The following is an 89,629-nucleotide window of genomic DNA, read 5'->3' on the forward strand; positions in this document are numbered from 1 at the left end:
CTTCCTTGTCTAACAATTGTAGGGCACTTCAAAAACAGGAATAATTGCTTTGTTTCGTTAAACTCTGGGGCCAAGCGCCTCCTTCCGCACTCTATATAAAAAGGCCCCGCACAACTTTTATTGTCCGTGGCCTAATTATAGAAGGATGAAGCTTAATCATTTAATTCGATTTCAATTAATCAGCTGGCATGTAAATGCCCTTGGTGATTTGTGAAGCAAGAACATAGCCATAACCTTTGACATACAAGAATGTCTTAGTCTTTTTAGAATTAGTTTTGTAAACCTTAATTGAGCGGGTTACCTTATAAGTAACTGCTTTGGTTAACTTGCCCTTTTGAGTGAAGGTTACCTTACCGCCATTTGCATAAATGAGACCCTTGTATAATGGAATGTTCTTCTTAATATGATAGCTCTTTGCTTTAAAGCTCTTAGCACCGTTCTTAGCAATGTTGTAAGTGGTACCCTTCGTCTTTGCTGCAGTAGTAACAGGTGTTGTTGCGGCTGAAACTGCCAGTGGTGCGGCAAATGCCAAAGGTAATGCGAGTGAAGCGACTGTAATCATTGTTGCAAATTTTTTCATAATCAGTACTACCTTCTATAAAGAATAAATCTATTATGCCACGTTACAATCAGATGTCAACGAAATATTCGTGTAACATTAAGCCCTTAAAGAAATATTAATTTAACGGTTACATTTTATTTATGCACAATCTTAATAATCATGAATAGCTTGGTATAACGCGTTTTTACTAAAAGAAATTCACAATCTTTGGTTGTTTTAGTGTTGGACGATCTTTGTAACATTTTTGTAAAAATAATTCTAAAAAACAAGTACCCATAACGAGTACTTGTTTTATTTGACGATTAATTTTCTTTGGAACGTAACAATTCTTCCAAAGATGGTTGTTGCTTACGATCGATATGATATTGCTTTGCGAATCCTTCGGCAGTATCTTCGCCATACTTCTGTGAATCAAGCGGCATGAAAGCAGTTGCGACTGGATCATCCTGCTTGATCTTGGCATCAATCACGATTGGCTTCTTATTGCCTGACGCTTGGAGATCCTTAATCTTAGCAAATACCTCATCAAGATCTTTGATACTCTTCACAGTAAAGCCAATTCCACCAAGGCCTTCACTGACTTTAGCCCAGTCGGCATCGTTCAAATCAACACCGTAGAAGTGTTGCTTAGTCTGCATTTGTTCATACCAGATAAAGCCGAAGCGGTCATTTGAGAAGACCACGTTGATAACTGGTAAGCCGTAACGAACTTGAGTTAAGATATCCTGGACAACCATTGAGAAGCCACCGTCGCCAGATAATGACCATGCTTGGCCATCAGGAACGCTCAATGCACCGGCAATGCCACCAGGAAGGCCAAAGCCCATGGTTGCGAATAATCCGGAAATTGCGAAGCGTTGGTTCTTGTTCATTGGTAAGCCACGAACACCCCACTCTGATACATTTCCAGTATCAACAGCGTAGGTATCATTTGGCCCAGCCATTTCGGCAATCTTCTTAGTAACTGATTCAGCATTCAGACCATCACTGTCATCGTCAGCCAATTGATCCAGCCATTTATCCCAGTTCTTCTTGTTTTCCTGGTTGGCTTCAAGCCAAGCATCCTTTGGACGGCTCTCGCCAGAATCAATCATGGCTTGGAGATAACTCTTGGCATCAGCAATAACGGCATAGTCAACGTCAATTCGCTTACCAATATCGTAAGGGTTGTTGTTAACCTGAATCATCTTGGTATCTTGTGGCCAGAAGTTGGCAAATGGATATTCAGATGCCAGGAATAAAATCAAGTCAGCATTTTGAATGGCTTCAAATCCTGACTTGGTACCAAGTCGACCGGTGGTTCCAATAAAGTTTGGATGATCAGTACTGATGACACCAGTTGCCGGAACACTATTCATAACTGGAATGTTGAATTGTTCCGAGAACTTGCTTAAAGTATCACGGGCACCAAGTAAGCCACGGCCTGCATAGATCAATGGGTGTTTGGCTTCTTTAATCATCTTAAGGGTGTCATCAACAGCTTTAGGATCAACACTTTGTTTGAAGTTGTCAGCAACCGTTAATGGTGTCTTGGTTGGTGCATAATCGATTTCTTCAGAAGTTAAGTTCTCAGGAAGAATGACAACAGCAACACCCTTTTGACGATATGCTTCCTTAATTGCCTGATTGACAACGTATGGAATCTGATCTGCTGTGGTTACCTGTTTGTTATAAATGGCAACGTCGCTGAACATTGGTGTTTCATCCATTTCCTGGAAGTAGTTGGTGTTCATTGATGCTTGTGGAACTTGACCAATTAAAGCCAGAACGGGAACGTGGTCCATCTTGGCATCATACAGTCCGTTAAACAGATGAGTGGCGCCAGGGCCGGCAGATCCAAAGGCAACCCCAATTTTGCCAGTGAATTTAGCATCGGCAGAAGCGGCAATTGCGCCAACCTCTTCATGACGAACTTGGATATATTTCATTTTATCTTTTTCAAGGTAGAGTCCTTCGACAGTATGATTAATTGAGCCGCCGGGAATTCCATAGACGTGATCAACGCCCCAGTCTTCAAGTACCTTAACTAAAGCTTGTCCTGCAATCATCTTAGTCATAACAAAATCTCCTTTAATAGATATGATGTCAACGATGTAAGCGTTTGACATCTTTGGTTCAATTATTAATTATAGGCATGCTGAAAATGGAATGCCAGTATTTAGACTTACTTTTCGTAAGTATTACAAATCGGTTTACTGTTGGCGGAAAAATGATAATGACGAGAATTATAGACACATAAAAAGCCAGCCAGTACTTTACGTACAAGCTGACTTTTTGATAACTAACGTTTAGCTGTGCCTTGGTTAGCGAACGATCGAATCGTCCTTTCCTTAATTAAAAGAATACTAGTTGGTTTCCAGATAGTCAACTAACATATCCATAATTTTAACAAAAGTCACTAAATTCACATTATCAATATACCAGTCCTGATGTCGCTGAAATCTTAAAATTAATTTCTTTCCCTGATCATACTTATGCGAACCTAGCACATCACTTTGAATTAGTTTATGAAGATAAAACAAAGAGATCAAATCATTAACTTTAAGATCACGTAGATTTGAAGATGAAATTCCTATTTCTTTAGACGCCGTCCGAACCGGTGCTGATGGCTTACGTAAAAACTCTTTATCAGAAAATAGATTCACTAATAGAGGATTGTTGTGTGCGCATGCATTCCGAATATTTTTGGCATATTTAAGGTAATTATGAAACTTTCTTACCGATTTGGATGGCGATCTTTTTAAATAAAAATCCACAAATAATGATAGCGTACCAAACGTCATTATCTCAAATAAGACCCAAATAGAAGGTTCATTCCCATGCTTCACGTATAAATCATGCAAATATCGATTTTTACGAAGGTATGCAATTGTTTGCTGATATGCGTGCTCATTGGCCTTTTTGAAATCAGTAACAATTGAATAACCGTCCTCCTCATTATCGTTAGAAATGAGCTCCATTAGCTTTACTTTGATTCCATGCTCAATGTCCAGTGATAAGTCCAACAAATACTCTCTTAAATGCATATCGATCGATGCAAGATCAATCAAATAAGCAAAGTCCAAGTTATGATATTTATCGTTTAACTCCAAAAAGTTTTTTCGATAGGAGGTCAATTTGAAGTAATAGTTTTTCTGTTCTAAAACCAATCGCGCTTGTTGTTCGTTTGCTTTCTCAAACTTAATGCCTTTAGATTTCATGTGAACAATCAGTTGTTTAGTGGACATCATTGGCTTGTCGCTTTTACTCATAGATTTTTACCTTTAATCTCTATTTTTAAAACGATATTACCATAAATTTTGTATTGTTCCAAAACTAAGTTTCTTACTCAAATGGAAACAGCTGAAAGGTAATGTACTTGTTCAAATTTAAAAGCTCAAAAGTACGTTTTCAAAAATTCCTGCACCCGGCGCTTATAGGCGACCGGATCATACCAAAAACTCTCCGCGTGAGTCGCGTTTGGCACAATCCAAAGCTGCTTGGGTGCGTGGGTTGCCTGATAGTTTTCGTTCGCCATGTATGCTGGAACATAAGTATCTTTGCCACCATGGATAAATAAAATTGGCCGGGTATTTTTCTCCAGCTGCTTCACTGATGAAGCACTGTCGAGCCCAAATCCGGCAGCCCGCTTATTGATTTCACTCACCATTGGTTCTACGGGATATTCGGGCAAATGGTACTGTTTCTTCAGTAGATAAGTTAGTTCTTCTTTGATGCTGGAGTAACCACAGTCGGCAATAATCGCTTTGACTTGAGTCGGGAGGCGTTCACCGGAAAGCATTTCAACGGTTGCACCACCCATGCTGACGCCAAACAGGAGTAGTTTGCTGTCCTCACCAACATGATCAATAACTTGGTCGATCCACTTCAAATAATCCAAACGATCAAGCCAGCCAAAGCTGATGTATTTACCGGCGCTATCGCCATGACCACGGTCGTCGGGAGTCAGTACGTTGAAACCCATGTCGTGAAACATTTGGGCGTAGTTTGCCATTGTTTCACGGTTTCCCTTATACCCGTGAGCAATAATGACGGTCTTCTTTGAGATCCCATCCGCAGGGATATATGTGGCAACCATTTTCTTGTCGGGTTCGTCTCGATTGAGGTACCATTCTTCAGAAGGCATGTTGTGGAACCAGTCAACGTATTTATAGTATTGATCGGCATACTGTTGCTTTTCCTTAGAAGTTTCGGGCACGTAGTCGACTCGTTTAAACGCAATATCAAATAACTTGAGACTAACCCAAAAACTGCCGGCCGTAATCGCTGTCAGAGGCAGAATGAATGTTTTAAATGATGATGGTTTGATATTTCGCATTTTCATTGGTTTTCGCAACTCCCTATTAATGTTAATCTTAATGGTAGTTATTGCGCTGATTGAAGTCAAACAACTTTACTCTTGTTTAATAAATCAGCAAAAAAGCCCTCAATATTCAATAGAACGTCGTCAGAGTTCCACAAATACCAAGTGCTTTTTCTTTCATTTTTATCATTATTTTTAAAATCGATGCGATAATAAATTCATTAATCTATTCCAACAAATAAGGTGGTTACATAATGAAGTTCTCAGTTCTCGGACCCGAAGGCACCTTTGCCGACGCGGCCGCAAAAGATTATCTTAAAACCCAGCCAAATGCTAACGTCCTTTTTGACTACCATCCCTCTTTCGATCAAGTCTACCAAGCTGTTTCCGGTGATGACATCGGTCTTTTGCCACTCGAGAATCAGCTTGACGGTTATGTGTCCGCAACTCTTCAACGCTTACAAACCGCCGACGTTACGGAAATCGGCGAGATTACAATTCCGGTCAACTTTGGCTTGGTTGCCAATGTTGCTGAATTAAGTCAAATCAAACGGATCTATGTTCAGTTCAAGACGGAGGGGCAATGTCAGAAACTCCTGTCATCGTTACCCAACGTCCAAATTATTACGACTTCTTCCAATATGGTCTCACTAGAGAAGTTTCAAAGCGGTGAACTCGGTGATGCAGCGATCATTCCCCAATCACAAATGACGGATCTATCACTTCCGTTAATGCGGGACAATGTTGCCGATCAAGATGACAACAGCACAAGATTCATTATTTTTAAATCCCAGCCTGCCAATCTCGAGAAACTTTCTCGACATCATTTAACGACCAATCACTTTAAAGCACCACTCTTTGTTACCCCTTCTTTCAATGATCAACCGGGAACCTTATATGATATCCTCGGTTATTTTGCGGAACACCAACTCAACTTGGTCACGCTCATGTCGCTGCCGGTCAAATCCCAACTAGGCGTCTATTCATTTTATTTGGAGCTCTCCGGAACTCGTGAACAACAGGAGGTGCTTTTCACAACGCTTCAAAAGATGGCTGCCAAATATCATGTTCACCCCTTAGGCTACTATGCAGTTTGAGCTTGAGGTGCTTCCTGCTTAGCCTTGATAGCTCGTTGTTTAGCAAGGTTTTGACGATGGAATTCAGCTAAATGAACCGCTTGGGTTACAAACAAATGGGTGCTGGCTTCGTAGTGATATTTGCGTCCAAGTTCGGCAATATAGCCGTTTATGTAGTCAACTTCAGTTGGACGGTCCTTGGTCATGTCTTGATACATGGAAGGATAATGAAGCGGCATATCGATTCGGGTATTGTGGTCAAGGGCAGCCATTTCTTCGTCACGGCTGGATACCAGCTTAATGCCCGCTCTTGCACAGATATCATAGGCTTCATCAATCAGTTGACGACCCATCTGGTAAGCGCCGGGGAAGTTTCCGAATTCGCCCATTGGTAATTCAAACATCGTACAAATCGTGTTGATAACTGAATTGAAGATAACCTTGGTCATCAATGTCCCAGTGAAATCGTCGGTTAGAGTGGGATTCATATCAGCCTTTTGCAGTTCATTGAACAATGCTTTGCACATCTTGTCGGGCTTCTCGTTAAGTGGACACATGTTCATCTTGCCGGCACCACGTTTACCCATGAAGTCAACCTCACCAGGACCAGGAAGAACTGTGGCAATTAAGGCAGTTCCACCAATGATCTTGTCGTCCGCAAAGTAATTTTGCAGCTTTTCAATATGGCCCATGCCGTTCATACAGGTGAAAGCATATTGATCCTTGTGGAAGAAGTGTTCACAGCGATCCAAGTAATCCTGGAGCTGCATCTGTTTTGCGAAGAAGATAAACATATCTGGATGTCCATCAAAGGTTTCAGGGGTTTCCAACTTAATTTTGGTTAAATGGCGATCTTTATGATCCCGCATGACATATACGCCACCTTGTTCACGAATCTTGTCAATATGTGGCTGCCAAGTATCGATGAAAGTGACATCGTTGCCGGCCTCCTGTAGTAAAATTCCGTAACGTAATCCCATTGCTCCTGCACCAATCATTGCAAACTTCATAAAAATCACTCTCCAATTCCTATTTTTTATTTTTGATTAAAAAAAGCGCCCTTAATCTTATTTCTAAGATTAAGGGCGCTTGCGCGTGTTACCACCTAAATTCACGACCTGCTCACACAAATCGTCTCATCATGTACGGCCAAGTCAATGACGATACACTGGCACTTTAAGGGGTGCACACCGTGGATACTCATTTCTTCGCATCTACTGCTTAGAGGCTACTTTCATTTCGCGAATCATTATCCCTTCTCACTTACCGGGACTCCCTGAAATGATTTGGTGAAATTACTCTCCTCATCGCTGCATTTTTTCAATCAAATTTAATGTGCCTATAACTTAACTCATAGAATTTTAATTGTCAACGGTAAATTTAAAATTATTTTTCACCCAGCAATCTCTTTAACCGAGCAATCCGCTCATCCAGCGGTGGATGAGTATCAAACATTTTAACTAGAAACGGTGTCTTGCCTTGACGGGTCACAGGTTCATTAATGTACAAAGCAGCACCTTTTGCAGTTGGGTTGTCGGTCGGAGTGGAGTCATTCTTAAGTAACGTGAGTGCATCAATCAATCCTTGCGGGTCTCGGGTCAAGTTAACCCCAGAAACATCAGCCAATGATTCACGTTGGCGGGAAACGGAGAATTGCAGAATCTGGGCGACCGGGACACCGATAATTCGGATGACCCAGCCACCAAGCCACATGATCAAGCCAAAGGTCAAGATTCCAATTGCAATTGCCCAGCCACCTTTAGAATCGCTGTCACTATCACTGCCGAACCAACTGAACCACCGACCACCACGAATGAGGCCAATCCCGGCAACAATTAAGACCGTCCCGGCACCGGCAATGAAGGTGGTCAAAGCAACGGTAATGGATGATACCCGAATATCATAGTTCTTGATATGAGAAATCTCATGAGCGAGAACTCCTTCCAACTCCTCACGGTTCATCATTTCTCGAAGACCCTTGGTGACCGCCACGGCGGCATGCTTAGGATCTCGTCCAGTTGCGAACGCATTGGGTGAAGGATCATCGGTCTGATAAATTGCCGGCATTGGAATATGGGCAACCATTGCCAAGTCACTGACAATGTTAAACAATTCCGGATCATCGGATTCCTGAAGCTGATGCGCATTGGCTGATCTCATCAAAATATTGGTTACCTGGGTATAAACAAAAAGTGAGTAGAGTCCGGCACCAATTAAAAAGCCGACCATGGTGTAAGTTGGAATGATCCAGTCAATTGAGCCTTCATCATCCGTTGCAAGTGCGAATACCAGTCCAATTAGAAACCCAATAATCGCTATTAAAACAACGAAGACTGCCATTACTGACCAGGTTCGCCGTCGATTTTGCTGAACTTGCTGATTTATGGTGTCCATTATCAGTCAGTCCCCTTTAGAATTTCATTTGTGGTACTTCTTTAGATTGTTCAGGAACTTCAAGGTAACTGTGTACTGGGAAGTTTCCGAATTTGGCAACAATGTTACTTGGGAAGGTTTGCAGTCTGTTGTTGTAAACCATCACGTTGCTATTGTAGTTCTGACGTGAGAATGCAATCTTGTTTTCAGTATTAGTCAACTCTTCTTGCAGAGCCAAGAAGTTTTGGTTTGCTTTTAATTCGGGGTAGTTTTCGGAAACTGCAAACAAGTGGTTCAAGGCACCGGTCAATTCATTATCGGCTTTAACCTTGTCGCCCAAGCTAGCATTCGGATCCTGAATTTGTGAACGCATTGCGGTTACTTTTTCAAAAGTTTCCTGTTCGTGCTTTGCATATCCTTTTACGGTTTCCAAAAGGTTGGGCAGCAAGTCGCCTCGACGTTGTAATTGAACGTCAATCTGACTGGCAGCTTCGTCAACCAGGTTCCGTTGACTCACCAAACCGTTGTACATTAAAACAACGGCGATAATAATGATGACGATGATGACGCCTGTAATTATAAATGCCATGTGAATTCCTCCTTGAGTCGTTTGAACTTAATTTACCATACTGGCAAGAAATACTAAAGGTCTGGGTTGGATATTAACATCATTTTAATGAACAAATTCAGCGTAATGACTAACAGCTAATTCCATGCTACCCTAATAAAAATCAGGCACCCATTGGGATGCCCGACAATTACTTTTATTATACTAAACCTTGTGCCATCATCGCTTCGGCAACCTTCTCAAAGCCGGCAATGTTTGCGCCTGCCTGATAGTCTTTATCAAGCTTGTATTTCTTATCTGCCGCTTCCGACTTGGCGAAGATATCTTCCATAATATCCTGCAGTCGATTATCAACAGTTTCAAAGCTCCAAGCCAGACGTTCACTATTTTGGCTCATTTCCAAAGCTGACACGGCCACGCCACCTGCATTGGCTGCCTTGCCCGGTCCATAGAGGATATCGCTGTCACGGTAAATCGCAATCGCATCAGGATAACTTGGCATGTTGGCGCCTTCGCAGACGTATTTCGCCCCATCCTTGACAATCAGTTTGGCCTGATCCTTGTTAATTTCATTTTGAGTTGCACATGGCAGGGCAATGTCATAATCAACGTCAAAGTCCCAGACCGACCCACCATGATACTCGGCAGATGCAACCCGATCGGCATAGTCACGAATTCGACCACGCTCAACTTCTTTAATCTGTTTGACAACTTTGTAATCAATTCCCTTTGGATCATAGATATAACCGTTGGAATCAGACACGGTAATGACCTTGGCACCTAATTCAGTTGCTTTTTGAACAGCGTACGTGGCGACGTTACCTGATCCGGAGATCTTAATTTTCTTGCCTGTAAGGGTGTCTCCCTGAGCTTTTAACATAGCGTTGGTGTAATACAGCAGGCCAAAGCCGGTTGCCTCGGTACGGGCAAGACTACCGCCAAATGTCAGGCCTTTACCAGTCAAGACGCCATTTTGGTAACCGTTCAACCGTTTATAAGCACCGAATAAGTAGCCAATTTCACGTCCACCGACACCAATGTCGCCAGCTGGAACATCCAAATCAGGCCCAATATGGCGTTGCAGCTCTGTCATGAAGCTTTGGCAAAAGCGCATAATTTCGGAATCGGATTTCCCTTTGGGATCGAAGTCGCTTCCACCTTTGGCACCGCCAATTGGTAATCCAGTTAAACTGTTCTTGAGAATTTGCTCAAACCCAAGAAATTTTACCACACTCAAGTTAACAGTGGGATGTAACCTTAATCCACCTTTATATGGTCCGATGGCTGAATTGAATTGAACCCGGAATCCTCGGTTAACATTGAACTGGCCATCGTCTGACTGCCAAGGAACTCGGAACTGGATCACCCGTTCCGGTTCAACTAATTGTGCTAACAGATTGGCATCGACATATTCGGGATGTTCTTCCAAAGTTGGTGCAAGGCTGTCCAGAACGGTAAATACGGCTTCCTGAAATTCTTTTTGGTCAGGATCGCGACGGTCGATCTGGTCTTTGATGGATTCAATATACGTCTTTACATTGGTCACGTTTATTCCCACTTTCTAATTTTGGCTTGGAGCAGCAATATAGACTGTAAATGAAAATTCAGTTAGTGAATGTCACTTACATCGTTAGGTAATATATTAGCAGAAATTTTATTAAATATCTTCACATTTTATTATATTTATCAAATATTTATTCAATAAAAGATGCTTAGACCGTTTATTCAACAGTCTAAGCATCTTCTTTTATTAATGGGTAACTCATTACACGAATGGGGTTCGTGAAAACATTATGTCAGAAATAATGTTGGGTTGAGTCCATGTTGAAGTTTTCTGGATGAATGCATCACCACCTTATCAGGTGTCAAAAGTTACTCGAGAATATTTGATTCAAATTAGTCCTTAGCATGACGTGCAGCCAAGTCTGCTTTGATTTGTGGTTCCATCTTCTCGTACTTGAAGTACAAGCACATGATGGCAGCAACAATCGCATAGATGATAACTGGAAGATAGATGAATGTGAAGTGAATTGCTGAAAGAGCATGGGCAGTCTGAGTCTTGTTAGCAACGAATCCGGCAGCAGCCATGATCTTTGATGGGATAAATGAACCGAATCCTGAACCTAACTGGATACAGAAGGCAGAACCAACGGCAGTCAAGAACCCAGGGGCACGAATACCCGTCTTCCACTCACCATAATCAACAGTATCGGCTAACATACCAAATGGCATAGCAATGGCAGTTGAAGCACCGAAGATACCGATAATCCAAGCGACAATAACAAGAGTGAAGTTGTTACCAACCATACCCATCATGATCTGACCAAAGGCACCAATTGCCAAACCAATTAACATGGTAGCAGTCTTGTTAGTAACCTTAACGATAAATGGAATACACATTGTTGCGATGATACCAAGAACTTGAAGTCCGTTAAATACTGAAGTTAATTGTTCGTTACCAAGGTTGTATTTAGCGTAGTAAACTGAGATACCATTACGAGTTGACTGAGCAACCCAGTAAATAACGAATGCGACAACCAAGATGTACCATGGGTTGTTACCAACAGTTGCTTTCAAAGAATCCTTAAATGGAATTGGCTTCTGAATAGCAATAGTACGTTCCTTCATTCCCTTGAATGCCAAGAAGAGAAGGATGATTGCCAAGATACCAAACATGAACATTGTCCACATGAAACCAACTTTGTCGTCACCTTTACCAAAGAATGCAACTAATGGTAAAGCGAAGGTACTAGTGATAAATGATCCAATGGCTCCACCACACATACGGAATGTGTTGGCGTTGATACGTTCCTGACCGTTAGTAGTTAAACTAGGAAGAATAGCAGTAATTGGTGTTTGAATACCTGTATAAATAACACCAGCAGCTAGGATGTAAGTAAATCCGGCATACCATAATTTAGCAGTACCGTGTAAGTTTGGAGCGGTAAATGCTAAGAATGTGGCAGCAGCAAATGGAATTGCCAGCCATAAGAAGTATGGTCGACTTTGGCCCCATTTTGTGTGGGTGTGGTCAACAATTGATCCCCAAACTGGTGCACTGATGGCATCGAATATACGAGCAACCAGTAAGATTAAACCGGCTCCACCAACTGAGATACTGAATACATCAGTATAGAAATAAAGAATATAACTTGAAATTGTAACATATAGCAAGTTACCAGCCATATCAGTAAAGGAGTAAGCTGTTTTCTCCCAAACTGACAGTTTAACGTTTGCACTGTCTTTGCTGGTACCTGCTGCACTAGCAGCGTTTTTATCCATGATCATAATCTCCTATCCAAATTTTATTGAAAATAATTGCAAAACAAAATGTGAAACGGGCCACCACCTCCTAAAGTGGAATCTGTCCAATTATTCGAATTTACGGGTTGATAGATTGAACAACGCTTTATCCTTGTTGCTTTCTAATACAAGTCCGTCATCCAAATAAATATATTCATTGATGTATGGTGCAAAGCTTTGAACCTCATAGTGTTCGTCAACAAGCTTCTTAACGCGTCCGTTGACGGCTGTGAGACCGTTTTGCTTATCCTTATAGATATAAGTCTTTTGACCAAATCCATTCAGGAAGGCAACCAGCTCTTCACCCATGTCCCAATCATCTTCACCTGTGTATCCATCTGGGAACAGACGGGCGAAGATACCGCCGTCTGATGCAAAGATGGATTGGCCAAATCGGTTTCTGGAAAGATCAGGCCGGTTCAGGTTCGGCCCTGCAATACTGTATGTTGATGCTGCTTCGCCGGGTTTAAGCATCCGGTTGGTAGCAGTCGCATTGGAGTCATACATGTAAAGGATGGCACCAGTAGCCCGATAAGCAGCTTCTACCAGTTCGGGATCTTGAAGCTTCTCACCTGCAATTTGTGCAGATGCAGCGGTTAAACCGCCCCATAGTGCATGAATCATGTATGATAAGGCTTCCCACCAACGATCAGGGCTTTGGGAACGGAAGTCGTTACTGAAGCCGATATTGGCTTTCAGCAACTCACCGTAAGTTGTTGCAGCGTGGACATTACCGGTTAAAGCAAGTGCGCCGGCAGCTGGACCAAATCCAGCGTTATCGAAGAAATGCTCTGTCATCGCAGCTTCCAAAGAATCACTGTTGGCTGCAAGTCTGTCGGTAACTGATTTCCATGATTTGGAAATCTCTGAATACTCTTTATCCAATCCACTCTTCTGCAGATCGGCCAACAAGTCTTCAATGTAGAGACCGTAAGTTCCAAGCATCTGAGCCTCTGTCTTACCACGTTCATTGTCATTGAGATCCGGGTTAACCCGAACATCAAATACCTGGGCAGCCCATGAGAGATAGTCATTAGGCTTGTTGAGCTTCAATGATGAAGCTGGGCATTTGGACAACAGGTAGAACATGTGAGCGATATACTCCAAATCCATCAAGCGATAAAAGTCACCATATAGTTTGGCAGGCTTCTTAAAATCACCGTTTTCAAACCATTTTGGCCGGACATACTTCACAGCACTTTCTTCAACTTGGGCAATTTGCTTATCGGCATCCTTAACTTTGTCATCCAGCAGGCATTCCTGAAGAATGAAGGTCATCTTTCCGATTGACTCGCCTTGGTTGGATACAGGTCCGAAACTGTATGGTACCTTGCCGTCTTTTCCTGCATACGAATGTTCGGAAACATAATCTGCACGGTTTCGAAGCAATTCGTTGATTGAATTCATGACATTGAAAACACCCATGTCGACTGTCCCGTCATCAAATTCAAGAATTACCTGGTGCTCACCAAGCCCTTGTGGCTCGTACACAAGTCGGCCATTTTCCAGTTGATCGGTCATATCCTGATCAACAATCTCTTCACCGGACTTGTGTCGGACGGTAATGCTCTTCAAAGTTTGACCTTTGGCAAGCTTAATCGTGAAGACCTGATAAGAACCTTGGGAAATCATCGGTTCAAATGAGAATCTTGGATGATTGTATAATCTCGTCGCAATATCATAAAAGTCTTTTTGATCGGTGAATGGTTTTAGATAAAACTCCCAATTCTTGCTTTCACCAGGTTTAAGAACCAGTGAGTTTTGAGGATAAATCCAGTCGTTATGCGGCCTGCGGTCATCATCGTAGCCGCCAGCCAGGACAATTTCATGGAAGAGCATGCCATCCAATGAAGGCGACACGTTTTCAAAGAATCGGTTGGTGTAGTCATTGAACGTTCCCACCGAAAGTACTTCACCCTTGGTTTGATAAACACCCAGGTTAGGGGCTGTGTTGTCACGACGGACAGCAGCCAGCTTTGTATAATTCTTTGAGATTTGGGGAAAGACCGCAACGGATTGATTGGCATTTCGCTTAACGTTCTTATCTCTGAACATGACATAGGCCAAGCTGATCCAAACGCCGAGATTGCTAATGGTGATGTCTTCTTCGCCGTTATTTTGAACGGTAAAATCCCATTTAAATGAATTGCCGATCAGTTGAAATTGTTGAACCAATGAAAGATCATCCACCTTGAATTGAAGCTTGCTATGAGTATCATCACCGCTTACCTCAGGATCCTGATCAATACTGCGGTGCTTTTGCCCATCCACCGTGATGTTAAATTCTCCAAACAATTTATCCAGGTCGTCATATCCAAGTGACTCAAGATAATTGGGATCGATTACCCAGTTCATGTTGGATTTATCGGAATTCAACTGTAACTTTGTAATAGCTCCACGCTTGTTTTGTGAAACTGTCAGAAATTCTGACTTCATGTGTAAAACCTCCTGGAGTTGTTAGTTATTTGATACCATTGTTTCGATCTTGTTAATGTTGGCAATATCGTAATTTGATCCTTCGTAATCAAGCGGTGTGATCTTGATGTTAATCTTGTTCTTTCCATTAGTTGCATCAACTGGTAATGGATAGATGTAGTATGAATCTTCAGGCCACTCATCATTCTTCATCGTCTGGGTGAACAAGACCTTGTTATCATCTTGAATTTGGAAGCTGTAAATATCGCCATCAAGATAATCGTATGTGATCTTCAAGTAATTCTTCTTGTCCGGATCAACTGCTAAAGTCCATGAATGTTCTTCGTTCACTGGATTGTCGCTGTCATTTTGGGTGTCGATGGTTGTTGCAACTGCTTCATCAGGCACCTTAACGTATACGTTGTATGGTGTGTCTGCCGGAATCTCTGGAAGTGACTTGAAAATAATATCAGTACCTGCAAGTCTGAACTGGTTCTTATCTTCAACTTTTTGCAGATCTTCCAAATATTCAACAGCTGGTTTAGTTGATGCTGGTAAGTCTTTAGTCTGGGCGGCTAACAGGATTGGGCCGTAGTAGATGGCAACTCGGTTGAATCGATCAGCAAGTGTTTGATAATGAAGTTGGAAATCAAGGTTAACTTTAATTTCACTCTTCTTGCCCCAGTTGCGTTTGATTGCAACAAAGCCATTTTCTGGTTGAGCACTAATCTCTTCACCATCAACGGTAATTGTTGTTTCTGCACTCCACTTAGGAACTCGAACGTAAACAGCGAATTCCTGGTCCTTATCTGATTCAACAGTAATGTGGGCAAAATGTTGATCTGGATAATGTGAATCCTGGGTGATTGTGATACCCTTGTCTTTCAAATTCAGGATTGAATCGAAGTATTGAGCAACATAGATGTCGTTTCCGTCTTCGTAATAAATCCCGTCAACTAAAGTGGAATGACGTTCAGTACCACTACCAACACAGCACCAGAAGCCGCCACGATCAAACTCTTTGGTTGCGTTAGGCGAAACGCTTAAGTTGTAAAGATATTCTGCGATAGCGCTGTCATTATTCTGCTGAGCCATGATGGCGTTGATGAAACGAATCTCGTAGTCATCCATTAAGGTAGCGTCTTTAGTATCAGCGAATAATTCGGAACTCAAGTAGTTCAAATCATGTGAGCAGCAGCTTTCACCGTTTAACTTGGATAAGTGCTTGAAGAACATTTCAGGGTAATCATAGAGTTCTGAACCATAATCAGCAGGTGCCGGATATGCAGAACGACCTGAAATTCCCTTGGTTGGCAATTCATGGCCGGTATGCATCCAGTTCATGAAGTTCTCAACACCATCTTTATATTTTTCATCACCAGTTGTGTGATAGTATTCGAGCATCCCTTCAGCACAAACCAATTCGGTGTTTGAATGACATGAGTAGTAACCTAATTCATCGTCATTCTTGATGAGCATGTCGCGGAACCATTTACGGTCAAACTTTTCAGCAAGATCAAAGACATCCTGTTCTTTCTTACCGTTCAGCTCGTAAAGCCTCAATAGTGTTCGATGCATTGCACCAAATTCTTGATGGAATACATAATGGCCTTTTCCTTGATACCAGCGTGTGTCAATCATTGCATTGATTCTTTCAGGTGTCAGACGTGCCATCCGTTTTTCAAAGTAATGGGTCAAATTCTCAGTCAATTCAAGAGCTGTCTTATTGCCAGTGAATTCATATGCATCCATTAAGCCATCCATCAATTTTTGTGCGGCATAATAAGGCACATAATGGTTACCGTTGAATCGGAGCTTTTCAATATCATCAAATCGTTTCGATGGTTCAGCTAATAAGTAGCCGGGGAACTCTTCGAATGTATCAAATTTTTCCTGGCATTCTTTCAAACCATCGACAATCGTGTCAACTCGTCGTTTAAGTTCGTTTGCCTGGTCATTGTCACCCATGTTGTTAAGTTCAACGAAACTCTTAGAAGCACCTGATAGGTAATGACCAGTAAAATGGCCTCGGAAGAACCAGTCGGGTGATTCCCAAACAGTCAAAGGTGTCGCACCTTTGGTGTCCAGCCCCGCGTTTTTACGGTAGTTATAAAGTAGTTGGTCTGTAGTGAGTGAAAGCATCCAGTTAATGTTTCGATCGAACTTCTCTTTAAGGGTCGATCCTGGTAAGTATTGAATGTCGTAGTATGATACCGGTTTCATTTTTAATCGTCCTTTCTGGAAATAAAGTGAGTTTATTGATAAGGAACTAATAATTATTCTGTAACCGCTTACGATATATAGAATACAATCGATTTAGGTTAATTAGAATCCATTATCTTATTAACAATTTATAAAATATAACAGAATCAAATATATTGGATTGTTAATCACTGAACGTGTAGCAAACGGCCATATTACCCGTGATAAAAGTTTTTGAACTTTAATATTAATAAATGAAAAATTTGACTTTTTATGGTTTATGAACTATTTTTATATTATCAAAATGTTTATTTATAAAATCTGATTTAGCCCTTAAATCCAGCTGATTATCATTGGAGGTTTTGTCATGGTAAAAGAGTTTTTATCAATATCTTGTCTGCCTACACCAACTTATATTCAGAGTGGCCACGTCGTCTTTAGTCCCGGTGAGAAGCATCCAAATCGGAAGAATTTTCAGTTTTTCGTCATGATGTTTATGATTCGAGGCAAATTGTACATTGCCGAGGATGACACCCAATATACAGTCAGTGCAGGTGAGATGTTTATCCTGCAGCCTCAACATCACCATTATTCATGGAAACCAATGGACGAAACCACTGAGTACTATTGGATTCACTTCGCAACGACAGGCAATTATGTTCAGGGACAAGAGCCCAAACAGGTTCGCCCAGCAATCCCTGTTCCTGCAATTCACTACTACACTTCGACGATTACTTTGTTCTTACGGAAGCAGCAAACCATTCCGAATCAAGAGACGGTTATCTCCATGATCAAGAAGATTTTTTCCAATAGCAGAAAATCCAATGAGAATCATTCCGACACCACTCAAAACTCGATTGAATTCTGGAAAGCTCAGCAGCTGTTTCTCGATCTTTTGCAGCAAATTCAGGTTCAAACGCCGCAGGAGTCGCCAATGGTCTTAGTTGCCAATAAGATTCAACGATACATTGAAGATCATTTCGACGAAAAGATTACCTATGAACAACTGGGTAAAGAATTTCACATTCATCCAAATTCCGTTTCGTTATATATGAAGAAAACTTTCGGAATTACGCCAAACAATCTACTCACAAAATACCGTTTGGAGGAAGCCACCAAGTATCTTCTGCTCACTTCCGACCAAATCAGTACCATCGCCACCAAGGTCGGCTACCAAAATGTCTATTACTTTTCGATGGCCTTCAAGAAAGGCTATGGCATGTCGCCTTCCGAATACCGCAAGAAGTACATTAGTTTGAAGCCAAACACACCGGATGACGGTTCTGCAAATCAATTTATGTAGAGCAAAACGCCTGCTTACAAAGAATGGGGTTAATTTGTAGGCAGGCGTTTTATTATGCTCAAATCACGATTAAGAGTGATCCGCCCAACAATTTGATTCGGTTTTAGAATTCATTTTGATGAAGCCAAACCGTCATTTGCTTCTCATCGCGGTTAGCCCATGCATAATATGGAATCAATGTTAAGCGACTCTTTTGGGCGCCCTTTGGTGTATCAAAGGTATACAAATCATCTGTACTGTCTTCTTCAAGGTAATAGGCATCATCAGTGGATAATGTGCCAACCCCACTTAATAGTTGAGGTTGATACTGGTACTTAAACGATGGCTTTTGTCCTAAGATATAGCTCGACAGCGGTTGCTTGTTATCAACACCTTCTGCACAATAAACGATTGGTCCACGTTGAACAGCGACTTTCATGACATCTGCACTAACGCGAGTATTTGCTCTGACAAGGTGAGTATTCATGTTAAGGACAAGATTAATTTCGAGTTCCTTGGCGTCAACCGGAATGTAGAGAATGTCGTCTTCCAGCTTGGTGTCGACTTCTTGGCCATTGACTTTGACTGAATATTTATCAAGACTCCATGAAGGAATACGAATACCAAAAGTGAATTTGCTGTCATGCGGATTTGAAATGGTGTAATTGATATTGCCATCCCAAGGGAAATTGCCAGTCTGCTTAATTTCAATGTCATCATTAAACTTGGCATCGTTAGCAACGAATTGATGAGATAAAATCACTTCGTCATGAACTTCATACAAGTATTGATCAAGTGATGCAATCAATCGGGTAATGTTAGCCGGGCAGCAGGCGCATGCAAACCATGATGATCGTCGAAGGGCAATGTGTTTCTTGCCAGGATTCAATTCACTGGCAGTTGGGTCGGCTTCCAATGGGTTGGCATAGAAGTAATGCTTTCCATCCAAAGCAATTCCACTCAAGGCACCATTGAAGATTTCCTTTTCGATAATGTCACCGAATTTTCCGTCAAATTTATTGGCCATCATCTGCTTGGTGAAGAATGCCATCGAAACAGAGGCACATGTTTCACCGTAATCGGTATCGTTAGGCAAATCATAATCGTAAGTGAAGGCCTCGCCAGTTGCTGTTTGGCCTACGTTACCAGTGATATACATCTGCTTTTTGACGATATCATTCCAAATTGTATTAGCTGCTTTTAACAGTTTGTCATCATGTTCAACCCGAGCAACATGAGCTAAACCGGTGCAGAAGTACAATACTCGGACAGCATGGCCATGAGCATCCTTTTGCTCAGTTATTGGCTTGTCGGCGAAGTAATAACGATCGCCAATCGTCCGCAATTCTGGGAAGAAGTCATTATCAATACCATCTGCCTCGTTTTGGCGATCAAAGAACTTCAGGTCGCGTCCACGTTCAGTGATGAAGTATTTAGCCAAATTCAAGTAAGTTTTATTTTTGGTTGCTTCATAAAGTTTGGATAATGCGAGTTCAATCTCTGGGTGACCATCATAGCCATGAATCTTGCCATCTTCCGGTCCGAAGTGATTGTTGATACATTCGGCCATCTTTTCAGCAATGTCTAATGCCTTCTTATTCCCAGTTGATTCATAGTAGGCAACTCCGGCTTCAATATAGTGCCCCATTGAATATAATTCGTGAGATTGTTGAAGACGCTTGAATTTCCGCTGAGGCGCATCGATCTGGAAATAAGTTGAGAGATATCCGTCATCGTCTTGGGCATCGGCAATCAAGTCAACTGTCCAGTCTGCTTCATCCTTCATCTTTTGATCGAAATGGTACTTCAATACATAAGCGACTGTTTCCAACCACTTATAAACATCAGTGTCTTGGAATGGGTAGCCAAAGTGATGACCTTTTGCTCGGCCGGCAGCAATCTTCAAATTTTCGATTGCCCCACTATGATCGGCTGCACCACCTGCTGCATCCGCATTGGTGACATCCATCTTACCTTTGTCATTGATCATATCCCATTGGAAAGGAACTGAATCATTGGCAATTAAATCACGATAACGTTTCCAAAAACCCGATGTGATTTGGACCTCGTTTAATGATAATTTAGTTAATTCATCCATTGTATAATCTCCTTACTCTTTGTTATTCAGGTAGCTGTATTACTTCGCGGTGACGTTGTTGTCACCTGATTACAATTTAAATGATAACGGTTTCATGTGCAGTATAAAACTGATAAATAATCATATTTGGTGTAAAAATATGACATTTCTAATAGCGCTTTCATACATTGAATGCTAAAATGAAATCATAAAATTAAAAAATATCGGAAAAACGTTGCAGCACCAACGATTCACCTCTCCCTATTGCTTTAAAGCATTCGGGTTGACGTTTTTTGTAATTTGGTGTATTTAATTGACTAAAAGTATTTTTATAAATCTTTCATGTGGAGGGATTATCATGGACAAGCTGACCATTCATAAAAATCAAGTTGTTTCCTACATGATCGGCGGAAATTTCACTGCTGATTCAGGATGGAAGCACAAAGTTCGATACCATCATGGTGACTATGAGCTGATGGTGTGTTTACAGGGACCGATCAGCTTGTTGATTGGAACCGACAATGTTGTGCTGAATAAGAATGACGTCTTAATCGTCCCACCCTACACTTCGATGAGGGGAACCGTTTCTTCCCCAAAACCAATTGAGTTTTATTGGTTACACTTTTTAGTTCCCAAGGCCCCGTTGCACACAACTGGTGAACCCGACAAACAATCTCAGATTGCCTTTAGAAACAAGTACCACTTGAATGATTTGAGTGAATTACTTATATCCATACATGAGCTTCTCACAATTGATACTTCACTTCCATTGACTCAAGAGCGTCAAGATCTCCTTATGACGCTTATTCTGATTCAAATTGCCGGGACAGCCACAGATTCAACCGATGAAGATCAAAGCAGTGCACTCATCGATCAATTAAAAGAATGGATTCGAACTAATATTTATAAATCGCCGACTCTGACAGATATTGCCAACGAAACCGGGCTCAACCCACAATATGTCTCTCGAGTTTTCAAGAAGTACGTTTCTATGTCCCCCAAGCACTACATGATCCATCTGAAAATTCAGACGGCCCAGGCATTGTTAATTCGGACGAATTTATCTATCAAAGAGGTCAGTCACTATGCTTATTATTCAGACGACAAGTTATTCTTGAAACAATTTAAGCAGCTAAGTGGTGTCACGCCGAGTGAATTTCGGACAATGTACCAGAAGGTCTACCATAATAACCAGGTCATTGATCCGGTACTACCGATTCCAGAAGAGATCACCCAGAAGCTGGATAATGATCGAGATCCGGGGAGTCCAACAAATAAGTGATCAAATAAAGGCCGTCAACCAAAAAGGTTGAAGGCCTATGTGCAATAACATCATTCGCATTCAAAAGATTATTAGTCTGTGCCAAGTCGCTTGTCCCAAAAATAAAACCATACTGCAATGATGGGGCCAAACAAGTCGTATGCCACCAACAAAGCAACGGCGACAAAAAAGTTCATTTCCCCGACTGCTTCACCTTTTGCTTTCGCAGTTGCTTGGGAAATTGGATAAAGGCCTCGAAATTTCATTAAATAGAACTGACTTGCAAAAGACAAGATCAGCCATACCAACACTAATCCGATTCGCATTGTGAAGCTGCCATCAGGGTTGGAGCAATACAGAAAGTAAATACCCGAAATAAGGATTGCCTGTAGTGCTACTCGAAGTAAATATACTGGTTTGTTCATTTAATATCTCCTTGCTAAAATAACTGAAATCTCTTAAATCGTGAGATCGCTTTCAATGCTATTTTACAGTTACTTGGTCATTTAGGTAATCTATAATCTACCCGAGAATTTATAATAAGACACACAATATATCGGCTATCCGTGGAAAATGAACTACGACGGCTTGCTCCGCTCTCTGGTATGTGGGATGGGTCTTTGGATCGCTCATCGTATTTACTGCTCCCTTCGGCTTTTGAGCTATGCTCCGACACCGCAAGGCCCTAAAGTACAAACAAAAGTCGGCAACGACGAACGAGATACGTTTCTCACTTATATTTTGCTGAAATGAGCTACGACGGCATGCAAAGCCTGCCTAGTCCTGTGGACGCAAACCAGCTTTCTCCGCTCTCGGTTATGTGGGATAGGGTTTTGGAGCGCTCATTTTATTTACAGCTCCCTTCGGCCTTTGAGCTATGCTCCGACGCCCCAAGGCCCTAAAGTACAAACAAAAGTCGGCAACGACGAACAAAATACGTTCATCATTGCCGACTTCCGCTTGTACCACGGGCCTAACCGGGGCTCGTCGCACACTTACTCAAACATCTTCCTCGTAGCCTTTGCCAGTGTCTTAACATCCTTATCATATCGAGGGTTCTTGACCAATTTGGCCATTGGTACGCCCGCGAAATGATAAGCCGCAATTTCGCCTGAACGAACGGCACTTTGCTCTGTGAAGACCATTTGGTATGGCTGCTCAACGAACTCACCTGTGAAGGCCAGGTTGGTTGAGTGTTCTGGAATGACTTTTGGCCGATCGGTCTTGGCACGATTATTGAACAAAGCCGACGCATATGGCATATATGAAGGAATGCAGTTAATTACGCTGTCCATGATTTCCTGCTTCTTATCCATAATGTTGCCTGGACCCGGATCAACTTTGGACAGTTGACCTAAGAGTTCCTCAACCATTTCCTTACCGGTCATCTTAATGTATTGTTTGTCGACAAATTCACCTTTCCGGCGTGGGTACAAGAAGTATCCCCAGATAACCGACTCATTCGGCTTTTGGGTTGTGAAATGAGGTTGATGGTGAACCACAATCGACATGTTCACATCTTTGTTACCCATTGGTGTAATAGGTGAAGTTGAAATAAATGAATTCAAAGCATTACCGGGAACTTGAGTGGTAATCCGAGTAATTTCATTCAATAAAATATGATCTTTGGTCGTCAACGTAAAGCTGACCCACTCGCTGGCGTTCCGATCATTGAAGAACTTATCAGGATTCCCCAAGTTATAGAACCGATTGGTGGCCTTCTTCCACAGACTGGCAGCTGCACCATAATCCATATTTTCCGGAGCTGGTGTGTTGAAATCACCAAGGGTTGCAGAGTCGGTAATTGAACCATTGGTAAAGATAACAGCAGTGTCATCGTCAACCGGCACGTCTTCTTCCTCATCGGTTTCAGTATTTTTCATCCGTAAGGCAGTGACCGTAATTTCATCTTGCATGGGCGTGTTTTTAAATTCAAAGTTGGTAACTCGGCGATTTAAAACAATCTTGACGCCTTGATCCTTCAAATAATTGAACAACGGCAGCATGATGCTCTCAAATTGGTTGTAACGCGTCCGGTTCACCCCGACCAGATGCTCGATTTGGGTAAATTCATAAATCATTTGGTGCATGTAACGACGGAGTTCCTGAGCTGAGCTCTGGACTCTGAATGCAAAGGTTGTTTCCCACATGTACCAGAAGTTAGTGGTAAACATGTGTGGATCATCTTTGAAGTAGTCGGCAATTGTGACGTTGTCGAGCTTTTCTTCCTTTGAATCGGGCATCAAAATCAATTCAGTCAGCTTCATTCGATCCTTATTATTAAGACCCAACTTACCGCCATTAATAATGCCTTTGCCGCCTTCCATCAGCCGGGCTTTGTCAAAAGTCCGGTGTTTGGCGTCAAATTCGCGGGTATCTTCAGCTGCCGTCATCCCTTCTTCAGTTGCGGATGGAATTCGGCTGAGCAGATCCATCAGATCAACATAAGTCCGGTAGTTGAGCATCCGACCACCACGTGCGATGAAGCCCTTGCTGTTTTCCAGTGGGTGGGTCTTGTTCCAATATTCATCAGCGGCTTCACTTGCTGTTGAACCATCGTTTGAGCCATGATCATCAATTGAATAAAACGTGATCTGATCGCCTTTCCATTTACCTTCCTGAATCAAATAAACAGCAGCTGCCATGTTGGCCAAGCCGGCTCCGATCATAATTGCTTTACTTTTTGTCATTGATAGCTCCTCCTGATCTGTTAAAGATTATTTTGCTTCATATTCATCGTACAAGTGAGAATCGTCTTCAAACCAGCCGATGGATTTTAAGAAATAAGCACCTGCAACGACGACGCCGATCCCCGTTAATAACAAAACCTTGTGTTTCATACTCGATCGCCCCCACATATTTTTTTGAGAGAAATGCGTTATTAATTTCTACTGCGCACCTACCCCTATTGTAGTAGATTATTGGAATAAATGTATGGACAATGTATACATACTTGTCCATATTTCTGGGACCGCTTCCAGTCATCCTTGATCTGATAAGTTTTCATGGATTTATGAAAGTTGTTGAAAATAACACTTACGAGAATCTTTTATTTATGGTAGTGTAATCAATTGTCGTGATAGAAAAGTTTTTAGAATTAGGAGAGTCATCTTTATGGAAAAATCTTTAAATGCAGAACAAGTTTCTGTAGAACCAAAACAAAAACAGGCAGCCAAGCCGGTTGACCGCCCATTTCTCGCTATGTTGGGTATGCTGATAGGCGGATTTGTGGGAATGCTCAGTGAAACTTCGCTAAACATTGCCCTGCCGAGTTTAATTACCCAGCTTCACACCAGCATTGGCACAATGCAGTGGTTGGTAACCGGTTATATGCTGGTCATCGGAATTGTCCTGCCAATGTCTTCATTATTACAACGAATTTTTACCACTCGTTCATTGGTCTTATTCGCCTTATGCGATTTCATGGTTGGTGCTGTGATTTCGGCTATGGCACCGAATTTTGCTGTTTTATTAGTCGGCCGAATGATTCAGGGAATTGCTACCGGATTAATTCTGCCGCTCATGTTCACAGTTGCCACCTTAATCTTCCCACCTTATAAATTAGGATCAGCGATGGGGATGATTGGGTTGGTCATTATGTTTGCCCCTGCCGTTGGCCCTACCTTAGCCGGTATGATCCTCGGCCTGCTTTCATGGCACTGGATTTTCTGGCTGTTCATTCCATTCTTAGTGGTCGCCTTTATCCTGGCTGCAAAGTTTCTGCCAAACGTTGGCACTATCACAAAACCCAAAATTGACTGGTTCTCAATTATCCTTTCAGCAATTGGTTTTGGTGGTTTAGTTGCCGGTGTCAGTCTGGCAAGTGACTCAGGATGGGGTTCACCTCAAGTGCTGGGTTCATTGGTTGTTTCCGTTATTGTCTTGGGATGGTATATTCGTCGCCAGTTAAGTTCTGAAACACCTATTCTGAACTTCCGTGTGTTCAAGAAGTCTCAATTTACCGTTGGTTCAATTCTGGTCATGCTGGACTTTGTGATTATTCTTTCTTCCATGTATCTACTGCCAATGTTCTGGCAAAATGGGTTGGCAATTCCAGTTGCCATGACCGGTATCGTGATGCTGCCAGGTGGAATCGTCAATGCCATTGTTTCAGCACTTGCAGGCCGCTTTTCAGACACGGTCAGCACGAAACTTTTGACGACCATGGGCTTCGGTGTCACCATCATCGGTCTTGTCATGTTACTGCTGGCAAGTTCAACCTCACCTATGTGGTATGTCATTATGGCCCACATCGTTATTATGCTAGGTGTCCCACTTGCCATGTCACCTGCTCAAACATTTGGGCTGGGCGCTTTGGACGAGCGCACTTCCGGTGATGGAAGCACCATTATGAATACTTTCCAGCAGATCATTGGTGCGATGGCAACCGCCATTGCGACGAGTTTGCTGGCATTTGGAAATAACGCTGCTGGAAACGTCAACCACCAAATCGCCTTTACTCAGGGTGTTCATGTTGGTTTGTGGTTCACCTTGATTGTCGCCGGCGTGGCATTCATTCTATCGTTTACAATTAAAGATCGGAACCGTGCTTAATTTAATATTTCAATCAAAGTCGCTGGGAATTTTCCTGGCGGCCTTTTTGAATAAAGTTAGCTAATCTTCGCTAAAAATGCATTAAAATACTCAATTTATGTAAGCGCTTTATCTACTGATAGAACGCTATTGACGGCAATTGCTCATCAATGTACAATCAGGTTGAATCAATCAAATTGAGAGGTGGAAAAATCATGAGAACTACAAAATTACTCCCTGGACTTGTGGCATTCGCAGCCGCAATGGGAATGGGGATCGCTGCAAATGCCTGCACGACTGTACTAGTGGGTAAGGATGCCAGCACAGATGGATCAACATTGGCTTCCAGGAATGAAGATGTTGACACTTCATGGGCAAAACACTTTATCGTTCATCAAGCAACATCTAACGGGCCAACTCAATATGTTTCAAAAGACAATAACTTTACTGTGAACTTACCTGCCCAAGCACAACGCTATACCAGCACGCCTGACTGGCAGCAGATTGATGGACAAAACCAATTTGGCGAAGACGGAATCAACAGCAGCAACGTTGCAATGAGTGGGACTGAATCAGGCACCACCAACAGTAAGGCACTCAAGGCAGATCCATTTGTTAAAGATGGTTTGGCGGAAACTTCAATACTGGATGTAGTGCTTCCTTACATCACATCAGCAAAAGAAGGTGTTCAATACCTTGGCCACATCATTGAGACTAAGGGGTCAGCAGAGAACAATGGGGTTATCTTTAGTGATAAGAATGACATTTGGTACATGGAAATCGGATCAGGCCATCAATGGGCAGCTGTCAGAGTTCCGGATGACATGTATGCAGTTATCCCCAATCAGAATATGATTGGTAAGTTAAAGCTATCTGATTCCAGCAATTATCTTGCATCTCCTGGCATCACCAATTTTGTTAAATCCCACAAACTCAATGGGTATAAAAACGGCACCGTTGACTTTGCTTTGGCTTTTGGCACTAACAGTAAAAGTGATGCCACTTATAACCGCCCACGTGTTTGGGATGGCCAACGAATTTTGACACCAAGCAAGAAACAATCCATTACCACAAAACGTTTCTCAATGTTCATGAAACCTGATCATAAAATTGGCGTTAGGCAAATTGAAAAAGTATTGAGCTCACATTTCACTGGTACCAAATACGATTCCAACGGCAAATGGGTTGGCGGCTACCGACCAATCAATGTTCCAACAGATGTTGAATCGCATATTCTTCAAATCAGAAATAACGTTCCAAACGATATTGCGGCTGTACAATGGCTGGCAATGGCCTCACCTGCTACCAGTGCGTATATTCCGTTTTACACCAATATCAAAGACACCCCTGCACAATATAAGCTTGGCACAGATCAACCTGATGCCAAATCAGCTTATTGGACTTACAAAATGACTCGGATATTAACTGATCCATACAAGGACGTCTTGATTAGCAAAGATGTCACTCCTATAAAGGAGGTTGTCAACCATCAGCTTGATATGAACTTGGAAAATTCCGACAACCATGCAGTTCATCTAAATGGCGATGATTTGGTTAATTACTTGACTGAACAAAATCAGATGAACGCTGATTATGCTCAAACTCAATTCCAACTTTTAAATCAAAAGTTAATTCAAGATGCTAGTCGATTAACTAAAATTGTTCAAAACAAAGATTTGTAATCCCATCAAAAAAGCCGTCAGATAATCTCTGACAGCTTTTGCATACATATATCATTACTTGGTGGGTTCTTCAGTATGATCGGCAACCAGCTGTTTAACAGCCTTCATAGCAGCTGCCAAAGCTTCATCGCTGGCGGCATAACTAATACGAACATATTCGTTATCGCCAAATGGATCACCAGGCATCAAGCCAATGTGGTATTCCTTGGCTAATGTCTTAACAAATGCCCAGCTGTCCATGTTCAGGTCCGCTGGAATCTTGGCAAAGACATAGAACGCACCACCGGGATGAACAACATCAAAGCCGGCTTCAGCCATTTCTTTGGCAACAAAGTCACGGCGCTTTTCATATTCCTGAAGCATTGGCTTGGAATCGTCTTGACCATGCTCCAATGCTTCGATTGCAGCATACTGAACGATTGAGGCAGCTGCGGTCACTGTAAACTGATGGACTTTGGCAATTTGATCAACAAACCCTGAAGGGCCAAAGATGAAGCCTAACCGATAACCGGTCATGGCATGGGACTTGGATAACCCGTTAATGATAATGGTTTGGTCTGGAAGGTATTCGGAAATTGAATAGTGCTTTTGGCCATAAGTCAGTTCACCATAAATTTCATCACTGATGACCCAGATGCCATTTTCCTTCAGTACTGGTGCCAATGCAGCAATCTGGTCTTTCGAATAGGCAACTCCGGTTGGGTTGTTCGGATCCGTTAAAATCAAACCCTTAACATTTAAATCAGGGTGATCGTCAATCGCCTGTTGAACCTTTTCCGGCGTCAAAATAAAGCCATCATCACTGGTATCAACCAGCAGGGTATTCAACTCGTTTAAGGTAGTCGTTGCATTATACAGTGGATAAGCCGGAGTTGGAATAATCACGGCATCCCCAGGTTTGAACAATGCTTTGACAGTCACGGCCACTGCCTCGGTTGCCCCAACAGTCACAATAATTTGGTCCGCTGAATAATCATAACCAAATTTATCACGATAATATTTGGAAGCCGCATCCCGGAGTTCTTGATAACCCCAATAATATGGATAATGGGACTTGTTATCATTGATGGCATCAATTGCAGCCTGCTTGATATGGTCAGGAACGTTAAAGTTGGGTTCACCCAAAGTTAACTTGATAATCTTAGGATCGACGTTGATATCGTGGTCAAACTTACGCATGGCAGAAGGCATAACCTTAAGCACGTAAGGGTTAATTTCATTTAAATCCATATTGAAACCTCCGGGAATATTTATTTAAAAGCTGATTAGTAAAAGTTATTGTTAATAATATATCAAACAGTGGGAAAGTCAATCAAATATGGTAACTTAATGAATAAATATTCCATAACTCTAGTATCAGTTGTTTAATCATACATGATGATGTCAGGTTAACGACTATTTTTTTGGAAACATGGCAACGCTTAAGTAATTGTCACGATAAGTTGCCGAAAAGACCGACTTCACGCTGTCAATTCCCTGCTCTTTGAGCTGTGATTCCAACCAAGCTTCGTCCTTACCCATAATGTCCAAGACATCCGGATCGATTGCCCCGTCTACAATGACCGGGTAACGGATACTGCCTTCACCCCGGTTCAAGACTGTCAGTTGCCCATTTTGCTCCAGGATTGCCCGCTTGACATCTTTAATTTCATAAACACCGGCTGTCCGTAATTTAAAGTCGACGTCTGACGCGGAGAGGTTAGCTTTGATGCAATTTTCTACTAACAATTCACCATTACGAACCAACGTGATCGGCTCACCCTCGATAAACTTACCAAACCAATGAATATGAGTCTTCAGGTAACGGGTCACCAGAATCAGCAATGCCCATAACAAAAGGATCACCAAGAATTGGGCCATCGTGATTGCCGGATTATAAATCACACCACCGATAATGCCACCAAGAACATAGTTCTGCAGCTGGTCCATCGCTGAAGTGGGTGCCAAATTCCCCTTACCGGTTAGATTAATGAGAACCGTGATAAATAAGAAACCAACAATTAACTTAAGTGCAACGTCTGAATATGTAAACATTATTGTGCCCCCTCAACTTTAATATCACTGGATTCATCCAGTTCAACCCGTTCCAATACGAATTCAGTTCCAGCTGAATTGTAGTCAACCCGAAAGAAGCCCTGTGGTGTTTTAACCATCAAGTTGGCATTCACGTTGGTGGAATTAACACTGATTGTCTTTGGCCGGACGTCCAGCCGCTTGGCAACCTGCTTGACTGTCTGGGTAATTTGCCCAGTTTGTTTGGAAGATGACTGAATCGCACTAAAGTCGTTATACTGAACGGCTAAAACAAGTAATAGAATTGTGGCCACAATAATGCTTAAATCTTTGTATTTGATGTCCATTCGATTGCGCAGGTAATGAATCAAGAAAAGAATAAAAACGACCGCCAGTACGCTTATAATGGCAATTCTTCCATACTGCCAGTTGCTTTGAGAATCATGAAGATAATCATAGGTATAAAATGTCATGTGCATCCCCCTAAATAATCAGATAAATACAATATCATATTTTAAACCACAATTTCTAATGATAAAACGTTTATCTCAAGAACAAAAAAGACTGCTCCTTTTACCGGAACAGTCTTCTAAGTAAAATTTAAAGATTAAACACTGCGACGCTTAAAGATGACATAACTGATTGCCATGAAGATGGCGGTGTAAACCAAACTCCCGACCACCATTTCCGGCGTTGAAAGCAGCGTCATCTTGTGGAAGGAGCTTGAAACCAGCTGGCTGGGTAGATTCATCATGTTCAATGGATTCCATTTCAGCCAATCCCACTTTTGCATCAAGACGAACATGATGTTTGAGATGATACTTAATGCAAAATAACCAATAATTCCGATTGAGATAGCTGCTGCTGTACTCTTGAAGATGTTTGCAAGTAAGAGAACCAGGCTGAGTACCAGCCAAACTGTCAGGAAGGAACCAACAATTCCAAGCCACATTGAATTAATGACTGAGTGACCCGGTTGATAAGTATCTGATAATTGGAACTTGTTGTTGAAGAGAACTACCTTCAATAACATTGACCAGACAAACGCCAATACATAGAAGTAAATTGAGTAAAGCAGCATGGTGATCCACTTGCTTACCAAAATTTGACCACGGTAATATTTTCGGTACAGCAGTTCTTTAATTGTTCCGTACTGGAATTCCATGGCAATAATCGAGCTGCAGGCTGCGATCATAAACAACACGATCCAGTTGATCCCAGTAAACATTGTGACAAACAACCCTTTGGGATCGCCCCAATACTTGGGATAGTTTCTGGTCAAAACACCAAAGACGGTCATGATGATCAACAGAGTCGCAGAAACGGCGTAAGTACTCTTCTTATGAAGTAATTTGAAAGTTTCTTGTTTTACTAACGTTATCATTCTATGACTCCTTTACTTTGTCGTTTTTCAGCAGGTTCAGCAACGAGGTTTCCAAATCGCTATGAACGTGTTGAACATCGTCAATATCGATGCCATTATCTGACAATAATTTGATAACATCGGCCATCTTGGTCTGATCGTTTTCGACAATCGCAAACTTGTCACCATTATCAAGCTGGTAATTATTTTGAGCCAAAATCTCTTTTGCTTTGGCATCATCGGAGGTTTTGAGGACCAGCAGCTTCTTACTGCCGCTCTCAAGTTCTGCCATGCTCTTGGTGTAAACAATTTGACCTTTATCAATCACGACTAAATCGTCGATTAATTTTTCCAATTCGCTTAAAATATGACTGGAAATCAGGAGCGTAGTGCCTTGCTTGGCCAAATCAAGAATGATGGTTCGCAAATCTTTGTTGGCTTGTGGATCCAGTCCATTCATCGGTTCATCCAAAATGACCAGTTTGGGGCGGTCAACTAGTGCCAATGCAATTCCCAGCTTTTGCTTCATCCCCAGTGAGTAGGTTTTGGCTTTTCGATTAATGTATGAATCCATCTTCATCTTGTCGACAATATCCATAATTTGATCTTTTGAAGTCGAATCTTTAGAGAACAGCTCCAAATGCTGATAACCGGTTAGGAATGGGTAGATACCCGGATATTCAATTAATGCGCCAACCTTATCCATTGCTTTGTGGCTGGTCGGTGAGACCGGTTCGCCATCAATTGTGATCGTCCCGCTGGCATAGTTGAACAGCCCAAGGACGGCTTTCATAATCGTTGATTTACCGGCACCGTTAGGACCGACCAAACCGACAATATGGCCGGTTTGAACTGAAAACGAAACATCTTTCAGAACTTGCTTCTTGCCGAAGTTTTTATTAAGATGTTCGACATTTAATATTGTGTCTGACATTTGTTCCTCCTAGTATTTTCTGTAAGCATGCTCTACAAGTAGCCATCAGCGTTTTACTGCCTGGCTGGCTATAAGGATAACATATGTGTTAAAACTTATACAACACCCCATTTTGCGTCACAACTTGTCAATATCTGCTATGATGGGAGTTGGGTACAATAACGAAAAGTTCATTGGAATCAAAAATCGAGGTAAATCTGCGTATGACAAAAGCACTAATAGTGGTTACAAATACACCCACATTTAAGAAAATTCAACGGGCAACCGGCATCTGGCTGAGGGAAGCATCACATTTCAATAAAGTGATGGCCGATAATGGCATCGATGTCGACTATGCCAGTCCCGATGGCGGCTATGTCCCCATTGATCCATTGAGCTTGGGAACCGATGATATGGACGCGACTGATTGGCAATATTACCTGGATGATGAATTCAGAAATGAACACCTGGCAAAGTCGCTGAAACCTGCCGATGTTGATCCAAAAGACTACCAGGTCATCTACTTTGTCGGTGGTCATGGTGCAATGACTGATTTCCCTGAAAATACCGAATTGGCAAAGATTGCCCAAACGATTTATGAAAATGGTGGAATCGTTTCAGCTAATTGTGTGGGTGTCTGCGGTCTGCTTCCAATGAGGAGCATTGACGGCCAACGATTTGTTCATGGCCGCAAGGTAACCGGCTTTACCAACGATGAAGAAGCACTCAACGGCCTCACCAATGATGTTGAATTTCTCGTAGAAGATGAATTAACTAAGTCCGGTGCCAGCTTTGTGAAGGGCACTGCCTTTGAACCCAACGTTGTCGTTGACGATCGGCTGATCACCGGCCAGAATCCCAACTCGGCAACCGGCGTTGGTGAAGCGATCATCAAAGAGTTATTGCAATAATACAAAACAAACTGTTCAAGGAGTTATTTTATTAGTAACCGCTTGAACAGTTTTTATTTTGGCTAATTATTTAGTTTTCTTTGGTTTTTCAATCAATCCCTCGATCAAAAGGCTAATCCCAAATAGGAATTCCGCCAAATTAACCCACCACCAAAGTGAAAAGACGGGGTTGTTTGGGGCGATGGCCGGGAAAAGCGAGATGCCCCCGAGAAACATAATTAGGCCAAGCCAGAAATTAAATGATTTATAAAACTGATGATTGAATTTCATCCTGATTCGCCCTCCTGTTATAGATATCAATTTACTAGCATTATTGCATCAAAAAGGAGAAACGCCTATCAAATAGCGTTTCTCCTTTTTGTGAAATGATTATGTCTAAATTTTTATTTATTAACGTTTTCTTCTTCAATATCTTCCAAACTGCGGCCCTTTGTTTCTGGGACCCGTGAATGGATGAACCAGACACCCAAGAGGCAGATAACACCGAAGATGGCGAATACGGCGTCCTGTGGCATGCTGGCAGTCATGATTGGGAACAGCAGACCAACAGCGAAGGAACCAACCCAGTTGGCTGATGAGGCGGCCCCAGATGCCCGACCACGGATTGCCAGTGGGAATACTTCACCAATGATGACCCAAGTAAGGGGAGCCCAAGTAAATGAATAGGCAGCCACATAGATGCTCAAGAATGCCACGATCAATAGTGGGCTTGAATTAGGCATCAATAACTTGATGACCGTTGGCAGGATGAATGATAATCCCATTACCGTACCACCAAGGATCAACAATGTCCGACGCTTAAACTTGTCGGCGATACCCAAGAATACCAGTGAACCGATTACCAGGATAATTCCTTGAATGATTGGCCACATCAAAGCTGAATTGGCAGCTGCACCAGTGGCTTTTTCAACAATCAATGGAATATAGTAGAAGATCGCGTTGGCACCTTGGAACTGTTGAAAGGCAGCAACCCCAATCCCGGCAATGGCAAGGTAACGATATTTGGAACTGAAGACGGTTCCCCAAGTGGTTGCTTTGGAAATTTTCTTTTCTTGTGAAGCAGTATCTTGAATCTGATCAAGTTCGTTATCAATCTCTTCATCGCTGTCACGAATGTAGCTCAATACTCGACGGGCTTCATCGGGACGACCATTTTTGACCAAAAATCTCGGTGATTCCGGAAGCTTCATCACACCGAAGAAAAGAATCAGAGCGGGAACTGCGGCTAATCCAAGCATTGAACGCCAGGCGAAGTTTTCAGGCAGGTCTTTCAATACGAAGTCCATCACATAGGAAAGTAACATTCCAGACACAATCATTGTCTGGTTAACCCCGGTCAATCGACCACGCATCTTGGCAGGTGCCATTTCCGACATATAAGCAGGAACCAAAGCTGATGAAGCCCCAACCGCCAGTCCAAGGAATACTCGGACAGCGATCAAATAAAATTGACCATCGTGAGGTGAAACTGCGGACAACAGTGATCCTGCCATGAAAATCAGGGCTGAAAGCAGAATCATCTTCCGCCTTCCCAACTTATCAGAAAGCTGGCCAGCAATTGCGCCACCAAAAATCGCCCCCAACATCACAGCGGATGTGATCCAGCCGACAATGGTGGCATTATTTTGAAGTCCCCAATCAGTCTGTAAAAATGGCAGCGCCCCTGTCATCACGCCGATATCATATCCGAATAAGATCCCACCGAATGAACCAAAGAAATAAATAAATCCGCTTGAGATCTTCTTTTCTGTTGCAGCAGCCTTTTCCATGATAATTCTCCTTTTCAATTCTCTTCTTAAACATCAATTTATGCTGTATCCCAATTCGAAAGGTTTGAAAGGGGTTACATAACAAATCGCACAAATTCTGAACAACTTTTGTTTTTTCATACAACGGTCAATCATTGCTATCGTAACGCTTACATTAGATTCGACAGCAGTTAATCACTACTATCAAAAAATAACCAGCGTCCATAGTTTGCTATGTTAACGGATTCATCCGTATAAATCAAGTATAAAAATCAGTTATCATACAAATTCGAATTTTTGGGACAATAAAATGCACTCACCGCAAGGATTGCGACAAGTGCATATTTTTTACTAATGGAACCATTATGTTTACTAAAAAGTAATAACTTTATTTTGATGTTTACAAAAATTGGTATGATTGATTGCTCCATAAAACTATTCTGACTGATGAATGTCTCCCTGAATATGGTCATCTGAAAAGTCGTGTTCCATGTATTGCTTGTCGTTGACGGGCAAATGCTGTTCAAAGGTGTCGAACAGCTGATAGCTGACATCCCCTTTAATCAGATGAAAGCCAAGCACATGACCGCCAAACTTGTGATCGTCAGAAATGAAATGATGATGGAATCCGCCAACCGTTGCGCCTTCAAACAATTGTGGTGAGTAATAGCCAAGTAACGTGCCATCAATCCGATCCCGGGTGAAAACACTTTGATTTTTCGATGTTTCAGCTAATGTTTGATACGGTGGCTTTGATTGAACGGCTGCTCGCGTTCGAATGTTTGAAAAAGTGCCATGGATCTCAACGGAGAAAAATGTGTTTACTGCGCAGCTTAAGGAGACCATCTGCTTGTTCAAGTCAGCTTCATCCACATTTTCAAACTCCGCCAGAAGCACATATCGGGCAAAGTGGGCATTAGCAAATGGCATCTCGAACGAGTTCGACACGGTCGTCACATCCCCTGTTGCATGAATGTGATAGGCCTTGCCGCCAAGAATAATCACTTCGCCATCCAAACCTTCACCGGTCCCAATACCGGTGTCACCGTGTTTCAACAGTTCACCCATCTTCATCGTCCCTTTCAGCAGACCTGGGACTAATAAAGCCAAGGTTCCATGCTGAAATAACGTTATGTGATTTGCCATGTTAAAGTGCCCCCTCATTCATAATATACCAATTTAATCGTATCACTCCAGCCATTTCTCCGATCACAATTTTCGTGGTTTTGATTAGAAACTTTTGTGATAAAATTAAACAAAATAAACTCGAGGTAAATTGATATGACATATTCAACTCTGCTGTTCGACGTCGATGACACTCTGCTTAACTTTCAAGCATCCGAGCAGCACGCAATCACAAAACTTTTCAATACCATTGGTGAAGAGCTCACGCCGGATATTTACGCGGATTATCATGAATTAAACGAACACCTATGGCAGCAGTATGAACTCGGGGAAATTACCCGCAAACAATTGCTGGCAACGCGCTTCACCTTATTCTTTGGCAAATACGGAAAGTCTGTGGACGGCCAAGACTACGAAACCAAGTATCGCAGTTACCTTGCCGAAGGTCACACAAAGATGCCCCATGCTCAGGAATTGTTGGCTGATTTGAGTGCTAGTCACGACATCTACGTGGTCACCAATGGAATTGCGAAGACCCAACGGCGACGCTTAAATGAATCTGGGTTAGCCCCTTACTTCACTCAGGTGTTTGCTTCCGAAATTGTCGGCTACCAAAAACCCGATCCGGCATTCTTTGATTATGTTGCCCGTAAGATTACCGGCTTTTCCAAACCTTCTTCTTTAGTAATTGGCGATTCTCTATCTTCGGATATTAAAGGTGCCGCAGCCTATGGACTCGACTCCGTTTGGTTCAACCCACAACACCAGGTAAACACTACAAAAACAAGCCCGACTTATGAAATTGACCACCTTTTACGGTTAGAGTCAATTGTCGCGTAAAGTACTTTTTTGGTCAGTTGGAAATCAATCCAACTGACTTTTTATTTGGCTTTTGTGTTATGTTTTGTGACACAAACTATTGCATGCCCTTAATAATTAAATTATACTATTATTTAATTAGAATTTGTCTAATGTAAATTAATCATGAGTTTTCATGAAGGAGGTTGTCAACATGCAAGTATATAGTCAAAAACGAATTACCAGCAACATCATCAAAGGTTCTTTGGGAAATATGATTGAATGGTTTGACTGGTACATCTATGCATCATTTGCAATTTATTTTGCAGGATCATTTTTCCCTGATGGTGATCAAACCGTCGAACTTCTGAGTACTGCTGCCGTCTTTGCGATTGGTTTTCTAATGCGGCCGTTTGGCAGCTTCATCATGGGCAAGTTTGCCGATCGAAAGGGCCGCCGATCAGCGTTAACTCTTTCAGTCAGCATCATGGCAACCGGATCGTTATTAATTGCAATCATTCCAACCTATCAGTCCATCGGTATCTTTGCTCCGTTATTGCTGGTCTGCATCCGGTTGGTCCAAGGCCTCTCGCTGGGCGGCGAATATGGAATTTCCGCAACTTATTTATCTGAAATGGCCACACCCGGTCGCCGGGGTTACTACGCTTCATTCCAATATGTAACTTTGATCAGTGGCCAGTTGATCGCTCTGATCGTTCAGATCATTCTCCAAGCGATGTTTAGTGATGGCCAATTAAGAGCGTTTGGCTGGCGAATTCCATTTGCCATTGGTGCTGTTGGTGCCGTAATTGTCTTATATCTTCGACTGTCGATGGATGAAACCAATCAGTTTAAACATGCTAAGCAGTCTAAGGCAGCCAGGGGAACCCTGCGAGAATTGCTCAAATACCCTAATCAGGTTCTGACGGTTATCGGATTGACTTTTGGCGGTACAATTGCCTTTTACACTTACACGACCTACATGCAAAAATACATGATCAATTCCCTGGGATTGGCACCAAAGCTCGTAACCATGATCAATTTTGCAGCCCTGTTAATCTTCATGTCACTGCAACCGCTTTTTGGCCATCTTTCGGACAAGATCGGCCGAAAACCGCTACTTTATTGGTTTGGCCTGGGTGGGACCCTGCTGACAGTCCCAATCTTTCTGGGATTAAAGTCATTCGACAGCCCCATTGCTTCATTTCTATTAATGCTTAGCGGCCTCCTGATCGTCAGCGGTTATACTTCAATTAATGCGATTGTTAAAGCAGAGCTGTTTCCAACCGAAATTCGGGCTTTAGGCGTTGGCTTCCCATATGGACTGACCGTTGCAATCTTTGGTGGAAGTGTTGAATATGTCGCCCTTTGGCTCAAACACATCGGCCATGAAGACTGGTTCTTCTATTATGTATCAGCTGCTGCATTTGTCAGCTTCCTGGTTTATGTTCATATGCTGGAAACTTCTAAAGAGTCAAAGCTGGAAGAATCAACAACAATTCCGGTTTCGCAACCTGAAGACCCCACGATTACCGGCCCCAGAGACCATTAATCAGAGCACTAAGTTTTTAAAGTGCTACTTCCTTGATACCCCATCTCCCAATCAGGTACACTGAACATGTAACCGAATTCATGGATTTTGGGAGGTAAATATAATGGCAGACAAGTATGATTTTCCAAAGACACGAGAACAGTTAAACCAATTGGTGGCTGACTTAAGTCAGCTGCAGACCAACATACAACAAACTCATTGGTACATGAGAGGCGAGAACTTCTTCCGACTTCATCCATTGATGGATGACTACAATGACGAACTGGCAGACCAGTTAGATAACGTTGCCGAACGACTGATCGCTATTAACGGCTCACCATTCTCAACAACACATGAGTTTATCGAGAACACCGGTCTTCCTGATGAAAAAGTCACCTGGGATCAATTAACTATGCGTGATTTCATGCAGCGTTTGGTTGACCAGTTCAGATACCTGCGTGACCAATATCAAAAAGGCATCGAAGTAACTGATGAGGAAAAAGACTTTCCAACTCAGGATATGCTGAACGGATTCAAGGAAGCAATTGATAAGAATATCTGGATGATCAACGCCTATCTGGGTAAAGGACCTTACGACGACTAATCTATATACACAAATGGGTTGAAAACAATTGATTTCAACCCATTTTTATTTGAGGAGGAACCTATTTTGGACAATTCAGTTAAAATCGGCAAGAGTGACGTCACAACCGGCCCACTTGGCTTAGGAACCAATAAAGTTGGCGGCCATAATTTATTTGACGGCCTCAAAGATGAAGACGGAGCTGCAGTCGTTAAAGCTGCTTTGAATAATGGAATTTCACTGCTGGACACAGCATTTATGTATGGCTTGGGAAAGTCCGAGGAAATCATTGGTGACGTCATTCAAGATTACGATCGCTCAAAGATCGTTATTGCCTCTAAGGCAGCTCAGGACCCAAATAATGGGCTGAAGCCGAATAACGACCCCAAGTTCTTAAAAAAGTCCGTGGACGAAGCTTTGGAACGTCTGAACACTGATTATATCGACATCTTCTACATTCATTTTCCAGATGAGCAGACTCCCAAGGCTGAGGCAGTGAACGCTTTAGCTGAGGAGAAGAAAGCTGGTAAGATCAGAGCGATTGGGGTTTCCAACTTTTCACTGGATCAGATCAAGGAAGCCAACATCGATGGTCAAGTCGACGTGGTTGAGAATCACTATAGTCTGGTTCACCGACAAGCTGAAGATCAGATATTTGCCTATCTTAAAGAAAACCAGATTTCATTTGTGCCATACTTGCCACTGGCCATGGGTTTGTTGACTGGCAAATATAGTCGAAACGATGCCGGCAAATTCAGCAAATTCTCCTCTGATGAATTCGGTAAAATTATTGATAACTTGTCTAAGGTTAAAATTATTGCCGACAAGCATCAGGCGACAGTCGCTCAGACTATTTTGGCCTGGTACATCGCCAATCCGAATATCAGCGTGGTGATTCCGGGTGCCAGATTGCCTGAACAGGTTGAAAGTAATGCCAAATCTTTGGACATACAGTTGAGTTCGGCGGAATTTGATGAAATTGATAAATTATTTTAGCTGTTTGGGGCTTAGTGAATGCTGAGTCCTTTTTTGGTTATAGCAGCAAACAAGCAGTCCTCCCTAAGTGGCACGGGAGAACTGCTTGTTTCAATTTACACATCATAATTTGAAAACTATCGGGATTGGTCACACTCAATTAATTGCGTTTACGTGAGTGCAAAATTGATTCTACTAAAAACGTGATCAACCAGACGACCACGTAAACAGTGATAACGAAATCAATCACATATGCATACACATCGCTCGAAACTATAATCACAACGGTGGAGATAATACCAACGCATACCATTGGGGATAATAACCGGTTTAAAATTTGGAACCATTTTGAATAATTCTGCAGTTTCTTGCTTGCGTTCATATGATTACTCACGCCTTCCAAATTAGTATGTATTATCGGGACCAAAAAACCGTTCGTCATTTGACGGCGGTTCTTTCAAGCCTCCCAGAAAACAACATTGTCAATAAAGATCAAATTTCAAAAATATAGTCTCGTACCTGTTGAGCCGCCCGCAAACCAAAAATCACGGTTTCCGCTATTGAGTTTCCACCAATGCGATTGGACCCATGCAGGCCACCGACCACTTCCCCAGCAGCGTACAGCCCCTGAATCGGCTGGCCGTCAGCTTTAAGGACTTGGGTTTTATCGTTAGCTTTAACTCCACCCATTGTATAATGGACAGCCGGCGCGATATGAATTGAATAGTATGGTGGCATGTCGAGCACGTGCATCCCAGTTTTCCGACCAAAGGCGATATCCATCCGATCGGAAACCGATTGATTCCACTTTTTAATCGACAGATTCAGCATTTCTGGATCAATACCGGCCTCACGTGCAAGAGTATCCAAATCAGAACCAGCTTTCACCAGGCCCACATGGTCATAGAATTCAATTGCTTTCGCCCGGTTACGGACTGATTGATCAAAGATAAGGTATGCACCGGTTCCGTTGAGTTTATTAATCGCACTGGTGACCTTGTCACGAGTTTCCATTTCGTTCACGAACCGTTTGCCTTCCTGATCAACCAGAATAGCCCCTTCACCACGAACGGTTTCGCCAATTAAGTAGACGTGGTTGGTGTCCTGTTGAACGGTTGGATGGATTTGAATTTGATCCATGTCCACCAACTGGGCACCCAACGCTTCAGCCAATATAATTCCATCACCAGTATTTCCTGGTTGATTTGTAGTTTTATAGGTTGTTAGATCAGGGCGATACTTTGCGATCAGTTCTTTACTGGCACCAAAGCCACCCGTGGCGATGATGACGGCTTTCGCATTGATCGTTTGCTCACCGTTTGCGGTTTGCACTTGGACACCGGTGACCTTTTGGTCAGTGTTAATTGCTGTTACCTTAACGTCACAAAATAATGGCATCTGTTTTGCCTTGATTTGTTTCAGCAACCCATTAATCAGGTAGGCGCCAACTGGCGCAGTGCTGCTTGGTCGATGAGCGCGGGGAACACTCATTCCACCGGTAATTGTCAGGTCATCCAATTGGACACCTTCCTTGTATAGCCATTCAATCGCTCTGGAACTGTGTTCAGTGAAATACTTGAGCAGGTCGGGATCGTTTGTGCCATGACCTCCTCGCAAAGTTTCATAGTAGAATTTGCCGACACTGTCTTGGACCCCATGCTCGGTTTGCACAAAAGTTTCCGCCGCATTCATCCCAGAGGACGCACGTTTAGTATCGCCACCGACTGTCGGCATCTTCTCCAAAACAACTGGTTTTAATCCAAGCTCTTTAGCTTGAATTGCACTGATTAGACCGGCACTACCAGATCCAATCACAATCACATCATACATATCTTTCAATTCACTTATATCAGTTGGTTCAAATTCTTGTGACATGGTTTTCTTCCCATCTTCAAATTTTATTATTGAGCCCGACGAGGAATTAATCCTTCTCGTCCATGCATCTTAACGCTGGCTGCCAGTGCCCGCCAGCCACTGCCATATAACTGTGGCTGCTTACCAGTCGCAATTCTACGGGCCTGCTGTTCACAATAGGCAGTAATGTATGCGGCAGTGTACTTTTGGTCAAGACGACGGCTTCCCATTGTGAGGGGCAACCGGACTGGCTGATAGTTTCCAGCTAAAACGCGATTTGGCAGATCGGGCAGCACAACCATCGGGGTACAAATTCCAATCATATCAGCGTCATGTCTGCCCAATGCTTCTTCCATCGTAGAAATGCTTCGAAAGCCTCCACTTAACGCAATTGGTGTGTCCACCAATTGATGGATCATATGGGCAAATCCGGAAAAGCCTACTGTTGAATCCTCATAATCATCACCGGCAATTTCGATTAAATCGATCCCAAGATTAGCCATTTTTTGAATGACTGCTATCAAATCATGCTCGGTCAAGCCATCCAAGCTAATATCAAGCACGCTGACTTTTAGACTGATTGAAAAGTCGGCCCCACAAGATTCGCGAATACCTTGATAAATATCAATCAAGAATCTCATCCGATTCTCAAGTGAACCGCCAAACTCATCGTCTCGCTGATTATCTCTGCGAGATAGAAATTGATTGACCAAGTAGCCGAACGCACCATGAATTTGAACACCGTTAAAGCCGGCCTTTTGAGCAATCTCAGCAGTTCTGACATATTTGGCAATGATCTCATGGATTTCGTCATTCGAAAGTTCCCGGGGTTGATTGAAATATTTGGCATTTGACCCATCAATCGGAATAGCGCTTGGCCCGGCAGGTTGAGCTGATAAATATTTGGGTGACTGCTTACCCGGATGGTTCAGCTGCATCCATAATTGTGTCTGGTTTGCGGTTCCCGCTTCAGCCCACTTTCGAAGTTCTGGCAGACTACTTTCGTCTTCGACAACCACATTGCCTGGTTCAGCGAGGGCTGCATGATCAACCATTACATTTCCGGTCACAACCACGCTGGATCCACCGGCTGCCCATGCCCCATATAATTTGGCAAACCGCTCATCAGGTTGATGATTCTCTGCCATCGTCTCGCTCATAGCAGACTTGAAGAAGCGATTCTTAACCTGTTGTCCATTTGGCAGTGTCAACGGCTTTGCAACATTTAAGTAATTCATTTTAACCGCTCCTTTTTCCAGTAGTATTCGGTAGAATTAAAACTATTGATTTAATGGTAACCCGAATTAATTGGGAGAGCAATTATCAAATTGCACATAAAGTTTGATTTTCAGTTACAATGAAGCAAGAGGTGATATGCAATGGATACTCAATGGCTATCACAACTACCAATTAAAGGAATTACCAAGGCAATCCCCGTTGGTGGCGGTGACGTTAATCAAGCATTTCGATTAGAAACAAAGGACGATACTTATTTCCTGCTGGTTCAGCCCCATACCACAGCTGATTTTTACGCAGGAGAAATTGCCGGACTCAAAGCTTTTGAAGAAGCCCACGTTTTGGCCCCTCGAGTTTTAGGTAACGGCCAGATTGATGGCGATGCTTACTTATTGCTGAACTATTTGGAATCAGGTTCCGGAAGTCAGAGCGACCTCGGCGAACTGGTTGCCAGTCTGCACCAGCATTACAGTAAGAATGGAAAATTCGGCTTTGATTTGCCATATGTCAGTAATGATGAAAGCTTCGATAACAGCTGGACCGACTCATGGAGTGAACTGTTTGTCGACCATCGTCTCGATCGGCTCCGCGACGCTTTGATGAAAAAGCATTTGTGGAATGAGCATGATGATGACAAATACAAACAGGTTCGCGAAGTGATTCTCGATAAGTTGTCGAAGCATGAAAGCGAACCATCCCTGTTGCACGGTGATCTTTGGGGCGGTAACTACATGTTTCTCGCGGACGGTCGCCCAGCATTAATTGACCCGGCATCATTTTACGGTGACCGCGAATTTGATTTAGGAATCACTACCGTATTTGGCGGTTTTGACGCAGACTTCTATGCTGCCTATAATGCCGTTTACCCACTGGATCCCGGTGCTAATGAGCGATTAAACTTCTATCGCCTGTACTACCTGATGGTCCACACCAACAAGTTTGGCACGATGTATAAGAGTAGTGCTGATAGTGCAATGAATCAGATTTTGGAACATAAATAATCATTAATTATAGCTGGACATTTTTGTCCGGCTATTTTTTACATAAATAATCAATTCAACGTTACTTTTACAGATTCCATTCGTTATATAGAGTGAAAGGGGGTTGTCATGAAACTTGATGGGTATGAGACATTATTGAAGGATATTTCAGTTGAACTGAGGCGATACCTAATCTCAAAATGTGTCAACAAGGACATGGCCGAGGACGTTGTTCAAGATGTCTTCGTCAAAGTCTTGGAAATGGATTTGATATTGCCACCTGATAAAATTCGGCCATATATGTATAAGATTGCCAGAACAAGATACATCGATTTGTATCGGCGAGACGCGCACTTGAAAGAAATTTTGCAATTATATCTGATTCCAGAAAAAAAGGCGGTCGATATTTCAGATGCCAAAAATTCATCAAAAAAGTTGCAACACACGCTCAATAAATTATCTTCAGAAGACCAAGATATTTTAAAGATGAAATACATCGACAATCATTCAATCGATCAAATTGCAATGAAACAGAAGACAACTCCTGCTGCCATTAAGATGCGGTTATATCGACTTAGAAAAAGAATCAGGAAAGGTTTTGGTGACTCAAAATGAATCAAGATAAACAGTTTGAAAAATTAGCATTTAAAATCAAGGCCAAACGATGGTTGATCACGATCCTGTTAATTATCGTGCTTGTACCAATTATCGCTACCATTGGCTACAAAGCTTCCCAATCACTATCTGGGAAACAGTCAGGTCAGCTCATGGCAGATATGAGTATTAATCAGACGCTGATTAGTCCCAATATTCAAAATAGTGATTTGGCGCTTGGTAACACTGGTATTGGCGGTGGAACCGTCATCAGCCACCAATATAAAGACATTGACGGTTATCATATTCCCTGGCAGACAGTTCAAGGAAAATACAATTGGCTTTCCCATCAAATTCAGAGTGATAACTTAGTCGATTGGGGAAAGAATGTCGCATACACCCGCACAACTCAAACCAAAATTCCATTATTTTACAATGACCAGGTAAAATCACCGCTTGTCCACAAGGCGTATGAAATTAGTGATGTTGCGGACATGAAGGGTTACGTTGGTGAAGTTGCCTTGACCTTCAAACAACCAATGACCTATAAGCAAATTAAACAAAGAATACCATCAAATATCCAAGCAAACTGGTTCTGGCTGGGGGTCAGTGGCAAGGCTGATCCAACCATGCAGGATAACAATTTGCTTGGTATCCAATCTATGAATGGAACAATTCAAGAATCTGATTATCGGTACTTTCGAAAGAGCCTAAAAAAGGCCGATGACTTAGGAACGTATAACAACTTTTCAATCACAAAATTTGCCCATCAATACGCTCAAAAGTACCCTTCCCTGAATAAAGCAAAGTTTGCCGGTGTGATTGTCACAGGGAAGACTGAAAATTTCAAACCACTTGTTAACCAGAAGTGGATTGCTGAAAGCTCAGTTGGTGCCACAATCAAACGAGTCCCATATATTAAGCCAAGTTTTTAACTTGTCAAAAGCCATCCGCAAACGGATGGCTTTATTAGTCTATTTAAACGCAGTAAAGGTTCCCATGACCACCAATAAGACGCCAAGAATTGGCTTAACATATTTGGTGAACTTCTGGGGATCCAATTTACCCAACAAAACGGGTGCCAAAAACGATCCCATGATGGCCCCAAACATTAACCCCAGTCCAACTGACCAGTCAACGTTGCCGGCTGACAAATGGAAAACCAAACCGGTGGCAGTCATGACCACTAACACGAGTGAGGATGTCGCGGCAGCTGTCACCATATCTGTACCCATCACAAGCAGTCCGGCCACAACTGGTCCACCGCCACTCAAGCCGCCAATTCCGACCATCAAGCCGCTGATGACACCGTAAATTGGTGCCAGCCACTTATTGGGCTTTTTATGGCCGTCCTGTTTGCTCAATAACGTCTGGATTCCCAGAACCGCTAAGATACCACCAATAATATACTGATAGATTTTAACCGGAATATGTGGCGACAACAGCGAACCGACAACCACAGCGGGAACGGCAAAGATGATCATCCGCCAGGCAATCTTCAACTTGATTTTGTGTAATCGGAAATATGAATAAGAACCAATCAACAGTGATGGAAATGAGGTCACCAAAGACGTTGCTGCCGCGCTGGCCGGACCCAATCCAAAGACAGTCGTCAAGATTCCCAGATAAAAGGCCGCTCCGCCACCACCAAGGGTGATAACAACCGTTCCAATGATAAAGCCGGTAATGATCAGAAATACGATATTCATAAACTGACGCCTCTTCCAAACAACATGATGAACTTATTGTACACCTGCAAAACATCCCTTAATTAAGCATTAAATGAACAAATTTGCTATGATTTCAATTCTTCAACAGGAATTTATCATATAATAGTTATGTTCGCATCATAATGATTTTGTTGAGGAGAGAATTCATAATGGGTATTCATCTTAAAGCAGTAACCGCATTCGCAGCAGTTGCAGTCGTTTCGTGTGGTCTGGGGCTTTCAATTCCAAGCAGCCACCCCAAAACGATTGCATCGGGAACTCATCACCAACTAACCACTGAACAAAAGATCGATAATCGAATTAAGCATATGACATTGAACGAAAAGATCGGCCAGCTGTTTGTCACTGGCGTTTCAAACAATAAAGCCGCTACCAAAAACGATATCAAGAAGTACCACTTAGGTGGCATTATTTTGATGGGCAATAATTTTGTCGGTACCAAGTCGTCGTTCAAATCCCGGCTCAAGAGCTATCAACGAAGTGCCAAAATTCCCCTGACCATTTCAACGGATCAGGAAGGCGGCACGGTTTCAAGGCTGAGTGCAAATAAACGGATCTCCGGCCACAGTTACTACCTTTCACCACAACAGGCGCTCCACCGCGGCGGCATGAAGAAGGTTCTCTCCATGTATCGATATCAAGCTAAACAGCTGCATTCCCTGGGGATTAATTGGAACTTCGCTCCGGTTGCTGATGTTTCCACAAAACACAGCAGCTTCATCTATGACCGGACAATTGGTAAGGGCTACAAAAAGACAGCTTACTATATTTCAAAGAGTGTCCCAGCAATCCAAGACCAACATGTTGCAGCAACGTTAAAGCATTTTCCAGGATATGGTTCGGCAGCCGATACCCATACCGGCTCTGCTGGCGTCAACCGCTCACTCAAGTCGTTTAAAACGAAGGACTTTATCCCATTCAAGGCCGGCATTAAAAGCGGTGTCGACTCAGTAATGGTCACCCATATCATTTTAAAGAAAATCGATCCGCACAAACCGGCATCCCTATCTAAAAAAGATATTAGTCTCCTCAGAAATGATTTGAACTTTAAGGGCGTCATTGTATCCGATAGTCTTCAGATGCAGGCTGTTGGCAATTACGCCGTTTCTCATCATGTTTACCGCGACGTTGCGGCCTTTAAAGCCGGCAACGACGTCCTGTTAACCAGCGATTACAAGCGCGGCATCCCTCAAATTCGGCACGCCGTGGCCAAGAAACAGATTTCCGTTAAACACATCAACGCTTCCGTTAAGCGAATCCTAACCATGAAAGCCAAAACCGGGTTAAACATTGACTAGCAGGTAAACGAATATTTTCCGGAACCATGAATTGTGTGATACATTTAACATGTAAGTGTTTCCGGATTTAACGGATTCCAAAATGAGGTGAACAAAATGAATGAAAAGGAAAAAGCACAAAACGCCAAACGGGCCAACATCATGTGGGTCATGATGACATTGATGATTCTAGTCGTGATTGCCGGCATCGTTGGTATCATCATGAAAAGTCACCAAACTGGCCAATATAAAGAAATGATTCGGCAAAGCATTGTCGTGTATAATAAAACCGATCCTGAAAAGACCCTCTCAGCAGATAGTAAAACTAAAGTCTATCGCGTTCGTAAATCCGGTGATGGCGAATTCTTCGTCCAATTGAACGGAACCAGTCCAAAGTTTGTTTATGAAAAGAATCACGGCAAATGGTCTTCAGTTGGTACTCAAAAGAAAGCTAATGTCGTTTTGAAGTATCGGGCGGTTTACACGTCTAATCAGCAAGGATAACTTGAAACCATATGTATAACAAAGGCAGCCGAAACTTCTCGGCTGCCTTTTAATCTGCTATTTAATTGGTTTCTGAGTTGCCAAAATATCATCAATCTTCTTGAGTTCTTCATCAGAGAACTCGAGGTTATCCAACGCCTTCACGTTATCAAGCAACTGTTCCGGTCGGCTGGCACCAATCAAGACACTGGCAATTTCCGGTTCACGCAGGTTCCAGGCCAACGCCATTTCGGCAAGCGTCTGACCCCGGTCTGCAGCAACCTGATTCAACTTTTTAACAGTCTTAATGGTTTCTTCCACCTGTTCTTCATGCAAGAATGGACTGGTGGATTTGTGGGCCCGGGAGTCAGCTGGAATACCATTCAGATACTTATCAGTTAACAATCCTTGTGCCAATGAACTGAAGCTGACGGCAGCCTTGTGTTCCTTCTTTAATACCGGGAAGAGGTCGTTTTCAATATGACGGTCAAACATGTTGTATCGCGGTTGGTGGATCACAAACGGTGTCTTCAAATCGTTGAAAATCTTGGTAATTTCAGCGGTTTGATGGCCATCGTAATTTGAAATCCCGATGTAGAGTGCTTTTCCTTCATGAACCAACTCGTCCAGTGCCAACGCGGTTTCTTCCAACGGTGTATCAGGATCGAAGCGGTGGGAATAGAAAATATCAACATAGTCCAAGCCCATCCGCTTCAGGCTTTGATTGGCACTGGCAATAATGTTCTTCCGAGAACCCCACTCACCATAAGGGCCTGGCCACATGTAGTAGCCGGCTTTGCTGGCGATAATCATTTCATCCCGGTAAGGCTTCATGTCAGTCGCCATAATCCGGCCGAAATTCTCTTCGGCACTACCGGGTTCCGGACCGTAGTTGTTGGCCAAATCGAAGTAGGTAATCCCCAAATCGAAGGCTTGGTGAATAATCACCTTCTGGTTTTCAAATGAATCGACACTGCCAAAATTATGCCAGAGGCCTAAACTAAGAGCCGGAATTTTTAAGCCGCTTCTACCTACGCGGTTATAAACCATTTTATCGTAACGATCTTTGGATGCTTTATACATTTTGCCATCTCCTAAATTTGTTTAGCTTAAATGTAACACTTCAAGTATACTTGAAGTAAAATCATTTCAACTCAGGAGGCCACAATTTTGGAAACAACCACTGTTAAAACCTATTCCATCACTCAAGTATCCAAAATGTACAATCTACCGACAACCACGCTTCGGTATTACGAGGACTTGGGACTGCTGTATGATATTCCGCGGATAAAGGGCCGCCGGGCTTACACCCAGGAACACCTGAACCGATTGGGCGCAATCTGCTGCTTCAAGGATACCGGCATGACGTTAAAAGAACTCCAAGAACTCTTTGAAGCCCAGGATAATGACAACGATCTAACCAAAACCTGTGAGATTTTGGATAACCATTATGAACGGGTATTGGAACAGCTGGCTCAGCTAAAGAAGAATGAGCGTCATATCAAACGTAAGGTCCGATTTTACCATGATATCAAATCAGCAAAGGAGAATCATACCAAGATGCCAGACTGGGATGATTATCGGGATCGAGATTTTTAATCGTTATATCAAAAAGGGGTCTGAGAAATATTTCTCAGACCCCTTAAGTGTTGTTAATTTATTTTGGATTTGATGAAGTCAGCTCCAAATTATCCCAGAACGTTGGGAACAAATAATTATTGTAAGCTGCCTGTTTAAAGTTCTTCAGCCGATGGTTAACCGGTGTGAAGCTTAACAATGTGCTTTGTGGTGCATAAGCAGCCTGCTCATTCATATATTCCTGCCACTTCTTGAATTGTTTGGTTCGATAACTTTGGTTCCAAGCTTTACTATTATTCAAGCTGTTGAGCAGCTCAGTATTCTTCTTGGTGACAAAATGGCCCATGTTATAGGTGGCATCCTCACCATAGAACTGGGTTGGCGTTGGCTCATAAGTCAGCTGCCAGCCCCCGACAAAGACATCAATCTTGCTTTGTTTGGGTTTACCCAAAATTGAATAGAAACTGTTAATTTCAAGGGGGCGGCCATTAGTCATTTGGACGTTCAATCCCAACTTCCGCCATTGCTGAACCTCGTAGCGAGAAATCTCATTGCTGGCTGCGGAACCCTGCATGGCTCCGAAGTGAATGGTCAACTTCTTACCGTTTGGTTGAACGTACCACTTGCCCTTCTTCTTGTATCCGGCGTCCTTCAACAGCTTCTTGGCCTTCGCCATGTCATATGGGAATCCAGCTGCTTTATTTTCGTGATACTTTTTAAAGATTGGTGGGATCAGGGTATTTGGCCGCCACTGAACACCGCTTAAGATCTTCTTATTAACCTGATCCAAATTAACCGCGTACAGCATGGCTTTTCTCAGATTCTTGTTGCCCATTTTACTGTGTTTATACATGACGTTCTTATTCTTTTTGGTGTCAAAATAACCGACGTTAAATCCAAAGTAGCCGTAACTTAAGCCGGGAGCACCTGCTAATGTGTAGCCTTTGATACCCTTGACTGATTTATATTGGCTGGCCGGTAGACCACCAAGCGCAAAGTCGAACTTTTTGGCTTTGAATGCGGCAGCCGAATTACTTGAGGAAACCACTTGAATATCGATGTGTTTGATCTTTGGTTGTGGTCCCCAGTAATACTTGTTGGGAACCCAAGCGGTTGATTCGCCTTGGACTTGATTCTGCAGCTTATACGGACCGACAAAGATCGGGTGTTTTCGAATCGCTGGTGCAGACGTCAGTTTTGAAATTTTGACGTTCTTAATGTGATTATATGGAACAACTGTCCCCCATAAGAAGGAATTACCGGCATACTGCATAGCTGGTGACAGATGCGTGTAATGGATAACGACCTGTTTGCCGTTTTGACCATCCGGATAAGTAATCCCAGAAATGGTTGTTGTTTTGCCACTGTGGTATGCGGCCATTCCTTTGATCGTCGCCATATCAGAGGAGTACTGCTCAGCGGCAGTGTTCCTGTTGCCAATGATTTCGTAAGCATACTCAACATCCTTGGCAATTACCGGGCTGCCATTGGACCATTTGGCGTTTTTACGGATTGTAATTGTTGCCGTGTTATTTGACCGATCCAACTTGAGATTGGCCAATCCACCGTTCACAATCTTGAAGTCCTTATTGCTTTTGAACAGTTGATCACCACCACCGGGTGAATAAACGTCGGAATCTTCAACGTTATCCTGCAAAACTGCCAGGGTGATTCCAGTAAATGGTGCATCAACGACTTCGGCAGCCGTCAACGTACTATCGTTCCCCGCTTTGGTTGCTTTGCCAGATGCACTGTAAGTTGTCGGCATCGAAATCGGCTTGGATTGTGATTCGGAGTTTTTATTGTTCGAGCAAGCTGCGAATGCAAGCGTCGAAAGACTGACAGCTCCTAACACCAACCATTTCTTAATATTTTTCATGGCAATATCTCCCTTGCACAATATGATATTAAAATGAGATTCTTCTAATACAATTTTAATTATATATCTGACATGTAAGGTATTGCAACACGAAAACCGAAAACCAACCAAAAAAGGCCAGAGATTTCTCTCCGACCAAATCCTAGTGATTGCAAAATTTTTTCATTAATTTGGGATTTTGCTCCCATATAGATAATACCACACTATGGTATGTTTTAAACGCTTCGTGAACTTAACGTCGGCATGGCAGCTGTCAAAAATTGGTTCGCAAACTCATCATTATTAAGCCATGGCTTGATTTGATCCTTCTTCAAGATTAACGGCATTCGATTATGGATGGTTGCAACAGACTGATTGGGAGCTGTTGTGAGTAAAATACTTTGGGGTGTCCCTTGGAAAACATTATAAAAACCACCGATATATAATGGTTCCGGAGCCTCACCATAATTAAACCAATATTTTTCTTTGTCCTGAGACCATTCGAAAAAGCCGCTAGTCGGATAGACACATCGGCGGGCCTTAAATGAACTCGCAAACATTTTCTTTTCATTAACAGTTTCCGATCTGGCGTTAATAATCAATTGACCCGGTTTGAATCCTGGGAAGCCCCATTTCATCGCGACAACTTTGACCTGATCTTCACCCGGAATAACCAGTGCAGTCTGATCGGATGGAAAGACTTCGCCGGTTTTCGGCTGGTAACCATTATCAACGGCAAGCTCATAAATCCGGTTAATTTCAGGATTCTTTTTAGGTTCAAACATAAATCGTCCACACATGACAATCACCTCACAAACACGTTAGATACTTTAGTTATTGAAAGCGGTAGCAACCTTACATAATCTATGGTAACATCTATTTAAATTATTTCGATATTATGAACACGGGGAGTTAATCAATCATGAATTCGGAAGAAAAACAATCTTTAATTAAAGCGGTCAATGAAGCCTCTCCTGAAGGCCTTCGCCAATTTATCATCAACCAGGCCCAATTCGATCCGACATTCTTCCAAGATGTGAGTGCACAGTTCGGCGACCTGGATACCGATGCTGAATTCAAAAATACCAAAAAACTCATTCAAGATACAGTCAGACACAATAAGTCCTATGGCTTCATCGATTACCAAGGCTGTATTGTGGTCTGCAACGTCTTGGACGATGTCATTAATAAATACATGTTGAGATTCCGGCAGGGACACTACCATCACGCCATGAATGGATTGTTACTGGTCGTAGAAACCGCTGGCAAAATGTTAAGTGATGCTGACAGCAGTTCCGGTGCCCTCACAGATACATTTGAACGGGCTTTTGCTTCCATGAAAAACCTCAGCACCAACATTGCTCCAGAAATTTTAGACTCTCAAAAGACAATTCTCATTAAAGATGCTATCCGGATCTTTAAACGAAAACTATTCGAGAACTGGTCAGAACAACGCTATGCGGTCTTGTTCAACATCCTGCCATTAGTTACCCAAAAGACTGCCAAGACCATCCAGACAGCCTCTAAAGCAGTCATTAAATCAGCTGGTGAGAGTTATGAAAAAAATCAGATGGTGATCGGCGACAAAATATTACACGCAAGAATCCTAATTCAGATCGGCCAGGAAACTGAAGCTGAACAATTCATGGATGAGAACAAAAATATCCCGCAGATTCGCGAGGTTGAAATCCAAAACGCCATCCAGAACAAGAACTATCAGCATGCCGAGGAACTCTGCCTTGAAGCTTCCAAGCAAGACCAAGGCTGGCGCAGAATTTGGGAAAAGTACCTGATTAAGATTTATGACGCCACCAACCAACTGCAGAAGCAAAAGGGCGTTCTTGAAAATAGCCTGTTTGCAAACTACCCCGATGCATATGAACCGCTTAAACAATTAATGCAGCAGGATCAGACTTGGAATGCTGAATATCCAAAACTGTTAGACAAAGCCGCCAAAAAGCTCACTCCTGAAAACTACGCCTTTATTCTCGCTAAAGAAAGTGAGTTTGACAAGCTGATTAAGGTTGTCATGCAGCATCCGGAACTAACGGAAACCTATAGTCCGAATCTTTACCATTCTTATCCAGACATTATCAATAAACTGTATTACCAAAATGTGGTGATGAATGAAAAGTACCCTGGCAGAAAAGCTTATCGGAGAATGGGCCGGCGAATTAAACGCTATGCTGAATTTGGCAGCCGCGACACCGCAATCAAGTGGATTGACGGGCTGATCGAAGAATACCCTTCCCGGCCTGCGTTGGCTGAGGAGCTTGATAAAGTTAAGAAGAAACTTTGAATCTATATTAAAAGTGGCCGGAACGAATCTGTTCCAGTCACTTTTTGTATATCTATTTTTATTTGTTAAAACGTGCAAAAAGTGGCTGATCCCTGCCATTTAAGCAAATCAATCCTTCATTCCAAAGCCCGGAATAGTCGATTGATTCACTAAAATTCTGGGATCAAACCACCACTTTTTACATGCTGCTTCTAGTGCCGACGATGCTTCACAAACGTAAAGAAATGAAGAATGCATCCCAACAACACATAGAAGATCACAACGAATGAAGCATAGCGCCACCAAAAGTCAGCAGTGGAAACCAAACGCAAACCAACTTGAATTCCCATTGTCAATAATGCCATTACGGCAACCATAAAGAACAATTCAATATATCGTTTCAATGTACTATCATCTCTCTTTTTCTCAGTATTTAAGCGATTGCCCCACTTGAGGCACTCCTGCTTTTTGTTTTCCGGCAAATCCTTCATTCCCCAGGTATTAGTTAATACCAACTCATGAATCTTGATCACCCCTGCTGCCGACATGACTTTATCAATTGTTCGAAAACTTTGATCGGTTACGCCGGTAACCCAGTTTTCGAAGGCGCCGGTATAACAATCGGTAATGCTCAAATAGTGTTTGTTCTTGAATCGATCAGGATGGGTTCCACCATCATGGTCAAACCGGACCAAGCGTTGACGCATACAGTCAAAGAAGTCTTTCATTTTACCGGCAAGGCCACCCCAATAAGTCGGTGCCGCAATCACCCAGACGTCACTTTCAAGCATTTTCTGTTCAAGCTCATCCAACACTGGATCCTTCTTATCGCCTTGGTCCGGCTTAAATGGATAATCCTCCAAGTACACCATATCAGTGGTATTGGGCGCCTTGACTGCTGACAAGACAGTTTCCAGCATTTTGTCAGTTGCCCCATCATTTCGATGGGAACCTAAAATTCCAAGTATTTTCAAGTCTAATCCCCCTGCATCTCATTATTTCAATGTTTTCTTTTAAGAAGTTTTAAATAACTGTATTTAACGGCTGTATCTAAAAGGCAGCGATTACGAATTGCAAGTTCAAAACGGTAATGATTGAAGTCAGTAAGTAGCCGATAATCGTGACGTACCGCTGGTTGGTATGAATCCCCATCAGCGCATGGTTACTGGTCAAAGCGACCATCGGAAACAGTGTAAACGGTAATGCAATCGACAACGCAATTTGGGCATAAACGATAATCTGCTCAAAATCGTGGTCGTTAAACCCAACCAGAAACCCAATTGCCAAAATCGGAATCAGGGTCACAAACCTGGTTAGCAGTCGCCGTTCCCACAGTGGCAATCTGATATGCAGATAGCCTTCCATCACAATTTGTCCAGAAAGCGTACTGGTAATTGAGGAAATCATTCCAGTAATCAGTAACGCAAACGCAAACAAAGTACTCATCAAAGGACTAGCCAAATTACCAACAACGGCTGAATTTTTCAAGCCGTCATAGACATCTTGAAACGCGGAAAGATGACCACCAGTGTGGAAGAACAACGTTCCACCCAGTACCAGCAGCAGTGCATTGATCAAAAACGCCGCGACCAGATGAACGTTGGAATCCCATTTTGCAAACCTCAAAGCTTCATTCACCTGCTTGGGGTTATGGTAATCATATCGCCTACTTTGGGCCAGTGATGAATGAAGGTACACGTTATGTGGCATGATGGTCGCCCCAACGATCCCTAAACTCATAATCAGCATTTCATGATTGGTTAGGATTTTGGGCGTTGGTACCATGCCACCGGCAATTTGAATCAGGTTTGGTGCCGCTCTTGATACTTCCACACCAAAGATAATGCCGACAATTAAAATGGCCGTCAACACGATAAATTCGATTCTTCTGATTCCAAATCGTAAAAATAATAGCACTAACAAAACATCGAATATCGTGAAGAGGATGCCATAGACTAAAGGCAGACCGAACAACAGCTTCAAAGCAATTGCCGTTCCGACCACCCCGGTCATATCGGTGGCCATCATTGCCAGTTCATTGATAATCCAGAGGGTATAACGGCCGCCTTTCGGAACTTTCTGAGCAATTGCCTGGGCTAGATCCAGGCGAGCCACAACGCCCAATTTAATCGAAAGTGTCTGCATAAACATCGCTACCAGAATCGACATTAACAAAACAGAAAGTAGCGAATATCGATACTGACTGCCACCGGCAAGAGAAGTCAGCCAATTGCCGGGATCCATGTAGCCGACGGCCACTAAGGCGCCAGGACCACTGTACGCCAAGAACTTTTGAACAAATGAAGTTTCATAAACACTGGGTACATCAACACTCTGGTTAATTTCATCAAGACTTTTATGCGTTGGTTCCTGGCTCATTAGCATCGCCTCCCTGCAGCTGTTTGACACTCAAGTCGGCCAAAAAATGACAAAACTCGTCACTGCCGTTCATCGGTCTGACTGAATCAAACACGTTTCCGCCGCTGGCCTTGAAGGTCTGGTAGTTTTGAACGTTGTTTTCTTCAATCGTTTCAAGACAGTCTTCCACAAATGACGGGGTTACCAGGAGCACGCTTCGTTTGCCCATTGCGGCCAGTTCCATCAGATAATTTTTCAAATATGGTTTCAGCCAAGGCATCGGTCCAAATTTAGATTGGAAAACGGTCTTGACCTTATCCTTGGGAACTTTGGTCAGATACTTTGTCACACCCTCAGTGGTGGCTTCACATTCGCCTTTATAGGGATCGCCCTTCTTAACCATCGACATCGGAATACCATGGTAGCTGAAGATGACGGCATCATAATTTTTCTTTGGGTAAGCCTCGTCAACTTGTTTAGCTAAAATCCGCTGATAGACTGGCTCATCATAGAAATTTTTGATGATGTGAGTCTGTACACCAGATGCATGAACCTTCTCAATAATCGTGTCGTGGGTACTTTGCGTATAGTTGGGAAATAACGGCAGCACAACGATTTCTTTATCGCCACGATCCTTCATTTCGTGGAGAACATCAACGATTCGTGGCTGGCCATAATTCATTGCATATTGAACATCCCATTCGCGCAGATCCTGTTGGACTTTTTGCTTCATAATCTCAGTGTAAGCTGTCAGCGGTGAACCTGCTTTGGTCCACATGTGCTGATAAAATGTGGCTGATCGCCAAGTCCTTGTGGGTAAAATCATCCCACGTAAAATAGGCTGCCAGAACCACTTTGGCAGCGTCACGACGTTTTGATCACTCAAAAATTCTTTCAAGTAAGCTTTAACATCTTTATTACTGGGTGATACTGGTGATCCCAAATTCACAAGTAACAAACCATTTTTCGTCAAGACGATCCCCTCCTCGTCGTATAGTGTTTATTTTAGAGGTTTATCGTGTGAAAGACAATTCAGGTGTGTTTAAAAGTCCACATAATATAGAAATATCTTGTCTTTTGAACTTATTTGGACGTCTGCAATGAAATTGACCTGTATGTTGGGTACAATGGAAGAAGGAAGGACGTGATACCTTGAACGACTCCAAAGAATATCTGGATTTTTTTGACCAGATGTATAATGACCCCAGCAAGCACAGCGGCTACAGCACAAACAGTAATTTAAGGTTTGAAAGTCGGGCAGACGCACTTGACGTCAAAAATATGCTGATCGAGAAAAGCGCCAACGCAAAATATTATAATTTTAGTGTTGAATACATCAACCCAAATAAATCAATGCAGGTCGGCTGGTACATCACTGTTAAAAAGATCGAAAAGAAAATCCAGCCCAGACCAAAGACAAATTCTGAAAAACAAAAAAAACAACCAAAAAAATAATCCTCTCTTTTTGCGTAATTACATAACAGATGGGGTGGTTCAACTGGTGTGGAGGTAAATAGTTAATGGAAAAAGATATGGTTCCTGAAATCACTTTAAACGACGGCTACAAAATGGCTTCAGTCCAGTTTGGAACCTTTCAAATTCGTGGTGGCGAAGGTCTTCAACAAACATTGGCTGCTATCAACGATGGTTACCGCGGCTTGGACACGGCGACAAATTACGATAACGAAGGCATGGTTGGTGAAGCAATTCGCCGTTCTGGCATCCCCCGTTCCGAATTCTTTGTGACCTCAAAATTGCCTGGAAAATACCACAAATATGATGAAGCAACCAAAGCAATCCAAGAATCGCTTTATCGATTAGGTCTCGACTATTTGGATTTGTACCTCATCCACTGGCCACTGCCAAAACGCGATCATTATGTGGAAGCTTTCCAGGCAATGATTGACGCCAAGAAGCGTGGCTTAATCCGATCAATTGGTGTTTCTAATTTTGAACCGGAACATTTGGACAGATTGATTAAGGAAACGGGCGTCACCCCAGCCGTCAACCAGATTGAGGCTCACCCTTACTGGAACAATGAACGAATGCTCAAAGCTGACCAGAAGCGTGGAATTGTCACCGAAGCGTGGAGCCCACTGGGTCGAGGAAGTGCCGCACTGAAGGAACCAATTATCCAAGAACTGGCAAAGAAATACGATAAAAATGTCGGCCAAATCATCTTAAAGTGGCATAATCAAAGGGACATCATCCCGGTTCCCCGTTCAAGCAACTTAGTACATCAAAGAGCCAACAAGGATATCTTTGATTTCAAGCTGACAGATGAAGAAATGAAGGCAATCAACGCATTAACAAAGCCAGACGGCCGAGTGGATGGCCAAGATCCGAAGGTGTATGAGGAATTTGAGTAGAGAGTGACGAGACCCGGGTGGCCCCGGAGTGTAAGGCAGAAATTTTAATGATGAACGGGTTTGGTTCATCATTGGAATTTTTGGCTTACACAGTAGGGGGCAGGGTCGTCGGAACTCGTTTCGGCTATATATAAGTCAACCGCCCATCATTTGCCACCCCACCACATTTCATGTTAGTATAGTAAATCCTGTTACTAACAAATTCCAAGTAACTCAACAAATCAATAACAAGCTGACCAGCAAGTATCGAAGTGCTGGCAGTTTTTATGTCAAAAAAGAGGGGTAAATCGTGAAATTAAACAAACATTTTCTAGCAATTACCGGCACACTCGCATTAGTTTTGGTTCTAGCCGGTTGTGGCAGTAACAAAAGTTCTGAAAAATCCAGCACAACAATGTCTAAAAATCAGACGGTTAACATCAGCACAGCATCCGAAATTTCAACTTTGGATACGGCCAAAGCATCAGACAGCGGTAGCTTGACACCACTTTATCAAATCGGTGAAGGAATTTATCGACTGGGGCCAAAATCAAAGGTTGAGAACGCGTTGGCAACCAGCACCAAGGTATCTAAAAACGGTCTGACATATACATTCAAACTGCGATCAAACGATAAGTGGAATAATGGCCAGCCGGTCACCGCAAACGACTTTGTATATGGTTGGCGCCGAGTGGTCAATCCAAAAACCGCAGCCGGATATTCCTATTTATTTGAAGGTGTGAAGAATTATAGTGCCATTCAAAAAAACAAGTTGTCGCCTAATAAGCTTGGTGTTTCGGCACCAAATAAATCGACCTTGGTTGTCCAGCTCAGCCATCCAGTTCCATACTTCAAGCTCTTATTGGCATTCCCAACTTTCTTCCCACAACAAGAATCCGCTGTGAAGAAATACGGCAGCCGTTACGGAACCAGCAGTGCCACTACAGCCTACAATGGCCCATTTGAGCTCGCTGATTGGAATGGAACCAGTGATACGTGGACAATGAAGAAAAATGCCAACTACTGGGATAAGAAAGCAGTCAAGCTTGATAAGCTCAACTTCCAAGTTGTTAAGACACCAAGTACTGGCCTTTCACTTTATCAGCAAAACAAACTTGATGTTGTGACACTTTCCGGTGAAGAGGTTCCGTCGTACAAGAACAAGCCGGAATTTAAAAAGTTTGTCGGTGGATCGACCATCTATTTGGAAATGAATCAAAAGCGCGTTAAGGCTTTGAAGAACGTAAAAGTTCGTCAAGCATTATCACAGGCTATCAATAAGAACTCACTTGCGACTCAAGTGCTGAGAGACGGTTCAACTGCGCCAAAGGGATTTGTTTCAACCAACTTCTTCCAGAATCCTAAGACCGGTGCTGATTTTGCCAGTGATGCCTATGAAAAATCAGGGGTTACCTACAATGAAGCCCAAGCTAAAAAGCTATGGACTCAAGGCATGAAACAAGTCGGTCTGAAGAAGCTCCACCTGTCCTTATTGAGTGACGATACTGATCAGTCTAAAAAGACGACTCAGTACCTGCAAAGCCAATTCAATAAGCTGCCGGGATTGAGTATTACCATCCATAACGTACCAACAAAGAGTAAATTATCCCGTTCAACCGATGGCGATTTTGATCTGGTTGTTTCATCATGGGGTGCAGATTTTGCCGATCCAATCAACTTCTTGGACTTGCTTACAAAGAGCAACCCAACTAACAACGGGCACTGGGTTAACGCACAATATGACAAATACATTGCCGCATCAAAGACTACTGATGCCAATAACCCTGACAAACGTTACGACGACTTGGTCAATGCCGAAAAGATTTTAATGAAGGATCAAGGTGTCATCCCACTGTATCAACCATCAACAACTCAACTATGGCGAACCAACATCCATGGATTTGTATGGAATCCAGCCGGAATGAGCAATGGATATAAAGGATTATACGTCACTAAATAATTTCAAACACACCGATAATCTTCTAAATATATAGCATCTGCATATTAAATACGGGTAGATTCCAAACGCTGACATCAAGCAGCGTTCAAAGGATTCTACCCGTATTTTGTCATACCATCATTTTTTAATCAGCTTATTTTTCTGGCACCATCGTTTTAGGAACATCCCATGTCAGACAGTGAACGGATCCGCCCATGGTTGAGATCTTACCAACATTAATTGGAATCAATTTCTTATGAGTGTGACTCCGAATTATTTTCAAAACTTTATGATCCATACTCAAACCATACTGTGGAACGTAGACCTTCGTTGGCGTTTCCAGCATATTAATGTACAACCCCTTGGCTGAAGCGATTTTTCGATCATATTGGCCACGAGAAGTATACGCCGAAGGCAAAACCACAAATTTAGCATTTGGAATGACAGATTTGATTTGATGTTCAACTTTTCTCAACAGTTTATGATTCCCTGAAAAGTCACTCACATATAATTCATTCCTGCTGATGAATTTCACCATGCCGTCAGCGTGGCCCAAAACATCTCCAGGTTCAACCGGAATAAAGATGACCCGTTTCACATTAAGTTTAGGCTTTAACTCACTTACAATCTCGCTTCGTGTCCATCCCGGATTATCATCAAACACATGATTTGTCAAAATGACAGTATCATGACCATTCCAAATAAGGTTTCCCCCATCCAATACCAGGTTACTGACTTGGTAATTGAAGCCTTCTTCATCAAGCCAAGTTCGAAATTGCCGATCCAGGTATGAGGCATCGGCCTTTGGCAAATAGTTGGATCCATACTTGAATTTCACCATTTTAGTTGTGATAACCGGTGCGACATCTCTCACCCAGATATCATCATAAGAAAATCGGCTTACCCTGTGATTCATTGACTGGTTGGTGATCGTAATCACATGTCTTGGGTCGGTGCGCGATAGTTGATTGCTGAAGGCCTTCAGTGAGTGACTGAATGGCTGATAATACGAATCACTTTTGACTGGTAATGCCGTATAAATGTTTGGCTCGTTTTGTGCTAGCGAAGGCTCACAACCTGCCACCAACAGACCACCAGTGACAACTGTGATAAAAGCAAGCACCCTTTTGAACAAAGCAGTTTTTTTCATAACTTCCTCCTCGTGTCATGTTCTGGAGTAAGTCTAACACGGGAATTTTTTATAATAATTAATAAAAAATATATCACCGGTGCTAACGAAAAAGGTAAGGGTTGACATCATCAACATTAAAATAATATATATATAAATAAAAAAGGACTGGAATTACCAGTCCTTTAATCTTATGAGTTACATTGCAACAGCATTATGCTGTACTCGAACAGCCTGCTCGAAATTATCGGTGATAATTCCGGCAACGTGGTCGGCCAACAACTTCTTTTGATCTTTTGGATCATCAACGGTCCAGATCCGCTCATCCACATTTGCCAGTGGTTGGTAATGGCTCAAGTGGAGTCCTGCCAAGTGTTCTTTAATGATGAGCGCCTTGGCGTCTTTTATAACGTGGTCGGATAGCAGGCAATATTGTTGAGATGGGTCGATTCGATAAGCAACTTTCAGTGAATCCAGGTTAAATGAGGAGTAAATAACCGGATAAACCAAATCATATTGCTTGACCAAGTCGAGCACAATCTGTTCAATCTTTGGATAATGAATCTTGTTGGTCTTGAATTCCAGGTTCAAATGCACAGGCTTACCTGCAGCAAGTGATAAGAGATCCTTCAATGTGGGAATGGTCTCGCCATCGCGCATGTGGAACTGTTGAAGCTCTTGTAAAGTGTACGAGTTAATCAATCCTTTACCATTTGTCGTGCGGTTAATCTTTTCGTCGTGCATAATGACTGGAATATTATCTTTAGTCAAATGAACATCGAATTCCAATCCATCAATCCCGTGATCGATCGCATATTGAAATCCTTTTAATGAATTTTCTGGAAATTTAAATGGGTAACCACGATGCCCAAAAATCAGTGTTTTGGTAGTCAAAATGGGTAACTTCCTTTCAATTCTCAACTCTCTTAGCCAACTTCCCTTTAAGACCCCACAGCGGGTCTTAATGGAAGCTGCTTATGATATTATCTGCCGTCGGCCTTATTGGTCGTCTTCAAGTTGGCGTTCATCGCCTTATCGGCCGTGTTCAATGCTGAGTTGATGTTACCACCGTTATAAACAGTTTCCATGGCAGTTTGTTCCAACTCACGGGTCAACTGCATGCCTTCCATCAAAATACCGGAATTGGTATTGTTTGGCTTGGCACTGGCTAATTGCTCACCTGGCACCTTGGCAGCAGGAATTTTTTTGTACAAATCTTGAAGGGTCTTAGTCTTTTGAGAATTCTTGTTCAAAGCCAGATAACCAGTAGCTTTTTGCCATGCAGCCTGGTTCTTGGCAGTTTGAGTGAACTTGATGAATTCCCAAGCACCACGTTGGGTTTTAGCAGGCTTATCGTTAGAAATCCAAAGGGCGGCACCACCAATTCCAACACCATTGGCCTTTACGCCATCTGGATGTGGGAAGTAGGAAATTCCCAGTTTATTCTTGTTTCCAGTAGTTAATTGACCAATGTATGCTGAAGACTGAACAAAGATACCTAACTTACCAGCTAAGAATGCCGCAATTTCATTGGTTTCGGCACTGGCACCAGAACCATAGTTGACGAAATCGCCAGATTTAATATTCGTTCTGATCCAAGTCAGGAACTTCTTGGTTGTTGGGTTATTGAGGTTAATCTTGGTTGGGTTACCAGTGTGACCGTCACCATTGTTAATTAGTGAGGTATGGGCATTGGCAAGAGCTTCTTCAAGTAACCAGCCATAAATTTCCATGGTCATACCCTTAACTTTGTGATGTGACTTTTTGTACAACTGTTCGGCAGCACGGGTAACTTCACTATAACTTGGTGATTTTGATGGTGGTGTGACACCATACTTCTTGAACAACGAAGCATTGTAGTAAAGCACAGGCTGCGAGGTATTGAACGGCATTGCCAGTTGCTTACCTTTATTGGAATAGAATGAACGGGCAACTGATGAGATATTGCTTGTGTCATAGTTGTCTTCGTCAATAAACTTCTGAACCGGTGTCGTGTACTTGCTGTGCATCATCTGAGCAGTTGAGATATCAAATGACTGGAACACAGCAGGTGATGCACTCGTTCCGTGGCTTTGAATGATCTTTTGAACAGCCTCGTCATAAACCCCTTGATACTGGGGAATCACTTCATATTTATTTTGAGACTTATTAAAATCATCCACCATTTTATCCAGTTGAACTTCTGCGGGGCCACCCATTTCATGCCAAAATACAACGGGAATTCGACCGGCTTTCGCACTGGAAGCATCCCTTGAGCCGTGGACGAATGCGAGTCCAAGAACCAAGGCAAATATTGCAAAAATTGGTAATGCGTAAGTCTTCAAAAAGGCAGTAAATTTCTTCATCATTTAACTGCACCTTCATTCACACCAGACTTGAAGTAATGTTGACCGATGAAGAGGACGATCAAAGTAGGAATAACCACGATGGCTGCGGTGGCTTGAATCATTCCCCAGTCATTAAAGGTTTCCTCAGATTGAAGTTGACGGAGACCGTTTTGAACTGGACGGAAATCATTACTGAAAGTCGTCAGCATTGGCCAGAGATATTGGTTCCAAGCTCCCAAGAAACTATAGGCACCGAGTGTCATTAATGGAATTCGGTTATAGGGAAGAACCATTTTCCAGTAGAACTGGAAGTGGCCTAATCCTTCAATATCGGCAGCTTCTTTCAATTCAATCGGCATCTGCATAAATGACTGACGAAGCATGAAGACACCAAATGCTGAAGTCAGGAATGGAATGACCATAACTGAGTATGAGTTCAACAATCCCAAGGCTTTAACCGTCTGAAAGTTGGGAATAATTTCAGCCTCAAATGGCAGCATCATGGTTGCTAAAAACATTCCAAATAAGAACTTACGGCCTTTAAACTTGAGAAATACAAATGCATAGGCACTCATTGAACAAAAGATTAATTGAGCGATCATCGTTGCAGTTGAGATCACCAAACTATTTCCCAAGTAACGAAGGATGGGCGTTTGGGTAAATGCATCGATGTAATTCTGCAATGAAACTTTAGTGCTCAAGAAGTTACCTTGGGCAATCTGCATCGTTGGTAGAAAGCTGGTCCACAATCCGATCAGAAATGGTGCCAAGATAATCAATGCTAAAACCGTCAACAAAGTGTAATCCCAGATTCGACGGGACAGCTTTGGTTTAGTTACAATATCCATTAGTAGTTCACCCGCTTTTCCAAAACTTTAAATTGCAGAAGCGTAAACAAAGCGATGATAATTGTTAAAATAATTGATTCGGCACTGGCTTGGGCAAAGTTACCACTATAAAAGGCATCTTTGTAAATTCGATAAACCAGCATGTTGGTTGCGTTGGTAGGTCCACCTTTAGTCATCAAGTCAATCAAGCCAAAACTCTTAAAGGATTCAATCAAAGTGATAATTGAAACGAAGAATAATGTTGGTGAGATTGAGGGAATGGTAATGTGGAAGAATTGGAAACGTGATGATGCCCCTTCAATGTTGGCTGCTTCATATAAGGTTGTTGGGACTGAAGACATTGCACCAAGTAAAATCAGAAATGTGAATCCCAAGTTCATCCAAACGGTGGTAATGATAACGGCCCACATTGCAGCTGTAGGATCCGTTAACCAAGGAATTTGTGGTAAATGCAGGAAGGTACTTGCTAATGAAAGGAATCCGGTCGAAGGATTAAAAATAAATAGCCAGAAGATTGCGGCAACGGAAACGGAAACGCCCATGGTTGCCGAAAATAGTGTCCGAAAAAGACCGATTCCGGGAAGTCGTTTGCTTGCCAGGTTTGCAAGAACCAAGCCCAAAGCAATCGTAATAATCGTTACAGCGAAGACGTAGAATAATGTGACACCCAAGCTGGATAGGTAATCGGCAGAAGTTAGCAAGTTAATATAATTGGAAAGGCCAACGAAAACGGTGGTTTTACCAACGGTATTGGTCAGAAATAAACTGAGATACAAAGTTTTGACCATTGGATAAAAGATAAATACACCTAAAATCAAAAGTGACGGTCCGAGAAATGCCCAGGCAAAATACTTATCCTTGGCGTTCAACGTAAATTTTGCTTCCTGATCGGCAATCTTGTTTTTAGTTTTTTCAACTGAAAGCGGAGATGTCGGTGTCGACTGTGCTGGAGATTTAAGCATGAACGTAAGCCTCCTTCGAAAGATTCATTCGATTACCATCTGCATCAAAGAACATCAAATTAGAATCGGCAGTGACTTTGATTGGCTGGAAAATGCGGTAATTGACCTGTCCGGGAACAACCACATGGATGTCTTCGCCGCTGTTAAGAGTGGCATAGATGATCGTTTCATCGCCCAAGAATTCAATATTCTTAACGGTGGCGTTTGCTTCAACACTCTCAGCTGCTTCAACCTTCATGTCATCAGGACGAATTCCGATTTTAACATTTTCAGCCGGAACTTCTTCATCCAATGCAATCTCCAAATCGGAATCCACATCGAGAACGTGGTTATCGGTTTGCGAACGTTTAGCATTAAGGATGTTGATTTGTGGGGTACCGAAGAACTTGGCCACAAAGTCATTTGCTGGATTTTGATAGATTTCACTTGGGGTACCGATTTGTTGAACATGTTTGTCATTCAATACCATGATGTGATCGGCCATTGTCATTGCTTCAACCTGATCATGGGTAACGTAAATCAACGTCAATCCAAGTTTGCGTTGCAGTGCATAAATCTCTTGGCGCATCTTGATTCTTAATTGGGCATCCAAATTGGATAATGGTTCATCCATCAAACAAATCTTGGCATCACTGGCAACCGCACGGGCTAAAGCAACCCGTTGACGTTGACCACCAGATAACTCACGGGGTTTGCGTTTGGCAAGCTCGGTCAGATTTACCATTTTAAGTGCTTCATCAACTCGTTGCTTAATGTCTGCTTGGTCCATTTTACGGGCCTTCAAGCCAAAGGCAACGTTATCCCAGACATTCATGAATGGGAACAAGGCATAATTTTGGAAAACCATTGTTAATTTTCGGGCTTTTGGAGCTAAATCGTTAACAACTTTGTCATCAATACTAACTTCACCGGCGGTAATTGGCGTCAAGCCGGCAATCATTCTAAGTAACGTACTCTTACCACATCCGGAAGGCCCAACGATGACGAAGAACTCGCCAGTTTCAACCTTCACCGAAATATCTTTCAGGACCTCTGTCTGCGCATCGTAATCTTTGCGGACGTTTCTTAAAGTAATTGACAAATATCTCACCTCAAAATCATTTATTTGAATACAATGATTATTGTGGTCGTTCAATGTAAAATCGTGATTTCGTTAATGTAAATTGCAGGTAAAAAAATCAAGGGCTATGTAAAGATTGTGTTTTCAAAGCTAGACCTGAAAACAAATGAAAAGGGCTCTAAAAGCATCTTAAAATGCTTTTAGAGCCCTACTCTGTTTGTTTTATCCATTAAAGCCTTCCCAGAATCCTTGATATTCTGCATGCATCCCACTTACAAATCCCTGCACAAAACCATAAATTTCCGGAACGAGAAACAATGTCACTAAGATGATTCCAAAAATGACAGCCGGCTTTGACAACGATCGGTTCAGTTGCCGCCAGTTAATCGTTACTAATAGTCCAACAAAACTTACAAACATTGGGAATCGAATCCATTGATGGACACTGCCGGCATCCACCCCAGCTACCATTAATATTCCATATAACACAACGGCAATTCCAAATGCCCACAAAACAATTTTTGTTGTTGCACTCATCTTTTGGTTCTTCATCAATTTATCCATTAATTCGTCGTCTCCTCTGATCAAATCATCCAATGATATTTTAAATAAATCACTAATCGCCACCACATTCGCAAAGCTTGGTAAGCTGACGTCCTGCTCCCACTTGGAAATTGATTGACGGGAAATATTCAACTTATCAGCCAATTCAGATTGTGACCATTTGCGTTGTTCTCTTTGTTTCTGCAAAACCCTTCCGATTTGCATGCCTGGATCACTCCTCTCAATTCCGTTGCATTGATTAATCCTAATATACTCATAACATTTCTAAAAGTCCACCGTATCTGGGTAACCAAATGGTTGCGGAAAAAACAATCGCAAACTTTACATACTTGGTTTGCGTTAACTTGCCGAAATTTTTTGACAGGCAAACAAATTATATCGTCCCCGATGATATTGCGTCTTTTGGCTTATTTACACCAATGTAAATCATGATATAATGATTTAAAAGGAATGCAAATTATCACCAAAACTACTTATGTCCGCTAGCATAGGTAGTTTTTTTATACCAAAATAAGGCAGCCCCGCTAGAAGCTGCCCCATGCCAGTTATTCAATACTTACAGTTTACGCCAATTAGAGGTAAAACTTATCGCCTTTTGAAAGTTTCGATAAGATATGCAACAATCACACCAACCAATATTGGACAGACTAAGTGAATTAAAAGGAATTGCAAATTACCACCCCATTTCTGGATCCTTACCATTCACATAAGCCCCGGAAATGAAATAACTAGCCCGTTAATTATATCAAAATTCTACGATTTTAGAATAAAAATGGGAATAATTTTAAAATATAGATCAAAAAAGATGACGTTTCACGTCATCTTTTTTACGTCTTAACTTTTACTCATTATTTATAAACATTAAACAGCTTACTAAAATCAACCGTTCCCAGGCCGCTTGCCTGATTATAAACGGTACCCGGTTGCCCAGTGTAATACAGATTCGAATTTTCGTCCGTATCGTTTAATGGATGGAACGGCGAATCCGACTTGGTTGCCAGTTGATATAATTGTGGATTCCAGAAGCCCATTCGCTGTCTGCCGTTGGCACTGTTGATCAGCGCAGCAACCCCGGCAAACTGTGGTGAAACAACACTGGTACCACCATAATTATCCCAAGCTTTCCCATGGGATACCTGGTAAACCTGGTAACCGGTCATTGAGTCCGCATTTGCTGAAATATCAGGGTAATTCCGGCCCCAATTTGTCCCATGGAATAACGGTGCGTTAAACACCGGCTGATTGTATTGTGACAAATATTCACGGGCATTATAGGTATTAACCCCCGGAACGCCTTCTTGATAACTTGGAGTTTGATATGCTTGGTTAAAGCCACCGCCACCGGCATCACTGATCAAGTCCCAGTACTCCGGCATCGATGCGATGAAGTTACTGTTTGCCATCAGGAATGGCCAGTAATAGTCAGAGCCCCATGAACGTTCTTTTGCATTGGTAATTGTCCCCAATGAGTGACCGTCAACCATCATTTTAAATTGGAATGGCAGGCTAGTTCCACCAGCCGATGTGACCCACGGATTTGAAGGATATGGATCGGTATCTTGGATGGACCGATCAAGAATCGCATCATTACCTACCAAGCCGCTGATGGTGTAATTGAGCGCCCCGTTATCACCTGAGGCAACAAAGCTTGAGACTCCTTGAAGGGCACCCTGCGCCAATACCAGATTCAAAACTTGAACATACTGAAATGGCATGATCTTACGCTTTTCCAAAATCTGGAAATAGTTATTCGGTCCAAGTCCCCAACTGTTGCTGATGGCACTGACATCCCCGTCGTCATACGCCATTAAATAGGAATTAATCAAATTCATATAATCTGAAGTAGCGGCCTTGTTGTAATACATCTTAATGTTGGCTTGTGGTGCCACCGAACCGGCATATTCGGTATCCATTGTGGCTTCGGAGTCATCCTTGGTCACATAACCCTTATTAATCGTGTTTCCTTTAACAGTTCGAACTGTAAATCGGTTCTTATCGGTACTGGCATTTTCGTGCTTCCAAAAATGAAACAGATTGCTCTTCACAACATTTCCAAATGTAATAATGCCGATTGTCTGCCCTTTTCCAGTCAATCCTTGTTTATAAAGATCGTTAACACCATAAGTATCGGTAAAACGGCTTGTGTAACCGTGACTGACTTGATTAGCATAATTAGGGGCTTTCACCGGCTCATCAAAGGAAACGTCGGTGTCCGGGTAAAAGTTACCCTTACTGTGATCGGCCATCCCTAATATAACAAAGACCGTATCTTTCAAGTTGGCCGGAATTGAAGGCTTCTTACTACTAAATTGAAGCGGATCGGAATGATATTCGGCTGTGTTCATATTTGTTTTGAACATCTTATCAATATACTTCACTTTTCCGGAAACATTGATAACAAACCCATTCTTATAAACTTCAGCATTTAAATGGTTCTTCTTGAACAGTGAAACCCACTGATCGAGAACCGATTGCGGCTGACCATACTTTGCCTGGATTTGTGGACCGGTCAGAAAGTTTTTGAAGTCCGGCTTTGTTGGATCGTTCACATCCATTGCTTCTTGATAGTATGCCTGCTCATTTTGCGGCTTCAATACCACATCAAAAGTGGTTGTGGTATTGGGTGTCATCTTTGTCGGCTTAATCATGTGAGCAGTAATGGTTTGCCCATAGAGATCCCCGATTGTCGATGCGGAAGTCGTCCCCGCACTCAGCAAGACAAAAGAGAACACTGCTGCAAATACAATCAATAATTGCTTAAATATATTATGCTTCTTCATAAAAATCATCCCCTCAATCAAACACTTTATGTAACGCTTACATGGTAATTTTAGCATGGATATTTAAAGGCCTAAAAGGAATTGCTCAGGATAAATAATGAATATCTTTGAATATCAAAAATAAAATATTGATATTCAGGCATTGATTATCGTTTATCGATATGATATATTCGAATTAAATAAAAGCAGGAGATGTTCAACATGTCAAAAGTATTGGATAAGAGCTTAGGTGTAATTTCGATTTTCCTTCAAATCAGTTTAGTCGTTGTTTGTTTTAGTTTCATCACGCCGTTTGTTTATCTTTATTACGGATTCACTGGAAAGATGGCTCAAAATGGGATTGTTAATAGCTCGGCTAGCGATTTTTTGATTTCACCGGACCACATTCATGTTACCCATTCTCAAATTGCTAATTTTCCAAATATCCCGTACTCAATTCTCATGGCAATCGGCATTACTCTGACAGTAATTGCAATAATCATATTGTTTTGGGCAATTGTCCAAATTATCAGCAACATCGGTAAGAAACAGTATTTTGTTGCTGACAACCTCAGACGCTTAAAAAATATTGTTATCGCACAAATTGTCACGGTTTGCGCTGATCCATTTCTTGCTGCCGGTAACCAGCTTTCAGCATCCAAACTTGGCCGAATTAACGACGGCTTATTCTCGGCAACTTGGGAAACCCTGGGCAATGATGTGATCAATTTAGTGTTTTTTGCGGTCATCTACTTCCTATTCAAATTAGCATTTAACTTAAAAGAAGAAAGTGACCTAACCGTCTAACATTGGGGGAACGCATAATGATCAGAATCACTTTAAACGTCGTGATGGCAGAAAGAAACATTGCAACAGGAGAACTGGCAAAAAAAGTGGGGATTACCCCAACAAACATTTCAATATTAAAAACCGGCAAGGCAAAGGCAATCAGGTTTTCGACGCTGGAAAAAATCTGTAAGGTCTTGAAGTGTCAGCCCGGCGATATTATTAAGTATGAAGATGACGAACAATAACGTATTAGCAGAAAAGGAGATTTCATGATGAAAACAAAGTGGTTTAACAGTAAGTTTTATCAATCATTCGACTTTTGGTTTGGCATACTCATTTTGGTCGCAAATGCATATCCCATGGCCACCGAATGGCAGCATGAGCAAATTGGCAATTTCTGGGGTGATCTTGTCGGAGTCATACTTGGGGTAATTATAATCGGCTTCGCACTCCACCGCTCGCACAACGCTCTTCAGAAAAACTCGAAAAAATAAATAAGTATCATGGCAAGAAAATACCTTAAAAATATTCTTACCATGATGCTTGTTTTTAGTTGAGATTAATGTTTACAGTGAGTCTACACAGCCTATAAGCCCATACAATACGTGCCTTTTCATCTTGGTTATTTTCCAATCGAAGATGGCAGTCCATCGCTGACAAATAGCTGGCTTAAATCAAACGGCACCGGTTGATCCAACTCAAGTGTTCCTGGTTCCACTTGGCAGTCATAGGCAATCACATGGACACCCTTCTTTTGCGCCTTCTCGATTTCAACAGCCAGTTCATTGAAAATATCACGGTCGATTGTGACCTTTTTAATGCCTTTGGTTTGGATCACAAATAATAGGTAGGCCAAATATCCATCATCAATTGCTTTTTCCAGTGTTTGAACGTGCTTGAGGCCCCGCGTGGTTGGTGCATCCGGAAACGCTGCAATCCCCTCGTTGATCAGCGTCACGCCCTTCACTTCAACAAAAAATGGCCGAGCAAGGTTATCGGAACCAGCAAAATCCAATCGGGAGTCTCGATAGGTTGTCTCAGGATTCACTTCTGCGACCGCTTGAATACCAGGTAGCTTGACATAATTACTTTCCAAACCTGTCTTGACTATCTTATTAGGTGCTTGAGAGTCGATGTTAATCCACTGACGGTCGTACTTTTTTGCCGCTACCAAATCATACTGCGTCTTCCGATTGGGATTGTCATTATGCACTAAGGCAGTTGTGACGCCCGGTTGAAGGATCGTTGTCCTGCCGGTATTTTTCACGTGAGTCGTCACAACCTCGCCAGTATCAACCAGCTGACAATGGGCAATGAACCGGTTCGGTCGGTCAATAAATGTTGCCAGATGAACATTTGGATATTGCATCATAAGCCTCTTTCTGTCGTTTTCAATTCATTACTAGTATTATATAGGTAATAAAAATTATTAGGGGGAAATCATATGTATTCATTCATTAATCGAATCAGAAACTACATCTGGCTCAAAAGTCTCGCATACATCCTCTTTGGGCTATTCTTCCTATTCGATCCACATGGCACATTAAATATCGTCATTAATCTAATTGCCTCATTCTTTATTGTTTTCGGTGTTATCAACCTGATTTCGGCATGGCGACAGCGAGCCCGAAATGAAGTCACTGATTATAGTCTGGCAATCGGCATTACCCAATTGGTTATCGCCGTCATCGTCTTTATCCTGGCGGTGCCGCTACTGTCATTTTTACCGTTTATTTTGGGTATCGTCTTGGTCATTACCGGAGCTTCCAACGTCTTCACAGCGTTAAATCATCGCCAATACGTCAACGTTTCGCCAATGCCTTTTGTGCTGTATGGAGTCCTCTTAATTTTAGTGGGAATCCTGTTGGCATTCAATCCATTTGATACGATTTTGATCTTACTGCAATTCTTTGGAGCTACCCTGATCGTCATGGGAATCATGGAGATTGTGACTGCTTGGCAACTGCGTTTATAAAAAAAATCATCATAAAACCGTGCGAGCTAAATTTTTAGTCCCGCACGGTTTTTATAATGCCTAACTCTTTAAGTTAACAAGTTCTTTAATTCTTTTGGGATCATTTTGGATCAAGGTAATAAGCCGAAAGATACTTGTATTTGGATGACGTTTTCCCTGTTCCCAAGCCCGAACAGTACTGGTAGAAACGCCTATGACCTCTGCAAACATTTCTTGAGACATGTTCAATGATAATCTTAAGTTTGTAATATTAGCTGCGGTCATTCCCTTATCAATTGAATCAATTGGAATTGATTTGCCGCGGGGCTTAATCATGACTTCCTCAGTTCCTTGCACGTCTTTTCCGTGAACGATATCAGAAATGTCCTTAAAGCCCTGCTTTAATAGATTAAAATCCTCATCCTTCAAAATAATTACCTCCAAATAATCATAAGTTCTTAATGATACCTTTGATTTCTTTAATCTGCTTTCTGGTAATGTTAGCTTGATCCTGTTTGGCGAATATCAAAATAAAAAAGATTGTGTTCGCTTTGGCATACACATAATAAATTGCACGAAATTCTTGTCTGGGTCCCACTCTTAATTTCCAAACGTTTCCGATTCCGGTTCCTGAATCCGGATACTGAAATGTGTCAGGATTTTGTTCAATAAAGTATTGGATGTCTGTCTCAATTTGTCGCTTAATCTTATCGGGGTTTTTAACCAACTCTTTTAACATTTTGTTGAAAGATCTGAGATATATTATGCGGATCGACACATGTTTACTCCTACAAATGTATTTACATTATATAACACCTGGTATTAGTTAACCAATACAATGCATTGTGTTTCTAAAAAGTAAATACGCAATTAAGGATATAAATCTGCTTAAACATACAGATCCGTGGAAAACTCTGTTCTGTAGTTCTTGTATATCATTTCACATTATCGTATAATAATCCCGTGAAGATTGCCAGTTCATCTGCAATAATCACTTTTTATCGTTTGCTGGCATTTTCACAAGTTACGATAAATCGGTCGTAACGCGGGGAGTATAGGCTCAATACCCATTGGGGATCACACTAGATGAGTGTATCTACCGAGTTTCACCAAAGACTGAATAGAGAATTGATTAGAGACGTATGGGGGCACACGGCACAATGTCATGAACATTGTGCTTTTTAATTTCTTTCATAATCCTATTTGGTAAATGAAAGCCTTTCCATTGCATTTTCACGACATTTATTACAGAAATATGAGCAAATCATTGCAAATGTAATCTTTAAAGACCTATACTAAAGATAGAGTTGCAAGAGAGAAAGCATTCGGTTAATCAGTTGTTGATTTACCAAGTGTTTGCAGCTTGAATATTGATCTAGGAGGTCATGTAATATGAAGAAGACTTTGGAAAAGATGTTCAATCGTATGTTGTCAAAGAAGTCGGAAGATGCTGGCAACTTGGAAACCAGTGAAAGCAACCGTTTATTCTGGAATTCAGTCACTAAGGGACAATGAAAATGAATAGGAATATAAACAGTTAGGCAGCTATTTCTAGTTATGAAATAGCTGCCATTTTGTATTATTCAGTATGTTTCTCATCATTCTTCAGCAATTTCAGCAAGTTGATATCCCGCATTAAAATCGCTTCTTTACCGTTGTCGCCTTCCCAATCATAAAATCCTTTACCGGACTTAACGCCGAGATCTCCTTGGTCAACCATTTTCTTCAAGACGGGATCAGTACCGGTATTGTTGGCCAAATCATCATAAAGGTAAGTGCTGATATTCTTGAACACATCCAGGCCTCCCAAGTCAGCACTGGCAATTGGACCAAGTAAACTCCAGCGACGGCCCAAACTGTATTTGACAATATCATCAACGGCTGCCGGACTGGCAATGCCATCATTGATAATTTTGAAGGCTTCCCTGAGAACCGCAAGCTGAAGCCGGTTGCCAACAAACCCCAACGCTTCTTTTTTAAGTGCCACGGCATGTTTACCGATGTGATTCATGAGTGAAACCGTTGTTTTAACCGTGTCTTCGGCTGTCCGTTCACCTGGAACAACTTCTACCAACGGCATTAATTGCGCAGGGTTCCAGAAGTGAGCAACTACAAAGTTCTCAGGGTGTTTTAGTCCGTCTTGAATTGCGGTTGGACTCAACCCTGAAGTGTTGGTGGCCATAATCGTCTGATCAGAGAGATAATGTTCAGCTTTCTGCCACACAGTCTGCTTCACTTTTAAGTCTTCAACGATTGATTCGATTACAAAATCTGCCTCGGTCAATGCATCGGAATAGTCGGTCGTCGGAACAATCCTCGCCAAAATATCAGCCTTTTGATTGCCCTTGATAATCCCGTTTTGTTCGAAGGTGTCCAAGTCATGATCAATCAATTCCAGTCCATGCTTTAAGGCTGCCTGACTCATATCAAGTAAGTTAACCTGGTAACCTTTCATGGCAAACTGCATTGCCGTTGCGTGCCCCATCGTACCTGCACCGATATTAGCAATCACTTTGATATCATTCATTTTTACTGTCGACATAAAATCGCCCCCCAAGAATACTCATTCATCATCTATCTACCGTGAGTTTACCATATTTAAGACTAATCGTTCACTGATTCACATTTTGATTATTCCTCGTTCATTTTAGCTTATATAAAATTATCGGCAGGCCGAATTTTGAAAAATAGCTTGTACTTTTAAGCGTGTTAGCGTATCCTCATTATTAAAGTATTTTGTACTTTAATCTATTCAGATAAAAGTATTTATTACTTTTATAAATTTGAGGAGGTATTTTAAGTTGGAAAATACGAACCAAAAGTCGACATCCTTTACGTTTCTGGTCATCGGAACGGCCTGGATGTTTGACGCAATGGACGTTGGACTATTGTCATTTATCATGTCAATCGTCCATAAAGAATGGATGCTGACCAATTCGCAAACCGGATTAATCAGTTCGATCAGTACCGTCGGGATGATTTGTGGTGGCTTTTACTTTGGGAGCCTCGCTGATCGAATTGGGCGTAAGAATACCCTGATCATCACCCTGCTGACGTTCTCAATCGGTAACCTAGTTCTTGCTGCAGCCCCAGGATTTTATACATTTTTAGCTATTCGTTTTATTGTCGGAATGGGGCTTGGTGGTGAGTTGCCGGTTGCCGCAACCTATGTTGCCGATATGTATCGGGGGCCCAAACGATCACAAATGTTGATTTTGGCTGATAGCTTTTGGGCTGTTGGTTGGTTAGTTGCATCGTTTCTATCAGTACTATTTGCGCCAGTGTTGGGTTGGCGTGGATTACTGATATTGACTGCGTTGGCCGGCTTCTTCGCTTTGGTCTTACGTCGTCATATTCATGAAATTCACACACTACCTAAGCAGACAAGTGAATGGCGTGCAACCTTGAAGTCAGAGTTCCGACCATGGACACTCACACTTTGGGTTGCCTGGTTCATGGTTATGTTCAGCTACTATGGCATGTTCATGTGGCTGCCAAGCATCCTGATTGATAAAGGTTACGGGGTTGTCAGCAGTTTTGGCTACACGACCATCATTGTTGTTGCTCAACTGCCCGGATACTTCTGCGCAGCATGGTTGGCTCGCAGAATGAAAGTGAAATATGTCTTCTCCATTTATATGCTGGGAACGGCTTTAGGTGCCATTATGTTTGGCCAGTCAACCACGGCAGTGATGATTGTGATCGCTGGTTGTGTCCTATCGTTCTTTAATTTGGGCGCATATGGCGCAATCATCGCACTCACTCCTGACCTTTATGAGAGCAAAATCAGAGGAACTATGACTGGAATCGCTCAGGGAATTGGTCGAATCGGTGCAATCGTTGGGCCACTGCTGGTTGGAATATTGATGGATCATCAAACCAGTGTTAACCTGGTTTTCATTATCTTCATGATTTCATTGGTCATTGGCTCGATTGCCGTATTAACCTTACCTGCCTCCCAAGATAATCAAAAGGAGTAAGCGATGAATAACATTCTGATGTGCCAAAAACTACAGGAGTTTCTCAATGAAGACATCAACTTTGGCGATATGAGCGTTAGATATTTACCAGGCACAAAAGTCATTCATGGTTCATTTATCGCAAAAGAAGCCGGCGTGGTTTGCGGTCAGGATATTCCTCAAGCAGTTTATGATTTACTCGGTGATGCCAAATATTCCCCACTTGTAAAAGACGGTGAATTTGTCAAAGCCGGAACCGTCATTGGCGAGGTAAAGGGCACGGCATCGGTTCTACTAACCGGTGAACGGGTCACCCTTAATCTGGTCCAACGGATGAGTGGGATTGCCACCAAAACCACTGAATTCGTCAAGAAGTTGGATGATCCTACCATTCGGATAACAGACACCCGGAAAACGGCACCAGGTTTGCGGTTATTCGATAAGTTTGCGGTAACTGCTGGTGGCGGCTTCAATCATCGTTTTGACCTCACCGGTGGAATCATGTTGAAAGACAATCATATTGCCTTGGCCGGTGGCGTCAAGCAAGCCCTATCAACCGTCAAGAAGAACGTTGGTCCGTTGACACCCATTGAGATTGAAGTGGAAACCGAGGACGAATTAAAAGACGCAATTGCGGTCGGTGCCGATGTGATTATGTTCGATAACCAAGCCCCGGCCACCATCAAACAATGGAAGCAACTGGTTCTTGATACCACCAAGATCGAAGCATCCGGCGGTATTAATGAAGATATGATCGCCTCATTCAAAGGATGCGGTGCTGATTTCATTTCAATCGGAAACTTAACCAATGATGTTTCACCATTAGACATCAGCTTCCTGGTCAAGGGTGTTATCAAAAGCTAATCAAGTTCACAAATATCAGATCAGATAACAAAAGCCTCCTTCGTTTTAAGCGAAGGAGGTTTTATGTTGCTTCATTTAGTTAACTGGAAATACAATTCATCTGTGCCATCGGTTGTTAGTTATCCTGAGTCAGCAACTCATCAAACTTATCATAAAATGCTTTGCCGTGAACTGCCGTCACCAGGTTGATTGGTCGACCGTTGTCGGTTTCAAAGGTTCGCCCGGCGCCATCGCCACTGGTCAAAACATCCCCTTTGATGTCTTTGGTCTCAACCAGATCCGGATATTGGCTGGCAACGGTGGTCAGTACATCCCATAGATAGTAGGTTGAGTTTGCTTCATATGATGACACCAGCGCATATCCCTGGCCGATCAGATCCATCATCGGATAACGGCGCAGGCTGGCCCAGTGCTGCTGCACATCGGCGTTCAAAGGTACCTGGTTGGTACTTTCCAAACCGACCATTTGAATATCAATGTCAGCATCCCAGACGGTTTTGACTGCCTCAGGATCCCAGTAGGCATTCCATTCAGCTGTACCATCGTGTTTGGGTTCCAAGACATTTCCCTCAGTCCGCATGGTACCACCCATCCAGTACAAGCGTTCAATTTTCTTAACGATACTTGGATCAACTTCCAGTGCCCGAGCCAGATCAGTCAATGGACCGGTCATAACCAAATCAGTTTTGCCTTCAGTATTTTGAAGCTTATCGATCATATCCAAATGAGCTGGTTTATCAGCCAAAGGCGTAGTTGGTGCGCCGTGCTCATTAAGTAACGGGAAGGCGTCAAATGAAAATGAGCTCAACCGCCACTCTTTAGGAAATTGATGAACTGCCCGAGAATTTGATGCGGCTACCGATACCTGGGCACCGTGACCGAACTGGGTAATGATTTTTCGTGACGCCGGTACAGAGCCTTCGATGTAACCGTCAGCGTCAATCACGCCAACACCGGTCAAATTAACTTCGGGCATCTGCAGCAACAGCAATAACGATACCAAGTCATCAACGTTACCATCATGATCAAAGTAGACATTTTTCAAGATTGCATCCTCCTTGTTTGTTACTGTCATCATACAGGATGGATGAATTTTGGTCTAATGAAAATGGTTGTCAGCCATCTTCTACCCCAAGATCGTTGGTGTTTTTTCTCCTTAATACTGCATAAAAAGCAAAAGACCAAATAACCGCTCCCAAAGCTGATAAAAATGATTCACTGCTGAAGAACAGACTAGCGAAAATGGCAAGAAAGAAAGCAATTGTCAGCGGATTGGACCAGCGATAACTGGGCATCTTGAAGCCATCAGCACGGAAATCTTTTGAATGACGGTACTTCCAGTGGGCCACCATTGTCAACATACATACTAAAATATAAATGTCGCTCGAAACAGATGCAATGAACGAGAATGCTGCACCCAAAGAATTGAATGAGCTGATAACCGGTGCAAGCAGCATCATTCCTGCTGAGAAGAGAACACTGACAATGGGGATTCCGCTCTTGGAAACCTTTTGGAATGGCTGCATTGCTTTTGAACCGGACTCTTGGGCCAATTGGTAAAGATGACGGCCAGTCGAGAAAATCGCACTGTTCAGTGTTGACATTGCCGCAGCAATCACTACGATATTGATGACCGCAGAAGCCCCGGGAATTCCGGCCAGATTAAAGATTTGTACAAACGGACTTTGATTTGGATTCAAAGTCTTCCAAGGTGTAATGGCCATAATCACAATCAGAGAACCAATATAAAATAGCAGAATTCTGGCAATAATTTGGTTGACTGCTTTAGGCAGAACACGACGGGGATTTTTGGTTTCGGCAGTTGTGATACCGACAAATTCCATCCCCTGAAAGGCGAAGAAAACCATTGGGAATGCCATGATAAATTGGTGAATGCCATTTGGAAACATGGTGAACCCGGATGTCAGGTTGCTCCAGGATGCGTGGGTGCCGGTTGGGTTCTCATGGTGTGTGAATACCAGATAAATCCCGATGGCAATCAGTGCCAAAATCGCAATCACCTTGATACCGGAAAGAAAGGTTTCCGATTTACCAAACGAGCTGACCATGGCCAAATTGACTCCACTCAAAATGAGTAGAAACAGGACTTGGATAATCGGTGCGGAAACATTTGGAAACCAGTATTTCACATACGTTGAGATTGCGGTCAGTTCGGCCATTCCGGCTAAAATCAGCTCTAACCAATAACTCCAAGCCGCAAACTTCCCCAGTCGCTCGTTGACGTATTTGCCAATAAACGACACAAAGGTGTGCTGCTCAGGGTCAGAATACATCATTTCACCGATTGCCCTCATCATTAGGAAAAAGAATATCCCAATCACCAAATATACCAAAATAATCGATGGCCCGGTTCTGTGAATCGTACTTCCTGCTCCCAAAAAGAGTCCGGTCCCAATCGATCCGCCAAACGCGATCATTTGAACAGCCAGGTTGGACAAGCCACGCCTGGTACCGTCTTTGTTCACTTCAATCTTTTCTGCCGCTAACATTTGAAAACCTCCCTGAATGATGATAATGAGGACAAAAAAACGTCCCTACAGTCAATGCTGTAGGGACGTATCCACGTGGTGCCACCCAAATTTATGGCCAATTTCGCAATTAGTCATCTTAACAACTCGTTAACGATAATCGTTAATTAAGTCTGAGATCGTAACGTGTCCTAACGTAGACATCGCTTGCACGTGCCTAATGCTCTGAGCTCATCTTCACAAAAATACCTTTGGCCGCCTCTCACCCATCGCGGCTCTCTTTATCAAAAGGATTCCTGCTACTCTTCTCATCATCGCTTAATGTTTTAATTTAACACTAATACTAGCACCCCATGAACAAAATGCAAGTGGAAATTTCACAAGGATTAATAATTAGCCTGAAAAATTACTCAGTCAAATTCGGTGGGCGAGTTCTTCGATTTTTTTGGAAATACCATCACGAACCGAACGAAATGCAGCTAACTTTTGTGCATCAGTTCCCGTTGCTTTGGCAGGATCTGGGAATCCCCAGTGTTCACGTTTGACTTGTGGCGGTGTGACCGGGCAGCGTTCTTCAGCATCGTCACACAAGGTCACAACCAAATAAGATTGGTTCAAAATATCACGATCAATTAATTTGGAAGTCTGCTTGGAAATATCGACGCCGGCTTCCGCCATTACTTGGACTGCCCGAGAATTGACACCATGCTTTTCAATTCCAGCAGATAACGCCAAGTAACCTTCCGGCAGGTACTTTCTGGCAAAGCCCTCTGCCATTTGGCTGCGACACGAGTTGCCGGTACATAGAAAGTAGATTATCTTTTGAGCCATTGGGATTCACCGTCCTTTCAAAGTCACTATTGTCATTGATATCTTACTTCATTTCAAGAATGACTGCTTAAATTAAGATTGCGAACTTTTCGAAATAGTGGACAATTGGAGTTAAAGTCAACGAATTAAGGAGGTACCGATGAAAACAGCAGATCAAATTTTTGAAGAGATTCAAGCAGACCCACAAAATGAACAATTCACCAAGGATGGCATTCTCCCGTTGTACCACATTGACCCCAAGGCGGAAATCCTCATTATCAGTCAGGCACCCAGCCGAAAGGCCCAAGCATCCATGGTGTTCTGGGATGATCCAAGTGGTGATCGGTTGCGGGATTGGTTGGGCTTGAGTAAAGATGAATTTTACAACTCTGGGAAAGTCGCTGTCCTGCCATTGGATTTCTATTATCCGGGAAAGGGCGCTCACGGGGACTTACCGCCAAGGAAGGGTTTTGCGGAGAAATGGCATGAGCCTTTACTGGCATTGATGCCTAACATCAAAATTAAACTATTGATCGGCCAGTATGCTCAAAAATACTACCTTGGAAAGGCACGAGAACGAAACCTAACGAAAACCGTCCGTCATTTTGATCAGTATCTCCCTGATTACTTTCCGCTGGTACACCCATCCCCTTTAAATTACGGTTGGATGAAACAGCATCCCTGGTTTGCGGATGAAGTGGTGCCTGAACTACGAAAAATAATTCGTAAGATCATGGCTGAATGAATGCTTATCTCCCTGGTATGCAAAAATTGCTATTGAATCGATGACTTTTATCTGATATCTTTAATTGACTTCAAAATTCCAGCAACGTCATATAAAGGGGAAACTATGTTAAAAAAACGTCTCGCAAGTTTTGCTTTAGCACTTACAATCGCAGCACCCATCCTTGTTAGTGGCGGCGTAACTGCCAATGCCGCAAGCCACACTGCACCCTCAGTTCTGCGTCATGACTGGTGGGCACCAACCAAGACTTCCAGTAAGAAAGATTGGGGAAGAGTTAAGATCACCAAGCACTCAATCTCAATTGGTCAAGGTGTCGTTAAAGACGTCTACACTGGCAGCCAAATGAGCGTCAAGAAGACCGGTAAATGGTATCGAATCAGCAAGACCGGTGAAAGTGGTTCCGCCAACTATTATCGTGTAACAAAACGCAAGATTGCAGGCAAATACCGAACTGCGCTCTTGAGAAAAACATATGCAAAATCTTCCGTTACTTTTGTGTATTTAATTGGTACCAAGGTTAAGATGAGTTCGTCTGAGTCGATGCTTTTTTAGTAATTTGAATAGATCGATCCGGAGTTGGGCAATTTTCATTGCTCAACTTTTTTTATCCGAAAATGCTTGCAAGCCCCTTTCCCATAGTGAGCCAATGTCATTGTAGGAATCCTTATATTCATATCAGAATTTTGATATAAATAATGAAGACGGTATGATACAATATTTTTGTGAGGGAATTCACACAACATTATTTATTGGGGAGTACAGCCTATGTTAAAGCTTAAGAAAGCAACTTTAACAGTTGCAGTCGCATTTACAGTTGGTGGCGGACTCATGTCACTACCACCAAAGGACGTTTCTGCCAGAACCACCTATGTTTGGATCGCACCAAATCATGGGAAGAAGTATCACTATTCACGTGGCTGCCGAGGATTGAGCCATGCCGGAGCAAAGCGCCACGTTTCATTGCGTTGGGCCAAGCATCATGGTTATCGTTTGTGTGGTTGGGAACATTAGAATACTTATGCATAATTAAAAATAGGAGCTTCAATTCATTTCGGTTACAAATATGAAATGAATCGGAGCTTCTACTTTTTTATCGCGTCTTTGAATGTTCAATTATTAGATGGCTTTCTTACTTAGTAATGCTTGCCCGCGTATAATCGGCAAAACCAGCAACGTGATACTCAACCCCATGTAGTTTAGGGTTAACGAGATGACTTTCTCGTACATAATACAGCGGGATGATGCCGGTTCGACTCATTAATCGCTTTTCTGCTTGGCGCAGGGCTTGCCAATAGTCAGCTTGATTATCGGCAGTCTTCGCCTTCTGAATCAAATTATCATAAGTGCGATCACTGAACTTACCTGGATTCATGGTGTTGTTTGTTGTCAGAATTCCCAAGTAATTGATTGGATCGCCAAAGTCTGCTAGCCAATACCACTGTGCAAGATCAAATTTACCCTCACTTCGTCGTGCTTGTTGGGCTTTATCAGGAATATTTGAAATATTTACTTTGACCCCGGGTAATGTTTTATCAAGCTGTCCCTGCAAATATTGAGCAACGTTCTTAGTCACATCCTGATCATCGCCAACAATTGATAAGTTAACTGTTCCTGAAATCCCCGCTTCTTTTTTACCGGCATTGAAAAGCTTTCTTGCCTGGGCAGTATTTTGTGCCACACTAAAACTAGTTTCCCGACTGAAGTCTTTGCCAGTTGTTGGATCAATAGCAGTCCCTGGACTCACAAACCCACTGGCAGGCAGTGATCCATCAGCCAGCACTTTGTTGGTTAACTCTTTTCGATTAATAGCTAATGAGATTGCCTGTCGTAATTTCTGGTTGGCAAGAGGCTGCCCTTTACGCTGATTTACTTGAAGATAATAAGTCCAAGCTTTTGGGACACTCTTTAAGTTTTTGTTCTTTTGTAAGCTTTTGGCAGTCACACCAGAAATTGTGGCATCATCCAACTTCTTATCTTCAAATAGATTGTGGGCGGTGTTGGAATCCTTCACAGTTTTATAGTTGATTTGATCCAATTTAATGGCCTTTTTATCCCAATAATACGGATTTTTCACTAAACGATAAGAATCACTGGTTCCGGTCCAGTCAGTAATCTTGAAGGCACCGTTTGAGACGGTATTCTTGGCATTTGTCCCATATTGTTTAATCCCAACCTTCTCGACAAACGATTTATCTTGCGGCATGAAGACTGGCATTGCGACTAGTTTATTAAAGTAGGCCATCGGATGATCCAATGTAATCTCGAGTGTTTTCTCACCGGTTGCCCTAATGCCCAGAGTCTTATAGGACTTTTTGTGATTAATAATTGCATCAGCATTTTTGATGCCACTAAAAACATAGGTGTAAACCGGATTGTTTGCCGGATTTAAAGACCGTTTCCACGAGTATTCGAAATCCACAGCCTTCACAGTATCGCCATTACTCCATTTGGCAGATTTTCGAATATGAAAAATATACTTTTTACCATTGTCGGAAGGCTTCACAATTTTAGTCGCCATTGCTGGAACCGGTTGGTCTTTATCGTTAAGCCGATACAGCCCTTCCGAAATATTCGTTAACGTATTAAATTCAGGCATCGTTGCTTGATTTGTATTATCGAGTGACGTTAAATCAGAAGTTTGCATAAGAGAAATTGACTGCTTATTTGAGCCATTTTTTGATGTCTGATTCCCACATGCCGCAAGTATCCCCGCAGTCACTACTAAACCAACAACTAAAGCAAAATTTCGTATCTTCTTCATGTTATCCCTCCTAGATGAATTGCAACTCAATTGGAACAGCGTGTTTCAAGGTTTCATGAACCGTACAGTCTTTTACGACTGAGCGCATGAATGCTTTGTGAGCTGCTTCATCTAAATTAGTTTCGGCATGAACTTGAACAACGATCTTAGTAACCGCAGAACGGCCATCCTGATATTGAGTGGTATCACCAATTGTTTTAGTTTGAAACTTTTTAATTTTGATTTCTGGATGCTTTCTTGCAATGTCATTGGCGGTGATTGCTAAGCAGCTTCCAACTGATGATAATAGGTACTGAACCGGATTAGGCCCGGCATCTGTACCATGCCCCGCAATGGGTTCATCAACAATAAATTGGTGAATTCCGGTTTGTGTATCAACTTGAGCCCCAACTTTTCTGAGCTTTGAATTTACAATGTATTTTCCCATAATGATCTTCCCTTTTTTCGGAATTTTTAAAACCTCATGTTAGAATAATAGTCATTATAGCGGGTTTATTATTGTATTTGTTAAAATTTGTTTATCAATTGAAAAATCAAAATGAATTTGGACGTGTTGGAATTGTTGACTATCACTGATGTGGGGAGATTAGTATGAATAAAATACCAACAACAAAAATGAGTGAAATACTAAGAGACGAATTCATGAGTCCACTAAATTTATCTGCCTATGCTTTAGCAAAGAATATCAACGTTCCAACTTCACGGATTCAAGACATCTTACACGATCGTAGGGAAGTAACTGTGGATACCTCTGTGCGCTTAGGCCGATTCTTCGGCGTGTCCGATGGCTACTTTCTCAACTTACAAAAAGACATCGACTTACGAAATGCAGAAGAAAACCACGGTGACGATTACAATCAAATCAAACAGTATCAATCAAACTAAAAATGATGCCGACATCCACTGTCAGCATCATTTTTTGATTTAAATTCAATTAATTAATCAACACCTCGGTAACGAGTAATCCTCCACCAAATAACAGGACAAACACAACAACCGGCCAAACAAACCGGAGCCAATGGGAATACTTCATGTTCAGCATCTGCAAGGTTGCCATTACTAGTCCGGTTGGAGCCAGGAACAGCATTGCGTACTGACCAAATTGATAGGCGGTTACGACCACATATCTTGGGATATGAACGGTGTCTGCTAATGGCGCCAAAATCGGCATCGAAAGCACGGCTAATCCTGATGACGAAGGCACGATGAAGCCCAACAGGAAGAAGATCAGCAGCATCACAATGATAAACATCGGTCCGCTCATGTGAGCAACCAGCGTCGAAGAATATTCGAGTATGGTATCGGAAATTTTACCGTTATTCAGTACCAGATTGATTCCTCGTGCCAAACCGATGATCAACGAAACACCAACCAGGCTTGAAGCACCTTTGACGAAGGCGTCAACAACACCCGTTTCACCCAACCCGTGCTTACCAGTTGCGGTTAAGAACATGATGATAATCGCAAATGACAGGAACGATGCGGCCATGGTTGGGAACCACCAGCCCTGAGACATAACGCCCCAAACCATCAGCGGGAATGTCACAACGAATAATATCAAAATCAATTTCTTACGGGTCGTGAATTTGGATTTGCCATCTTCACCAGTTGGGGCAATTTCCCACATGCTGTTGAATTCTTCACGATCATCATATGAATATGAAAACTTCGGGTTTGCTTTAACCTTTTTACTGTACCAATGAAGGTAAACGATCACGAAACCGCCGGCAATGATACAGCCAATGATTCGCTCAGTCAGCCCCTGGGTAAAGTCGATTCCGGCCGCGTTAGACGCAATAACCACGGAAAACGGGTTGATGGTCGAGAAACATGTCCCGATCGAACTCGCGAGGAATATTGCGCCCACAGACACGATGGAATCGTACCCCATGGCAATGAAAATAGGAACCAGGATTGGGTAAAAGGCAACCGCCTCTTCCTCAATTCCACATAGGGTTCCGCCAAGAACCATCAGAACTGAAACAAAGAATATCAGCAAGAATTCATGTCCTTTGGTCTTCTTGGTCAATGCCAGCAGGCCCGACTCAAACGCCCCACTGGCCTTAACGACACCGATCAAGCCACCCAATACCAGGATAAATACCATGATGTCAACGGCTTCAATGGTTCCTTTGACCATGCTTGTTGGCACTGCCGCAATACTTGCCGGTCGCTGCTTTAATCGTTGATAGGTATTTGGAATCGATACCGGGGCAGTGATACCGCCCGATGTAAATTGCTTGATGTCGATTTTGACACCTAATTTATCCAGTTCCTTTTGAGTACTTGGAACCGTGGTTACTTTCCCGTGTGGGTTGGTTACCTGCAAAGATGAGTGCGAATACGATAATTTAGAATAACTACCTGCAGGTACCATCCATGTGGCCGCCACAGCGACGATTGTCAAAATGAATAAAATGACAAAGGCGCCGGGCATTCTCAACTTGAAATGCTTCTTTGGTTTATCAATTTGTGCGTCCATAATGTCCCCCTTATCTGATTACAAAACAAAATGGATCAGCTTTTAACTGGTCCTGCCTAGTATTATGACTACTAATTACTAATCAATAATCCCCCACCACGAAAATTATATGACTAATCGAATATAGCTTAACAAACCATAGTGTAACGGAATTGGAAGCGTTTGACAACACCCAAAAAACTATTTAAATCAGAAGTCAGAAGAAAGTTTGAGTTACAATATCTTCTCCAACGCCTCGCCCTTCACGCTATGAACATTATCCACAATCACAAACGCATCCGGATCGATACTGGAAACCAGCGGCACAATTTGGGCCACTTGCTTGTCGGTGCAAATTGCATAAATCATTGGTCGCTTTTCCTGGTGATAATAGCCTTTGGCGCTAATCAGGGTTATTCCTTGTTGAAGCAATTGGGACAGCTCAGAAGTAATCTCATCGGTTCGACTTGAAATAATGGTAACTGCCTTTCGCGCACCAAAGCGTGACAGTAATCCATTCAGGACAACCGCTGACACGTATAATTCAATCACAGTTAGAATCATATTTTGAAAACCAATAATGAAAGCTGATGGAATCGCCACGCACAAGTCAAACATCAGCATGGCCGACCCGTTCTTCATACCAAAATAACGGTTCATAATCTTTGCCAAAATCGTGCTTCCGGCAATGGTTCCTTCACCGCGGAAGATAATCCACATGGAAATTCCCATCAGAACGCCACCAGCGATCGCCGGGATAATTGTTTGCGTTGTGTGATAGTTCAATAGAGGTGGCAGTCTCAGAAAAGCTGAGATCCACACCACTGCCCACAATGAATACCAGATTGTTTTCTTATCCAAAAATCGGAAACCAATCAACATCAAGATTCCGTTTAAGACAAAGTTGGTAACGGCGGGCGGAATGCTTAAAGCATAGTAGCCAATTGTAGTCAATCCCGTTACGCCGCCTTCCCAAATTTGATGAGGAATCAAAAAGTCGTTGATTGCAACCGCATATATGAATGCTCCGAGAACAATTTGCAATCCATTTTTAAGTATTGTTTTATTGATGAAAAGCACCCCCATATTGTTGAATGACCAAGCAAAGCCATCAGACTAGCGTCCCCAACCGAAAACCGAGAACCACAGCAGCAATCCCCAACATAACGGTTCCGAACCAGTACAAACCGGCAACTAAATATCGCCTATTTCGAATCAGCACAAACGTATCCGTTGAAAAAGTCGAGAAAGTCGTAAATCCACCACAAACTCCGGTTAGTAACAGTAATGCCAGACTCCCTTGGACTTGCATCCCTGTCAAAAAGCCAGCCAATAGTGCCCCGACAACATTAATCAGTAAGGTGGCATATGGCAGCACTGGTGATACTCGTTTCCCTAACACGGTGATCTCATACCGACATACTGCTCCAAATCCTGCGCCCAGGGCAACCCACATCATTTCCATATCCGCTTACCCCTCTCCATCGCCAGTGCGGTCAAATATCCAAACAGGACACACAAGAAACCGCCGATCAAATTCACTGTGAGAAAGATAAACGAACCCATTGGATCATGACTGACATTCTGGACGAATTCCAATGTAAAAGTGGAAAAGGTCGTGAATGCACCAACAAATCCGGTACCGATTCCTAAAATCTCCCATTCGGGCAAATCGATGTTCAAATCTAACCCATAGATTGTGAACGTCAGCAAAAAGCAGCCAACCAGATTGACAACCGTGGTTCCCATAACGGTATTCACACCATTAAGCCAATTGCCGACCTCGTAACGACTAACGCCGCCCAGCATCCCACCAACGAAAATTGACGTAAATTGACCTAATTTATACAAATTCCTGCGATTCATCACTTTTCCTCCGTCTAAAAACCTCATTTTAGTATAGTAGAAAACAAGTGAATTTTCATAACTAATTTTCATTTTTGGCTCGAAAAACTGATAAGTTCAAATTCTTGTAAGCCCCTTCATTCACTGGTAACATCAATTCAACGAGAGGATTTAATATGTTAATGAGTTTTTAAGAGGGGGTTATGATCATGAAATACGCAGTTACTGGTGCAACTGGTAAATTTGGTCAGACAGTTATTAAAGTATTAGCTGAAAACGTTGATAACGCGGACATCATTGCACTTGCCCGCGATACTGAAAAAGCCGAGAAACTGTTACCTGGAATTGAAGTCCGACCAGGCTCGTATGATTCCGAAGAAACACTGGAAAAATCACTAAAGGGTGTTGATAAATTACTCCTAATTTCATCAATCCCCGGACAAAAAGTCAGTCGAATCCAACAGCACAAGAATGTAATTAATGCTGCCAAGAAAGCCGGCGTTCGTTTTATCGCGTACACCAGCTTCCCACACGCTGACAAAGCAAAATCATCACTGGCCATCGACCACAAGAATACGGAACAGGCCATTCGAGAATCCGGGATTGGCTATTCATTCTTGAGAAACAACTGGTATCTGGAAAACGAACGGATGCAAATTCCTGCCGCCATCCACAACAAACCATTTGTCTATTCCGCTGGTGATGGCAAAGTCGGCTGGGCACTTGAACGAGAGTATGCTGAAGCCGCCGCAAAGGTCTTGATGAGCAATGAGCCAAAAACCGTCTATGAATTTTCAGGTCCACAACGCAGTTATGACGACTTGGCACGAACACTCAAATTGCTGACTGATAATAATTTTGATGTCATGTCACTTTCCGACGATGAATATCGGAAACGTCTAATTGCAATTGGCTACAGCCCACAAACAGCTGCCGGAATCGTTGGTATGCAGAAGTTGATTCGTGAAGGCGATCTCGCAGAAACGTCCGGTGATTTACCAAAGGTTTTGGGCCATCCATTACCAACGTTTGAGGAATCACTTGAAGAAGTCATTGATAAACTGAAAAAGTAACTAAGAAAGCTTCCACAATTGGAAGTTTTTTCTATGCGGCTTTCGAAAACACGGTTTGCTTTCACTGATTGCCACAAGTATCATAAACGTTAGAAGCTGTCCAAGATCTATGATTTTTGA

At 42.4% G+C, this 89,629-nt stretch carries 84 protein-coding genes; 31 read left to right on the forward strand and 53 right to left on the reverse strand.

The genetic code is table 11. The features are described from left to right. Positions 1–175: 175 nt before the first annotated feature. From FD17_RS06285 to FD17_RS06300, 4 genes are all read right to left on the reverse strand, one after another. On the reverse strand, positions 176–580 hold the full coding sequence (locus FD17_RS06285; protein ID WP_057824742.1) for a hypothetical protein: 405 nt from the start codon (positions 578–580) through the stop codon (positions 176–178). A 284-nt stretch (positions 581–864) separates the two neighbouring features. After that, positions 865–2,619 carry a pyruvate oxidase gene (gene spxB / locus FD17_RS06290; protein WP_057824744.1) on the reverse strand — a complete coding sequence of 585 codons (1,755 nt, stop codon included), beginning with the start codon at positions 2,617–2,619 and terminating at the stop codon, positions 865–867. 288 nt (positions 2,620–2,907) lie between these two features. Beyond that, on the reverse strand, positions 2,908–3,813 hold the full coding sequence (locus FD17_RS06295) for an Abi family protein (RefSeq protein ID WP_082617157.1): 906 nt from the start codon (positions 3,811–3,813) through the stop codon (positions 2,908–2,910). Between the two features lie 125 nt (positions 3,814–3,938). Next, positions 3,939–4,886 (reverse strand): alpha/beta hydrolase, encoded by a 948-nt coding sequence (locus tag FD17_RS06300; RefSeq protein ID WP_057824746.1) that lies wholly within the window; start codon positions 4,884–4,886, stop codon positions 3,939–3,941. Positions 4,887–5,119: 233 nt separating this feature from the next. Between FD17_RS06300 and FD17_RS06305 the strand changes: the two genes are divergently transcribed. Beyond that, positions 5,120–5,962 carry a prephenate dehydratase gene (locus tag FD17_RS06305; protein ID WP_057824748.1) on the forward strand — a complete coding sequence of 281 codons (843 nt, stop codon included), beginning with the start codon at positions 5,120–5,122 and terminating at the stop codon, positions 5,960–5,962. Here FD17_RS06305 and FD17_RS06310 read toward each other — a convergent pair. The 7 genes from FD17_RS06310 to FD17_RS06340 all read right to left on the reverse strand — a co-directional run bounded on the left by FD17_RS06310 (position 5,950) and on the right by FD17_RS06340 (position 16,823). Beyond that, positions 5,950–6,951 carry a ketopantoate reductase family protein gene (locus FD17_RS06310; protein WP_057824750.1) on the reverse strand — a complete coding sequence of 334 codons (1,002 nt, stop codon included), beginning with the start codon at positions 6,949–6,951 and terminating at the stop codon, positions 5,950–5,952. The genes FD17_RS06305 and FD17_RS06310 overlap by 13 nt on opposite strands. A gap of 376 nt (positions 6,952–7,327) precedes the next feature. After that, the gene (locus FD17_RS06315; RefSeq protein ID WP_057824753.1) at positions 7,328–8,335 is read right to left on the reverse strand and encodes a M48 family metalloprotease; all 1,008 of its coding nucleotides are present in this window, start codon (positions 8,333–8,335) and stop codon (positions 7,328–7,330) included. A 16-nt stretch (positions 8,336–8,351) separates the two neighbouring features. Continuing rightward, on the reverse strand, positions 8,352–8,903 hold the full coding sequence (locus FD17_RS06320) for a LemA family protein (RefSeq protein ID WP_057824756.1): 552 nt from the start codon (positions 8,901–8,903) through the stop codon (positions 8,352–8,354). 178 nt (positions 8,904–9,081) lie between these two features. Next, positions 9,082–10,428, reverse strand: a complete 1,347-nt coding sequence (gene gdhA / locus FD17_RS06325) for an NADP-specific glutamate dehydrogenase (protein ID WP_057824757.1) — start codon at positions 10,426–10,428, stop codon at positions 9,082–9,084. Positions 10,429–10,778: 350 nt separating this feature from the next. Continuing rightward, on the reverse strand, positions 10,779–12,164 hold the full coding sequence (locus FD17_RS06330) for a glycoside-pentoside-hexuronide (GPH):cation symporter (RefSeq protein WP_235803189.1): 1,386 nt from the start codon (positions 12,162–12,164) through the stop codon (positions 10,779–10,781). Positions 12,165–12,254: 90 nt separating this feature from the next. Next, positions 12,255–14,621, reverse strand: a complete 2,367-nt coding sequence (locus FD17_RS06335; protein WP_057824761.1) for a hypothetical protein — start codon at positions 14,619–14,621, stop codon at positions 12,255–12,257. A gap of 21 nt (positions 14,622–14,642) precedes the next feature. Beyond that, the gene (locus FD17_RS06340; protein ID WP_057824763.1) at positions 14,643–16,823 is read right to left on the reverse strand and encodes a beta-L-arabinofuranosidase domain-containing protein; all 2,181 of its coding nucleotides are present in this window, start codon (positions 16,821–16,823) and stop codon (positions 14,643–14,645) included. Between the two features lie 346 nt (positions 16,824–17,169). Here FD17_RS06340 and FD17_RS06345 point away from each other — a divergent pair, with 346 nt between their 5' ends. Continuing rightward, a complete protein-coding gene (locus FD17_RS06345) occupies positions 17,170–18,105 on the forward strand; it encodes an AraC family transcriptional regulator (protein WP_057824765.1) in 936 nt (311 codons plus the stop codon). Between the two features lie 103 nt (positions 18,106–18,208). On the opposite strand, the gene FD17_RS06350 is transcribed toward FD17_RS06345, so the two are convergent. After that, positions 18,209–20,182, reverse strand: coding sequence for a glycoside hydrolase family 127 protein (locus FD17_RS06350; RefSeq protein ID WP_057824767.1), 1,974 nt, complete (start codon positions 20,180–20,182; stop codon positions 18,209–18,211). Positions 20,183–20,519: 337 nt separating this feature from the next. Between FD17_RS06350 and FD17_RS06355 the strand changes: the two genes are divergently transcribed. Next, positions 20,520–21,443, forward strand: coding sequence for an AraC family transcriptional regulator (locus FD17_RS06355; RefSeq protein ID WP_057824769.1), 924 nt, complete (start codon positions 20,520–20,522; stop codon positions 21,441–21,443). A 71-nt stretch (positions 21,444–21,514) separates the two neighbouring features. On the opposite strand, the gene FD17_RS06360 is transcribed toward FD17_RS06355, so the two are convergent. From FD17_RS06360 to FD17_RS13505, 3 genes are all read right to left on the reverse strand, one after another. Further along, entirely contained in the window at positions 21,515–21,847 is a 333-nt protein-coding gene (locus FD17_RS06360; protein ID WP_057824771.1) for a hypothetical protein, read from the reverse strand. A gap of 570 nt (positions 21,848–22,417) precedes the next feature. Further along, positions 22,418–24,112, reverse strand: coding sequence for an oleate hydratase (locus tag FD17_RS06365; RefSeq protein ID WP_057824773.1), 1,695 nt, complete (start codon positions 24,110–24,112; stop codon positions 22,418–22,420). A 27-nt stretch (positions 24,113–24,139) separates the two neighbouring features. Beyond that, a complete protein-coding gene (locus tag FD17_RS13505; RefSeq protein WP_263851638.1) occupies positions 24,140–24,262 on the reverse strand; it encodes a hypothetical protein in 123 nt (40 codons plus the stop codon). 274 nt (positions 24,263–24,536) lie between these two features. On the opposite strand from FD17_RS13505, the gene FD17_RS06370 reads away from it, so the two are divergent. Both FD17_RS06370 and FD17_RS06375 read left to right on the forward strand, forming a co-directional pair. Further along, positions 24,537–25,976: a DHA2 family efflux MFS transporter permease subunit gene (locus tag FD17_RS06370; RefSeq protein ID WP_057824775.1), complete on the forward strand. Its 1,440-nt coding sequence runs from the start codon at positions 24,537–24,539 to the stop codon at positions 25,974–25,976. Positions 25,977–26,170: 194 nt separating this feature from the next. After that, positions 26,171–27,637: a C69 family dipeptidase gene (locus FD17_RS06375; RefSeq protein ID WP_082617158.1), complete on the forward strand. Its 1,467-nt coding sequence runs from the start codon at positions 26,171–26,173 to the stop codon at positions 27,635–27,637. Positions 27,638–27,691: 54 nt separating this feature from the next. Here the strand turns inward: FD17_RS06375 and FD17_RS06380 are convergent, their stop codons facing one another. The 5 genes from FD17_RS06380 to FD17_RS06400 all read right to left on the reverse strand — a co-directional run bounded on the left by FD17_RS06380 (position 27,692) and on the right by FD17_RS06400 (position 31,947). Further along, a complete protein-coding gene (locus FD17_RS06380) occupies positions 27,692–28,867 on the reverse strand; it encodes an aminotransferase class I/II-fold pyridoxal phosphate-dependent enzyme (protein ID WP_057824781.1) in 1,176 nt (391 codons plus the stop codon). 165 nt (positions 28,868–29,032) lie between these two features. Beyond that, positions 29,033–29,671 carry a DUF421 domain-containing protein gene (locus FD17_RS06385; protein WP_057824783.1) on the reverse strand — a complete coding sequence of 213 codons (639 nt, stop codon included), beginning with the start codon at positions 29,669–29,671 and terminating at the stop codon, positions 29,033–29,035. Further along, the gene (locus FD17_RS06390; RefSeq protein WP_057824785.1) at positions 29,671–30,123 is read right to left on the reverse strand and encodes a DUF3290 domain-containing protein; all 453 of its coding nucleotides are present in this window, start codon (positions 30,121–30,123) and stop codon (positions 29,671–29,673) included. The genes FD17_RS06385 and FD17_RS06390 overlap by 1 nt, the downstream gene beginning before the upstream one ends. 134 nt (positions 30,124–30,257) lie before the next feature. Beyond that, the gene (locus FD17_RS06395) at positions 30,258–31,034 is read right to left on the reverse strand and encodes an ABC transporter permease (protein ID WP_057824787.1); all 777 of its coding nucleotides are present in this window, start codon (positions 31,032–31,034) and stop codon (positions 30,258–30,260) included. 1 nt (position 31,035) lies between these two features. Continuing rightward, positions 31,036–31,947, reverse strand: a complete 912-nt coding sequence (locus FD17_RS06400; RefSeq protein ID WP_057824789.1) for an ABC transporter ATP-binding protein — start codon at positions 31,945–31,947, stop codon at positions 31,036–31,038. A gap of 203 nt (positions 31,948–32,150) precedes the next feature. Between FD17_RS06400 and FD17_RS06405 the strand changes: the two genes are divergently transcribed. After that, positions 32,151–32,837, forward strand: coding sequence for a type 1 glutamine amidotransferase domain-containing protein (locus FD17_RS06405; protein WP_057824791.1), 687 nt, complete (start codon positions 32,151–32,153; stop codon positions 32,835–32,837). A gap of 66 nt (positions 32,838–32,903) precedes the next feature. On the opposite strand, the gene FD17_RS06410 is transcribed toward FD17_RS06405, so the two are convergent. The 3 genes from FD17_RS06410 to budA form a co-directional block, all read right to left on the reverse strand. Next, positions 32,904–33,107, reverse strand: coding sequence for a hypothetical protein (locus FD17_RS06410; RefSeq protein ID WP_057824793.1), 204 nt, complete (start codon positions 33,105–33,107; stop codon positions 32,904–32,906). Between the two features lie 113 nt (positions 33,108–33,220). Beyond that, complete coding sequence (locus FD17_RS06415) at positions 33,221–34,606, reverse strand: sugar porter family MFS transporter (protein ID WP_057824795.1); 1,386 nt, start codon at positions 34,604–34,606, stop codon at positions 33,221–33,223. 414 nt (positions 34,607–35,020) lie between these two features. Continuing rightward, positions 35,021–35,731 carry an acetolactate decarboxylase gene (budA, locus tag FD17_RS06420; protein ID WP_057824797.1) on the reverse strand — a complete coding sequence of 237 codons (711 nt, stop codon included), beginning with the start codon at positions 35,729–35,731 and terminating at the stop codon, positions 35,021–35,023. A gap of 135 nt (positions 35,732–35,866) precedes the next feature. On the opposite strand from budA, the gene FD17_RS06425 reads away from it, so the two are divergent. The 4 genes from FD17_RS06425 (at position 35,867) to FD17_RS06440 (ending at position 39,618) form a co-directional block, all read left to right on the forward strand. Beyond that, positions 35,867–36,550 carry a YjjG family noncanonical pyrimidine nucleotidase gene (locus FD17_RS06425; RefSeq protein WP_057824799.1) on the forward strand — a complete coding sequence of 228 codons (684 nt, stop codon included), beginning with the start codon at positions 35,867–35,869 and terminating at the stop codon, positions 36,548–36,550. A 172-nt stretch (positions 36,551–36,722) separates the two neighbouring features. Then, on the forward strand, positions 36,723–38,060 hold the full coding sequence (locus FD17_RS06430; protein ID WP_057824801.1) for an MFS transporter: 1,338 nt from the start codon (positions 36,723–36,725) through the stop codon (positions 38,058–38,060). Between the two features lie 103 nt (positions 38,061–38,163). After that, positions 38,164–38,643 carry a Dps family protein gene (locus tag FD17_RS06435; protein WP_057824803.1) on the forward strand — a complete coding sequence of 160 codons (480 nt, stop codon included), beginning with the start codon at positions 38,164–38,166 and terminating at the stop codon, positions 38,641–38,643. Positions 38,644–38,709: 66 nt separating this feature from the next. After that, entirely contained in the window at positions 38,710–39,618 is a 909-nt protein-coding gene (locus FD17_RS06440; RefSeq protein ID WP_057824804.1) for an aldo/keto reductase, read from the forward strand. A gap of 471 nt (positions 39,619–40,089) precedes the next feature. Here the strand turns inward: FD17_RS06440 and FD17_RS06445 are convergent, their stop codons facing one another. Further along, a complete protein-coding gene (locus FD17_RS06445; protein WP_057824806.1) occupies positions 40,090–41,472 on the reverse strand; it encodes a flavocytochrome c in 1,383 nt (460 codons plus the stop codon). A gap of 26 nt (positions 41,473–41,498) precedes the next feature. Continuing rightward, positions 41,499–42,689: an oxidoreductase gene (locus tag FD17_RS06450; protein ID WP_057824808.1), complete on the reverse strand. Its 1,191-nt coding sequence runs from the start codon at positions 42,687–42,689 to the stop codon at positions 41,499–41,501. A gap of 141 nt (positions 42,690–42,830) precedes the next feature. On the opposite strand from FD17_RS06450, the gene FD17_RS06455 reads away from it, so the two are divergent. The 3 genes from FD17_RS06455 to FD17_RS06465 all read left to right on the forward strand — a co-directional run bounded on the left by FD17_RS06455 (position 42,831) and on the right by FD17_RS06465 (position 45,196). Continuing rightward, positions 42,831–43,688 (forward strand): fructosamine kinase family protein, encoded by an 858-nt coding sequence (locus FD17_RS06455; RefSeq protein WP_057824811.1) that lies wholly within the window; start codon positions 42,831–42,833, stop codon positions 43,686–43,688. Positions 43,689–43,796: 108 nt separating this feature from the next. After that, on the forward strand, positions 43,797–44,282 hold the full coding sequence (locus FD17_RS06460; protein WP_057824813.1) for an RNA polymerase sigma factor: 486 nt from the start codon (positions 43,797–43,799) through the stop codon (positions 44,280–44,282). After that, positions 44,279–45,196, forward strand: coding sequence for an anti sigma factor C-terminal domain-containing protein (locus FD17_RS06465; protein WP_057824815.1), 918 nt, complete (start codon positions 44,279–44,281; stop codon positions 45,194–45,196). Before FD17_RS06460 ends, FD17_RS06465 begins: the two co-directional genes overlap by 4 nt. A gap of 39 nt (positions 45,197–45,235) precedes the next feature. On the opposite strand, the gene FD17_RS06470 is transcribed toward FD17_RS06465, so the two are convergent. After that, a complete protein-coding gene (locus tag FD17_RS06470; RefSeq protein ID WP_057824817.1) occupies positions 45,236–45,970 on the reverse strand; it encodes a sulfite exporter TauE/SafE family protein in 735 nt (244 codons plus the stop codon). A 170-nt stretch (positions 45,971–46,140) separates the two neighbouring features. Here FD17_RS06470 and FD17_RS06475 point away from each other — a divergent pair, with 170 nt between their 5' ends. Next, on the forward strand, positions 46,141–47,289 hold the full coding sequence (locus FD17_RS06475) for a glycoside hydrolase family 3 N-terminal domain-containing protein (protein WP_057824826.1): 1,149 nt from the start codon (positions 46,141–46,143) through the stop codon (positions 47,287–47,289). Between the two features lie 96 nt (positions 47,290–47,385). Then, positions 47,386–47,772 (forward strand): hypothetical protein, encoded by a 387-nt coding sequence (locus tag FD17_RS06480; protein ID WP_057824828.1) that lies wholly within the window; start codon positions 47,386–47,388, stop codon positions 47,770–47,772. A gap of 57 nt (positions 47,773–47,829) precedes the next feature. Here FD17_RS06480 and FD17_RS06485 read toward each other — a convergent pair whose 3' ends face one another. Further along, positions 47,830–48,834, reverse strand: a complete 1,005-nt coding sequence (locus FD17_RS06485; RefSeq protein ID WP_057824830.1) for an aldo/keto reductase — start codon at positions 48,832–48,834, stop codon at positions 47,830–47,832. A gap of 87 nt (positions 48,835–48,921) precedes the next feature. Between FD17_RS06485 and FD17_RS06490 the strand changes: the two genes are divergently transcribed. Next, the gene (locus FD17_RS06490) at positions 48,922–49,350 is read left to right on the forward strand and encodes a MerR family transcriptional regulator (RefSeq protein ID WP_057824833.1); all 429 of its coding nucleotides are present in this window, start codon (positions 48,922–48,924) and stop codon (positions 49,348–49,350) included. 58 nt (positions 49,351–49,408) lie between these two features. Here FD17_RS06490 and FD17_RS06495 read toward each other — a convergent pair whose 3' ends face one another. Together FD17_RS06495 and FD17_RS06500 are read right to left on the reverse strand one after the other, a co-directional pair. Beyond that, entirely contained in the window at positions 49,409–51,208 is a 1,800-nt protein-coding gene (locus tag FD17_RS06495; protein WP_057824835.1) for an ABC transporter substrate-binding protein, read from the reverse strand. A gap of 215 nt (positions 51,209–51,423) precedes the next feature. Continuing rightward, complete coding sequence (locus FD17_RS06500) at positions 51,424–51,987, reverse strand: SOS response-associated peptidase (RefSeq protein ID WP_057824837.1); 564 nt, start codon at positions 51,985–51,987, stop codon at positions 51,424–51,426. Positions 51,988–52,109: 122 nt separating this feature from the next. Between FD17_RS06500 and FD17_RS06505 the strand changes: the two genes are divergently transcribed. Then, positions 52,110–53,486, forward strand: a complete 1,377-nt coding sequence (locus tag FD17_RS06505) for a hypothetical protein (protein ID WP_057824839.1) — start codon at positions 52,110–52,112, stop codon at positions 53,484–53,486. Between the two features lie 191 nt (positions 53,487–53,677). Here FD17_RS06505 and FD17_RS06510 read toward each other — a convergent pair whose 3' ends face one another. The 3 genes from FD17_RS06510 to hemH all read right to left on the reverse strand — a co-directional run bounded on the left by FD17_RS06510 (position 53,678) and on the right by hemH (position 56,796). Next, positions 53,678–54,439 (reverse strand): flavodoxin family protein, encoded by a 762-nt coding sequence (locus tag FD17_RS06510; protein ID WP_057824841.1) that lies wholly within the window; start codon positions 54,437–54,439, stop codon positions 53,678–53,680. Between the two features lie 76 nt (positions 54,440–54,515). After that, complete coding sequence (locus FD17_RS06515; protein ID WP_057824842.1) at positions 54,516–55,844, reverse strand: Nramp family divalent metal transporter; 1,329 nt, start codon at positions 55,842–55,844, stop codon at positions 54,516–54,518. Next, positions 55,822–56,796 (reverse strand): ferrochelatase, encoded by a 975-nt coding sequence (gene hemH / locus FD17_RS06520; protein ID WP_057824844.1) that lies wholly within the window; start codon positions 56,794–56,796, stop codon positions 55,822–55,824. The genes FD17_RS06515 and hemH overlap by 23 nt, the downstream gene beginning before the upstream one ends. Positions 56,797–56,975: 179 nt before the next feature. On the opposite strand from hemH, the gene FD17_RS06525 reads away from it, so the two are divergent. The 3 genes from FD17_RS06525 (at position 56,976) to FD17_RS06535 (ending at position 60,131) form a co-directional block, all read left to right on the forward strand. Next, entirely contained in the window at positions 56,976–57,278 is a 303-nt protein-coding gene (locus FD17_RS06525) for a hypothetical protein (RefSeq protein WP_057824846.1), read from the forward strand. A gap of 65 nt (positions 57,279–57,343) precedes the next feature. After that, positions 57,344–58,192, forward strand: a complete 849-nt coding sequence (locus FD17_RS06530) for an aldo/keto reductase (protein WP_057824848.1) — start codon at positions 57,344–57,346, stop codon at positions 58,190–58,192. A gap of 289 nt (positions 58,193–58,481) precedes the next feature. Then, positions 58,482–60,131 carry a peptide ABC transporter substrate-binding protein gene (locus tag FD17_RS06535; protein WP_057824851.1) on the forward strand — a complete coding sequence of 550 codons (1,650 nt, stop codon included), beginning with the start codon at positions 58,482–58,484 and terminating at the stop codon, positions 60,129–60,131. Between the two features lie 133 nt (positions 60,132–60,264). Here FD17_RS06535 and FD17_RS06540 read toward each other — a convergent pair whose 3' ends face one another. The 8 genes from FD17_RS06540 to FD17_RS06575 form a co-directional block, all read right to left on the reverse strand. Continuing rightward, positions 60,265–61,260, reverse strand: a complete 996-nt coding sequence (locus tag FD17_RS06540) for an agmatine deiminase family protein (protein ID WP_082617159.1) — start codon at positions 61,258–61,260, stop codon at positions 60,265–60,267. Between the two features lie 177 nt (positions 61,261–61,437). Beyond that, positions 61,438–62,133 carry a glycerophosphodiester phosphodiesterase family protein gene (locus tag FD17_RS06545; RefSeq protein ID WP_057824852.1) on the reverse strand — a complete coding sequence of 232 codons (696 nt, stop codon included), beginning with the start codon at positions 62,131–62,133 and terminating at the stop codon, positions 61,438–61,440. A gap of 89 nt (positions 62,134–62,222) precedes the next feature. Then, positions 62,223–63,584 (reverse strand): ABC transporter substrate-binding protein, encoded by a 1,362-nt coding sequence (locus tag FD17_RS06550; RefSeq protein WP_420864819.1) that lies wholly within the window; start codon positions 63,582–63,584, stop codon positions 62,223–62,225. Beyond that, entirely contained in the window at positions 63,584–64,414 is an 831-nt protein-coding gene (locus tag FD17_RS06555) for a carbohydrate ABC transporter permease (protein ID WP_057824857.1), read from the reverse strand. Before FD17_RS06555 ends, FD17_RS06550 begins: the two co-directional genes overlap by 1 nt. Beyond that, the gene (locus tag FD17_RS06560) at positions 64,414–65,376 is read right to left on the reverse strand and encodes a carbohydrate ABC transporter permease (RefSeq protein ID WP_057824859.1); all 963 of its coding nucleotides are present in this window, start codon (positions 65,374–65,376) and stop codon (positions 64,414–64,416) included. The genes FD17_RS06555 and FD17_RS06560 overlap by 1 nt, the downstream gene beginning before the upstream one ends. Beyond that, a complete protein-coding gene (locus FD17_RS06565; protein WP_057824861.1) occupies positions 65,369–66,457 on the reverse strand; it encodes an ABC transporter ATP-binding protein in 1,089 nt (362 codons plus the stop codon). Before FD17_RS06565 ends, FD17_RS06560 begins: the two co-directional genes overlap by 8 nt. A 201-nt stretch (positions 66,458–66,658) precedes the next feature. Continuing rightward, entirely contained in the window at positions 66,659–67,204 is a 546-nt protein-coding gene (locus FD17_RS06570; protein WP_057824862.1) for a helix-turn-helix domain-containing protein, read from the reverse strand. 644 nt (positions 67,205–67,848) lie between these two features. Then, entirely contained in the window at positions 67,849–69,780 is a 1,932-nt protein-coding gene (locus tag FD17_RS06575) for a S53 family peptidase (RefSeq protein WP_057824863.1), read from the reverse strand. A 201-nt stretch (positions 69,781–69,981) separates the two neighbouring features. Between FD17_RS06575 and FD17_RS06580 the strand changes: the two genes are divergently transcribed. Together FD17_RS06580 and FD17_RS06585 are read left to right on the forward strand one after the other, a co-directional pair. Next, positions 69,982–70,566, forward strand: coding sequence for a DUF2975 domain-containing protein (locus FD17_RS06580; RefSeq protein WP_057824865.1), 585 nt, complete (start codon positions 69,982–69,984; stop codon positions 70,564–70,566). Positions 70,567–70,583: 17 nt separating this feature from the next. Beyond that, positions 70,584–70,793 (forward strand): helix-turn-helix domain-containing protein, encoded by a 210-nt coding sequence (locus FD17_RS06585; protein WP_057824868.1) that lies wholly within the window; start codon positions 70,584–70,586, stop codon positions 70,791–70,793. A 377-nt stretch (positions 70,794–71,170) separates the two neighbouring features. On the opposite strand, the gene sfsA is transcribed toward FD17_RS06585, so the two are convergent. Further along, positions 71,171–71,917: a DNA/RNA nuclease SfsA gene (gene sfsA / locus FD17_RS06595; RefSeq protein ID WP_057824872.1), complete on the reverse strand. Its 747-nt coding sequence runs from the start codon at positions 71,915–71,917 to the stop codon at positions 71,171–71,173. A 75-nt stretch (positions 71,918–71,992) separates the two neighbouring features. Between sfsA and FD17_RS06600 the strand changes: the two genes are divergently transcribed. Further along, positions 71,993–72,523 carry an HdeD family acid-resistance protein gene (locus FD17_RS06600; RefSeq protein ID WP_057824874.1) on the forward strand — a complete coding sequence of 177 codons (531 nt, stop codon included), beginning with the start codon at positions 71,993–71,995 and terminating at the stop codon, positions 72,521–72,523. Positions 72,524–72,583: 60 nt separating this feature from the next. Here FD17_RS06600 and FD17_RS06605 read toward each other — a convergent pair whose 3' ends face one another. Both FD17_RS06605 and FD17_RS06610 read right to left on the reverse strand, forming a co-directional pair. Beyond that, on the reverse strand, positions 72,584–72,931 hold the full coding sequence (locus FD17_RS06605) for a helix-turn-helix domain-containing protein (protein ID WP_057824877.1): 348 nt from the start codon (positions 72,929–72,931) through the stop codon (positions 72,584–72,586). Between the two features lie 19 nt (positions 72,932–72,950). Continuing rightward, positions 72,951–73,241, reverse strand: a complete 291-nt coding sequence (locus FD17_RS06610) for a type II toxin-antitoxin system RelE/ParE family toxin (protein ID WP_156653612.1) — start codon at positions 73,239–73,241, stop codon at positions 72,951–72,953. A 653-nt stretch (positions 73,242–73,894) separates the two neighbouring features. On the opposite strand from FD17_RS06610, the gene FD17_RS13510 reads away from it, so the two are divergent. Beyond that, positions 73,895–74,017, forward strand: coding sequence for a hypothetical protein (locus FD17_RS13510; protein ID WP_268872137.1), 123 nt, complete (start codon positions 73,895–73,897; stop codon positions 74,015–74,017). A 64-nt stretch (positions 74,018–74,081) separates the two neighbouring features. On the opposite strand, the gene FD17_RS06615 is transcribed toward FD17_RS13510, so the two are convergent. Then, the gene (locus FD17_RS06615) at positions 74,082–75,044 is read right to left on the reverse strand and encodes a 3-hydroxyacyl-CoA dehydrogenase family protein (protein WP_082617160.1); all 963 of its coding nucleotides are present in this window, start codon (positions 75,042–75,044) and stop codon (positions 74,082–74,084) included. A gap of 226 nt (positions 75,045–75,270) precedes the next feature. Here FD17_RS06615 and FD17_RS06620 point away from each other — a divergent pair, with 226 nt between their 5' ends. Next, complete coding sequence (locus FD17_RS06620; protein ID WP_268872138.1) at positions 75,271–76,482, forward strand: MFS transporter; 1,212 nt, start codon at positions 75,271–75,273, stop codon at positions 76,480–76,482. A gap of 3 nt (positions 76,483–76,485) precedes the next feature. Further along, positions 76,486–77,325, forward strand: coding sequence for a carboxylating nicotinate-nucleotide diphosphorylase (gene nadC / locus FD17_RS06625; protein ID WP_057824883.1), 840 nt, complete (start codon positions 76,486–76,488; stop codon positions 77,323–77,325). Between the two features lie 115 nt (positions 77,326–77,440). Here nadC and FD17_RS06630 read toward each other — a convergent pair whose 3' ends face one another. The 3 genes from FD17_RS06630 to arsC form a co-directional block, all read right to left on the reverse strand. Then, entirely contained in the window at positions 77,441–78,370 is a 930-nt protein-coding gene (locus FD17_RS06630) for a nucleoside hydrolase (protein ID WP_057824885.1), read from the reverse strand. Between the two features lie 70 nt (positions 78,371–78,440). Further along, positions 78,441–79,835, reverse strand: a complete 1,395-nt coding sequence (locus FD17_RS06635) for an amino acid permease (protein WP_057824887.1) — start codon at positions 79,833–79,835, stop codon at positions 78,441–78,443. A 393-nt stretch (positions 79,836–80,228) separates the two neighbouring features. Beyond that, positions 80,229–80,645 carry an arsenate reductase (thioredoxin) gene (gene arsC / locus FD17_RS06640; protein ID WP_057824889.1) on the reverse strand — a complete coding sequence of 139 codons (417 nt, stop codon included), beginning with the start codon at positions 80,643–80,645 and terminating at the stop codon, positions 80,229–80,231. A 139-nt stretch (positions 80,646–80,784) separates the two neighbouring features. On the opposite strand from arsC, the gene FD17_RS06645 reads away from it, so the two are divergent. From FD17_RS06645 to FD17_RS06655, 3 genes are all read left to right on the forward strand, one after another. Further along, the gene (locus FD17_RS06645; RefSeq protein WP_057824891.1) at positions 80,785–81,369 is read left to right on the forward strand and encodes a uracil-DNA glycosylase family protein; all 585 of its coding nucleotides are present in this window, start codon (positions 80,785–80,787) and stop codon (positions 81,367–81,369) included. 105 nt (positions 81,370–81,474) lie between these two features. Then, positions 81,475–81,921 (forward strand): hypothetical protein, encoded by a 447-nt coding sequence (locus FD17_RS06650; protein ID WP_057824893.1) that lies wholly within the window; start codon positions 81,475–81,477, stop codon positions 81,919–81,921. A gap of 213 nt (positions 81,922–82,134) precedes the next feature. Further along, a complete protein-coding gene (locus tag FD17_RS06655) occupies positions 82,135–82,380 on the forward strand; it encodes a hypothetical protein (protein WP_057824895.1) in 246 nt (81 codons plus the stop codon). A 118-nt stretch (positions 82,381–82,498) separates the two neighbouring features. Here the strand turns inward: FD17_RS06655 and FD17_RS06660 are convergent, their stop codons facing one another. Further along, positions 82,499–84,130: a peptide ABC transporter substrate-binding protein gene (locus FD17_RS06660; protein ID WP_057824897.1), complete on the reverse strand. Its 1,632-nt coding sequence runs from the start codon at positions 84,128–84,130 to the stop codon at positions 82,499–82,501. Between the two features lie 10 nt (positions 84,131–84,140). Continuing rightward, positions 84,141–84,557: an OsmC family protein gene (locus FD17_RS06665; protein ID WP_057824899.1), complete on the reverse strand. Its 417-nt coding sequence runs from the start codon at positions 84,555–84,557 to the stop codon at positions 84,141–84,143. Between the two features lie 164 nt (positions 84,558–84,721). Between FD17_RS06665 and FD17_RS06670 the strand changes: the two genes are divergently transcribed. Next, positions 84,722–85,015: a HigA family addiction module antitoxin gene (locus FD17_RS06670; protein ID WP_057824901.1), complete on the forward strand. Its 294-nt coding sequence runs from the start codon at positions 84,722–84,724 to the stop codon at positions 85,013–85,015. Between the two features lie 49 nt (positions 85,016–85,064). Here FD17_RS06670 and FD17_RS06675 read toward each other — a convergent pair whose 3' ends face one another. The 4 genes from FD17_RS06675 to FD17_RS06690 all read right to left on the reverse strand — a co-directional run bounded on the left by FD17_RS06675 (position 85,065) and on the right by FD17_RS06690 (position 88,457). Then, positions 85,065–86,612: a YfcC family protein gene (locus FD17_RS06675; RefSeq protein ID WP_057824904.1), complete on the reverse strand. Its 1,548-nt coding sequence runs from the start codon at positions 86,610–86,612 to the stop codon at positions 85,065–85,067. A gap of 213 nt (positions 86,613–86,825) precedes the next feature. Continuing rightward, the gene (locus FD17_RS06680) at positions 86,826–87,677 is read right to left on the reverse strand and encodes a YitT family protein (RefSeq protein WP_057824906.1); all 852 of its coding nucleotides are present in this window, start codon (positions 87,675–87,677) and stop codon (positions 86,826–86,828) included. 25 nt (positions 87,678–87,702) lie between these two features. Further along, positions 87,703–88,056 carry a fluoride efflux transporter CrcB gene (gene crcB, locus FD17_RS06685; RefSeq protein WP_057824908.1) on the reverse strand — a complete coding sequence of 118 codons (354 nt, stop codon included), beginning with the start codon at positions 88,054–88,056 and terminating at the stop codon, positions 87,703–87,705. Then, a complete protein-coding gene (locus tag FD17_RS06690; protein WP_057824909.1) occupies positions 88,047–88,457 on the reverse strand; it encodes a fluoride efflux transporter FluC in 411 nt (136 codons plus the stop codon). The genes crcB and FD17_RS06690 overlap by 10 nt, the downstream gene beginning before the upstream one ends. A gap of 188 nt (positions 88,458–88,645) precedes the next feature. Between FD17_RS06690 and FD17_RS06695 the strand changes: the two genes are divergently transcribed. After that, a complete protein-coding gene (locus FD17_RS06695; RefSeq protein WP_057824911.1) occupies positions 88,646–89,509 on the forward strand; it encodes an SDR family oxidoreductase in 864 nt (287 codons plus the stop codon). The last annotated feature ends 120 nt before the right edge of the window (positions 89,510–89,629 follow it).

The sequence above is a fragment of the Lentilactobacillus sunkii DSM 19904 genome (genome assembly GCF_001435575.1).
Classification (GTDB): Bacteria; Bacillota; Bacilli; order Lactobacillales; family Lactobacillaceae; genus Lentilactobacillus; species Lentilactobacillus sunkii.

What these genes read in the sequence shown, in the direction of transcription:
- FD17_RS06320 (WP_057824756.1), bottom strand. Translation starts at nt 8,903, where the DNA reads ATGGCATTTATAATTACAGGCGTCATCATCGTCATCATTATTATCGCC.
- arsC (WP_057824889.1), bottom strand. Translation starts at nt 80,645, where the DNA reads ATGGCTCAAAAGATAATCTACTTTCTATGTACCGGCAACTCGTGTCGC.
- FD17_RS06415 (WP_057824795.1), bottom strand. Translation starts at nt 34,606, where the DNA reads ATGGAAAAGGCTGCTGCAACAGAAAAGAAGATCTCAAGCGGATTTATT.
- FD17_RS06585 (WP_057824868.1), top strand. Translation starts at nt 70,584, where the DNA reads ATGATCAGAATCACTTTAAACGTCGTGATGGCAGAAAGAAACATTGCA.
- FD17_RS06350 (WP_057824767.1), bottom strand. Translation starts at nt 20,182, where the DNA reads ATGGATGAATTAACTAAATTATCATTAAACGAGGTCCAAATCACATCG.
- FD17_RS06470 (WP_057824817.1), bottom strand. Translation starts at nt 45,970, where the DNA reads ATGAATATCGTATTTCTGATCATTACCGGCTTTATCATTGGAACGGTT.
- FD17_RS06665 (WP_057824899.1), bottom strand. Translation starts at nt 84,557, where the DNA reads ATGGGAAAATACATTGTAAATTCAAAGCTCAGAAAAGTTGGGGCTCAA.
- FD17_RS06335 (WP_057824761.1), bottom strand. Translation starts at nt 14,621, where the DNA reads ATGAAGTCAGAATTTCTGACAGTTTCACAAAACAAGCGTGGAGCTATT.
- FD17_RS06395 (WP_057824787.1), bottom strand. Translation starts at nt 31,034, where the DNA reads ATGATAACGTTAGTAAAACAAGAAACTTTCAAATTACTTCATAAGAAG.
- FD17_RS06370 (WP_057824775.1), top strand. Translation starts at nt 24,537, where the DNA reads ATGGAAAAATCTTTAAATGCAGAACAAGTTTCTGTAGAACCAAAACAA.
- FD17_RS06560 (WP_057824859.1), bottom strand. Translation starts at nt 65,376, where the DNA reads ATGCTTAAATCTCCAGCACAGTCGACACCGACATCTCCGCTTTCAGTT.
- FD17_RS06670 (WP_057824901.1), top strand. Translation starts at nt 84,722, where the DNA reads ATGAATAAAATACCAACAACAAAAATGAGTGAAATACTAAGAGACGAA.
- FD17_RS06475 (WP_057824826.1), top strand. Translation starts at nt 46,141, where the DNA reads ATGGGTATTCATCTTAAAGCAGTAACCGCATTCGCAGCAGTTGCAGTC.
- crcB (WP_057824908.1), bottom strand. Translation starts at nt 88,056, where the DNA reads ATGGAAATGATGTGGGTTGCCCTGGGCGCAGGATTTGGAGCAGTATGT.
- FD17_RS06655 (WP_057824895.1), top strand. Translation starts at nt 82,135, where the DNA reads ATGTTAAAGCTTAAGAAAGCAACTTTAACAGTTGCAGTCGCATTTACA.
- FD17_RS06405 (WP_057824791.1), top strand. Translation starts at nt 32,151, where the DNA reads ATGACAAAAGCACTAATAGTGGTTACAAATACACCCACATTTAAGAAA.
- FD17_RS06515 (WP_057824842.1), bottom strand. Translation starts at nt 55,844, where the DNA reads ATGAGCCAGGAACCAACGCATAAAAGTCTTGATGAAATTAACCAGAGT.
- FD17_RS06460 (WP_057824813.1), top strand. Translation starts at nt 43,797, where the DNA reads ATGAAACTTGATGGGTATGAGACATTATTGAAGGATATTTCAGTTGAA.
- FD17_RS06445 (WP_057824806.1), bottom strand. Translation starts at nt 41,472, where the DNA reads ATGTCACAAGAATTTGAACCAACTGATATAAGTGAATTGAAAGATATG.
- FD17_RS06465 (WP_057824815.1), top strand. Translation starts at nt 44,279, where the DNA reads ATGAATCAAGATAAACAGTTTGAAAAATTAGCATTTAAAATCAAGGCC.
- FD17_RS13510 (WP_268872137.1), top strand. Translation starts at nt 73,895, where the DNA reads ATGAAGAAGACTTTGGAAAAGATGTTCAATCGTATGTTGTCAAAGAAG.
- FD17_RS06500 (WP_057824837.1), bottom strand. Translation starts at nt 51,987, where the DNA reads ATGTGTGGACGATTTATGTTTGAACCTAAAAAGAATCCTGAAATTAAC.
- FD17_RS06400 (WP_057824789.1), bottom strand. Translation starts at nt 31,947, where the DNA reads ATGTCAGACACAATATTAAATGTCGAACATCTTAATAAAAACTTCGGC.
- FD17_RS06480 (WP_057824828.1), top strand. Translation starts at nt 47,386, where the DNA reads ATGAATGAAAAGGAAAAAGCACAAAACGCCAAACGGGCCAACATCATG.
- FD17_RS06530 (WP_057824848.1), top strand. Translation starts at nt 57,344, where the DNA reads ATGGAAAAAGATATGGTTCCTGAAATCACTTTAAACGACGGCTACAAA.
- FD17_RS06540 (WP_082617159.1), bottom strand. Translation starts at nt 61,260, where the DNA reads ATGAAAAAAACTGCTTTGTTCAAAAGGGTGCTTGCTTTTATCACAGTT.
- FD17_RS06300 (WP_057824746.1), bottom strand. Translation starts at nt 4,886, where the DNA reads ATGAAAATGCGAAATATCAAACCATCATCATTTAAAACATTCATTCTG.
- FD17_RS06505 (WP_057824839.1), top strand. Translation starts at nt 52,110, where the DNA reads ATGAATTCGGAAGAAAAACAATCTTTAATTAAAGCGGTCAATGAAGCC.
- FD17_RS06365 (WP_057824773.1), bottom strand. Translation starts at nt 24,112, where the DNA reads ATGACAAAAAGTAAAGCAATTATGATCGGAGCCGGCTTGGCCAACATG.
- FD17_RS06650 (WP_057824893.1), top strand. Translation starts at nt 81,475, where the DNA reads ATGTTAAAAAAACGTCTCGCAAGTTTTGCTTTAGCACTTACAATCGCA.
- FD17_RS06295 (WP_082617157.1), bottom strand. Translation starts at nt 3,813, where the DNA reads ATGAGTAAAAGCGACAAGCCAATGATGTCCACTAAACAACTGATTGTT.
- FD17_RS06430 (WP_057824801.1), top strand. Translation starts at nt 36,723, where the DNA reads ATGCAAGTATATAGTCAAAAACGAATTACCAGCAACATCATCAAAGGT.
- budA (WP_057824797.1), bottom strand. Translation starts at nt 35,731, where the DNA reads ATGGCAAATCACATAACGTTATTTCAGCATGGAACCTTGGCTTTATTA.
- sfsA (WP_057824872.1), bottom strand. Translation starts at nt 71,917, where the DNA reads ATGCAATATCCAAATGTTCATCTGGCAACATTTATTGACCGACCGAAC.
- FD17_RS06375 (WP_082617158.1), top strand. Translation starts at nt 26,171, where the DNA reads ATGAGAACTACAAAATTACTCCCTGGACTTGTGGCATTCGCAGCCGCA.
- FD17_RS06570 (WP_057824862.1), bottom strand. Translation starts at nt 67,204, where the DNA reads ATGCAAATCGGAAGGGTTTTGCAGAAACAAAGAGAACAACGCAAATGG.
- FD17_RS06580 (WP_057824865.1), top strand. Translation starts at nt 69,982, where the DNA reads ATGTCAAAAGTATTGGATAAGAGCTTAGGTGTAATTTCGATTTTCCTT.
- FD17_RS06410 (WP_057824793.1), bottom strand. Translation starts at nt 33,107, where the DNA reads ATGAAATTCAATCATCAGTTTTATAAATCATTTAATTTCTGGCTTGGC.
- FD17_RS06555 (WP_057824857.1), bottom strand. Translation starts at nt 64,414, where the DNA reads ATGGATATTGTAACTAAACCAAAGCTGTCCCGTCGAATCTGGGATTAC.
- FD17_RS06390 (WP_057824785.1), bottom strand. Translation starts at nt 30,123, where the DNA reads ATGACATTTTATACCTATGATTATCTTCATGATTCTCAAAGCAACTGG.
- FD17_RS06610 (WP_156653612.1), bottom strand. Translation starts at nt 73,241, where the DNA reads ATGTTAAAAGAGTTGGTTAAAAACCCCGATAAGATTAAGCGACAAATT.
- spxB (WP_057824744.1), bottom strand. Translation starts at nt 2,619, where the DNA reads ATGACTAAGATGATTGCAGGACAAGCTTTAGTTAAGGTACTTGAAGAC.
- FD17_RS06575 (WP_057824863.1), bottom strand. Translation starts at nt 69,780, where the DNA reads ATGAAGAAGCATAATATATTTAAGCAATTATTGATTGTATTTGCAGCA.
- FD17_RS06615 (WP_082617160.1), bottom strand. Translation starts at nt 75,044, where the DNA reads ATGTCGACAGTAAAAATGAATGATATCAAAGTGATTGCTAATATCGGT.
- FD17_RS06345 (WP_057824765.1), top strand. Translation starts at nt 17,170, where the DNA reads ATGGTAAAAGAGTTTTTATCAATATCTTGTCTGCCTACACCAACTTAT.
- FD17_RS06485 (WP_057824830.1), bottom strand. Translation starts at nt 48,834, where the DNA reads ATGTATAAAGCATCCAAAGATCGTTACGATAAAATGGTTTATAACCGC.
- FD17_RS06495 (WP_057824835.1), bottom strand. Translation starts at nt 51,208, where the DNA reads ATGAAAAATATTAAGAAATGGTTGGTGTTAGGAGCTGTCAGTCTTTCG.
- FD17_RS06690 (WP_057824909.1), bottom strand. Translation starts at nt 88,457, where the DNA reads ATGAATCGCAGGAATTTGTATAAATTAGGTCAATTTACGTCAATTTTC.
- FD17_RS06695 (WP_057824911.1), top strand. Translation starts at nt 88,646, where the DNA reads ATGAAATACGCAGTTACTGGTGCAACTGGTAAATTTGGTCAGACAGTT.
- FD17_RS13505 (WP_263851638.1), bottom strand. Translation starts at nt 24,262, where the DNA reads ATGAAACACAAGGTTTTGTTATTAACGGGGATCGGCGTCGTCGTTGCA.
- FD17_RS06550 (WP_420864819.1), bottom strand. Translation starts at nt 63,584, where the DNA reads ATGAAGAAATTTACTGCCTTTTTGAAGACTTACGCATTACCAATTTTT.
- FD17_RS06305 (WP_057824748.1), top strand. Translation starts at nt 5,120, where the DNA reads ATGAAGTTCTCAGTTCTCGGACCCGAAGGCACCTTTGCCGACGCGGCC.
- FD17_RS06315 (WP_057824753.1), bottom strand. Translation starts at nt 8,335, where the DNA reads ATGGACACCATAAATCAGCAAGTTCAGCAAAATCGACGGCGAACCTGG.
- FD17_RS06455 (WP_057824811.1), top strand. Translation starts at nt 42,831, where the DNA reads ATGGATACTCAATGGCTATCACAACTACCAATTAAAGGAATTACCAAG.
- FD17_RS06355 (WP_057824769.1), top strand. Translation starts at nt 20,520, where the DNA reads ATGGACAAGCTGACCATTCATAAAAATCAAGTTGTTTCCTACATGATC.
- FD17_RS06360 (WP_057824771.1), bottom strand. Translation starts at nt 21,847, where the DNA reads ATGAACAAACCAGTATATTTACTTCGAGTAGCACTACAGGCAATCCTT.
- FD17_RS06330 (WP_235803189.1), bottom strand. Translation starts at nt 12,164, where the DNA reads ATGGATAAAAACGCTGCTAGTGCAGCAGGTACCAGCAAAGACAGTGCA.
- FD17_RS06380 (WP_057824781.1), bottom strand. Translation starts at nt 28,867, where the DNA reads ATGGATTTAAATGAAATTAACCCTTACGTGCTTAAGGTTATGCCTTCT.
- FD17_RS06285 (WP_057824742.1), bottom strand. Translation starts at nt 580, where the DNA reads ATGAAAAAATTTGCAACAATGATTACAGTCGCTTCACTCGCATTACCT.
- FD17_RS06660 (WP_057824897.1), bottom strand. Translation starts at nt 84,130, where the DNA reads ATGAAGAAGATACGAAATTTTGCTTTAGTTGTTGGTTTAGTAGTGACT.
- FD17_RS06680 (WP_057824906.1), bottom strand. Translation starts at nt 87,677, where the DNA reads ATGGGGGTGCTTTTCATCAATAAAACAATACTTAAAAATGGATTGCAA.
- FD17_RS06675 (WP_057824904.1), bottom strand. Translation starts at nt 86,612, where the DNA reads ATGGACGCACAAATTGATAAACCAAAGAAGCATTTCAAGTTGAGAATG.
- FD17_RS06310 (WP_057824750.1), bottom strand. Translation starts at nt 6,951, where the DNA reads ATGAAGTTTGCAATGATTGGTGCAGGAGCAATGGGATTACGTTACGGA.
- nadC (WP_057824883.1), top strand. Translation starts at nt 76,486, where the DNA reads ATGAATAACATTCTGATGTGCCAAAAACTACAGGAGTTTCTCAATGAA.
- FD17_RS06425 (WP_057824799.1), top strand. Translation starts at nt 35,867, where the DNA reads ATGACATATTCAACTCTGCTGTTCGACGTCGATGACACTCTGCTTAAC.
- FD17_RS06450 (WP_057824808.1), bottom strand. Translation starts at nt 42,689, where the DNA reads ATGAATTACTTAAATGTTGCAAAGCCGTTGACACTGCCAAATGGACAA.
- FD17_RS06385 (WP_057824783.1), bottom strand. Translation starts at nt 29,671, where the DNA reads ATGTTTACATATTCAGACGTTGCACTTAAGTTAATTGTTGGTTTCTTA.
- FD17_RS06340 (WP_057824763.1), bottom strand. Translation starts at nt 16,823, where the DNA reads ATGAAACCGGTATCATACTACGACATTCAATACTTACCAGGATCGACC.
- FD17_RS06435 (WP_057824803.1), top strand. Translation starts at nt 38,164, where the DNA reads ATGGCAGACAAGTATGATTTTCCAAAGACACGAGAACAGTTAAACCAA.
- FD17_RS06645 (WP_057824891.1), top strand. Translation starts at nt 80,785, where the DNA reads ATGAAAACAGCAGATCAAATTTTTGAAGAGATTCAAGCAGACCCACAA.
- FD17_RS06600 (WP_057824874.1), top strand. Translation starts at nt 71,993, where the DNA reads ATGTATTCATTCATTAATCGAATCAGAAACTACATCTGGCTCAAAAGT.
- FD17_RS06635 (WP_057824887.1), bottom strand. Translation starts at nt 79,835, where the DNA reads ATGTTAGCGGCAGAAAAGATTGAAGTGAACAAAGACGGTACCAGGCGT.